The organism is Actinomadura geliboluensis (assembly GCF_043197915.1).
Classification (GTDB): Bacteria; Actinomycetota; Actinomycetes; order Streptosporangiales; family Streptosporangiaceae; genus Spirillospora; species Spirillospora geliboluensis.
Map to the genome: position 1 here is coordinate 962347 of NZ_JBICUA010000002.1, position 85721 is coordinate 1048067.

At 73.5% G+C, this 85721-nt stretch carries 79 protein-coding genes and 1 pseudogene (1 of these 80 running past the window's edge); 50 read left to right on the plus strand and 30 right to left on the minus strand.

Annotated features, from left to right (window positions below):
* From ACGFI1_RS10035 to ACGFI1_RS10045, 3 genes are all read left to right on the plus strand, one after another.
* Window positions 1-279 carry the 3' end of an ABC transporter substrate-binding protein gene (locus ACGFI1_RS10035; RefSeq protein ID WP_392784461.1) on the plus strand. 786 nt of this gene lie to the left of the window's left edge, so only the last 279 of its 1065 coding nucleotides appear in the window; the start codon falls outside the window, past its left edge; the stop codon is at window positions 277-279.
* 257 nt (window positions 280-536) lie between these two features.
* Window positions 537-1676 (plus strand): Gfo/Idh/MocA family protein, encoded by a 1140-nt coding sequence (locus ACGFI1_RS10040; RefSeq protein ID WP_392784463.1) that lies wholly within the window; start codon window positions 537-539, stop codon window positions 1674-1676.
* A 2-nt stretch (window positions 1677-1678) separates the two neighbouring features.
* Window positions 1679-2683, plus strand: a complete 1005-nt coding sequence (locus tag ACGFI1_RS10045; RefSeq protein WP_392784465.1) for a sugar phosphate isomerase/epimerase family protein — start codon at window positions 1679-1681, stop codon at window positions 2681-2683.
* Between the two features lie 8 nt (window positions 2684-2691).
* Here the strand turns inward: ACGFI1_RS10045 and ACGFI1_RS10050 are convergent, their stop codons facing one another.
* Together ACGFI1_RS10050 and ACGFI1_RS10055 are read right to left on the minus strand one after the other, a co-directional pair.
* The gene (locus ACGFI1_RS10050; protein WP_392784467.1) at window positions 2692-3387 is read right to left on the minus strand and encodes a cupin domain-containing protein; all 696 of its coding nucleotides are present in this window, start codon (window positions 3385-3387) and stop codon (window positions 2692-2694) included.
* A gap of 2 nt (window positions 3388-3389) precedes the next feature.
* Window positions 3390-3974, minus strand: coding sequence for a Uma2 family endonuclease (locus tag ACGFI1_RS10055; RefSeq protein WP_301177961.1), 585 nt, complete (start codon window positions 3972-3974; stop codon window positions 3390-3392).
* Window positions 3975-4177: 203 nt separating this feature from the next.
* Between ACGFI1_RS10055 and ACGFI1_RS10060 the strand changes: the two genes are divergently transcribed.
* The 4 genes from ACGFI1_RS10060 (at window position 4178) to ACGFI1_RS10075 (ending at window position 8194) form a co-directional block, all read left to right on the plus strand.
* Window positions 4178-4732: a DUF1707 SHOCT-like domain-containing protein gene (locus ACGFI1_RS10060; protein ID WP_392784470.1), complete on the plus strand. Its 555-nt coding sequence runs from the start codon at window positions 4178-4180 to the stop codon at window positions 4730-4732.
* Window positions 4733-4843: 111 nt separating this feature from the next.
* Window positions 4844-7327, plus strand: coding sequence for a hypothetical protein (locus ACGFI1_RS10065; protein ID WP_392784472.1), 2484 nt, complete (start codon window positions 4844-4846; stop codon window positions 7325-7327).
* Between the two features lie 100 nt (window positions 7328-7427).
* The gene (locus tag ACGFI1_RS10070) at window positions 7428-7655 is read left to right on the plus strand and encodes a helix-turn-helix domain-containing protein (RefSeq protein ID WP_089328125.1); all 228 of its coding nucleotides are present in this window, start codon (window positions 7428-7430) and stop codon (window positions 7653-7655) included.
* Entirely contained in the window at window positions 7652-8194 is a 543-nt protein-coding gene (locus ACGFI1_RS10075; RefSeq protein WP_392784473.1) for a Clp protease N-terminal domain-containing protein, read from the plus strand. Before ACGFI1_RS10070 ends, ACGFI1_RS10075 begins: the two co-directional genes overlap by 4 nt.
* 266 nt (window positions 8195-8460) lie before the next feature.
* On the opposite strand, the gene ACGFI1_RS10080 is transcribed toward ACGFI1_RS10075, so the two are convergent.
* The 4 genes from ACGFI1_RS10080 to ACGFI1_RS10095 form a co-directional block, all read right to left on the minus strand.
* The gene (locus ACGFI1_RS10080) at window positions 8461-8646 is read right to left on the minus strand and encodes a hypothetical protein (protein WP_138640502.1); all 186 of its coding nucleotides are present in this window, start codon (window positions 8644-8646) and stop codon (window positions 8461-8463) included.
* Between the two features lie 125 nt (window positions 8647-8771).
* Window positions 8772-10643 (minus strand): endonuclease/exonuclease/phosphatase, encoded by a 1872-nt coding sequence (locus ACGFI1_RS10085; protein WP_392784475.1) that lies wholly within the window; start codon window positions 10641-10643, stop codon window positions 8772-8774.
* A 65-nt stretch (window positions 10644-10708) separates the two neighbouring features.
* The gene (locus ACGFI1_RS10090; RefSeq protein WP_392784477.1) at window positions 10709-11797 is read right to left on the minus strand and encodes an alcohol dehydrogenase catalytic domain-containing protein; all 1089 of its coding nucleotides are present in this window, start codon (window positions 11795-11797) and stop codon (window positions 10709-10711) included.
* Between the two features lie 63 nt (window positions 11798-11860).
* Window positions 11861-12052 (minus strand): ferredoxin, encoded by a 192-nt coding sequence (locus ACGFI1_RS10095; RefSeq protein WP_149264150.1) that lies wholly within the window; start codon window positions 12050-12052, stop codon window positions 11861-11863.
* Between the two features lie 161 nt (window positions 12053-12213).
* Between ACGFI1_RS10095 and ACGFI1_RS10100 the strand changes: the two genes are divergently transcribed.
* The gene (locus tag ACGFI1_RS10100; protein ID WP_392784479.1) at window positions 12214-12927 is read left to right on the plus strand and encodes a class I SAM-dependent methyltransferase; all 714 of its coding nucleotides are present in this window, start codon (window positions 12214-12216) and stop codon (window positions 12925-12927) included.
* A gap of 24 nt (window positions 12928-12951) precedes the next feature.
* Here the strand turns inward: ACGFI1_RS10100 and ACGFI1_RS10105 are convergent, their stop codons facing one another.
* Genes ACGFI1_RS10105 through ACGFI1_RS10125 form a run of 5 tightly spaced genes read right to left on the minus strand, consistent with a single transcriptional unit; the run spans window position 12952 to window position 18733 of the window.
* Window positions 12952-14067, minus strand: coding sequence for a prenyltransferase (locus ACGFI1_RS10105; RefSeq protein WP_386867634.1), 1116 nt, complete (start codon window positions 14065-14067; stop codon window positions 12952-12954).
* On the minus strand, window positions 14057-14818 hold the full coding sequence (locus tag ACGFI1_RS10110) for a class I SAM-dependent methyltransferase (RefSeq protein ID WP_171069270.1): 762 nt from the start codon (window positions 14816-14818) through the stop codon (window positions 14057-14059). Before ACGFI1_RS10110 ends, ACGFI1_RS10105 begins: the two co-directional genes overlap by 11 nt.
* A gap of 41 nt (window positions 14819-14859) precedes the next feature.
* Window positions 14860-16155 (minus strand): glycosyltransferase family 4 protein, encoded by a 1296-nt coding sequence (locus ACGFI1_RS10115; protein ID WP_138639483.1) that lies wholly within the window; start codon window positions 16153-16155, stop codon window positions 14860-14862.
* A gap of 28 nt (window positions 16156-16183) precedes the next feature.
* Complete coding sequence (locus ACGFI1_RS10120; protein ID WP_364552856.1) at window positions 16184-17431, minus strand: cytochrome P450; 1248 nt, start codon at window positions 17429-17431, stop codon at window positions 16184-16186.
* A 30-nt stretch (window positions 17432-17461) separates the two neighbouring features.
* Window positions 17462-18733 carry a cytochrome P450 gene (locus tag ACGFI1_RS10125; RefSeq protein WP_392784482.1) on the minus strand — a complete coding sequence of 424 codons (1272 nt, stop codon included), beginning with the start codon at window positions 18731-18733 and terminating at the stop codon, window positions 17462-17464.
* A 348-nt stretch (window positions 18734-19081) separates the two neighbouring features.
* Between ACGFI1_RS10125 and ACGFI1_RS10130 the strand changes: the two genes are divergently transcribed.
* Together ACGFI1_RS10130 and ACGFI1_RS10135 are read left to right on the plus strand one after the other, a co-directional pair.
* Complete coding sequence (locus ACGFI1_RS10130) at window positions 19082-20728, plus strand: ABC-F family ATP-binding cassette domain-containing protein (protein WP_392784484.1); 1647 nt, start codon at window positions 19082-19084, stop codon at window positions 20726-20728.
* A 73-nt stretch (window positions 20729-20801) separates the two neighbouring features.
* Window positions 20802-21959: an erythromycin esterase family protein gene (locus ACGFI1_RS10135; RefSeq protein WP_392784486.1), complete on the plus strand. Its 1158-nt coding sequence runs from the start codon at window positions 20802-20804 to the stop codon at window positions 21957-21959.
* A gap of 20 nt (window positions 21960-21979) precedes the next feature.
* Here the strand turns inward: ACGFI1_RS10135 and ACGFI1_RS10140 are convergent, their stop codons facing one another.
* From ACGFI1_RS10140 to ACGFI1_RS10150, 3 genes are all read right to left on the minus strand, one after another.
* Window positions 21980-22999 carry an MBL fold metallo-hydrolase gene (locus ACGFI1_RS10140; RefSeq protein WP_387071745.1) on the minus strand — a complete coding sequence of 340 codons (1020 nt, stop codon included), beginning with the start codon at window positions 22997-22999 and terminating at the stop codon, window positions 21980-21982.
* A 40-nt stretch (window positions 23000-23039) separates the two neighbouring features.
* On the minus strand, window positions 23040-24197 hold the full coding sequence (locus tag ACGFI1_RS10145; RefSeq protein WP_301175294.1) for a steroid 3-ketoacyl-CoA thiolase: 1158 nt from the start codon (window positions 24195-24197) through the stop codon (window positions 23040-23042).
* Window positions 24198-24330: 133 nt separating this feature from the next.
* Window positions 24331-25575, minus strand: coding sequence for a cytochrome P450 (locus ACGFI1_RS10150; RefSeq protein WP_386867623.1), 1245 nt, complete (start codon window positions 25573-25575; stop codon window positions 24331-24333).
* Window positions 25576-25906: 331 nt separating this feature from the next.
* Between ACGFI1_RS10150 and ACGFI1_RS10155 the strand changes: the two genes are divergently transcribed.
* Window positions 25907-26287: an SCO2583/SCO2584 N-terminal domain-containing protein gene (locus ACGFI1_RS10155; RefSeq protein WP_386867621.1), complete on the plus strand. Its 381-nt coding sequence runs from the start codon at window positions 25907-25909 to the stop codon at window positions 26285-26287.
* Between the two features lie 20 nt (window positions 26288-26307).
* On the opposite strand, the gene ACGFI1_RS10160 is transcribed toward ACGFI1_RS10155, so the two are convergent.
* On the minus strand, window positions 26308-27504 hold the full coding sequence (locus ACGFI1_RS10160) for a cytochrome P450 (RefSeq protein ID WP_386867619.1): 1197 nt from the start codon (window positions 27502-27504) through the stop codon (window positions 26308-26310).
* A gap of 189 nt (window positions 27505-27693) precedes the next feature.
* On the opposite strand from ACGFI1_RS10160, the gene ACGFI1_RS10165 reads away from it, so the two are divergent.
* From ACGFI1_RS10165 to ACGFI1_RS10195, 7 genes are read left to right on the plus strand one after another with little or no spacing between them, the layout of a single operon-like run.
* On the plus strand, window positions 27694-28695 hold the full coding sequence (locus tag ACGFI1_RS10165) for a 3-oxoacyl-ACP synthase III family protein (protein ID WP_392784488.1): 1002 nt from the start codon (window positions 27694-27696) through the stop codon (window positions 28693-28695).
* A gap of 2 nt (window positions 28696-28697) precedes the next feature.
* Window positions 28698-29450, plus strand: a complete 753-nt coding sequence (locus ACGFI1_RS10170) for a glycosyltransferase family 2 protein (RefSeq protein WP_386867616.1) — start codon at window positions 28698-28700, stop codon at window positions 29448-29450.
* 14 nt (window positions 29451-29464) lie between these two features.
* Entirely contained in the window at window positions 29465-30619 is a 1155-nt protein-coding gene (locus tag ACGFI1_RS10175) for a cytochrome P450 (RefSeq protein ID WP_301175299.1), read from the plus strand.
* The gene (locus ACGFI1_RS10180; protein ID WP_392784490.1) at window positions 30616-32157 is read left to right on the plus strand and encodes a class I adenylate-forming enzyme family protein; all 1542 of its coding nucleotides are present in this window, start codon (window positions 30616-30618) and stop codon (window positions 32155-32157) included. Before ACGFI1_RS10175 ends, ACGFI1_RS10180 begins: the two co-directional genes overlap by 4 nt.
* Window positions 32154-33080, plus strand: a complete 927-nt coding sequence (locus ACGFI1_RS10185) for an NAD-dependent epimerase/dehydratase family protein (protein ID WP_392784491.1) — start codon at window positions 32154-32156, stop codon at window positions 33078-33080. The genes ACGFI1_RS10180 and ACGFI1_RS10185 overlap by 4 nt, the downstream gene beginning before the upstream one ends.
* Before the next feature lie 50 nt (window positions 33081-33130).
* The gene (locus tag ACGFI1_RS10190) at window positions 33131-33859 is read left to right on the plus strand and encodes a Clp protease N-terminal domain-containing protein (RefSeq protein WP_392784492.1); all 729 of its coding nucleotides are present in this window, start codon (window positions 33131-33133) and stop codon (window positions 33857-33859) included.
* A gap of 58 nt (window positions 33860-33917) precedes the next feature.
* Window positions 33918-34778 carry an alpha/beta fold hydrolase gene (locus ACGFI1_RS10195; RefSeq protein ID WP_392784494.1) on the plus strand — a complete coding sequence of 287 codons (861 nt, stop codon included), beginning with the start codon at window positions 33918-33920 and terminating at the stop codon, window positions 34776-34778.
* 29 nt (window positions 34779-34807) lie between these two features.
* On the opposite strand, the gene ACGFI1_RS10200 is transcribed toward ACGFI1_RS10195, so the two are convergent.
* Window positions 34808-36238, minus strand: a complete 1431-nt coding sequence (locus ACGFI1_RS10200; RefSeq protein WP_301175304.1) for a PucR family transcriptional regulator — start codon at window positions 36236-36238, stop codon at window positions 34808-34810.
* Window positions 36239-36334: 96 nt separating this feature from the next.
* Between ACGFI1_RS10200 and uraD the strand changes: the two genes are divergently transcribed.
* The 12 genes from uraD to ACGFI1_RS10260 all read left to right on the plus strand — a co-directional run bounded on the left by uraD (window position 36335) and on the right by ACGFI1_RS10260 (window position 47566).
* Complete coding sequence (uraD, locus tag ACGFI1_RS10205) at window positions 36335-36799, plus strand: 2-oxo-4-hydroxy-4-carboxy-5-ureidoimidazoline decarboxylase (protein ID WP_392784496.1); 465 nt, start codon at window positions 36335-36337, stop codon at window positions 36797-36799.
* Window positions 36796-37107 (plus strand): hydroxyisourate hydrolase, encoded by a 312-nt coding sequence (gene uraH, locus ACGFI1_RS10210; RefSeq protein WP_301175307.1) that lies wholly within the window; start codon window positions 36796-36798, stop codon window positions 37105-37107. The genes uraD and uraH overlap by 4 nt, the downstream gene beginning before the upstream one ends.
* Window positions 37108-37971: a factor-independent urate hydroxylase gene (gene pucL / locus ACGFI1_RS10215; RefSeq protein ID WP_392784498.1), complete on the plus strand. Its 864-nt coding sequence runs from the start codon at window positions 37108-37110 to the stop codon at window positions 37969-37971.
* A gap of 14 nt (window positions 37972-37985) precedes the next feature.
* Window positions 37986-38864 (plus strand): FAD binding domain-containing protein, encoded by an 879-nt coding sequence (locus ACGFI1_RS10220; protein ID WP_392784500.1) that lies wholly within the window; start codon window positions 37986-37988, stop codon window positions 38862-38864.
* Window positions 38864-39346 (plus strand): (2Fe-2S)-binding protein, encoded by a 483-nt coding sequence (locus tag ACGFI1_RS10225; RefSeq protein WP_392784502.1) that lies wholly within the window; start codon window positions 38864-38866, stop codon window positions 39344-39346. The genes ACGFI1_RS10220 and ACGFI1_RS10225 overlap by 1 nt, the downstream gene beginning before the upstream one ends.
* Window positions 39343-40686 carry an 8-oxoguanine deaminase gene (locus ACGFI1_RS10230; RefSeq protein ID WP_392784504.1) on the plus strand — a complete coding sequence of 448 codons (1344 nt, stop codon included), beginning with the start codon at window positions 39343-39345 and terminating at the stop codon, window positions 40684-40686. The genes ACGFI1_RS10225 and ACGFI1_RS10230 overlap by 4 nt, the downstream gene beginning before the upstream one ends.
* Window positions 40687-43107 carry a xanthine dehydrogenase subunit D gene (pucD, locus tag ACGFI1_RS10235; RefSeq protein WP_392784505.1) on the plus strand — a complete coding sequence of 807 codons (2421 nt, stop codon included), beginning with the start codon at window positions 40687-40689 and terminating at the stop codon, window positions 43105-43107.
* Window positions 43104-43907, plus strand: a complete 804-nt coding sequence (locus ACGFI1_RS10240) for a hydroxypyruvate isomerase family protein (RefSeq protein WP_392740369.1) — start codon at window positions 43104-43106, stop codon at window positions 43905-43907. Before pucD ends, ACGFI1_RS10240 begins: the two co-directional genes overlap by 4 nt.
* Window positions 43892-45184, plus strand: coding sequence for an allantoinase AllB (gene allB, locus ACGFI1_RS10245; RefSeq protein WP_392784507.1), 1293 nt, complete (start codon window positions 43892-43894; stop codon window positions 45182-45184). The genes ACGFI1_RS10240 and allB overlap by 16 nt, the downstream gene beginning before the upstream one ends.
* The gene (alc, locus tag ACGFI1_RS10250; RefSeq protein ID WP_392784509.1) at window positions 45181-46170 is read left to right on the plus strand and encodes an allantoicase; all 990 of its coding nucleotides are present in this window, start codon (window positions 45181-45183) and stop codon (window positions 46168-46170) included. Before allB ends, alc begins: the two co-directional genes overlap by 4 nt.
* A gap of 146 nt (window positions 46171-46316) precedes the next feature.
* Window positions 46317-46610: a hypothetical protein gene (locus ACGFI1_RS10255; protein WP_392784511.1), complete on the plus strand. Its 294-nt coding sequence runs from the start codon at window positions 46317-46319 to the stop codon at window positions 46608-46610.
* 80 nt (window positions 46611-46690) lie between these two features.
* Window positions 46691-47566, plus strand: coding sequence for a hypothetical protein (locus tag ACGFI1_RS10260; protein WP_392784513.1), 876 nt, complete (start codon window positions 46691-46693; stop codon window positions 47564-47566).
* 61 nt (window positions 47567-47627) lie between these two features.
* Here the strand turns inward: ACGFI1_RS10260 and ACGFI1_RS10265 are convergent, their stop codons facing one another.
* Both ACGFI1_RS10265 and ACGFI1_RS10270 read right to left on the minus strand, forming a co-directional pair.
* Window positions 47628-47864, minus strand: coding sequence for a DUF397 domain-containing protein (locus tag ACGFI1_RS10265; protein ID WP_171069316.1), 237 nt, complete (start codon window positions 47862-47864; stop codon window positions 47628-47630).
* A gap of 104 nt (window positions 47865-47968) precedes the next feature.
* The gene (locus ACGFI1_RS10270; RefSeq protein WP_138640505.1) at window positions 47969-48595 is read right to left on the minus strand and encodes a TetR family transcriptional regulator; all 627 of its coding nucleotides are present in this window, start codon (window positions 48593-48595) and stop codon (window positions 47969-47971) included.
* Window positions 48596-48831: 236 nt separating this feature from the next.
* On the opposite strand from ACGFI1_RS10270, the gene ACGFI1_RS10275 reads away from it, so the two are divergent.
* From ACGFI1_RS10275 to ACGFI1_RS10285, 3 genes are read left to right on the plus strand one after another with little or no spacing between them, the layout of a single operon-like run.
* Complete coding sequence (locus tag ACGFI1_RS10275; protein ID WP_392784514.1) at window positions 48832-50457, plus strand: AMP-binding protein; 1626 nt, start codon at window positions 48832-48834, stop codon at window positions 50455-50457.
* A complete protein-coding gene (locus ACGFI1_RS10280; protein ID WP_364552703.1) occupies window positions 50458-51564 on the plus strand; it encodes an acyl-CoA dehydrogenase family protein in 1107 nt (368 codons plus the stop codon).
* Entirely contained in the window at window positions 51565-52737 is a 1173-nt protein-coding gene (locus ACGFI1_RS10285; RefSeq protein ID WP_138640508.1) for an acyl-CoA dehydrogenase family protein, read from the plus strand.
* Between the two features lie 15 nt (window positions 52738-52752).
* Here ACGFI1_RS10285 and ACGFI1_RS10290 read toward each other — a convergent pair whose 3' ends face one another.
* Together ACGFI1_RS10290 and ACGFI1_RS10295 are read right to left on the minus strand one after the other, a co-directional pair.
* A complete protein-coding gene (locus ACGFI1_RS10290; RefSeq protein WP_387071795.1) occupies window positions 52753-54198 on the minus strand; it encodes a glutamate decarboxylase in 1446 nt (481 codons plus the stop codon).
* A 125-nt stretch (window positions 54199-54323) separates the two neighbouring features.
* Window positions 54324-55010 (minus strand): TetR family transcriptional regulator, encoded by a 687-nt coding sequence (locus tag ACGFI1_RS10295; protein WP_386867578.1) that lies wholly within the window; start codon window positions 55008-55010, stop codon window positions 54324-54326.
* 153 nt (window positions 55011-55163) lie between these two features.
* Between ACGFI1_RS10295 and ACGFI1_RS10300 the strand changes: the two genes are divergently transcribed.
* Together ACGFI1_RS10300 and ACGFI1_RS10305 are read left to right on the plus strand one after the other, a co-directional pair.
* Window positions 55164-56783 carry an MFS transporter gene (locus tag ACGFI1_RS10300; RefSeq protein ID WP_364552707.1) on the plus strand — a complete coding sequence of 540 codons (1620 nt, stop codon included), beginning with the start codon at window positions 55164-55166 and terminating at the stop codon, window positions 56781-56783.
* 25 nt (window positions 56784-56808) lie between these two features.
* Window positions 56809-57468, plus strand: a complete 660-nt coding sequence (locus ACGFI1_RS10305; protein WP_387071837.1) for a rhomboid-like protein — start codon at window positions 56809-56811, stop codon at window positions 57466-57468.
* 24 nt (window positions 57469-57492) lie between these two features.
* Here ACGFI1_RS10305 and ACGFI1_RS10310 read toward each other — a convergent pair whose 3' ends face one another.
* Entirely contained in the window at window positions 57493-58743 is a 1251-nt protein-coding gene (locus tag ACGFI1_RS10310; RefSeq protein ID WP_392784517.1) for an RNA polymerase sigma factor, read from the minus strand.
* A 264-nt stretch (window positions 58744-59007) separates the two neighbouring features.
* Here ACGFI1_RS10310 and egtA point away from each other — a divergent pair, with 264 nt between their 5' ends.
* Genes egtA through egtD form a run of 4 tightly spaced genes read left to right on the plus strand, consistent with a single transcriptional unit; the run spans window position 59008 to window position 63367 of the window.
* The gene (egtA, locus tag ACGFI1_RS10315) at window positions 59008-60258 is read left to right on the plus strand and encodes an ergothioneine biosynthesis glutamate--cysteine ligase EgtA (protein WP_392784519.1); all 1251 of its coding nucleotides are present in this window, start codon (window positions 59008-59010) and stop codon (window positions 60256-60258) included.
* Entirely contained in the window at window positions 60255-61625 is a 1371-nt protein-coding gene (gene egtB / locus ACGFI1_RS10320) for an ergothioneine biosynthesis protein EgtB (protein ID WP_392784572.1), read from the plus strand. Before egtA ends, egtB begins: the two co-directional genes overlap by 4 nt.
* Window positions 61626-62372, plus strand: coding sequence for an ergothioneine biosynthesis protein EgtC (egtC, locus tag ACGFI1_RS10325; protein WP_387071804.1), 747 nt, complete (start codon window positions 61626-61628; stop codon window positions 62370-62372). It abuts the gene before it with no gap.
* 41 nt (window positions 62373-62413) lie between these two features.
* Window positions 62414-63367, plus strand: coding sequence for an L-histidine N(alpha)-methyltransferase (egtD, locus tag ACGFI1_RS10330; RefSeq protein WP_138641791.1), 954 nt, complete (start codon window positions 62414-62416; stop codon window positions 63365-63367).
* A gap of 32 nt (window positions 63368-63399) precedes the next feature.
* Here egtD and ACGFI1_RS10335 read toward each other — a convergent pair whose 3' ends face one another.
* The gene (locus ACGFI1_RS10335) at window positions 63400-64179 is read right to left on the minus strand and encodes an SGNH/GDSL hydrolase family protein (protein ID WP_386867568.1); all 780 of its coding nucleotides are present in this window, start codon (window positions 64177-64179) and stop codon (window positions 63400-63402) included.
* Between the two features lie 165 nt (window positions 64180-64344).
* On the opposite strand from ACGFI1_RS10335, the gene ACGFI1_RS10340 reads away from it, so the two are divergent.
* Window positions 64345-65523 (plus strand): acyltransferase family protein, encoded by a 1179-nt coding sequence (locus ACGFI1_RS10340; RefSeq protein WP_392784521.1) that lies wholly within the window; start codon window positions 64345-64347, stop codon window positions 65521-65523.
* 43 nt (window positions 65524-65566) lie between these two features.
* Complete coding sequence (locus ACGFI1_RS10345; protein WP_392784523.1) at window positions 65567-66613, plus strand: hypothetical protein; 1047 nt, start codon at window positions 65567-65569, stop codon at window positions 66611-66613.
* 149 nt (window positions 66614-66762) lie between these two features.
* Here ACGFI1_RS10345 and ACGFI1_RS10350 read toward each other — a convergent pair whose 3' ends face one another.
* Window positions 66763-67299 carry a cysteine dioxygenase gene (locus tag ACGFI1_RS10350; RefSeq protein ID WP_138641203.1) on the minus strand — a complete coding sequence of 179 codons (537 nt, stop codon included), beginning with the start codon at window positions 67297-67299 and terminating at the stop codon, window positions 66763-66765.
* A gap of 155 nt (window positions 67300-67454) precedes the next feature.
* On the opposite strand from ACGFI1_RS10350, the gene ACGFI1_RS10355 reads away from it, so the two are divergent.
* Window positions 67455-68462, plus strand: a complete 1008-nt coding sequence (locus tag ACGFI1_RS10355) for a LacI family DNA-binding transcriptional regulator (RefSeq protein WP_364552721.1) — start codon at window positions 67455-67457, stop codon at window positions 68460-68462.
* 7 nt (window positions 68463-68469) lie between these two features.
* Here ACGFI1_RS10355 and ACGFI1_RS10360 read toward each other — a convergent pair whose 3' ends face one another.
* Window positions 68470-69951, minus strand: coding sequence for an aromatic amino acid ammonia-lyase (locus ACGFI1_RS10360; protein ID WP_364552723.1), 1482 nt, complete (start codon window positions 69949-69951; stop codon window positions 68470-68472).
* 159 nt (window positions 69952-70110) lie between these two features.
* On the opposite strand from ACGFI1_RS10360, the gene ACGFI1_RS10365 reads away from it, so the two are divergent.
* Genes ACGFI1_RS10365 through ACGFI1_RS10380 form a run of 4 tightly spaced genes read left to right on the plus strand, consistent with a single transcriptional unit; the run spans window position 70111 to window position 73557 of the window.
* Window positions 70111-71277, plus strand: a complete 1167-nt coding sequence (locus tag ACGFI1_RS10365; protein ID WP_392784525.1) for an ABC transporter ATP-binding protein — start codon at window positions 70111-70113, stop codon at window positions 71275-71277.
* Window positions 71277-71927 carry an ABC transporter permease gene (locus ACGFI1_RS10370; RefSeq protein ID WP_138641199.1) on the plus strand — a complete coding sequence of 217 codons (651 nt, stop codon included), beginning with the start codon at window positions 71277-71279 and terminating at the stop codon, window positions 71925-71927. Before ACGFI1_RS10365 ends, ACGFI1_RS10370 begins: the two co-directional genes overlap by 1 nt.
* Window positions 71924-72610 (plus strand): ABC transporter permease, encoded by a 687-nt coding sequence (locus tag ACGFI1_RS10375; RefSeq protein ID WP_301178192.1) that lies wholly within the window; start codon window positions 71924-71926, stop codon window positions 72608-72610. The genes ACGFI1_RS10370 and ACGFI1_RS10375 overlap by 4 nt, the downstream gene beginning before the upstream one ends.
* Window positions 72611-72630: 20 nt before the next feature.
* Window positions 72631-73557, plus strand: coding sequence for an ABC transporter substrate-binding protein (locus ACGFI1_RS10380; RefSeq protein WP_138641197.1), 927 nt, complete (start codon window positions 72631-72633; stop codon window positions 73555-73557).
* A gap of 62 nt (window positions 73558-73619) precedes the next feature.
* Here ACGFI1_RS10380 and ACGFI1_RS10385 read toward each other — a convergent pair whose 3' ends face one another.
* Window positions 73620-74603 carry an AsnC family transcriptional regulator gene (locus ACGFI1_RS10385; RefSeq protein WP_392784528.1) on the minus strand — a complete coding sequence of 328 codons (984 nt, stop codon included), beginning with the start codon at window positions 74601-74603 and terminating at the stop codon, window positions 73620-73622.
* A gap of 85 nt (window positions 74604-74688) precedes the next feature.
* On the opposite strand from ACGFI1_RS10385, the gene ACGFI1_RS10390 reads away from it, so the two are divergent.
* Entirely contained in the window at window positions 74689-75573 is an 885-nt protein-coding gene (locus tag ACGFI1_RS10390) for a VOC family protein (RefSeq protein ID WP_392784529.1), read from the plus strand.
* Window positions 75570-76913, plus strand: a complete 1344-nt coding sequence (locus ACGFI1_RS10395) for a carboxylesterase family protein (RefSeq protein WP_392784531.1) — start codon at window positions 75570-75572, stop codon at window positions 76911-76913. Before ACGFI1_RS10390 ends, ACGFI1_RS10395 begins: the two co-directional genes overlap by 4 nt.
* A 15-nt stretch (window positions 76914-76928) precedes the next feature.
* Here the strand turns inward: ACGFI1_RS10395 and ACGFI1_RS10400 are convergent, their stop codons facing one another.
* A complete protein-coding gene (locus tag ACGFI1_RS10400) occupies window positions 76929-77813 on the minus strand; it encodes an endonuclease/exonuclease/phosphatase family protein (protein WP_392784533.1) in 885 nt (294 codons plus the stop codon).
* 108 nt (window positions 77814-77921) lie between these two features.
* Entirely contained in the window at window positions 77922-78356 is a 435-nt protein-coding gene (locus ACGFI1_RS10405; protein ID WP_392784535.1) for a hypothetical protein, read from the minus strand.
* 738 nt (window positions 78357-79094) lie between these two features.
* Here ACGFI1_RS10405 and ACGFI1_RS10410 point away from each other — a divergent pair.
* Window positions 79095-81293 (plus strand): MMPL family transporter, encoded by a 2199-nt coding sequence (locus tag ACGFI1_RS10410; protein WP_392784537.1) that lies wholly within the window; start codon window positions 79095-79097, stop codon window positions 81291-81293.
* Window positions 81294-81380: 87 nt separating this feature from the next.
* Here the strand turns inward: ACGFI1_RS10410 and ACGFI1_RS10415 are convergent, their stop codons facing one another.
* Together ACGFI1_RS10415 and ACGFI1_RS10420 are read right to left on the minus strand one after the other, a co-directional pair.
* Window positions 81381-81881, minus strand: a complete 501-nt coding sequence (locus ACGFI1_RS10415) for a DUF4189 domain-containing protein (RefSeq protein WP_138640348.1) — start codon at window positions 81879-81881, stop codon at window positions 81381-81383.
* 787 nt (window positions 81882-82668) lie between these two features.
* Entirely contained in the window at window positions 82669-83178 is a 510-nt protein-coding gene (locus ACGFI1_RS10420) for a DUF4189 domain-containing protein (RefSeq protein ID WP_392784539.1), read from the minus strand.
* Between the two features lie 326 nt (window positions 83179-83504).
* Here ACGFI1_RS10420 and ACGFI1_RS10425 point away from each other — a divergent pair, with 326 nt between their 5' ends.
* Window positions 83505-84995, plus strand: a complete 1491-nt coding sequence (locus ACGFI1_RS10425) for an HNH endonuclease signature motif containing protein (RefSeq protein WP_392784541.1) — start codon at window positions 83505-83507, stop codon at window positions 84993-84995.
* A 69-nt stretch (window positions 84996-85064) separates the two neighbouring features.
* On the opposite strand, the pseudogene ACGFI1_RS10430 reads toward ACGFI1_RS10425, so the two are convergent.
* A pseudogene (locus ACGFI1_RS10430) lies at window positions 85065-85646 on the minus strand (HARBI1 family protein); the annotation flags it as partial.
* Between the last annotated feature and the right edge of the window lie 75 nt (window positions 85647-85721).

Here is an 85721-nt window from a genome sequence, read left to right on the forward strand (position 1 = left end):
ATCAAGCAGTCCGGCCGCAAGGAGTTCTTCATGGTCGGCGGCGCCGGGTCCGCCAACGCGATGCGGGAGATCAAGGCCGGCACCGGCGTGCTGGAGGCGACCGTCACCTACCCGCCGACGATGGCCGCGTCCGCGATCAAGCTGGGCCGGCTCATCGCGCAGGGCAAGGGCATGACCGACCTGCTGGAGCTGCAGGTGCCGCAGTCGATCACGCTGGCGTCCGAGACCGTCACCAAGGGCAACGTCGACACGTACATGCCGCTCGGCTTCGAGTCCTGAGCGACGGGGGCGCCGGGGGGCCCCCCCCCCCCCCCCGGGGGGGGGGGCCGGCCCCCGGGGGGGGGGGGGCGCCCCCCCCCCCCCCCCCCGGGGGGGGGGGGAAAAGGACGCCCGCGGGGGGGGGGGCGGGCCCCGCCCCGCCCCCCCCCGCCCCCCCCGCCCGCCCCCCCCCCCCCCCCCCCCCCCCCCCCCCCCCCCCCCCCGCCCCGGGGGGCCGGGGGCCGCCCCGGAAGACGACACAGAGAGGTGAGCTGAACATGACGACCGTCGGAGTCGGGATGGTCGGGCACGCGTTCATGGGACGCGCCCACTCCCAGGCGTGGCGCAGCGTCGGGCCGTTCTTCGGGCCGCCGCTGACGCCCGTCATGACCGCCCTGGCCGGACGCTCCGCCGACCGCGCCCGCGCCGCCGCCGCCGCGCTCGGCTGGGCGTCGATCGAGACCGACTGGAAGGAGTTGCTCCGCCGCGACGACGTCCAGCTCGTCGACATCTGCACGCCGGGCGACAGCCACGCCGAGATCGCGGTGGCCGCGCTGGACGCGGGCAAGCACGTGCTGTGCGAGAAGCCGCTCGCCAACTCCGTCGCGGAGGCCGAGGCGATGGCCGCCGCCGCGGACCGGGCGCGCGAGCGCGGCATCCGCTCGATGGTCGGGTTCAACTACCGGCGCGTCCCGGCGGTCACCCTCGCCCGGCGGCTGGTGGACGAGGGGCGCGTCGGCACCGTCCGGCACGTCCGCGCGCAGTACCTCCAGGACTGGCTCGCCGACCCGGCGGCGCCGTTCACCTGGCGGATGGACCGCGACAAGGCCGGGTCCGGGTCGCTCGGCGACATCGGCGCGCACATCATCGACACCGCGCAGTTCATCACCGGGCAGTCGCTCGTCGGCGTGTCGGCGCTGATGGACACCTTCGTCCCGGAGCGCCCCGTGCCCGGCGGCGGCACCGCGCGGGTCACCGTGGACGACGCCGCGCTGTTCATCGGGCGCACCGACGGCGGCGCGCTCGCCTCGTTCGAGGCGACCCGGTTCGCCACCGGCCGCAAGAACTCGCTGCGCATCGAGGTCAGCGGCTCGTCCGGCGCGCTGTCGTTCGACCTGGAGTCGCTCAACGAACTGTGGTTCTACGACCGGACGGAGGACGACGCGACCGCCGGGTTCCGCCGGATCGTCGTCACCGAGCCCGTCCACCCGTACGCCGGGCACTGGTGGCCGCCCGGCCACATGCTCGGCTACGAGCACACCTTCACCCACCAGATGGCCGACCTGCTCACCGCCATCGCGGACGGCACCGACCCGCGGCCGTCGTTCGCGGACGGGCTGCAGGTGCAGCGCGTCCTCGCCGCGGTCGCCGACAGCGCGGCGTCCCGCTGCTGGGTCGACGTCGAAGGGAGCGCATGACCATGGCACGACCGATCACCCTGTTCACCGGCCAGTGGGCGGACCTGCCGTTCGAGGAGGTCTGCCGGCTCGCGTCCGGCTGGGGCTACGAGGGCCTGGAGATCGCCTGCTGGGGCGACCACTTCGAGGTCGACAAGGCCCTCGCCGACGACTCCTACATCCCGCGCAAGCTGGAGACGCTCGCCAAGCACGACCTGAAGGTATGGGCGATCTCCAACCACCTCGCGGGGCAGGCCGTCTGCGACAACCCCGACGAGCGGCACAAGGCGATCCTGCCCGAGCGGATCTGGGGCGACGGCGAGGCCGAGGGCGTCCGGCGGCGCGCCGCCGAGGAGATCAAGGACACCGCGCGGGCCGCCGCCAAGCTCGGCGTGGACACCGTCGTCGGCTTCACCGGCTCGTCGATCTGGCACACGGTGGCGATGTTCCCGCCCACCCCCGACGCCATGGTGGAGCGCGGCTACGCCGACTTCGCCGAGCGCTGGAACCCGATCCTGGACGTGTTCGACGAGGCCGGCGTCCGGTTCGCGCACGAGGTCCACCCGAGCGAGATCGCCTACGACTACTGGACGACCGTCCGGACGCTGGAGGCGATCGGGCACCGCCCCGCGTTCGGGCTGAACTTCGACCCGTCCCACTTCGTGTGGCAGGAGCTCGACCCGGTCGGGTTCCTGTTCGACTTCCGCGACCGGATCTACCACGTCGACTGCAAGGACACCAAGGTCCGCACGGGCGACGGGCGGCGCGGGCGGCTGTCGTCGCACCTGCCGTGGGCGGACATGCGGCGCGGCTGGGACTTCATCTCCACCGGCCGCGGCGACGTGCCGTGGGAGGACGTGTTCCGCGCCCTCAACGCGATCGGCTACGACGGCCCGATCTCGGTCGAGTGGGAGGACGCCGGCATGGACCGCCTCCAGGGCGCGCCCGAGGCGCTGGAGTTCGTCCGCGCGCTGAACGCCATGACGCCGCCGGAGGGCGCGTTCGACGCCGCGTTCTCCTCGGACTGAGCGGGGGGTTACGGCAGGGCGCGGAAGTCGGCGAAGTCGAAGCCGGGGGAGACCACGCAGCTGACGAGGACCTCCTCGTCCCCGGCGGGGCGCGCGGCCTGCCACACGCCGGGCGGCACGACGGCCTGGGGGACCTGCCCGTCCGCCAGGCCGTCGCCGAGCACGACGGTCTCCGGGGCGCCGGACGGCTGCTCGCCGTCGCCGCCGAGCAGCAGCGCCAGCGGCCCGCCCCGGTGCCACAGCCACACCTCGGCGGACCGCACGGCGTGCCACATCGACTCCTCGCCGGGCGGCAGCAGAAAGTAGATGCCGGTCGCGCTCGCGCGCTCGCCCGGGTAGCCGTCCGGGACGAGGGAGACGCCCGACCGCCACGTCTCCCGATACCAGCCGCCCTCGGGATGCGGCAGCAGGTCGAGCGCGGCGGCGGTGGCGGGCCGGTCGAGCAGCGCGACGTGCCGCCCGTCCGGGCCGCGCCGCAGGTAGCGGACGCGTGCCGCGGTCGTCTTGTCGACCGTCCCGCGGCCGGGCACCGCGCCGGGCGCGGGGTCGAGTTCCACGGCGACGACCTGCCCGCCGCCGGGGAACGCGTCGTCGGCGACGGCGAGCGCGGCCTCCTTCGGCGCCCACACCGCCCCCGCGTCGGAGAGGACGAAGCGCGGCCCCGCCGCGGCCCGCCAGGCGTCCAGCGTCGTGATCAGCAGCACGGTCAGTCCATTTCGGAGAGGCGGGCCGGGTCGAAGGCGATGGGGTAGGGGCGGTCGACGGCGAGCACCTCGCCCGAGCGCGCCCGGCCCGCCACCTCGTACTGGTCGTCCCTGAGTTCGAGCAGCGTGATGGTCGGGCGCGGCTCCAGGTCGACCAGCCAGTAGTGCGGGATGCCCGTCGCGGCGTACTCTTCGACCTTGCGGACGCGGTCGATCTGCTCGTTGACCGTCCGCGGCGTGACGACCTCGGCGACCAGGATGAGGTCGGGGCCGTAGTAGGTGCGGGTCTGGCGCTCCAGGGCGCTGCGGGCCACGTCGCGGGTCACGGCGAAGACGTCGGGCTTGCGGATGCCGGACGGCGTCGTCACGTCCTGCGGGGCGCCGGCGATGTGGACGTCGGCGTCGGCCTGGCGCGCCGCGTCCTTGAGCACGGTCTTCAGCTGCTCGGCGGCGTGGTCGTGCCACAGGTCGCCGGGCAGCTCGTGCAGCCAGCCGTCGGCGAGCTCGTAGCGGCGGCCCTCCTCGGGAAGGGCGTCGAGATCGTACAGCGTGTACGGGCCGTGTGCGCGGCCGAGCGTCCCGCCCATGGATCGTCCCCCCTCTCCTCGATCTACGGGCGGTTCCGAATTTAGCGGACGGACGTCCGAAGCGGCCGCAAGCATGATCGCGCGTCGGGATGCGGCCGAATGTCTCGAACGCCGCGCGGCGGCGAGTTACGATGTATCGCGTTTGACCCTCCACGGGCTGGAGGGTGCAGGCTGCGGAGCGCCGGCCTCGAAGGAGAGATGCGATGAGCGTCGAACAGCATCCCGCACTGCGCGCCTCGGACCGCGACCGCGACGACATGCTCGTCCGGCTGCACACCGCCTTCGCCGAGGGGCGCCTCGACGAGCCCGAACTGGACGAGCGCATCGACCGCGTGCTCGCCGCGCGCACCCACGCGGACCTCGGGGCCGTGGCCGCCGACCTGCCGTCCGCCCGCGACGCCGCGCCCTGCCCCGGGACCGCGCCCGCGGGGCGGTTCCAGATCGCCTACAAGACCTCGGTCACCCGCGCCGGGCGGTGGCGGCTGCCCGAACGGTTCACGACCGTCGTCTACAAGGGGACGGGGACGCTCGACCTCCAGGCCGCCGAGCTGGACGGCCCGGTCACGACGCTGCGGGTGCTCGCCTGCAAGTCCACGGTGGAGATCATCGCGCCGCCCGGTGTCCGCGTGGAGGCGGACGGTGCGGGGGTCTCCACCGAGGTGCACGGCGATCCGCCGGCCGGCGCACCGGTCGTCCATGTCCGGGGTTATGCGTACAAGGGGGCTATCCGGGTGAAAGGTCTGATACGTCGGCTCTGAAGTGATAGAACGCTCCAGCGGCCCCATTGGCCGCCGTTCACGCGGATGTCGGTACACGGCGTCCCGTGGCGCGATTTGATGGTGGTCCGACAGGACCGTGAAGGAGCGCGTGTGACGGCGAGGACCCCGGAGCAGGACGAGGCCCCGCGGACGGCCGAGGAGGAGCCGGCGGGCTCCCGCCAGGTCCGCCGCCGGCTGACGTTCGGCGTCGCCGGCGACATCGCCGACCTCCCGGCCGCCCTGTCGCCCTGGCAGCGCGCCTACGAGGCATGGCGGGCCGCCGGGCTGACCTGGGGGCACGGCGCCCCGCCCCGCGAGCGCGCGAAGCCGGCCGCGGCCCCCGAGCCCGCCGCGCCGAAGCCCGCGGCCAAGGCGCCGAAGGCGGCCAAGCCGCCCAAGCCGAAGCCCGCGAAGCCTGCGAAATCCGCGAAGTCCGCGAAGCCCGACCCCGGGGACGTGCTGGTCGCCGGCCCTCCGAAGCCGCTCCCGCCCACGCCGCAGAAGCCGGTGCTGTGGCGCCGCCTGCGGGTGCGCGCGGCCGTCGGGGTGGCGCTCGTGGTGGTCGCCGCGGGGACGATCGTCGTGGTGGCGCAGCGCGAGGACGCGCCCGCCGAGCCGGGCATCCCCGGCCCCGTCGCGGCGGACGGGATGTTCGCCCTCGACCCGGCCGCCGCGTCCGACGGCCTCGTCCAGGACCTCACCGCGGTCGCCTCCGCCGGAGCGACGATCGTCGCCGCCGGCACCGAGGGCGCCGGCGCGCCCGCCGCCGCTCGGGCGCGCTTCCTGACCTCCACCGACGCGGGCCGCGCCTGGACGCTCGCCGAGATCCGCACGCCGGACGGCGCCGCGCCCGCGCCCGGCGAGGCGCCGCGCCTCGTCGCGGGCGCGGCCGGGCACTGGGCGGCGCTCGGCCGGACGCCCGCCGGCGCCGCGATCGCGTGGACGAGCAAGGACGCCAAGACCTGGAGCCGCCACCCGGCGGGCGCCGCGTTCACGCCGGCCGACCAGGTGACCGGCCTGGCCCGCACCGCCCAGGGCTTCCTGGCCGTCGGCGCGGCGAAGGGCCGCGCCGTCACCTGGGCCTCCGCCGACGGGCGGACCTGGCAGCGCGCCACCGCCCCGGCGGCCACCCGCCTCGACGGCGTGGCGGCGTCCGGCGGCGTCGTCGTGGCGCACGGCACGACCGCGAAGAAGGTCGTCAAGAAGCGGGGCCGGAAGAAGGTCACCCGGACGGTGGTCGGCGAAGGGCTCTGGCGTTCGGCGGACGGCGGCCGGACGTGGGCCGCCGCGACCGTCCCGCAGGCGCAGGGCTCCTACGGGCCCGCGAAGGGGCTGACGGCGGGTCCCGGCGGGTTCGCGGCCGTCCGCGAGGGCAGGCAGGCGACCGGGAGCAAGAAGCGCCGGAAGACCACCCGGTTCGGGGTCGTGTTCACCTCGCCGGACGGCCTCAAGTGGCAGGCGGTGAGCCGCTTCCCCGGCGGCGGCATCGAGCGGTTCGGCGGCACGCCGGACGGTCTCGCCGCCATCGTGCGCGGCGCGAAGGGCGCCCACACGATCCTGCGCAGCACGGACGGCCGCACCTGGCGGCCGGGTGGCAGCATCCCGGCGCCGGTGCGCGGCAGCGGGCTGACGGTCGCCGCCGGCGGCGCGCTCGCGGTCTCCGGCCGGCAGGGCGACGACGCCTACCTGCACGGCGTCGACCTCGACGCCGTGCCGGGCGCCGTCAATCCGGAGCGCTCGGTCAGGGCGATCGCCGCAAGCCCGGCGATGGCGGTAGCGGTGGGCAGCACCAACGGCGCGGCCGCCATCTGGACCGCCCCTGACGGCCTGCGCTGGGCGCGGGCCCAGGTTCCCCCCGGCCGGTGGCTGACGGACGTCGTGCACGGGAGCCGTGGCTGGGCGGCGGTAGGCCGTACCGCCGGCACCGCGGCCGCACCTCTGGTGCTGACCTCGCAGGACGGCCAGGCGTGGCAGAAGGTCGCGTTCCCCGCCGGTCCGGTGCCGGTCGCCGCCGCCGCGGGCCCGTCCGGTTACGTCGCGGTGGGCCCCCGCACGGCTTGGCGCTCCGCCGACCTCCGCACCTGGAGCCGCGCGGTCCTCGACGGCGTTCCCGCCGACGTCGCGGCGGCGGACGGGGCGTACGTGGCGGTCGGCGCCCGCGGCAAGGCGCCCGCCATCTGGACGTCCCTGGACGGCGTGAAGTGGACGGCCGCCAAGCCGCCACCCGCCTTCACCGCGCCCCTCACCGGGGTGGCCGCGCACGGCCGCACCCTCGTGGCGCTCTCCGCGTCCGCGACCGCGCTGGTCTCCACCGACGCCGGAGCGACCTGGACGCAGCGCAACCTCGGCCCCGGCCTGACCGCCGCCGCCGTCACCGCCACCCCCCAGGGCTTCGTCGTGACCGCGGACACCGGCGGCGACGCCGCCGTCCTCACCTCCCCGGACGGGACGACCTGGCGCCGCCTCGGCGTCGCCGGGCTGGGCGGGCACGGCGAGCAGCGGCTCACCGCGCTGACCACGCTCGGAGCGAACCTCCTCGCCACGGGCACCGACGAAGGCACCCCCACCCTCTGGCGCACCCCCGTCCCGAAGTAGCGGCTCCGTCCCGAAGTAGCGGCCCCCGAAGTGGCGGCGCCGCCCGGACGATCTGTCAGCCTGGGCTGACAAATCTCGGATGTCAGCCTAGGCTGACGGCATGACGTCCGTGAGGGAGCTGGCGGAGGCCGCCGACAGCGCCGATCCGGCGGTGGGGCTCGCCGCCGTGGCGGCGCTGCGCAGGCTCACCGACGAGCTGGAGGCGCTGCACGTCCGCAACGCGCGTGCGCAGGGGTGGTCGTGGCAGGCCGTCGCCGCCGCGCTCGGCGTGCGGCGCCAGTCCGTCCACAAGAAGCACGCGGCACGGCTGAGCGGGGAGAGGCGATGACCATGCTCGACAGGTTCGCACCGGACGCGCGGCGCACGGTCGTGCGCGCCGGCCGGCTGGCGGTGGAGGCGGAGCGCGCGTACCTGAGCGACGCGTTCCTGCTCGCCGCGCTCGTCGACTCCCGTCCGGTCGGAGCCGCGCCCGACGACGTCAGGGCGGCCGTCGGCGCGCGTCCCGGCCGGGACCGCGCACTGCTCGCGACCCTCGGCATCGACCTCGACGAGGTGCGCCGCCGGGTCAGCGAGGCAACGGCGGTGCGGCCGGACGACCCGGCGCTGTGGACGCTGCGGCGCGCGCCGCTGCGTCCGCTGCGGGTCGCGCTGGCAGGGCCGGGCACCGCGATCGTGCTGGACGAGAGCGCCCGCAAGGCCGTCGAGGTGGCGTTCTGGGCCGCGCGCCGCGCGCGCCGGGCACACGCCGGCCTGGACGACCTGCTGTGGGGTCTGCTGGCCGACGGCGCCGGCGGGGCGGTGGGCGTCCTCCGGGACCTCGGCGTCGACCGGGGAGCGCTGTGGGCGGATCTCCGCCGGGCGGCCTAGCCGCGCCTAGTGGCGCCCAGGCGCGGCTGCGCGTGCGGCTGTGCGTGCGGCTGCCGGGGCTAGCCGTTGCAGCCGCAGGAGCAGCCCTTCGCGCACGAGCATCCGCCGCCGTGTCCGCAACTGCAGTCTTTTTTCGTCATGGGCGGAAAGTAACCTCCTGGGCACTGCGCGGTCTATGACCCGGGCGCGATGTGCTCCTGTCTCCATGGACACGGGCCGTCCCGGTTGGCGGGGGACATGGGACGGCCCGTGCCCGGCCGGAGGGCTCAGAAGTCGATGTGGAAGTCGACGCCGAGCAGCACGAGGACCCACAGGAAGACGGCCAGCAGCGCGCTGACGACGCGCTGGACGAGGCTCTCGTCGATGTAGCCGCGGTCCCAGGCGATGAACACGCCGATGATGATGTAGATGAGGCCGAGCAGGCTGATGTGCGGCCTGTAACGGGTCGCCATGGAGGGTGTCTCCTCCCGGTGGGGGGTGTGACGAACCCTCGGTGCCCGGCCCGGTCGCGGAATAACACCGGCGGTATTCAGGGACATGCCGCGACGATCGTTTCGGCATCTCCCAAATTGGGGTGCTACTTCCCGGACATGTCGATGCGGACCACCGTCGGGTCGCGCTCGCCCGCCCGGTCCGCGAACTCCGCGTTGCGGTGCACGATGTCGAACTCGTGCTTGCGCCTGCGCAGCGACGCGCTGAGCAGGATGTGGTCGAGGTCCTCGGAGTTGCCCGCGGTCACCGCGGTGTAGCGGTCGCCCGCCGGCAGCTCGGCGGGCAGGTCGGCGAGCCCGGCGCCGGGGGTGCGCCAGGCGCCCGTGGTGAGGGTGCGCAGCGGCGTGGACGTCCCGCGGTCGTTGAGGTCGCCCGCGACGATCACGCGCGCGTTCGCGTCCACCCTGCGGACCGAGTTCACGAAGCCCGTCACCGTGCGGGCCTGCGCGAAGCGGCGCCACTCGGTGGGCCGGGACGGCGGCTGCCGGCGGCCGAACAGCGGCTGGTCGTCGGCGGTGCTCGGGTACCACCGGTTCGCGATCACGATGAACCGGTGGCCGCGCCAGGTCAGCTCCCCGGCGAGCGGCTTCTGCGTGCCCGCCCAGGCGGCGTCGCGGGGCGCGATCCGGCCGGGGCTCAGCGTCAGCCCGGCGGTGCCGCCGCGCGGGACGGCCCGGACCGCGGTGACGGCCGGGTCGGGCCGGTCGGACGGCGCGTCCGGGATCGGATCGCCGGACGCGGGGCGGTCGACGAACGCCAGCCCCCGGTCGGTGCGGAACAGGAACCCGGACCGCTCGTTGTCGCCGTCCTCGCCGCCGTCGGCGTTGTCGCGGGGGTCCACCGAGCGCCAGTCGTAGGCGGGGCCGCCCGCCGCGCTGACCGCGGTGACGAGCTGCGCGACGGTCTGGTCGGTGGCGGTGGTGCCGTCGTCCTCGGGGCCGCTGTTGTCGCCGACCCCGCTGACCGCGATGAGGTCGGGGGAGCGCAGCCCGTGCACGATGTCGTCGGCGAGCGCGGCGAACCGGGCGGGCGGCGCGTCGGGGTGCAGCCCGTCGAGCGCGGCGGTCGCGACGGCCATCTCGCCGGGCCGCTGCGGGCGCGTCGTCTCCCGGGCCAGCGTGCCGGCGGCGCGCTCGGGGGTCGCGGTGAGCAGCAGCTTGTAGTCGCCGTAGGAGTAGTCGAGGACGCCGACGTTGACGCCGGGCAGCCGGTCGCCGACGTTCATGCCGGGCAGCGGCGCGAGCGCGTCGTCGAGGATGATCCGCTCGGGGTTGGCGTCGCGGTCGCGGAGCAGGATGCCGCCGCGCGCGGTCCGCGCGCCGGCGCCGGCGCCGTTCGCGGGCAGCACGGGCAGCTCGCCGTAGCGGGACGGGCCGACCGCGACGGCGTCGCCGATCGCGATCCGCATGCCTTCGAGCGCCTCGTAGAAGTCGAGGCCCTCGCGGCGCGGGTCGAACCCGCCGCCCCGCTCGACGTCGCCGTGCCCCCGGTCGATCACGGCGCCGGGCGCGCGGCGGCCGTGCGGGCCGCCGATGACGACCGGCGGCGGCAGCGGCGCCCCGTGCGCGGTGACGGCGACCGCGGTGGCGTCGATCTCGGTGCGGGTGAGGCCGCCGGAGGACGCGCCGTCCGGGCGGAACTCGCTGACCCTGCCGTCGACCCGGACCGCGTCGCCGACGGCGGCGCCCGGCCGGGTGCGGGTGAAGACGTAGACGCCCTCGGACGTCGCCGCGCTCCGGTCGGGATGCGGGTCCTGCATCCAGAACCCGTTCGTCGTCACCGCGGTCACGACGCCGGGGACGCGGGCGACCCTGGCACCGTTCAGGGGCGAGACGTGCGCGGCGCCCTGGACGTCGTGGATGCGGACGGGGCGGGGGGCGGCGGAAGCGGGGGACGCGAGGGCGACGGGCGCGGCGAGCGCCGCCGCGGCCAGGACCGTCCCCAAACCGTGGATCACCCGAAGGATGATACGGGCGGGACGGCCCCGGCCGCGCCTCGTCGCGGTCTCCGCGGGCGCCGTTCTCAGTCGAACAGGACGACCTGGCGGATCACTTCGCCGTCGGCGAGCGCCCGGACGGCGTCGTTGAGGTCGCCGAAGCCGATCCGGCGGGTGATGAGGCCGTCGATGTCGAGCTTCCCGGCCCGCCACAGGTCGACGAACATCGGGATGTCGCGCTTCAGGTCGCAGCCGCCGTACAGGGACGCCTTGAGGCTCTTGCCGTCGAACAGCAGCGCGAACGCGGTCTGGCTCCAGCTGTCGTCGGCGGCGCCGGCGCCGACCACGATGACGTCGCCGCCGCGCCGGGTGGCGTTCCACGCCGTGGTGATCGCCGCGGACTTGCCGACGACCTCGAAGACGTAGTCGAAGCCCGCGCCGCCGGTGAGCAGCCCCTTGGCCTCGTCCAGGCCGTCCAGCGTCGCGGTGTGCGTGGCGCCGAACCGCTCGGCGACCGGGTGCTTGGCCTCGTTCGGGTCGATCGCCAGGATCGCGGACGCGCCGGCGATCTTGGCGCCCTGGATCACCGAGAGCCCGACGCCGCCCGCGCCGACGACCGCGACCGTGCTGCCCGGCGCGACCTTCGCCGTGTTGAACACGGCGCCGACCCCGGTCGGGATGCCGCAGCCGAGCAGGGCCGCGTACTCGAACGGGATGTCCTCGGCCACCTTGATGACGCCGCGCCGGGGGAGCACGATCTCCTCGGCCCAGGTGCCGGTGCCCGCCATGCCGAACGCCGGGCTGCCGTCGCCGAGCCGGAAGGCCGGCTCGCTGAACGACTGCGCGAGGTAGGTCATGCACAGGTACGGCTCGCCGCGCAGGCACTCGGCGCACTCGCCGCAGTCCGGCGTCCAGTTGACGACGACGTGGTCGCCGGGCCGGACGCCGGTCACCCGGTCGCCGACCTCCGCCACGATGCCGGCGCCCTCGTGCCCGATGACGGTCGGCAGCGCCGACGGCAGCACGCCGCTCATGGTGGACAGGTCCGAATGGCAGACCCCCGTCGCCTTGATCTTGACCTTGACCTGGTCGGGACCCGGATCGATCGTCGAGACGTCGTCGCGCAGGTCGAGTTCCTTGTCGCCGACCGCATGCAGGACCGCGGCACGTGCCATGGCTGCCTCCACATTGAGGAGAGGAAAGGGGGAGAGGGGACGGGGGACGGGGGCGGGGGGCGGCTACTCCTCCAGCGTCAGCGCGGCCTTGGGGCACGACCGCACGGCGTGCCGGACGCGGTCCTGCTCCTCGGCCGGGACGTCCGGCTGGAGGATCTGGAGCTCGTCGTCGTCGTTCAGGTCGAAGACCTCCGGTGCGAGCCCGACGCACACGGCGTTCGCCTCGCACACCAGCGGGTCGACTCGTACTCTCATCGTTTCTCCGTTCCGGGGTTCGCCGTGACCGCCAACCTACCGAACCAGGTTCGGAAAAGGGCGGCCACCCCGAAAGTAGAACACGTTCCAGTCTGGCTGGGCAAGACTGGCGTCTCGCGGCCCGGAGCACGGATAGTAGGGTGCCCCGACGGAGGAGATCGATGACCCACAGCAAGGCGTCCACCGACCCGGGGACGACCCCCCACGCCGCCCGCGAGATGCCCTCGGACCTGCTGCGCGCCGCGCGCACGGCCAAGGGCTTCATGCCGGACGACGAGGGCCGCGCGCTCTACGAGACGGCCCTCGCCTACGGGGCCCGCCTCGCGGCGACCGGCCCCCTGCTCGAAGTCGGCACCTACTGCGGCAAGTCCGCCGTCTACCTGGGCGCCGCCGCCCGGGCGGCGGGGACGGTCCTGGTCACCGTCGACCACCACCACGGCTCGGAGGAGAACCAGGCGGGCTGGGAGCACCACGACCCGTCCCTGGTCGACCCGAGCACCGGCCGCATGGACACGCTGCCCACCTTCCGCAAGACGATCGGCGCCGCCGGCCTGGAGGACGAGGTCGTCGCCATCGTCGGGCAGTCGCGCACCGTGTCGGCCTTCTGGCGGACGCCCCTGGCGCTGCTGTTCATCGACGGCGGGCACGCCGAGGAGCACGCGCGGGGCGACTACGAGGGCTGGGCCCCGCACGTCGCCGTCGGCGGAGCCCTCGTCATCCACGACGTCTTCCCCGACCCGAAGGACGGCGGGCAGGCGCCCTACCACCTGTACCTGCGGGCGCTGGAGAGCGGCGCCTTCGAGGAGCGCCGGGAGGCGGGGTCGCTGCGCGTCCTGGAACGCGTCGGCGACGCCGACCCCCTCGGCGCCCCCTAGCCCGTCAAGCCGCGGTCGGCCGCCTCAGCCGCGGCCGGCCGCGGGAACGAGCGCGCACCCGCACGCCAGCGGATCGGACGCCTCCGAGGGCCCGAGGGGCCGTCCCGCGACCTCCTTGAAGATCCGGGAGCCGGGGGAGGCGTCCGCCAGCGCGTCGGCCGCGAGGATCACCGCCGCCGCCGTGTAGGTGGACCGGTCCCCCGGGAAGTGCCGCTCGTTCTCGAACTGCCAGCCCGTCCAGTACGAGCCGTCCTCGTGCCGCAGGTGCTGGATCGTCGTGAACAGCTCCAGCGCCCGGTCGCGGTCGCCGGCCGCGTCCAGCGCCAGCACCAGCTCGCAGCTCTCCGCCGCCGTCACCCACGGCTGGTCCGACACGCACCGGCAGCCGAGGCCCGGCACCACGAAGGTGTCCCAGCCCTCGGCGAACCGCCGCGCCGCGTCCGCGCCGCGGACCGGGCCGCCGAGCACCGGGTAGTACCAGTCCATCGACCAGCGGCTCTTGTCGGCGAACGCCTCCGGGTGCGCGGCCACCACGTGGCCGAGCTGGTCGGCGGCGAGCTCCCACTCCGGCTGCGGCTCGCCGAGGTGCTCGGCCAGCGCGACCGCGCAGCGCAGCGACTGGTAGATCGACGAGCAGCCGGTCAGCAGCGCGTGGTCGGACGGCTCGCCGGTCTCGTGCCGGATCCAGATGATCTCCCCGCGCCGGGTGCGCAGCCCCAGCGTGAAGTCGATCGCCCGCCGGACCGCCGGCCACATGTGCCGCACGAAGCCCTCGTCGCCGGTGGACAGCAGCTCGTGCCAGACGCCCACCGCGAGGTAGGCGGCGTGGTTGGACTCCCCGCCCGGCTCGGTGACCTCGCCCAGCACCCACTTGGCGGGCCAGGACCCGTCCGGCCGCTGGACGCTCCGCAGCCACTCGTAGGCGCGCCGCGCCTCCGCGCCGAACCCGGCGACGGTCAGCGCCATCGCCGCCTCGACGTGGTTCCAGGCGTCCACGTGGCCGGGCACGCCGCCGGTCGGCGAGAACCACGGGATGGCGCCGGACGCCTCCTGCTGCGCCGCGATGCTGCGCGCCGTGGCGACGATGTCGTCGGAGGTGAGGACGCCGGGGACCGAGGGCGGGACGGTCTCAGACCGCATCCGCCGTCTCCTTGGCCGGGGCCGCGGGCGTGCCCGGCGTCGCGGGCTTGGCGAAGTACACGACGACGCTCTTGCCGATCAGCGGGTTCATCACCCGCTCGGCGAGCCGCGTCGCCAGCGGGCGCTTCATGATGTCCCACACCAGGATCTGGTGGTAGGCCTTGGCGAGCGGGTTGCCGTCGTTGTCCACGCCGACCGCGCACTTGATCCACCAGTACGGGGCGTGCAGGCCGTGCGCGTGGTGGTGGCCGCCGACCCGGAAGCCGACCGACTTCAGCTTGGCCTCGAGCTCGGCGCGGGTGTAGATCCGCACGTGCCCGCCGGGCGCGGTGTGGTAGTCCTCCGAGAGCGCCCAGCACACCCGCTCGGGCAGCCAGCTCGGCACCGTCACCGCGAGCTTCCCGCCCGGCTTCAGGACGCGCAGCAGCTCCCGCATCGCCCGCATGTCGTCGGGGATGTGCTCCAGCACCTCGGACGCGATGATCGCGTCGAAGTGGTCGTCGGGGAACGGCAGGTCGAGCGCGTCACCCTGCACGGTCTCGGCGGTCGCGTCGGCGGGCACCTCGTCGGCGAGGCGCATGGCCCCGAACATCGTCTCGACGCCCGCCAGCTCGTCGGCGTCCATGTCGAAGGCCACGACGTGCGCACCCCGGCGGTACAGCTCGAAGGCGTGCCGTCCGGCACCGCATCCCATGTCGAGGACGCGGTCTCCGGGGGTGACGCGGAACCGCTGGAAATCCACGGTCAGCAGGGTCGTGCTCCTTCCGTACAGGGGCGCCCGGCGGGCGTCCCCTACTTGCCCTTCGCGGCCAGCCGCAGGTAGTTCTGCTGGGCGATGGCCGCCCGGTAGTGCTCGACGGTGGCCTGTGCCACGGCCGGCCAGGCGAAACGCCGCTGGACGCGGGCGAGCCCCGCCGCACCGGCCTTCGCCCGCTCCTCGGCGGAGTCGTGCAGGCGGTGCAGGGTCGCGGCGAGTTCCTCGACGTCCCCGGGCGCGACCAGCACGCCCGCGTCGCCGACGACCTCGGGCAGCGCGCCGGCGCGGCTCGCGACCAGCGGCGTCCCGGACGCCATGTGCTCCACGGCGGGCAGCGAGAACCCCTCGTACCGGGAGGGGACGACGGCGATCTCCGCCGACGCGAGCAGCGCGCCGAGCTCGTCGTCGCTGATGCCGCTGACGAACTTCACGCGGTCGCCGAGGGCGAGGTCGCGCACGAGCTTCTCGGTCGGGCCGTCCTTCTGCGGCTTGCTGACGACCACGACGTGGACGTCCCGCTCGGTGGCGACCTTCGCGACCGCGCGCAGCAGCACGTCCACGCCCTTGATCGGCGCGTCGGCGCTGGCCATCGCCACGATCCGGCCCGGGACGCGCTCGCCGCGCGGGTGGAAGATGCGGGTGTCGACGCCGAGCGGCAGGATCTCGATGTCGCGCGGGTCGACCTTGAAGTCCTTGACGATGTCGACCTTGGACGACTCCGACACCGTCAGCACCGGGCCGATCCGCCGCGACACCTGGGCCTGCATCCCGACGAACCCGTACCAGCGGCGCTTGCCGAGCTTCTGCTTGATGCCGCGCGCGGCCTCCAGCTCGATCCGCCGGTCGACGCTGATCGGGTGGTGGATGCTCGTCACCAGCGGCAGCCCGAGCCCGCCGATGCCGAGGTTGCCGAGCCCGAGGACCTGGTTGTCGTGCACCACGTCGAAGTCGCGCCGGCGCCGCTTCAGCAGCCGCAGCGCGCGCAGCGAGAACGTCAGCGGCTCGGGGAAGCCGCCCGTCTTCATGTGCGCGAACTCCAGGACGTCGACCCAGTCGCGGAACTCGCGGAGGGCCGGGGTGCGGAAGGGGTCCTCGTCCCGGTACAGGTCCAGGCTCGGGAGCTTGGTGAGGACGATCTCCTCACGGTCCAGCTCGGGATACGGCTGGCCGGAGACCACCTCGACCGAGTGCCCGAGATCGACCAGCTCCCGGCTCAGATGCCGGAGGTAGACCCCCTGGCCGCCGCAGTGCGGCTTGCTCCGGTACGAGAGCAGGGCGACCCGGAGCGGTCCGTCCTGCGCTTGACCGCCCGCCTCGCCTGCCTCACCCACGCCAGCCCCTGCCCACGCACCACTCCCGTCAGTCGAGGGACGCCGGACGCACACGCACCGGCATCTCCTTTATGCCGTTGATGAAACTAGACCTTAGCCTGCGAACGTTACCGCTGAGTTCAATATTGGGCACGGCGTCCAAAAGTGTTTCGAAGAGCACACTCAGCTCGAGTCGGGCGAGGTGGGACCCCAGGCAGAAGTGGGGCCCGCCGCCGCCGAACCCGATGTGGGGGTTCGGGTCCCGGCCGACGTCGAAGGCCCAGGGGTCGGCGAACACGGCCTCGTCGCGGTTCGCCGAGGAGTAGAAGACGACGACCTTGTCGCCCTCCTTGATCTTCTTGCCGCGCAGCTCGGTGTCCCGGACGGCGGTCCGCCGGAACAGGTTGACCGGCGTGACCCAGCGGACGATCTCGTCCGCCGCCGTCCGCACCAGCGACCGGTCGGCCTTCAGCCGCTCCCACTGCTCGGGGTGCTCCAGCAGCGCGAGCATGCCGCCGGTCGCCGCGTTCCGGGTCGTCTCGTTCCCGGCGACCGACAGCAGCATCACGAACAGCTCGAACTCGTCGCCGGTGAGGACCTCGCCGCCGGCGTCCGGCTGGAGCAGCTTGGTGACGATGTCGTCGCGCGGGTTCTCCCGCCGGTCGGCGGCCAGCACGTTGGCGTAGGCGTACAGCTCCGTCGCCGCCGCCTGGCCCTCCTCCGGCGTCCGCTGGAACTCCGGGTCGTCCCCGCCGATCAGGGTGTTGGACCAGGTGAAGATCTTCTCCCGGTCCTCCGGCGGGGCGCCCAGCAGCTCGCAGATCACGTACAGCGGCAGCGGCGCCGCCAGGTCCCGGACGAAGTCGGCCCGCTCCCCGCGCTCGAGGGTCTCCCGGACGAGCCGCCGGCAGATGTCCCGGATGTGCTCCTCCAGCGCGCCGATCGCGCGCGGCGTGAACCCGCGGTTGACGATGCTCCGCTTGCGCGAGTGCTCCGGCGGGTCCTGGTTGAGCATCATCATCCGCTGGAGGACGAGGTGCTCCTCCGCCGGCTCGTCGAACAGCGCGAGCCGGCGCCAGGACGAGAACACCTCCGGGTGCCGGGACACGTGCACGACGTCCTCGTGCCGGGTGACGGCCCAGAACGGGGGGTAGTCCCGCTCCGGGTCGCCGTGGTGCCAGTGGACGGGGTCGTGCTCGCGCAGCCAGGTCAGCTGCTCGTGCGGGATGCCGCCGCGCTCGTACGCGCCGGGGTCGACCAGTTCGATGTCGGGGGTGGTCTCGGGGGTGGTGGTCATCGCCTCGAACCTCCTCGTCCGGAGACGCCGTCAGCCCCCGAGCGGGGCGGACGGTGTGAAGCTCACCGGGATCTCCTTGTAGCCGTTGACGAAGTTGGAGCGGAGCCGGCGGGGCTCGCCGGCGAGCCGGATGTCGGGCATCCGCTCCAGGATCGTCTCAAAGATGATGCGCAGGTTCAGCCTCGCGAGGTGGGTGCCCAGGCAGTAGTGCGGGCCGCCGCCGCCGAAGCCGATGTGCGGGTTCGGGTCGCGGCCCACGTCGAAGCTGAACGGGTCGTCGAAGACCCGCTCGTCCCGGTTGGCCGACCCGTAGAACAGCACGACCTTGTCGCCGGACTTGATCTCCTTGCCGCCGAGCTCGGTGTCGACGAGGGCGGTGCGGCGGAACTGGTTGATCGGGCTCACCCAGCGGACGATCTCCTCGACCGCCGTCGGCAGCAGGCTCCGGTCGGCGCGCAGCCGCTCCCACTGGTCGGGGCGCTCGAAGAAGGCCAGCATGCCGCCCGCGGTCGCGGTCCGGGTGGTCTCGTTGCCGGCGATCGACAGCATGATCACGAACAGCTGGAACTCCTCCAGCGTGATCTTGCCGCCGTCCGCGTCGGGCGCGAGCAGCTTGGTCACGATGTCGTCGCGCGGCGTGGACTCCCGGGCCGCCGCGAGCTGCCCGCCCCACTCGGCGAACTCGGCCGCGCACAGCGTCGACTCCTCGCGACCCCCGATGAACTCGGGGTCGTTGAACGCGACCAGCTTGTTCGACCAGTGGAAGATCTTCTCCCGGTCCTCCAGCGGCGCGCCGAGCAGCTCGCAGATCGTGTAGAGGGGGAGGGGCGCGGCGAACCGCTCCACGAAGTCGCACTCGCCGAGCGGCGCGGCCTCGTCGATCAGCTCGTTGCAGATCCGCCGGATGTGGTCCTCCAGCCGGCCGATCATCCGCGGGGTGAAGCCCTTGTTCACCATGGACCGCAGCCGGGTGTGGTCCGGCGGGTCCTGGAACAGCATCATCTGCCCGTACATGGCGATGTCGTCGGAGGAGAACTCCTCGAACATCGCGGTGCGCTCGTGCGAGGAGTACGGGTCGGCGCGCCGCGACACCGACACCACGTCCTCGTGCCGTGTCACGGCCCAGAATCCGGGGACGCCCTCGTTGGGGTCCTGGTGCCAGTGCACCGGGTCGTTGTCGCGCAGCCACTGGAACTGCCGGTGCGGGATGCCCCCGCGCTCGTACACGCCCGGATCGATGACGTCGATCTCGGGGGCGCGGAACACCCGATCGTGCGGGGCGATGGACGTCGCGAGTGCCATGGAAGACCCTTCGTGCCGGGACGGTGCCGAGATCGCTCGACTGAGCGCTTGCTTGGCCGCAGACCTAGAACAGGTTCTAACATGAGACTGGAGTCTCATCAAGGGGCCGACGGGCAAAGGTGACCTGGCTCGCACCCGCTTCTTCCGCCGCGTTCCGGCTGCTAGCGTGGATCCGTGCTTCAGCAGCTCCTGTACCTCTGACAGGTCTCCGGACGGCCCGCCGCTCGCGTTGAACGAGCCGCGGGCGGTCTGACGTTCGTCATCGGGCCCCCCTCTGCGGGGCCGTCAGTTCGAAGGCACCCACTTCACCCCTTTCCGGGGACGGGCGTGCCTCCGTCCGGAGGAAGCATGAACACCACCATCACCCTGCCCGCGCGCGCCCGCGCCCAGCTCGCCGCCGAGGGAATCCGCGTCGTGCGCGGCGGGCGAACCGTCCTGCGGGACGTGCACATGTCGGTCTCGCCGGGGGCCCGCTGGGGCATCGTCGGCGAGAACGGGCGAGGCAAGACGACGCTCCTGCACGTGCTCAGCGGAGCGCTGGTCCCCGACGAGGGCACCGTCAAGCGCGTCGGCACGTTCGGGATCGCCGAGCAGGCCATGGCCGCCGCCGGTGACGCCACCGTCGGCGACGCCGTCGACCGGGAGCTCGCGGACGCCCGCGCCGCGCTGGCCGCGTTCGACGAGGCGACCCGCGCCATGGCCGAAGGGCGCCCCGGCGCCGACGACGCCTACGCGGCGGCGCTGGACGCCGCCGAAGCACTCGACGCCTGGGACGCCGACCGGCGCGTCGACCTCGCCCTGGAGGCCCTCGGCGCGGTCACCGACCGGGCGCGGCGGCTGTCCGAGCTGTCGGTCGGGCAGCGCTACCGGGTGCGGCTCGCCTGCCTGCTCGGCGCGGAGCACGACTTCCTGCTCCTGGACGAGCCGACGAACCACCTGGACGCGGCCGGCCTGGCCTTCCTCACCGCGCGGCTGCGCGCCCACCCCGGCGGGGTCGTGGTCGTCAGCCACGACCGCGCGCTGCTGTCCGACGCCGCGACGACGATCCTCGACCTCGACCCGAGCCGGGACGGCCGCCCGGCCGTGTACGGGGACGGGTTCGCCGGCTACCGGCAGGGCCGCGAGGCGGAGCTGCGCCGGTGGGAGGAGGAGTACGAGCAGCAGCGCGGGGAGCACGCGCGCCTCACCCGCGACCTCGCGGAGGCGCGCAACCGCCTGGTCACCGGGTGGCGGCCGGACAAGGGCACGGGCAAGCACCAGCGCGCCACCCGCGCGCCGGCGCTCGTCCGCGCCGTCCACCGCCGCCGCGACGACCTGGAGCGGCACGCCGTGACCGCGCCGGAGCCGCCGCAGCGGTTCCGCATGCCGGACCTGCCCGCGCGGCCGGGCACGACGCTGCTGAGCGCGGAGGGCGTGTGCGTGGCCTCCCGGCTGCCGCACGAGGTCACGCTCGCGCTGGAGTCGGGGGCGCGTGCGGTCGTCACCGGCCCCAACGGGGCCGGCAAGTCGACCCTCCTGGCCGTACTGGCGGGACGGCTTGCGCCGACCCGGGGAGCGGTCCGGCGCGCCCCGGACGCGCGCGTGCAACTGCTCGCCCAGGAGTCGCCGCACGCGGAGACCGGACGTGCCCACGAGGTGTTCGCCGCCCACGTCGGGCGCCTGATCACCACGGGGGTGCTCGCCGAGGGCGAGGCGGTCTCGCTGGCGTCCCTCGGCCTGCTGTCGTCCGCGGACGCGGGCAGGCCGGTGCGGGAGCTGTCCATGGGACGGCAGCGCCGGCTCGACCTGGCGATGGCCCTGGCGGCGCGCCCGCACGTCCTGCTGCTGGACGAGCCGACGAACCACCTGTCGATCGCCCTGGTGGACGAGCTGACCGAGGCCCTCCAGGCCACGGAGGCCGCGGTCGTGGTGGCGAGTCACGATCGCCAGTTGCTGCGGGACACCGCGGACTGGCCGAGCCTCCCCATCGGCGAAGGGGACGTCTCCCGCGTTTGAGGCTTTCGGGCGCTGTCACCCGGTGGCAGCGTCCGAAGCTTCACCCGTTCTTTCAAAGATACGATTCAGACACATGACTCAGAAGATCCGGGACTTCGTGCCCGCGTCATGTGAACTGCTGGCGCTCGGCGAACCGGCCCACCCGTCCCAGGAACCGGCGTTCGGGGACGTCCGGAACGACCTGTTCGCCGCACTCGCGGACCAGGGCTTCCGCTCCATAGCCCTGGAGACCGACCGCGTGGCTGCGATCGCGGTGGACGACTACGTCCAGCACGGAACGGGCAACCTCGACACGGCGATGGCCGGGGGCTTCTCGCACGGCTTCGGCGGCCTGGACGCCAACCGCCTGCTGGTCGCCTGGATGCGCGAGTACAACGAGGGCCGCCCCGCCGGAGAACGGCTGGCCTTCCACGGCTTCGACGTCCCGTCCGAGAACATGAGCGCCCCCAGCCCGCGACGCCATCTGGAGTACGCGCGCGACTACCTGGGGCTCGACCTCGATCTCGCGGCCCTCCTCGGCCCCGACGAGAGGTGGAGCCGCCAGGAGGCGATCCTGGACCCGGTGGAGTCGCTCGGCGACGGCCCCGAGGCCGCGCGGTCACGGGCGATCGCCGACGACATGCTCACCTCGCTCTACGCGCGCGCACCCGAACTGATTGCGGCGACCTCGCGCGCCGCCTGGTTCCGCGCCCGCACCCACCTCACCGCGGGCCTCGGCCTGCTCCGCTACCACACGCAGGCCGCCCGGCGGATCGAGGAGAGTGCGCGGATCTCGGGCCTGATGGCGACGCGGGACGCGCTCATGGCCCGGAACCTCCTGGATATCCGCACGATCGAGGCGAAACGCGGTCCGACCCTGGTCTTCGCGCACAACAGCCACCTGCAACGCAACCGGAGCAGCATGAGCATGACGGGAATGGAGATCGGCTGGTCCTCCGCCGGAGCCATCGCAGGCTCACTACTAGGCGGCCGGTACACCGTCATTATCGGCAGCATGGGACGCAGCGAAGCCCTCGGCCTGGGCGAACCCGAACCCGACACCTACGAGGGCTTCCTGCAGCGCAACACCACCACCTGGAGCCTGACAAGCGCCGCCGAAATCCCTCCCGCGCGCACACGCGCCGATATGACACCAGGCCGCCACTACGCCGCCCTAACGCAGACGACCGTCGCCGCGGCCGACGCGGTCCTGCACGTCGGCGTCGCCGGCGTGCAGGCCGCGGACGGCTAGCGGGACGCTCAGCGGGACGGCTAGCGGAGGACGTAGCGCAGGGGGTCGTCGGTGCCTTCGCGGCGGGCGACTCCCCGCGTTTCGAGGGTGCGGAGGTGGGCGGCGGCCTCGGCGGCGGCCATGCGGCGCGCCTGCTGGGACATGTCGGCCCACGCGTGCCGCCACTTGAGGCCCGCCGTCAGGTCCCACAGGGTGGTGGCGGACGGGGAGAGCAGGGCCGTCACCTCGGCCAGCCGCTCCTCGTGGTGCCCGATGATCTCGCGGGCGCGGTCGGAGAGGCCGGTGAAGCGGTACTGGTGGGCGGGGAGGACCTCCTGCACGCCCATGGCCGAGACCTTGTCGAGCGAGCCGAGGAAGTCGCTCAGCGGGTCCACGTCCGGGGTGTCGTACGGGTAGAGGCCGATGTGCGGGGTGATGCGGGGCAGGACGTGGTCGCCGGTGAAGATGCGGTCGCCGTCCTCCAGGTGGAGGCAGATGTGGCCGGGGGAGTGGCCCGGCGTCCAGATGGCGCGCAGCCGGCGGCCCGGGACGTCGGCGAGGTCGCCGTCCGACAGCTCCCGGTCGGGGATCGCCGGCGGCGCCACCGACACCTGCCCGCTCGGGCCGGTCAGCTCGGACTCGGCGGCGCCGGCGCGGCGCAGCGCGGTCAGCTCGAACCGGCGGCGGTCGCCCCGCCCGGCGGCGTGGAAGAGGCGGACGACGTCGGCGTCCGCGTGGTGCATGGCGATCCAGGCGCCGGACGTCTCGCGGACGCGTCCCGCGAGCCCCGAGTGGTCGGGGTGGAAGTGCGTGACGACCACGCCGTGGACGTCCGACATCTGGATCCCGAACGTGCCGAGGCCGTCGCGGAGGGCCGCCCAGGCGTCCTCGTGCTGCCAGCCCGCGTCGATCAGGACGGGCCCCTTCGGGCTCTCCACCGCGTACACGAGCGTGTACGCGAGCGGGTTGTCCGGAATGGGGACGGGAACGCTCCACAGCCCGCCGCCGAGGTCCTCAGGTTCCGGCTGCACCGAGACCGCCTTTCGCGCCTTTTCAAACATGGGTACGCCCCGGCCACGGTAGCCGGGGCGGACGAGTGGATCAGATCCGGTCGAGGATGGTGGCCGTGGACAGGGCGCCGCCCGCGCACATCGTGATGAGGGCGGTGCCGGCGTCGCGGCGCTCCAGCTCGTGGAGGGCGGTCGTGATGAGCCGCGCGCCGGTGGCGCCGACCGGGTGGCCGATGGCGATGGCGCCGCCGTTGACGTTGACCGTGTCCATGTCGGGCTCGTGGACCGACGCCCACGACAGCACGATCGACGCGAACGCCTCGTTGATCTCGGTGATGTCGATGTCGTTCATCGTCATCCCGGCCCGCTTGAGCACGCGCTCGGTCGCCTGCACCGGGCCGTCCAGGTGGTAGTACGGCTCGCCGCCGACGAGCGCCTGCGTCCGGATCTTCGCGCGGGGGCGCAGGCCGAGGGCGGCGGCCTTCTCCTCCGACATCAGCAGTACGGCGGCGGCGCCGTCGGAGATCTGGGACGAGGTGCCCGCCGTGTGCAGCGCGTCCGGCATGACCGGCCGCAGCTTGCCGAGGCCGTCGGCGGTCGTCTCGCGCAGGCCCTGGTCGCGGGTGACCTCGCGGGTCTCCCCGGTGGGGTCGCCCTCGGCGTCCAGGACGGGTGCCGTGACGGGCGCGACCTCGCGGTCGAAGCGGCCGTCCGCCCACGCCTTGGCGGCGAGCTGCTGCGAGCGGGCGCCGAACGCGTCCAGGTCGGCGCGGGTGATGCCGCGCCGGGCGGCGATCCGCTCGGCGGCCTCGAACTGGTTCGGCATGTCGAGCGACCAGTCGTCCGGGCGCGGGTTCGCGGGCATCACGTTGGTGCCGAGCGGGGCGCGGCTCATCACCTCGACGCCGCAGCCGATCGCCACGTCCACCACGCCCGCCGCGATCTGCGACGCGGCGAGGTGGACGCCCTGCTGGGAGGAGCCGCACTGCGCGTCGAGCGTGGTGACGCCGGTCTGCCACGGCAGCCCCGCGTACAGCCAGGAGTAGCGGCCGATGTGCCCGCCCTGCTCGCCCGCCTGCGTGACGCAGCCGGCGAAGACCTGCTCCACCTCGGCGGCGTCGATGCCGGACCGCTCGACCAGCGCGTTCAGCGCGTGCGCGAGGACGGCCATCGGCTTCATGCCCGCGAGCCATCCGTTGCGCTTTCCGAGCGGCGTGCGCACCGCCTCGACGATCACCGGGGTACCCATGCGGTCTCCTTCTAGAACACGATTCAGCTTTGAATGTAACGTGTTCTAACTTTCTCCGGCCAGGGCGGGTCCCGGTGAGAGGGACCGGCCCCCGATCGGCCCCCGGTCGTCCGCCGGCCGTCCGGCGGCGCGCTCAGTACCGGACGCGCAGCTCCTTGATGCCGTTCAGCCAGGCGGAGCGGAGCCGGCGCGGCTCGCCGACCCGCGCGATGTCCGGCATCTGGTCGGCGATCGCGTTGAACATGAGCCCGATCTCCAGGCGGGCCAGGTTCGCGCCGATGCAGTAGTGCGCGCCGGTGCCGCCGAATCCGAGGTGCGGGTTGGGGGAGCGGGTCACGTCGAACGCCATCGGGTCGGCGAAGACGTCCTCGTCGAAGTTGGCGGAGCTGTAGTACATCGCCACGCGGTCGCCGGCCTTGATCTCGACGCCGCCCAGCTCGGCGTCGCGGACGGCCGTCCGCTGGAACGCGGTGACGGGCGTCGACCACCGGACGACCTCGTCCGCCATGGTCTCGGGGCGCTCGGCCTTGAACAGCTCCCACTGCCCGGGGGCGTCCATGAACGCGATCATCCCGTGCGTGATGGCGTTGCGGGTCGTCTCGTTGCCCGCGACGGCGAGCAGGATCATGAAGTAGCCGAACTCGTCGTCGGACAGGCCGTGCCCGTCCACGTCGGCCTGGACGAGCTTGGTGACGATGTCGTGGGCGGGGCAGCCGCGGCGCTGCTCGGCGAGCCCCATCGAGTAGCCGATGATCTCGGCGGCGGCGCAGGCCGGGTCGTCGTTGTACTCGGGGTCGTCGTAGCCGAGCATCTTGTTGGACCAGTCGAACAGCCGGCGCCGGTCCTCCTGCGGGACGCCCATCAGCTCGGCGATCGCCTGCAGCGGCAGCTCGGCCGCGATCTCGGAGACGAAGTCGCCCTCGCCGCCGCGCCGGCGCGCCTCGGCCACGATCCGCTCGGCGCGGTCCTGGAGCGCGTCGTGCAGGCCGTTGATGACGCGCGGGGTGAAGCCGCGCGACACGATCTTGCGCAGCTTGGCGTGCTGCGGCGGGTCCATGTGCAGCAGCAGGTTCTCCCGCTGGACGTCCAGCTCCTCCGGGCTGAACCGCTCGTTGAACCGGATCACCGCGCCGTTGGCGTTGGACGACCACTGCTCGTGGTCGCGGGAGATCTCCTTGATGTGGGCGTGCCTGCTGATCACCCAGAAGCCGTCGTCGGCGAAGCCGGTGGCGCCGCGCGGCTGCGCGTTCCACCAGGGCGCGCCGGTCCGGCGCAGCAGCGCGAACTCGGCGAGGGGGATGCGCTCGGCCATCAGGTCCGGTGAGGCGAAGTCGAAGCCGGCGGGGACGGCGGCGGTCTCCGAGACGGTGGCGGTCATGCGGCGGTTCCTCCCGATAGGACGGCGCTTGCGCCCACCGTAGAACCCGTTTCAGGGCCGGTTCAAGAGCAAATGAGACTCAAGTCTGAACTTCTGTCTCCATCAAGTGCTTGATTGGTGACCAGGTAGTCATGATCAGCCCCAACTGGTCGGACGTGGGCCGCGCAGTCACATGCCACAACGGCGGATCCGCATCAAGGAGGCGGCCGGTGAGCTTGCTCACCCGAGCATCGAGGTTCAGGTAGAACGCGTTCTAGAAACGCGGCCGGAGGGACCGTCGGAGGGGTCGACTAACCTGGGCGTCCGACCTCCCCCGTGCCGGAGAGCCCCCATGGCCGCAGATTTCGACGAGCCCGTCTTCGACGAGGAATTCGTGCGGAGCGCCGCGTTCACCGAGCCGTCGGCGAGCGAGCGCGCCCGCCCGCCGAGCCGCCGGGAGCGGCGGCGCACCCGGCGCGCCGCCGGGGCCGGCCGGTTCCGGCGGCGGCGCCGCGGCGAGCCGAGCCACCGCCGGGCGGTGCTCCAGCTCATCGGCGGCGTGCTCGTGCTGTTCGCGATCTCGTTCGGGCTGTGGTGGTGGAACTCCGCGCCCCGCGACCCCGAGCCGGTGCGCCCGGTCAGCCCGACGATCACGCACTCCCCGGCGCCCGCCCCGACGCCGACCGCCCCCGCGACGACGGCGCCGCCGACGATGGAGATCCCCGAGGTCTAGCCGCCCCGCCCCGCCTCGCCCTAGCCGAGCCGCACCCGCAGCTCGGCGTACGCCGGGACGAGGACGCCGCGCGCCGCGCGCCGCGACACCACCCGGTAGGGCCCGCCGCCCGACAGCAGCGTGGCCAGCATCCGCGCCACCTGCGTGCGCGCGACGGCCGCGCCCAGGCACAGGTGGCGGCCCCCGCCGAACCACAGCTGCCGCGTCTCCGGGACGTACTCGCGGCGGACGTCGAACGGCCCCGCGCCGTTCGTCGCCCGGTACGTCAGCAGCAGGACCCGCTCGCCCGCGCGCAGCCGCCGCCCGCCGACCGCCGCGTCCCGGTTCACGTGCCGTCCGATGACGGGGGCCGGGGTCGCGACGCGCAGGCCCTCGCGCACCGCGTTGCCCAGCAGGGACGGGTCGTCCAGCAGCGCCCGCTGCTGCCCGGTGTCGTGCAGCAGCGCCACCGTGCGGACCGTCCCGGACGCGCCCGTCTCGGTCCCGGCGATCACCAGCAGCGTCGCCAGGCCGCGGGCGAGCGGCAGGCCGAGGTCCAGCTCGCGGCAGCGGCCGAGCAGGGTGTCCGGCCCGGCCGTCCGGTAGGCGTCGGGGACGCCGGCGGTGATCTCGGCCACGATCGTCCGGGCCCGCGCGAGGACCGCCGGGTCGAGTTCGGTGGACGCGGTGGTGCCGAGCGCCAGCCGGGCGAGCCGCTCCCCGGCGGCGAACAGGTCCCGGTACCCCTCGTCGTCCCGCCCGGCGGGCAGCCCGAGCAGGTCGGCGACCATCCGCCCGCCGAGCACGCGCGCGGCGTCCGCGACGTCCACGGTGCCGCCGCCGGCGAGCCGGCGGGCGAGCGCGGCGTGGGACGGGCCCTGCGACCGCTCCACCAGGTCGCGGGCGGCGTCCTCGGTGAACAGGTCCCGAGCGCGGGTGCGGATCTCCGCGTGCCGGGCGCCGCCGAAGAACTGCCCCATCTCGTCGCCGAACAGCTGCGTCCACAGGTGGCCGACGCCGCCCTCGCCGTTCATGCCGAAGGCGGCGTGGTCGTTGAGGACGTGCCGGGCGAGCACCGGGTCCGTCACGATCCACCCGAGCCGGGGGACGCGGGCGATCGGACCGGTGTGGCGGGCGGCCTCCAGGAGCGCGAAAAGGCCGGGATTTGCCGCCCACAGGAGCCGTGCCTCGTGCCGCGCGGCCGCGCGGCTCCGGTGGAGGGTCTTCGTGCTGGTCATCCGGCGATTGTGCCCGGTTGGGAAAGCGGCCGGGATGGCGGTACTACTCATTCCGGATAAGTGGCGGTACTCACGGCGAACCGGGTACAAGGCCCGGCCGCGGTTCCGTAGGGTCTCCCTCACCGGAGGCGCCCGGGGTCGGCCAGGCTTGCCGCGACCGAGCACGAGGAACCGGGGGAACCCCAGCCCATGAGAGCCCGCATCACCGCCGTCGCGGCGCACCTGCCCGAGCGGACCGTCACCAGCGCCGAGGTCGAGGCCCGCGTCGCGGCCGAGAGCGCGGGATACCGGCCGCATCCCACCATCGTCGAGCGGATGACCGGCATCCGCGCCCGGCACGTCATGGACGCCGGGGAGCAGGCGTCCGACCTGGCCGTCGCCGCCGCCCGCCGCGCCCTCGCCGAGCGCGGCGCCGACCCCGCCGGCCTGGACCTGCTGATCTTCGGGTCGGCGTCGCAGGACCTCGTCGAGCCCGCGACCGCGCACATCGTCGCCGCCAAGCTCGGCGCGACCTGCCCGGTGTTCGACGTGAAGAACGCCTGCAACAGCTTCCTCAACGGCCTGCAGATGGCGGACGCGCTGATCCGCACCGGCCAGCACGAGCGCGTCCTCGTGTGCACCGGGGAGAGCCCGTCGCGCGCGATCCGCTGGAACGTCCGCGACCGCGCCCAGTTCGTCGACGCGTTCGCCGGCTACACGCTGTCCGACGGCGGCGCCGCGATGCTCGTCGAGGCCGCCCCCGACGGCGGGATCTTCCACCGCGACTTCGCCGCCGTCTCCAGCGCCTGGCGGGTCGGGACGCTGCCCGGCGGCGGCTCGATGCACCCCCGCGACCCCGAGTACACCTACTTCAGCGGCGACGGGCGCCGGCTCAAGGACGCGTTCGTCGCCGGCGGCCCCGAGCTCTTCACGACGGCCCTGGAGAAGACCGGGCTGACCTGGGACGACTTCGCGGTGGTCGCCGTCCACCAGGTGACGCTGCCCTACCTGGAGGTGCTGCGCTCGATCCTCGGCGTCCCCGCGGACCGGCTCGTCGTCACGCTGCCCGAGCACGGCAACGTCGCGTCCGCGAGCCTGCCGCTGCAGATCGCCACCGCCCGCGCCGCCGGGCGCTGCGGCCCCGGCGACCGCGTCGCGCTGGTCGGCCTCGCCGGCGGCATCAGCCTCGGCGTCATGTTCGCGGAGCTGTGACCATGAGGCTCTGGGTCGTCGTCCCCGCCTACGACGAGGAGCGGTCGATCGGCGCGACGCTGCGCCGCCTCGCCGCGCAGACCGACACCGGCTTCGCGCTGGTCGTCGTCGACAACGGCAGCACCGACGGGACCGCGCGGGTCGTCAAGGAGTTCGCCGCCGCCCACCCGGACCTGGACGTCCGGATCGTGCACGAGCCCGAGAAGGGGACGGGCGCCGCCGCCGACACCGGCGTCCGGCACGCGATCGCCGCCGGCGCCACGCACATCGCCCGCACCGACGCCGACTGCCTCCCGGCCCGCGGCTGGATCGCGGCGGTGAAGCGCGCGTTCGGCGACGGGCTGGAGATGGTGTCCGGGCCGCTGCTGCCCCGCACCGACGAGTTCCCGCTGAAGTTCTGGGAGCGGCGGCTGCTGCCCGCCGTCATCGACGTCGCCGCGATGTTCGGGCGCTTCCGGCCCGGCAACCAGGACCCGCTGTACCTCGGCCCCTACGTGATGATGCCGGGCTGCAACGTCGCCATCACCGCGGACCTGTACGAGCGGTCGGGCGGCTTCCCCCGCACCCGCATCGAGGACGTCCACGAGGACCGCGCGCTCGTCAACCGCGTCCGCTACGTCACCGCCGCCTACGGGTTGCGCAAGGACGTGACCGTGTACGGGTCGGTGCGCAGGCTGCGCGCGTTCGGACTGGTCAGGACCCTCGGCTGGTACGCCGACCACCGCTACCGCCCGCCCGTCGTGGACATTCGATGAGGAGTGGACGCCCGATGAGCTGGGAGGAGCGGCTGTACCTGGCCGCGCATCCGGTCGCGTACCCGCTGCTGCGCGGGGTGGCCCGGCGCGGCGCGGTCGTCCGCGTGCCGGGCGTCGGCGTGGTCGTGAACGACGCGGCGGCGGCGCGCGAGGTCCTGATGGACGGCGAGACCTTCCGCAAGGACGGCCCCGGCTCGCCCGGCGACCTGTGGACGCCGGTGCTCGGCCCGTCCGTCCTGCTCAACATGGAGGGCGAGGCGCACCGGGCGCTCCGCCGCCGGCTCACCGAGCTGTTCGTGCCGTCCTATACCGAGGCGCTGTGCGCGCGGGTGCTGGACGAACCGCTGGAACGGCTCGCGGGTCGGCTCCGGCGCGGCGCGACCGTCGACCTGGTCGACACCGCCCGCGTGCTGGCCGGTACGGTGATCGGCGAGGTCATCGGGCTGGAGGGCGGGAGCGAGGCCGTCTACCGGGACCTGTTCGAGCAGGGCGAGCGGATCGTGTCCATGGTGTCGCTGCGCACGCGCCGGCTCTCCCCGGCCCAGGTGCGGCGCGCCCGCGGCGTCCTCGACCCGCTCGGCGACATCGCGGCCAAGGCGTACCAGGCCGGGGACGAGTCGACGGTCATGGGCCGGATGCGGGCACTCGGCCTGTCCGCCGAGGAGGCGCGCGGCGCGGCCGGGGCGTTCTTCCTGACCGGCACCGAGACCGTCGCGACGCTGCTGCCCCGGCTGATCGCCCTGCTCGCCGACCACGGGCAGCTGGGCCGCGTCGCCGCCGACCCCGCGCTCCTGGACCGGGCCGTCGAGGAGGCCATGCGGGTGACGACGCCGACCCCGGTGATGCTGCGCAGCGTGCACCGCCCGGCGGAGGTCGCGGGCGTCGCGATCCGGCCCGGCGACCGGGTGCTGATCGCCACGCACAACTGCTGCCGCGCCCTCGGCCCGTTCGACCTCGACCGGCCGCACCCGCCCGAGCTGCGCCGCCTGTGGTTCGGCGCCGGGCCGCACTTCTGCCTCGGCTACCCGCTCGCGATGGCGCAGATCCGCCGGGTGGCCCGGACGCTGCTGGCCGCCGCGCCGCTGAGGATCACCCGGCGGGCGGCGGCGCGCGGCGTCCTGATCCCGACCTACCGGTACCTGGCCGTCAGGTCGGAGGAGGCGGCATGACGCTCGTCAGGCGGTTGCTCGACCAGGCCGCGCGCACGCCCGGGGACGTCGCCCTCGTCGCGGGGGACGGCACCGAGCTGACGTACGGCGAGCTGCGGCGGCAGGTCCTCGCCGTCCGGCACGGGCTGCTGGCGGGCGGCCTCGCGGCGGGGGACGGGGTGCTGTTCTCCGTGCGGCCCTCGCCGGAGTCGCTCGTCCTCGCGCTCGGCGTTGTCGCGGCCGGGGGAGTGGTCGTGTTCGCCGACCCGGGGGCCGGCCCCGAGATGTTCACCGCGCGGCTCCGGCTCGCGCGCCCGCGCTGGTCCGCGGCCGAGTCGGTGCTGTACGCGGGCAGCCGGCTGCGGCCCGTGCGGGCCTACGCGCGGCGGCGCGGGCTGCTGCTGCCGAACCTCGCCGACCTCCAGGTCCCGGGCGAGCAGGTCCCGGGCGAGCAGGTCCCGGGCGAGGGCCCGATGCGGCACATCCACGTCGGCCGCCGCCTGCCGGGCGTGCCGCGCGGCGCGGTGCCGTTCGCGCGGCTGGTCCGCGGGGACGCCCCCGAGCCCGGCGCGGCCCCCGACCCGGACGCGCCCGCCGCCGTGATCTTCACCTCGGGGACGACCGCGCACCCGCGCGCGGTCGTGCACACGCAGGCGTCGCTCGCCGCGGCGCTCGACCTGTTCCGGGCCCGGCTGCCGCTCGGCCCCGGCGACGTCGTGCACACCGACCAGCTGATGCTCGGCCTGCCGACGCTGATCGCGGGCGCGCGCTGGTCGATGCCGCCGCTGTTCTGCGCGCCCGCCGACTTCGCCCGGCTGATGCGGGAACGGGGCGCCACGCACACGTTCTGCGTCCCCGTCCACCTCGCCGAGGTCCTGGACGCCTGCGGGGAGCTGCCGCCGGCCGTCCGGTACGTCCTGCTCGGCGCGGCGCCCGCGCCCGCGCCGATCCTGCGCAGGGCGGTGGCGGCGGCGCCGTCCGCCGAGGTGCTGTCGGTGTACGCGATGACGGAGATCCTGCCGGTGGCGATCGCGTCGGCGGAGGAGAAGCTCGCGCACACGGGGCCGGGCTCGGGCGACCTCTTGGGCGCGCCACTGCCCGGTGTAGGCGCGCGCCTGGCCGACGACGGCGAACTGGTCCTGTCAGGCCCCAATCTGTGCCGCGGCTACCTGGGCGCGGAACCCATCACCGAACTCCCGACCGGCGACCTGGCCCGCATCGACGATGGGCGTCTCGTCCTCACGGGGCGCAAGAAGGACATGCTGATCCGAGGCAAGTTCAACCTCTATCCCGGCCTGTACGAACCATCTATCGCGGCCCTGCCCGACGTGGCCGAAGCCGCGATCGTGGGCGTTCCCGACCCGCAGACTGGGGACGAGGAGGTCGTCCTGGCGGTGGTGGGGCCGCCCCACCTGCCCGCTCGGCTCCAGCGCACCCTCCCGGACGTCATCGACCATGACGCCCTCCCGGACCGGATCGTCGTCCTGGACGACCTTCCGCGCTCCGGCCGGACCCGCAAGCTCGACCGCGACCGGCTCCGCGAACTGGTGGCGCGATGAGGATCGCCGTAACCGGGGCCTCGGGTTTCGTCGGCGGTGCGGTGTGCCGGGCACTGGCGGCCCAGGACATCACGACGTTCGCGTTCGGCCGCCGCCCGACCGTCGACCCGGCCCACGTGGGCAGTGCCCCGTACCGGTCATGGGACCTCACCCGAGGCCCGCTGCAAGACGCACCACGTGTGGACGCCGTCGTCCACTGTGCGGGCAGCGTCACCGACTGGGGGCCTGCGCCGACCCTCTTCGCCGCCAACCTCACCGGCACCCGCGCCGCGCTGGAGTCCTTCCCGGACGCGCGGTTCGTCCATGTGAGCACGGCGAGCGTCTACGACCCGTTCCGGCCGAGCGTCATGGTGCGCGAGGACGAGGCCCCGGTGTCGCGCTACATGAACGCCTACGGCGCGTCCAAGGCCGCCGCCGAGCGCCTGGCGCGGGACCACGGCGCGGTCATCCTGCGTCCCCACGCGGTCTACGGCCCCGGTGACACGACGCTGCTGCCGCGCGTCCTGTCGGCGGTGCGCGGCCCGCTGCTGCCCGCGGTGGGCACCGGCCGCCAGCGCGTCAGCCTGACCTCGGTCGGCAACCTCGTCCAGGGCTGCGTGCTGGCCGCGACGGGCCCGGCGGCGTCCGGCGTCTTCAACATCGCCGACGCGGCGCCGGTCACGATCGACGACGCGTTCCGCGCGATCCTCCGCGAGCGCGGCGTCAGGGCGCGGCCGGTCTACCTCCCCGCCGGCGCGGCCCGCCCGCTGGCGGCGCTCGCCGAGGGCGCGTTCCTGCTGGCCCGCCGCCCGGAACCGCCGCGCATCACCCGCTACGCGATCAGCCACCTGGCCGTGGAGCGCACCTTGGACATCACCGCCGCCGAGAAGACCCTCGGCTACGACCCGCACCCGACGTCCTTCGCCGGCGCCGCCGGCTGGTGATCGTCAACCAGTGGTTGACGATCGGGCGATCGTCAACCTATGGTTGACGCATGACCGAACCCACGCAGACCCCTCTCCAGGTCCGGCTGGACGATCTGATCAACTCGATCAAGCAGGTCCACCCCGACGCGCTCGAACAGCTCACCAGCGCGGTCCTCGCCGCCGAGCACCTCGGCGAGGTCGCCGACCACCTCATCGGCCACTTCGTCGACCAGGCCCGGCGGTCCGGCGCGTCCTGGACCGACATCGGCAAGAGCATGGGCGTCAGCAAGCAGGCGGCGCAGAAGCGCTTCGTCCCCAAGGGCGCGGGCGAGATCGACCCGTCCGAGGCGTTCTCCCGCTACACCCCCCGCGCCCGCAACGTCGTCATCACGTCGCAGAACGAGGCCCGCGCCGCCGGCAGCCCGGAGATCACCCCGGTCCACCTCGTCCTCGGCCTGCTCGCCGAACCCGACGCGATCGCGGGCAAGGCCATCACGGCGCAGGGCGTGCTGCTGGACACCGTCCGCCAGGCCGCCGAGGCCGCGCTGCCGCCCGAGTCCGCCGACCTCCCGGCCCTCATCCCCTTCGACCAGGGGGCCAAGAAGGCCCTCGAACTGACCTTCCGCGAGGCCCTGCGCCTCGGCCACAACTACATCGGCACCGAGCACCTCCTGCTCGCGCTCCTGGAGTTCGAGAACGGGTCGGGCGTCCTCTCCGACCTCGGCATCGCCAAGCCCGCCGCAGAGGAGTACATCACCGAGGCGCTGAAGCCCCTGGCGCCGCCCAACGTCCCATAGATCCGGCCGAGCGGGGCCGCGGCGATGAGTTCCGGGCGCCGCGCGGGTCTGCACCGGCATGGAGAAGCTCATCAGCGTCAACGGCGCCGAACTCTGCACGGAGACCTTCGGCGGCGCGGACGACGTGCCGGTGCTCCTGATCGGGAACACGATGCTCACGTGGCCCGACGCGCTGTGCGAACGGCTGGCGGCCCTGCGCCGCCTTCTCGTCCGCTACGACCTGCGCGACACCGGGCGCTCGACCGCCGCCGACCCGGAGGCGCCCGCCTACACCCTCCGGGACCTGGTCGCGGACGCCGCGGGCCTGCTCGACGCGCTCGGCCTGGAGCGCGCGCACGTCGTCGGCGCCGGTCCCGGCGGGTGGATCGCCCAACTCCTCGCCCTCGACCACCCGGGCCGCGTCGCCACCCTCACCCTGATCGGCACCCGGCCCACGGCGCCCGGCCCCGCCGACCCCGACCTGCCCGAGCACGCGCCCGAGCTCATGCGGCACTTCATGAACCCGCCGCGCGTGGACTGGGCGGACCGGGCCTCCGTCGTCGCGTTCCTGCTGGAGAACGCCCGGCACATGGGCGGCCGCGACTTCGACGAGGGCGAGGCGCGCGAGAACATCGAACGCGTCCACGACAGGACCCGGACCGGGGACCCGAGCGGCAGGTTCCACCGCGCCGACCAGATGGGCACGGTCTTCGCCGCGCTCGACTGCGGCGCCCGCTGGCGCGAGCGCCTCCCGGAGATCACCGCGCCCACTCTGGTCGTCCACGGCGAGGACGACCCGTTCTTCCCCCTCGGCAACGCCGAGGCCCTCGCCGCCGAGATCCCGCGCGCGGAACTGCTCGTCCTGCCGCGCACGGGGACGGGCCTGCCCCGGCGGACCTGGGACACCGTCGTCCCCGCGCTCGTCCGCCACACCAGCTGAGTCCGGGGCGCCCGGGATCGGGCAGGAGGTCAGGTCAGGCGGAGGGCCAGGAAGAAGTCGACGCGGTCCTCCAGGCGGGACAGGTCGCGGCCGGTCAGCTCCTCCACGCGCTGGATGCGGTACCGGACGGAGTTGACGTGCAGGTGGAGCTGCTCGGCGCAGCGCGTCCACGAGCCGGAGTGCCGCAGGAACGTCTCCAGGGTGCGGACGAGGTCGGCGCCGTGGGCCCGGTCGTAGTCGAGCAGCGGGTCCAGGAGCCGCACCCGGAACATGCGGCGGACGTCGTCCGGGACGCTCGCCAGCAGCAGGACGTGGGTGGCGAGCTCGTCGTGCCGGACGACGCAGGCCGGGTCGGGGCGGGCGGCGGCGAGGCGGCGGGCGTGCCGGGCCTCCTCGACCGCGCCGCGCAGCTCGGCGGCCGCCGCCACGCCGCTGACGCCGACCGCGAGGCCGCCGCCGGCGAGGCCGGGGGCCAGCAGGGCGAGGGCGTCCTGGAGCGCGGCGGCGACGTCGCCCCCGGCGGCCGGCACGAGCCCGACCACCTCGTCGTCCAGCAGCGCGGCCACCCGGAACGGGAGGATCTCGGCGAGGACGGTGCGGACCTCGCCCGGCCGCAGGCCGCCCCGCCCGGAGGCGGCCACGGCGACGTGCGGCGCGTCCGCGGGCAGGCCGAGCCGGCCGGCGTCCCCGCCGGTCAGGAGGTCGCCGTCGACGGCGGCGGGCGCGTCGCGGCGGGCCCGCTCCAGCGCGACGATCGCGGCGAGCTCGGCGGTGAGGGCGCGGCGCTCGGCGGGCCAGTCGGCGAAGTCGCCGTCGAAGACGAGGAACCAGTCCGCGACGCGGGGCGTGCCGCCGCCCGCGACCGGGAACAGCGACGCGTCGAGCGCGGGCTCGTGGTGCGGCAGCCGGGGCGCCGCGAGGAACGCGCGGGCGAGGGCCTCGGGGCGGGCCGGAGCGGGGCCCGCGACGACGCGCCCGGTCGGGGCGAGGACGTGGCAGTGCCCGACCAGGTCGAGGACGGCGCCGAGGCCGGTGCCCTCGACGAGGCGGCGGTGCCGGTCGAGCACGGCGGCGAGGTCGGCGGCCCGGGCGGCCGACAGGTGCCGGACGACCTCCTCGGTGACGGTCGCGAACGCCACGTCCTCCGGCACCTTGAACAGCGGGAGCCGGTGCCGCCGGCAGGCGTCGACGAGGTCGTCCGGGATGGCGCCGAGCGCGAGGTCCCACGCGGCGAGGCCCGAGACGCCCGCCTCGGCGAGCGCCCGCACGAACGTCTCCGAGTCGGCGGGGCCGGTCCGCCAGACGAGCCCGGTCAGCACCAGTTCCCGCCCGCGCAGGTAGCGGCCCGGATCGAGCAGGTCGGTCGTGACCACCCAGCGGATCGCGCGGTCCAGCCCGTCCGCGCCGGTCACGACCTCCAGCCGCAGCTCCGGCATCGCGAGCAGCGAACGCAGCCTCATATGGAGGAACCTACAAAACGCCGCGGGCGGCCGGGTGCACAGTTCGGACGTCCTGTGCCTCGACCCGCCGCGGGAGGCGTGTGTGTACTGGCAGGCGTGGAGCTGAGCGAGGCGGAGCTGGCGGCGTGCTGCGCGTCCCGCCGGTGGATCGCGGCCGTCGCCGGGCACCGCGACCTGGCGGCGCTGCGCGCGGCCTCGCGGCGGGCGCTGGACGAGCTGGCGTGGGCCGACGTCGAGGAGGCGCTCGCGGCGCACCCGCGCATCGGGGAGCGGGCGGGCGGCGGCGGGCGGGAGGCCGGCTGGTCGCGGGGGGAGCAGTCCGGGATGGACGGCGCGGCGGCCGAGCTGCGGGAGGCGCTCGTCGAGGGCAACCGGGCCTACGAGGAGCGGTTCGGGCATGTGTTCCTGATCCGCGCGTCGGGAAGGTCGGCCCTGGAGATGCTCGCGGAACTCCGGGAGCGGCTCGGCAACGACGCCGGGACGGAGCGGGCCGTCGTGCGGAGGGAGCTGGCCGAGATCGTCGACCTCCGGCTGGTGAAGCTGGTGAAGGAGAGGACATGAGCCTGTCGACGCACGTGCTGGACGCGGCGAAGGGGGCGCCGGCGGCGGGCGTCGCCGTCCGCCTCGACCGGCGCGACGGGGACGGCTGGACGGTCCTGGCCGAGGCCCGCACCGACGCCGACGGCCGGATCAGGGAGTGGGGTGCGGAGCCGGGGAAGGGCGTGCACCGCCTCACGTTCGACACCGCCGATCTGTCGGAGTTCTACCCCGAGGTGACCGTGGCGTTCACCATCGACGATCCGGGGCGGCACTACCACGTCCCGCTGCTGATCAGCCCGTTCGCGTACTCGACCTACCGGGGGAGCTAGATGGCCGTCGTCCTCGGATCCAACCGCTACGGGAAGGCGGAGACCCGCGTCGTCCGCGTGACCCGGGACGGCGGTACCCACCGGCTCAAGGACGTCAGCGTCAGCGTCTCCCTCTCGGGTGCGATGGACGAGGTGCACCTGACCGGCGACAACGCGGCCGTCCTGCCGACCGACAGCCAGAAGAACACCGTGTTCGCGTTCGCCAGGCGGCACGGCATCGCCGCGATCGAGGACTTCGGCCTGCTGCTCGCCCGGCACTTCACCGCGTCGCAGCCGGCGGTCGCGCACGCGCGGGTCGAGATCAGCGAGTACGGCTGGCGCCGCATCACGGGCGGGCACTCGTTCGTCCGGGACGGCGGCGAGGTCAGGACGGCGCTGGTCCACCACGACGCCGACGGCACCGAGAGCGTGGTGTCCGGCCTCACCGACCTGGTCGTGCTGAACTCGACCGGGAGCGAGTTCCACGGGTTCGCGCGGGACGAGTACACGACCCTCGAACCGACCGACGACCGCGTCCTCGCGACCGCCGTCACCGCCCGATGGCGCCACATGACGACGGACGCGGCATGGGACGACTCGTACGCCGCCGCCCGCGACGCCCTGCTCACCGCCTTCGCCGAGACGCACAGCCTGTCGCTCCAGCAGACGCTCTTCCAGATGGGGCGGAGCGTCCTGGACGGCCAGGACGGCCTCTGCGAGGTCAGGCTGTCACTGCCCAACAAGCACCACTTCCTGGTCGATCTGGAGCCGTTCGGCCTGGACAACGACAACGAGGTCTACTTCGCGGCGGATCGCCCGTACGGGCTCATCGAGGGCACGGTGCTCACCGATGACGCGCGCGACGCCCCGTCCGCCTGGAACTGAGGAACTCTGGAGACATGGACTTCCTGCGACCGCTGACCTGGGAGGACGCGCTGGCCGCCAAGGCGGGGCGGCCGGGCGCGCGGCCCGTGCAGGGCGGCACCGACGTCATGGTCGAGATCAACTTCGATCAGGACCGGCCCGAGGCGCTGCTCGACCTGACCCGCGTCCGCGACCTCACCGAATGGGACAGGGTGGACGGCCGGCTCCGCGTCGGCGCGGGCGTCCCCTACGCGCGGCTGATCACCGAGCTGGGCGGGCCGCTGCCCGGCCTCGCGCAGGCGTCCCGGACGGTCGGGTCGCCGCAGATCCGCAACCGGGGCACCGCCGGCGGCAACCTCGGCGCGGCGTCGCCCGCCGGGGACGCCCATCCGCCGCTGCTCGCCGGGGACGCGGTGATCGAGGCCGAGTCGGCGGCGCGCGGCGTCCGGATGATCCCGGTCGGCCGGTTCTTCACCGGGGTGAAGCGCAACGCGCTGGAGCCGGACGAGCTGATCCGCGCTTTCTGGGCGGTGCCCGCGTCCGGCCCGCAGTACTTCGCCAAGATCGGCACCCGGAACGCGATGGTGATCGCCGTGTGCTCGTTCGCGCTGGCCCTGCACCCCGGCGAGCGGCGCGTCGGCACCGGCCTCGGCTCCGCCGCGCCGACCCCGCGCACCGCCCCCGAGGCCGAGGCGTTCATCTCCCACGAGCTGGACTGGGACGGCCGCCGCCCGCTTCCGGAGCCGGCGGTGCGGCGGTTCGGCGACCTGGTGCGGGACGCGGCGTCCCCGATCGACGACGTGCGCGGGACGGGCGGCTACCGCCGGCACGCGCTGTCGGTGCTGGCGCGCCGCACCCTGACCTGGGCCTGGGACGAGTACCGGGCGGGAGCGAACGGAAGGAGGGCGTCCTGATGCGCGTGAACGTCACCGTGAACGGGGCGGCGGAGGCCGTGGACGACGTGTGGGAGGGCGAGAGCCTGCTCTACATGCTGCGCGAGCGGATGGGCCTCCCCGGTTCGAAGAACGCCTGCGAGCAGGGCGAATGCGGCTCCTGCACCGTCTACCTGGACGGCGTGCCGGTGTGCGCCTGCCTGGTCGCGGCCGGGCAGGCCGAGGGCCGCGAGGTCGTCACCGTCGAGGGCCTCGCCGAGGGGCCGCCCGGCGGTGAGCGGCTCGACCCCGTCCAGGAGGCGTTCGTGGAGACGGGCGCGGTCCAGTGCGGGTTCTGCACGCCGGGCCTGATCGTCCAGTCGCACGACCTGCTCGCCCGGAACCCGGCGCCGAGCGACGCCGAGATTCGCGAGGCGCTCGCCGGGAACCTGTGCCGCTGCACCGGCTACGAGAAGATCCTGGACGCGGTGCGCCTCGCCGCGCGGCGGAGGGCCGGCGCATGATCATCGAGAACGCGCACGTCGTCACCGTCTCCGGGGAGGAGTACCCGGACGGCCACATCGTGATCGACGGCGACCGCATCACCGCAGTCGGCCCCGGAAGGGCCCCCGGCAGCGACCCGGAGCGGATCGACGCCCGCGGCTGCCTCGCCACCCCCGGCCTGGTCAACGCCCACCACCACCTCTACCAGTGGGCGAGCCAGGGCATGGTCACCGACGGCACCCTCTTCGAGTGGCTGTCCACCCTCTACAAGCCCTGGTCGGCGATGGACGCCGAGGTCGTCGCGGGCGCGGCGACCGCCGGGCTGGCGTGGCTCGCCAAGTCGGGCTGCACCACCTCCACCGACCACCACTACCTGTTCCCGAAGGGGCGCGGCGACCTGTTCGCGGCGGAGATCGAGGCGGCGCGGGAGGTCGGCGTCCGGTTCCACCCGTGCCGGGGCTCGATGGACCGGGGCGCGTCGCAGGGCGGCCTCCCGCCGGACGAGGTCGTCGAGGACCTCGACACGGTCCTCGCCGCGACCGCGGACGCGATCGACCGGTACCACGACCCGTCGCCCGGCTCGATGCTGCGCGTCGCCGTCGCGCCGTGCTCGCCGTTCTCCGTCACCCGCGACCTGCTGGTGGAGTCGGCGCGGCTGGCGCGCGACAAGGGCGTCCGGCTGCACACCCACCTCGCGGAGACGGTGGACGAGGAGGAGCACACCCGCGAGCAGTTCGGCATGACGCCGGCCGAGTACCTGGACTCGATCGGCTGGCTCGGCCCGGACGTGTGGCTCGCGCACTGCGTCCACCTGCACGACACCGACGTCAAGCGGCTCGCCGAGACCGGCACCGGCACCGCGCACTGCCCGAGTTCGAACGCGCGGCTCGGCGCCGGGATCGCCCGCGTGTCGCACCTGCTGGCGGAGGGCGCGGCGGTCGGGCTCGGCGTGGACGGCTCGGCGTCGGCGGAGCTCGTCCCGCTCGCCGGGGAGATCCGGCAGGCCCTCTACATGCAGCGCGCCCGCTACGGCCCGACCGCGCTGACCGCCCGGCAGGCCCTGGAGATGGCGACGCTCGGCGGCGCCCGCTGCCTCGGCCGGGACGACGAGATCGGCTCCCTCGAACCCGGCAAGCTCGCCGACATCGCGCTGTGGCGCGTGGACGGCTTCCAGGCGGCGATCGACGACCCGGTCGTCGCGTTCGCGTTCGGCCCCGTGCCGCCGCTGCACCGCCTCCTCGTCGGCGGGCGCACCGTCGTGGACGGCGACACCCTCGTGACCGTCCCGCAGGACGAGGCGGCACGGCGCGGCGCCGACGCCCACCGCCGCCTCATGCGGCTCGCGGAGGAGGTGCTCTAGATGGGGTCACCGTCCGGTAAGGCGTCCCCGGTGAAGAGCCCGGGACATGTCGCCGCGCCCGGCATCGGCGGGGTCGGGGAGAGCCCGCTGCGGCCGGACGGGACGCTCAAGGCCACGGGCGAGTTCGCGTACGCGTCCGACCTGTGGATGGAGGGCATGCTGTGGGGCGCGACGCTCCGCAGCCCGCACCCGCGCGCGCTGATTCGGTCGATCGGCATCGGGCCGGCGCTCGCGCTGCCCGGCGTCCGGGCCGTCCTCACCCACGCCGACGTGCCGGGCCGGAAGGTGTTCGGCATCGACCACACCGAGGACCAGCCCGTCCTCGCGATCGACCAGGTCCGGCACCAGGGCGAGCCGGTCGCGCTCGTCGCCGCCGACCACCCGGAGACGGCGCGGCGCGCGCTGGAGCTGATCGCCGTCGAGTACGACGTGCTGGAGCCGGTCACCGACCCGCGCGCCGTGATCGCCGACCCGGAGCGGCTGAAGGTCCAGGACCGGGGCGGCATCACCCGCCACCAGCCGGTCCGCGTCGGGGACGTGGACGCCGCGAAGGCCGAGGCCGACGTGGTCGTGTCCGGCGAGTACGAGGTCGGCATCCAGGACCAGGCGTTCCTCGGGCCCGAGTCGGGCCTGGCGATCCCGTCCGAGGACGGCGGCATCGACCTGTACGTCTCCACGCAGTGGATCCACAACGACCTCAAGCAGATCGCGCCCTGCCTCGGGCTTGCCGAAGACCAGGTGCAAATGACGCTCGCGGGCGTCGGCGGGGCGTTCGGCGGCCGCGAGGACCTGTCGATGCAGATCCACGCCGGGATGCTCGCGCTGCACACCGGCCGCCCGGTGAAGATGTCGTACGACCGGTACGAGTCGTTCTTCGGGCACGTCCACCGGCATCCCGCGCGGATGCGCTACGAGTACGGCGCCACCTCCGGCGGGAGGCTCCTCTACGCCGACGTCGAGATCATCCTGGACGGCGGCGCGTACACCTCGTCCACCATGAACGTCGTCGGCAACGCGGCGTCGCTCGGCGTCGGCCCGTACGAGATCCCCAACATCCGGATCGACGCGTACGGCGTCTACACCAACAACCCGCCGTGCGGCGCGATGCGCGGGTTCGGCGCCGTCCAGGCGTGCTTCGCCTACGAGTCGATGATGGACAGGCTCGGCGCGGCCTGCGGCCTCGGCCCGATCGAGATCCGCCGCCGCAACGCGGTCTCGCAGGGGTCGCGGCTCGCGACCGGGCAGGTCATCGAGTCGCCCGCGCCGCTCGCCGAGATGCTGACCCGGCTGGAGGCGATGCCGCCGCCCGCCGCCGCCGACCCGTCCGACCTGCGGAACCTGCCGGGCGGGGTCGCGCAGACGACGCACGGCGAGGGCGTCGTGCGGGGCGTCGGCTACGGCGTCGGGATCAAGAACATCTGCTTCTCCGAGGGCTTCGACGACAAGTCGACCGCCCGCGTCCGGCTGGAGGTCATCGGCGGCGAGGCGACCGCGCTCGTCCACACGGCGGCGGCCGAGGTCGGGCAGGGGCTCGTGACCGTCCAGGCGCAGGTGGCGCGGACGGAGCTGGGCGTCGAGCGGGTCACCATCGCCCCGGCGGACACCGGCGTCGGCGACGCGGGCTCCTCCAGCGCGTCCCGCCAGTCGTACATGACGGGCGGCGCGGTGAAGGCGGCCTGCGAGGCGGTGCGGGCGCGGCTGCTCGCGCTCGCCGCCGACCGCCTCGGCCGCACCGATCTGACGGTCGCCGGCGGAAAGATCGTCTCGCGGTCGGGCGGGGTGCTCGGCACGATCGAGGACGTCCTCGGCTCCGACGCCATCGAGGAGACCCGCGAGTACCACCACCGGCCCACCTCCCGGATGGACCCCCTCACCGGGCAGGGCCGCAGCCACACCCAGCTCGCGCTGTGCGTGCACCGGGCCGTCGTCGACGTGGACGTGGAGCTCGGCCTCGTCAAGGTCGTCGAGCTGGCCGCCGTCCAGGACGTCGGTAAGATCATCAACCGGCTGTCGCTGGAGGGCCAGATCCACGGCGGCTCCGCGCAGGGCCTCGGCCTCGCCGTGATGGAGGAGATCGTCGTGGCGGACGGGCTCGTCCGGAACCCGTCGTTCACCGACTACCTGATCCCCACCATCCTCGACATGCCGCCCATGCGGCTGGACATCCTGGAATATCCCGACCCCGAGGCGCCGTACGGGCTGCGCGGCGCGGGCGAGCCGCCGACGCTGTCGTCCACGCCCGCGATCGTCGCCGCGATCCGGGACGCGACCGGCCGCGCCCTCACCCGCGTCCCCGTCCGCCCCGAGCACATCGTCTCCGAGCACATCGTCTCCGAGCACACCGTCTCGGATCACACCGTCTCGGATCACACCGTCTCGGATCACACCGTCTCGGATCACATCGTCCGAGGAGGGCCATGACCCGGCGGTTCGCGGTCAACTGCTCGATCCTGTTCACCGAGTTCCCGCCGCTCGACCGCCCGGCGGCGGCGCGGGCGGCGGGCTTCGGCGAGGTCGAGTTCTGGTGGCCGTGGAACGGCGAGCCGGAGCCGTCCGCCGCCGACGCGGACGCGTTCTGCCGGGCGGTCGAGGACGCCGGCGTGCGGCTCATCGCGCTGAACCTCTACGCGGGCGACCTGGCGGCGGGGGAGCGGGGCGTGCTGTCCGACCCGTCCCGCGCCGAGGAGTTCCGCCGGAGCCTGGACGTGCTGCTGCGGATCGCCGAGCGCACGGGCGCCCGGTCGTTCAACGCGCTCTACGGGCAGCGGCTGGACGGCGCGGACCCCGCCGAGCAGGACGACGTCGCTACCGCGAACCTCGTCCACGCCGCAGGGCGGGTCGGCGAGATCGGCGGGACGCTGCTCATCGAGCCGCTGGCGCGCGGCCTCAACGGCGCCTACCCGCTGGAGACGGCCGCCGACGCCGCCGGGGTGGTGGCGCGCGTCCGCGCGGCGGGCGCGGAGAACATCCGGCTCCTGTTCGACACCTTCCACCTGGCGACGAACGGCGACGACCTGGAGAAGGCCGCGCGTGCGCACGCCGCCGACATCGGGCACGTCCAGATCGCGGACGCGCCCGGCCGGGGGCGCCCCGGCACCGGCCGGATCGACTTCGACCGCGTCTTCGCCGTCCTCGACGACATCGGGTACGGCGGCCGGGTCTCGCTCGAATACGTGCCGCAGGGGCCCTCGGCGGAGGAGTTCGCATGGACGACCTCCTGATCAGGTCGCGCCGCACCGTGCTGCCGGACGGCGAACGCCCCGCCGCCGTCTCCGTCCGCGACGGCCGGATCACCGCGATCTCCCCCTACCCGGCCGGCGGCCCCGCCGCCGACTCGGTCGACCTCGGCGACGTGGCGCTGCTGCCGGGCCTGGTCGACACCCACGTCCACGTCAACGAACCGGGCCGCACCGAATGGGAGGGCTTCGCCACCGCGACCCGGGCCGCCGCCGCGGGCGGCGTCACCGCGCTCATCGACATGCCGCTCAACGCGCTGCCGCCGACCGTCGACCCGCCCGCGCTCGCCGCCAAGCGCGCCGCCGCCGAGGGCGCGTGCGCCGTGGACGTGGGCTTCTGGGGCGGCGCCGTCCCCGGCAACCTCGCCGCGCTGCGCCCGCTGCACGACCTCGGCGTGTTCGGGTTCAAGTGCTTCACGTCCGACTCGGGCGTCCCGGAGTTCCCGCCGCTCTCCGCCGCGGAGCTGCGGGCCGCGTTCGAGGAGATCGCCGGGTTCGGCGGGCTGGTGGTCGTCCACGCCGAGGAGCCGGCGGAGCTCAGCCCGCCGGCGGGCGGCGGCTACGCGGAGTTCCTCGCGTCACGGCCGCCGTCCGCCGAACGCCTCGCCGTGGAGCGGGTCGTCCGGCTGGCCGAGGAGACCGGGGCGCGCGCCCACATCCTGCACCTGTCGGCCGCCGACTGCCTGGACGTCCTCGCCAAGGCCCGGTCGGACGGCCTCCCCGTCACCGCCGAGACCTGCCCCCACTACCTGGCGCTCTCCGCCGAAGAGGCCGCCGTCACCGCCTTCAAGTGCTGCCCGCCCATCCGCGGCACCGCCAACCGCGAACTGCTCTGGCAGGCGCTCGCGGACGGCGTCATCTCGTGCGTCGTCACCGACCACTCGCCCTGCACGCCCGAGCTGAAGCGAGGCGACTTCGCGACCGCGTGGGGCGGCATCTCGTCCCTGCAACTGGGCCTCCCCGTCGTCTGGACGGCGGCACGTGAACGTGGGCACGGCCTGCACGCGGTCGTGCGCTGGATGTCCGAGGCGCCCGCCGCCCTGGCCGCCGTCCCCGGCAAGGGCGCCATCGCCGTCGGCAATGACGCCGACCTCGTCGCCTTCGCGCCCGACGAGACGTTCACCGTGGACCCGGCGGCCCTCCACCACCGCCACCCCGTCACCCCCTACGCGGGCCGGACGCTCACCGGAGCCGTCCAGGCCACCTGGCTCCGGGGAGAGCCCGCCGGCCGCGGACGCCTCCTCCACCGGGAACCGCGATGACCGAGTTCACCACCCTCCCCGACCTGGCCGTCCGCACCCTCGGCGGCTCGGTGGCGGCGGCGAGCGACGAGTCCTTCGCCGAAAAGGAGAACCTGATCAACCCGTGGGCCCCGGCGTTCTCCCCGGAGACGTTCGGCCCGAAGGGACAGCTGTACGACGGCTGGGAGACCGCCCGCCGCCGCGGCGGCGGCCACGACTGGGCGCTGATCAGGCTCGGGCTGCCCGGCGTCGTCCGCGGCGTCGTGATCGACACCGCCTGGTTCAAGGGCAACTACCCGCCCCGCGCGTCCGTGGAGGCGTGCGCCGTGGACGGCTACCCATCCGACCTGTCCGGCGCGGGCTGGGTGGAGATCGTCCCGGAGAGCCCCCTGAAGGGCGACACCGCGCACGCCTTCCCGGTGGCGGTCGAGCGGCTGTTCACCCACGTCAGGCTGAACATGTTCCCGGACGGCGGCATCGCCCGGCTCCGCGTCCACGGCGAGGTGGTCCCCGACCCCCGCCTGCTCGCCGGGCTCACCGTCGACCTGGCCGCCCTGGAGAACGGCGCCCGCGTCACCGAGTGCTCGAACATGTTCTACTCCTCGCCCGACAACATGCTGTTCCCCGGCCTGGCCCGCAACCAGGCCGAGGGCTGGGAGACGGCCCGGCGCCGCGACGCCGGGCACGACTGGGCGGTGATCCGCCTCGCCGCTCCCGGCGTGGTCAGGCTCGCCGAGATCGACACCGCGAACCTGAAGTTCAACGCCCCCGGCTCGGCCGCCCTGCACGGCCGCGACGCCGCCGGCACCTGGCACCCCCTGCTGCCCCAGACCGCCCTGCTCCCCGACACCAGGCACCGCTTCCGCCTGACGGCGTCACCCGAGGTCACGCACGTCCGGCTCGACATCCACCCGGACGGCGGCATCGCCCGCCTCCGCCTCCTCGGCGACCTGACCCCGGACGGCGCCCGCGCCCTCGACGCCCGCTGGACCGCCCTGAAACATTAGGCAAACCATTGACGGCCGCTAAGAACCTGCCTAAATTCTGAGCACTCCATCGCCTCCGCACCCCTGTCACGGCCAAATACTCGACAAAATCCTGACGCCCGCTACGCCGACATCCATTTATTGAGTCCGGCCCAGGAGGAACCCCCATGAAACGACTCCAGGCAGGCGCGCTCGCCGCCGTCCTGGCGGCGCCGTTGGCCCTCACCCCGGCGGCCCACGCGGCGGCCGCCCCCGCGCACTACACCGGCACGCTCCCCGACGGCGCCACCTGGATCGCCGACGTCCCGGCCGACTGGAACGGCACGCTCGTCCTGTTCAGCCACGGCTTCGGGCCCCTCACCCCGGCCGACCGCCCGAGCGAGGCCGCCGGCAAGGCCCTCCTCGACCGCGGCTACGCCCTCGCCGGCTCGTCCTATGCCTCTCAATCCCGGCGCTCGTAGCGGATTGTGGCGTCGATCACATGATGGAGTCATTCAATAGTGAAGATATCCAATAGTGATCGCCAAGTAACGTTCCGTGCATGGTCACCGTCGAGCACGAGTCCCCGATAAAGATCATCCGCGACCATCCCGAGGTCGTCGTTCAGCTGCTGGAGGTCGCCTTCGGCATCGAAGTGTCCGCCGACGTCACGATCAGATCGGCCAGTGAGGCGTGCACCCAGCTGGCCCCGACCGCCTACACCGCCGACAACGTCGTGGAGATCTGCGAAGGGGCCTCCAACGAGCCGACGATCAGCGTTGTCGCCGAGACCCAGCGGGGAGTCGACCCCAGGAAGCACCGCAGCTGGCCGCTCTATGTCGCCACGCAGTTCGCCAGGACCATGCGCCCGTGCTACCTGGTGGTCATCTGCCCCAGGCGGTCAGTGGCCGACTGGGCGCGGCGGCCGATCAAGCTCGGCCACCCCGGGTTCGATCTCGCACCCCTCGTGGTGGGGCCGGGCACTGGCCCGCTCGTCACCAGTACCCGCCAGGCCGCGCAGATGCCGGAGATGACCGTGCTGAGCGCCCTGGCCAACGTCACGCCCCACACCAGAGAGTTCATGGAGATCACCCATGCCGCCCTGGCCACCATCGACAACCAAGATGAGAAGAGCGGCGAGCTATACACTGACATGGTGATGGCCGTGCTCTCGAACGCCGCCAAGCAGATCCTGGAGGAGTACGTGACCACCGGTACCGCGGACTACAAGTTCAAGAGCGAGCCCTTCCTGCGCCACCGAGCCGAAGGCAAGGCCGAAGGAGAGGCGGAGTCGCTGCTGCTGGTCCTCGACGGCCGTGGCGTGGACGTGTCCGGCGCCGCGCGGCAGCGCATCCTGGGCTGCCGCGATGAATCGGTTCTGCGGGAGTGGCTGCGGCGCGCCGGCACCGTGGAGTCGGTCGACGAGTTGTTCGACTGACGGCCGCGCGGTGCTCGAAGGGGCTGAGGCGGCGTCCCCGGTGGGCCGGGGACGCCGCGGATCAGTGGGTTTCGGTGGGGTCCTCTTCCAGGAGGTCGTCGAACTCGCCGTCCTTGACGCCCGCGATGAAGGCGTCCCACTCGGCCTCGGTGAAGTAGAGGATCGGGCCCGCGGGGTTCTTGGCGTCGCGCATCACGACGGCCCTCTCACCGAAGTCCTTGTGCTGGACGGGGACGTCCTTGCCATCGATGAACTCGATGATGACCCCGTCGCTGAGGATCGGTTCCTGCTCGGTCACTGGCACACCTTCTTCGTCCTGGCTCCCTGACGGGGCCAAGGCTAGTCGGGAAGGGGCCCGCGCCACACGGTAACCGGACGGGTGCTCAGGGGTCGATGCGAGGCTCAGGGGTCGATGAGGAGGCGGGCGGCGGTGATCTCCAGCCGGGACTGGATCTCCTCGGCGGTGGCGTTGCCGCGCAGCATCTCGATCATCTCCATCGTCCAGATGCCGGACAGCGCGCGGGCGGCGAGGCGGCGGGGGTCGTCGGCGGGGATGTCCTCCGGGGGGCCGGACGCGGCGCGCAGCAGCAGCTCGCTCATCCGCTCGCCGAAGTCGGTCTTGACGTCGGAGAGCAGCAGCGAGCGGATCAGCGCCTCGGCCAGTTCGGGCTCGCGCATCAGGCCGCGGGTGGCGCGCATCAGCACCTCCACCGCGCGCTCGGGCGCGGCGCCGCCGCGGGGCGGCCGGCGCTCGATGCTGCCCTCGAGGAGGTCGAGCTCCTCGCTGACGACGGCGACGACGAGGTCCATCTTGGACGGGAAGTAGCGGTACAGCGTGCCGAGCGCCACCCCGGCCCGCTCGGAGACGGTGCGCATCTGCATCGCCTCGATCCCGCCGCGCGACGCGAGTGCCGCGGCGGCCTGCACGATACGCTTGCGCCGCTGGTGCTGGCTGCGGGAGCGCACGCCCTGCCCGGCCGCCTGCCCCGCCGGCTGACCGTCCCCGGTCACTGTCGGCTCTGCGGTCACGGTCGCCTTCCCTTCTGTGCGGGCTCGGCCGCCCGACGTGTCCCCCCGAGTCTACCGCTCTTGTGAGAACGTGTTATCTGATCGCGTGGCGGCGGGTGCGCTCGCGGGGTTTCCGGATCGCTCGTTTCCGCCGTACTGGGCAGGCTAACCGGCTCGGGAGCGGGAATGACCGGGCCTCTGGACACGGACTAGAATCTGTTCTACTTTTTCGCCGTGGGCTGGTCCGGGAGGTGGGCGTGGAGAGCATCGCGGCGCTGCTGGAGGCGCGGGCGGACGACGACCGCCCCGGGCTGCGCTCCGCCGACGACGGCCGGGCCTGGACCTGGCGGGAGACCGTCGCCGAGTGCGCGGTCCGCGCCGCCTGGATGGCGGGCCGCGGGGGCGCGGAGCGGCCGGTCCACGTGGGCGTGCTGCTCGACAACGTGCCCGAGCTGGTGTTCCTCCTCGGCGGTGCCGCGCTGTCGGGCGCGGTGGCGGTGGCGCTGAACCCGACCCGCAGCGCCGTGGAGCTGGCCGGCGACGCCGAGCGCGCCGACTGCGATCTCGTCGTCGCGCAGGACCGGTACGCCGAGAAGGCCGCCGCGCTGGGGATTCCGGTGCTGGACGCCGGTGCCCTCGAAGCCGAGCTCGCCCCCTTCGCGGGGGCTCCGCTCCCGGACGCCTCGGCGATCGGGCCGGCGACGCTGCTCATGCTGATCTTCACCTCGGGCACGTCCGGGCGGCCGCGCGCCGTGCGGATCACCCACCGCAAGATGGTCGTGCCGGGGGAGATGCTCGCCGAGCGCATGCTGACCCCGGAGTCGGTCGTCTACTGCCCGATGCCGCTGTTCCACTCGGGCGCGGTCATGGCGGCGTACGCGCCGGCGCTCGCGGCCGGTGCCGAGCTGGTGCTGCGCGCCCGGTTCTCGGCGTCCGGCGTCCTGCCCGACGTGCGCGCGCACGGCTGCACCTACCTGCACTACGTGGGCAAGGCGCTGTCGTACGTGCTGGCCACGCCGCCGGGCGAGGACGACGCGGCCAACCCGCTGCGGTTCGCGTTCGGGAACGAGGCCGCGCCGCTGGAGCAGAAGGCGTTCGGCGAGCGGTTCGGCTGCTTCGTCATCGACGGCTACGGCTCGACCGAGACCGCGATCTCGCTGTCGCCCGACCCGTTCGGGCCGTCCGGGGCGCTCGGCAAGCTGCCGGCGGACGTCGCCGTCCTCGACCCGGCGACCGGCGAGCCGTGCCCGCCCGCCGTGTTCGACGCCGCCGGACGGGTCGTGAACGGCGACGAGGCCATCGGCGAGCTGGTCAAGACCGGCGACATGGGCCTGTTCGACGGCTACTACAAAGAGGACGCCCCCGACCGGATCCGCGACGGCGGGTTCTGGAGCGGCGACCTCGCCTACGCCGACGCGGACGGCTACGTCTACTTCGCGGGCCGCGGCGCCGACCGGCTCCGCGTGGACGGCGAGAACTTCGGCGCCGTCCAGGTCGAGCGGGTCCTGGCGGAGCTGCCCGGCGTCCGGCAGCTCGCCGTGTACGGGGTGCCGGACGCGGCGTCCGGCGACCAGGTGATGCTGGCCCTCGCCGCCGACGGCTTCGACCCCGACGCGTTCGCCGGCTACCTGCGCGGGCGCGCCGACCTGGGCCCGAAATGGGTGCCCCGGTACGTCCGGGTGGCGCGGGAGCTGCCCGCGACCGCCTCCAACAAGATCCTCAAGCGCCGGCTGGCCGCGGACGGCTGGCGCACCGACGACCCGGTGTGGTGGCGGCCCGGCCGCGACCTCGCCTACCGGCCGATGACCGCGCGGGACGCGGCCGAACTGCGGGCCGAGTTCGCGCGGCGCGGCCGGCTGCACCTCCTGGAAGGGAGCGGATGAGTGGACTTCAACCTCGACGAGACCCAGCAAGAGATCAAGGGCCTCGCCGCCGAGGTGCTCGGGCGTGAGTGCACGCGCGAGCGCCTGGAGGAGTTCGAGAAGAGCGGCGCCCCCTTCGACGACGTGGCGTGGAAGGCGCTCGCGCAGGCGGGGCTGCTCGGGATCGTGCTCCCCGAGGACGCCGGCGGCGCGGGGCTCGGCCCGGTCGAGCTGGCGGTGATCCTGCGGGAGGTCGGCGCGCACGCCGCGCCCGTCCCGGTGTACGCCTCGCTCGCGCTGGCGGCCGTGCCGGTCGCGCGGCACGGGACGGCGGAGCAGCGCGCCCTGCTGGCCCCGCTGACCGAGGGCGCGGCGGTCCTGACCGGCGCGTACCGCGAGGTCGGCAGCGCCGGGGAGGTCGCCGCGACCGCCCGCGAGGACGGCGGCGGCTACGTCCTCGACGGCGTGAAGGCGTTCGTCCCGTACGCGCGGGAGGCGGCGCGGATCCTCGTGCCCGCCCGCGTCGAGGGCGCGGGCATCGGGGTGTTCCTCGTCGAGCCCGCCGCCGTGACGCTGACCGAGCAGCCGTCGGCGACGAGCGAGCCGCTGTACCGCGTGGTGCTGGACGGCACGAGGGTCGGCGCGGACGCCCTGCTCGGCGGGACGGCCGACGGCGCCGCCTGGGACACCCTGCGCCGCTCCGCCGTGGCCGGCGCGGTCGCCGTCTCGTCCGGCGTCATCGAGGGCGCGCTGGAGCTGACCAAGGAGTACACCAAGACCCGCGAGCAGTTCGACCGGGCGCTCGCGCAGTTCCAGGCCGTCACGATGCAGATCAGCGACGTCTACATCGCCAAGCGGGCGCTGGACGTGGCGGTCTGGGCGGGCGTCTGGCGGCTCGCCGAGGGCGCCGCCGACGCCGAGGAGCTGCTGACGATCGCCGCCTACAACGCGGGCGACCCCGTCATCAAGGCGCTCTACACCTGCCAGCACCTGCACGGCGGCATCGGCCTCGACATCACCTACCCCCTGCACCGCTACTTCGCGTGGGGCAAGCACTGCGCGCACCTGCTCGGCGGCGGGGACGACCGGCTCGACGCGCTCGGCGCTCTGATCGCTCAGGAGGCCTGAATGTTCATCGACCTGACCGACGAGCAGAAGAAGCTCCGCGCCGAGCTGCGCGAGTACTTCGAGAACTGCCTGACCGCCGAGCAGCGCGCCGCGATCGCGGCGGACCCGTTCGGCGACGCCTACCTGGAGCACTGCCGGCGGCTCGGCCGCGACGGCATGCTCGGCGTCGCGCTGCCGAAGGAGTACGGCGGCCGCGGCTACGGCCCCGTCGAGCAGACGATCTTCGCGAACGAGATCGCACGCGCCGAGGTCACCTACCCGCTGATCACGCTGAACTCGGTGGCGCCGACGATCCTGCAGTACGGGTCGGACGCGCACAAGGAGTTCTTCATCCCGCGCATCCTCGCGGGGGAGTGCCACTTCGCGATCGGCTACAGCGAGCCGGGCGCCGGCACCGACCTCGCGGCCCTGCGCACCACGGCGGTGCGGGACGGCGACCACTACGTGGTGAACGGGCAGAAGATCTTCACGTCCGGCGCGCACCACGCCGACTACGTGTGGCTCGCCGCCCGGACCGACCCGTCCGCGAAGAAGCACAAGGGCATCTCGATGTTCATCGTGGACTGCGCGGACCCGGGCTTCTCCTGGACGCCGATCATCACGATGGACGGCGCGCACCACACCAACTCCACGTACTTCCAGGACGTCCGCGTCCCGGCGGACATGCTGATCGGCGAGGAGAACAAGGGCTGGGACCTCATCGTCAACCAGCTCAACCACGAGCGGGTCACGCTCGGCCCCGCCGGGAACATCGGGCACACCTACATCCGCTTCGAGCGCTGGGCCCGCGCCACCGCCGGACGGGACGGCCGGCCGCTCATCGAGGAGCCGTCCGTCCGCCGCGCGCTCGCCCAGGTGTACGCCTACCTGCGCGTCAACGAGATCCTGAACTGGCAGGTCGCCGCGAACCAGGACCTCGGCTGGCTCGGCGCCGCCGACGCGTCCGCCACGAAGATCTACTCCTCGGAGCGGATGCAGGACGTCGGCCGGATCGTCGGCGACGTCCTCGCCCGGCACGGCGACCCCGGCGACCCGGAGACGGCGTCCTTCATGGCGGCGGTCGACCGGCTCGCCAAGGGCGCGCTGGTGCTGACGTTCGGCGGCGGCGTCAACGAGATCCAGCGCGAGCTGATCGCGATGATCGGCCTCGGCCTGCCCCGCGCCCCGCGGTGACCGGCCGGCCGGGAGTCAGCTGGGTGCGCGGTGCGCGGGCTTCGGCTCGGCGCCGTGCGCGAACCCGGCCGCCTCGGCCGCGCTGCGCTGCGGCCCCGGCTGGGACTCCAGCCGGGGCAGGACGCGGCGCAGGTCGTCCATGAACAGGTCGGCGAGGTCGTGCCCGAACCCGTGCCGCACCACCACCCGCAGGACGGCGAGGTCGGTGCGGTTCTCGGGGAAGGTGTAGGCGGGCACGAGCCAGCCCGACTCGCGCAGCGCGGCCGACACGTCGTACACCGTGAAGGTGCCGACGTCCTCCCGCACCCGGAACGCGAACACCGGGATGTCGCCGCCGTCGGTGAGCGTCTCGAACGGGCCGAGCCGGCCGATCCCGGCCGCCAGCCGCGTCGCGACGTCCCGGCACGTCTGCTGGACGCGCCGGTACCCCTCGATGCCGAGCCGCAGGAAGTTGTAGTACTGGGCGACGACCTGCGCGCCGGGGCGGGAGAAGTTCAGCGCGAACGTCGGCATGTCGCCGCCGAGGTAGTTGACGTGGAAGACCAGGTCGTCGGGGAGCGCGTCCTCGTCCCGCCACAGCGCCCAGCCGACACCGGGCATGACCAGGCCGTACTTGTGGCCCGAGGTGTTGATGGACGCGACGCGGTCCAGCCGGAAGTCCCATTCCAGGCCGGCGTCGAGGAACGGCGCCACCATCGCGCCGGACGCGCCGTCCACATGGATCGGGACGTGCAGGCCGGTGCGCCGCTCCAGGTCGTCGAGCGCGGCGGCGATCTCCGCGACGGGCTCGTAGCTCCCGTCGAAGGTGGACCCGAGGACGGCGACGACACCGATGGTGTTCTCGTCGCACAGCTCCACCGCCTCCCGGGCGCCGAGGTGGTAGCGGTCGCCCTCCATCGGCACGTACCGGGGCTCGACCTCGAAGTAGTTCGCGAACTTCTCCCAGCAGATCTGCACGTTGACGCCCATGACGAGGTTGGGCCGGTCGGCCGGCCGCCCGGCGGCGCGCCGCCGCTCCCGCCAGCGGCGCTTGAGCGCGAGCCCGCCGAGCATGGCCGCCTCGCTGGACCCGGTGGTCGAGCAGCCCACCGCGCGGCGCGGGTCGGGGGCGTGCCACAGCCGGGCGAGCATGTGCACGCAGCGCATCTCCAGCTCGGCGGTGCGCGGGTACTCGTCCTTGTCGATCATGTTCTTCTCGGCGCACTCGGACATCAGCCGCAGCGCCTCCGGCTCCGCCCACGTCGACACGAACGTCGCGAGGTTCAGCCGCGCGTTGCCGTCCAGCATCAGCTCGTCGTGGACGATCTGGTACGCGGTGCCGGGGTCCAGCTCGCCGGCGGGCAGCGCGTAGCGGGGGATCGTCAGCGGCTCGCGGCTGAAGACGGGGTTGACCCGCAGGTCGCGGTCGCCGCTCGCGGAGGTGTGGGGATGCTTCCGGGCCATGCCGTGCTTCCGGGCCATGTCGCCGTCCTTCCGCGCGCGCGGGGGCATGGCGTCCCCCGACTTCCGCATGCGGTACCCGCGGCGGCCCGTCCCACACCGGGCCCCCGGCCGGAGGGCTTGCTCGTGCGGCCTGCTCGGCCGGGCTACTCGGCCGGGCGCGCCGGTTCGTTGAGGCCGTTCTCCAGGATGGCGAACGCCTGGTCGACCGCCTCCGACAGCGAGGTGAACGCGCCGTCCATGCGGCGGGCGGCGTCGGCGGCGGCCTGGAACGCGCTGTGCGTCGCGGCGGCGACGATGTGCGGGCGCATGTCGGCGGCGGGGTCGAGGCCCATCCGCTGCGCGACGATCTCGGTGATCAGCGCCTGCTTGCGCTGCGCGTGCTCCAGGCTGCCCGCGAGCAGGGTGGGGCTGTCGTTGACCATCGTCAGCATGCACTCGAAGCGGTCGGGGTCGAAGCCGAGCTCGCCGGCCTCGCAGGCGCGGGCGATCTCCACCACGGTGCGGCGCAGCGCCGTCATGATCGGCTCGTCGGCGGGACGCGCGGCCAGCGCGGCCGTGACGGCCTGGACCTGCTCCTCCTGGAAGGTGAGCGCCACGTCCTCCTTCGAGGCGAAGTAGCGGAAGAACGTCCGGGCGGAGACGTCCACCGCGTCGGCGATCTCCTCGACGGTGGTGGCGTCGAAGCCCTTCTCGGCGAAGAGGGTGAACGCGGCGTCGATGAGCGCCTCGCGGGTGCGCTGCTTCTTGCGTTCGCGGCGGCCCGGGGGCTGGGGGCCGGGACCGGTCGCGGCGGTCGCGGCGGCGCCGGTCTCGGGGGCGGTCGCGGTCATGGGCGAAGTGTAACCAGCGGGTGAACCCGCGCCAAGCGGCAGCCGAAGAATATTGTCCCGAAGTGACTCATGTCGCATACAGGCGATCGGCAGTTGACGACAACTGTCATGCCATGACAGTTTGAGGGCCTACCCAAGCCGGAGGTCGATGCAATGACCCATTCCCAGAGCGCCGGGACACTCGAACCCGGCGCCGTCAACGTCCCGCCGCGCGACCAGCCGCGCGCACGCTCCGCGAGAGCGGGGCACGGGCATCCCTGGCTCACGCTCCTCGCCGTCGCGCTCGGCGTGATGATGGTCGGGCTGGACGCGACCGTCGTGTCCATCGCCAACCCCGCGATCGCCAAGGACCTCGGCGCGAGCCTGTCCGGGCTGCAGTGGGTGACGAACGCCTACCTGCTCGCGCTCGCCGTCACGCTGATCCCGGCCGGGAAGATCGCCGACCGGTTCGGGCGCAAGCGGACCTTCCTGGCCGGAGTGGTCGGGTTCGCGGTGTCCTCGGTGCTGATCGGGCTGTCCGGCGGGCTCGGCATGGTGATCTTCTGGCGCGTCGTGCAGGGCCTGGCCGGCGCGCTGCTGCAGCCCGCCAGCCTCGCCATCCTGCGCAACACCTTCCCCGCCGAGCGGCTCAACACCGCGATCGGCATCTGGGGCGGCACGCTCGGCGTCTCCATCGCGGGCGGCCCGATCGTCGCCGGGCTGCTGGTCGAGAACGTCAACTGGGAGTCGGTGTTCTTCCTCAACGCCCCGCTCGGGCTGGTCGCGCTGCTGGTCGGCTTCTGGGTGATCCGCGAGTCGCGGGACGAGGAGGCCGCCGGCTCGTTCGACCTGCCCGGCGTCGCGCTGCTCACCGGCGCGCTGTTCGCGCTGGTGTGGGGCCTCATCAAGGCCGGCGAGCACGGGTTCGGGGACGCCGTCCCGCTGGTGTCGTTCGCCGTGTCCGCCGTGCTGTTCGCCGTGTTCGCCTGGAACGAGCTGCGGGCGGAGAACCCGCTGCTGCCGCTCGGCCTGTTCCGCTCGGTGTCGCTGTCGGCGGCGACCGGGCTCATCGTCCTCGGCTTCTTCGCGATGTTCGGGACGATCTTCTTCCTCACCCTCTACCTGCAGCAGGTGCACGGGATGAGCCCGGTGGACGCCGGTGTCCGGCTGCTGCCGATGACCGCCGTGTTCATCGTCGCCTCCCCGATCGCGGGCGCGCTGACCAGCAGGTTCGGGCCGCGGCTGCCGCTCGTCCTCGGGATGGTGTTCACCGCGGCCGCGATGTTCGGGCTGTCCCGCGTCGGGGTGGACGCCGCCTACGTGCAGCTCTGGCCGTGGTTCATCCTCATCGGGCTGGCGTTCGGGATGGTCCTCGTCGCCGGGACCGAGGCCATCGTCGGCAACGCCCCCGCCCACCTCGCGGGCGTCGCGGGCGGGCTCCAGCAGACCGCCTCGCAGGTCGGCGGCGTCCTCGGCACGTCGGTCCTGGGCGTGCTGCTGTCCACCAAGGTCGGGGACGTGCTGTTCGGCCGGCTCACCGACGCCGGGGTCCCCGCGCCGGCCGCTCACCAGCTCGAAGGTGCCGGCGGGCTCGTGTCGCAGGGCGTGGCGCCCGTCCCGCCCGGCACGCCGGAGGGGGCCGCCGAGGCCATCACCACCGGAAGCCACCTGGCGTTCATGGACGGCTTCCAGACGTCGCTGAGCGTCGCCGCCGTGGTGGCGCTCGCCGCCGCCCTCGCCGCGCTGCTCGTGCGGCGCGGCAGCACCGCCGTCGACGGTGCCGTGGCGGTCTGAGCGGCCGGGTTAGGCTGCCGGTGTGATGGGCGCGTTCGCGCGGCGGTACGCGATGCCGCTGACGTTCCTCGGGCTGTTCGCGGCGGTGTGGACGGTGCAGGCCCTCGTCCTGCCGCCGGACGCCCGGCACGCGATGATCGCCTGGGCCAGCACCAACCTGGCGAACCTCGCGGTCAACCCGGTGGGGACGATGGTCGCGTCGGCGTTCGTCGCCGAGGGGGCGCAGGGCGTGCTGATGGTCGCGGCCGCGATCGGGCTGTTCCCCCTCACCCGGCGGTTCGGGAACCTGCGGGCCGTGGTGCTCGTCGCCGCCTCGCACGTCCTCGGCACGCTCGTCAGCCAGGGCATCGCGCTGGTGCGGCTGGAGGCGGGCCTGCTGTCGGACTCGATCCGCACGATCCCCGATGTGGGCCCGTCCTACGTGCTGTGCGCGGCGCTCGTCGCGGCGTTCCTGTACGGGCGCGGGCGGGTGCGGCGGCTGCTGGCGCTCGCCGGCTGGGCCGCGCTCACGCCCGCGCTGCTGGACGGCCTGCTCGGGCTGGAGGTCGCCGCCGTCGGGCACGTGGTGGCGATGCTGGCGGGCGCGCTGATCGGCGGGCTGCTCCTGCTGCTGGAACGCCGCCGTGCCGGAGTGCCCGCGCCCGCGGACCCGGTGCCGAGGCCCGGCCCGGTGGCCGAGGTCTGACCGGTGGCCGAGGTCTGACCGCCGTCAGCCCTGACCCGGCTCCGGGGCGGGGTTCGCGGTGGGGCTCGGGCCGGGGCTCCCGGAACCGTCCGAGGGCGGTGTCGACGGGGTGTCCGTCGGCGGCGTGGTGGGCGGCGTCGAGCCGTCGTCCGGCGGGGTCTCCGGGTCGGACGGCGTGGCCGGCGGCGTCGACGGGGGAGTGGCCGGCTGCTCCGGCGTCGTGGACGGCTGCTCCGGCCGCGACGGCGTGTCCGTCGTCGGCTTCTTCTCCGGGGCCGGCCTCCCGGCCGGGGAGGTGGGCGCGGGCGCCGCGCCGCCGGGCGTGCCGCCCGCCTGCCGGGGCCCGCCGTCGTAGGCGCTGGTGACCGGGTTCTCGGACGCGGACGGCGAGCCGCCCTTCGCCCGCTCCGAACCGGTGAGGCCGGGCGGCGGCTGCCGCGGGACACCGCTCGTCGTGGCGGACGCGGGGTTCGTCTGCCCGTTGCTCGCCGTCGGGATGAGGGAGGTGGCGCCCCCGCCGCCCTTGGCCGCCGGCCAGGAGACCAGCAGGCCGATGACGGCGGCGGCCGACGCGGCGACGCCGGCGGCGGCGCCGAAGCCCTTCGAGATGCCGCCCGAGATGCCGCGCTTCGGGCGCTCCTTGCGCTCCGCGCCGATCACCACGAGCGGGCTCGGCGCGGCGACGCTCGGCAGCGGCCGGGTCGCCTCCTCCTCGCACGCGGCGAGCACCCGGTCGCGCAGCCAGCCGGGCGCCGTCGCGGGCGCGCGGCGGGCGAGCAGCTGCGGCAGCCTGCCCTTCTCGAACGCGGAGATGAGGTCGAGCCGCGGCTCGGTGGCGCCGCGCATCAGGAGGTCGAGGACGGCCCGCTCCAGCCGGGTGCGCGCGGCGCCGAGCAGCTGCACGACGGTGTCGGGCGCGATGCCGAGGACGCGGGCGATGTCGTGCGGTTCGAGCCATTCGCCCGCCCACAGCAGCAGGACCTCGCGGTGGTCGGGGCGCAGCCCGGCGGCGGCGCGCAGCAGCGGGTCGGAGTCGGCGAACAGCATCCCGCCCTGCGCGGCGATCTCGCCGGTGAAGGCGCCGCGGTCGGCGCAGGCAGTCCGGGAGAGCGCGTACAGCCAGAGCACGCTGTCGCCGCGCGGCGGCTGGTGCACCGCGGCGCTGAACGTGTCGCCGACGGCCGCCGCCGCGAGCTGGTCGCCCACCAGCGACCAGCAGTACGCGTACAGGCGGTCGGCGTGCGCGTCGTAGAGCGAGCCCAGGTCCCCGCGCATGTGCCCTCCCGTTCCCGTCCGCCTGGTCCATTGGACCGACAAATAGTGCATATACCGCAGATCACCGGGACTCTAGCGCCTCCCGTCCACCGCTGAGAAGTCCGCGATCGGACGGTGCGTCGAATAGCACTCAAGGTAGCCGTGGTGCCTGCGGACGGTGATGTTCACGGAGATTTAAGGAAGTTCCCGAACATCGGCGGATTCCTGATGCGGTTCAGCAGGGAAGGATTCGAACCCGTTATCGATTTACGTGAGGAGTCAACGGTGACCCGCCTGACAGTCGACGGCGTCTACCAGCACATTCGCGGTGTCTGCTTCAAGACCGGGCCGCCCGGGACGGTCGGCGCGGAGACGGAGTGGTTCGTCGTCGACACCGCCGACACCGCCGCCCACGTGCCCGCCGAGCGGGTGCGCGCGCTCGTCGCGGACGCCGGCCCGCCGGCCGCCGGCAGCAAGATCACCTACGAGCCGGGCGGGCAGCTCGAACTCAGCTCCGCGCCCTTCCGCGGCCTCGGCCCCCTGCACACCGCGCTCGGCCGCGACATCGCGCAGATCCGCGACGCGCTCGCCGCGGACGGGCTGGCGCTCGCCGGGCACGGCGTCGACCCCGTCCGGCGGCCCCGCTTCCAGGCCGACCACCCGCGCTACGCGTGCATGCGGGACTACTTCCGCGCGGGCGGCTTCCCGGACGTGGGCCTCGCGATGATGTGCTCCACCGCGTCCGTCCAGGTGAACCTCGACATCGGCGCCGACGACCCGGACGCGGCCCGCCGCTGGCGGCTCGCGCACGCGCTCGGGCCGGTGCTGGTCGCCGCGTTCGCCAACTCGCCGCTGCGGGCCGGCCGCCGCACCGGGATGCGCTCGTCCCGGCAGGGCATCTGGACCGAGCTCGACCCCTGCCGCACCCTGCCCGTCCTGCGGGACGGGGCCGACGGCGACCCCGCCGAGGCGTGGACGCGGTACGCGCTCGACGCCCGGGTCATGCTCGTCCACACCGCCGAGGGCAAGTGGGTCTCCGACCCCGGCATGTCGTTCCTGGAATGGCTCGACAAGGGCGAGCCGGGCGAGGACGACCTGGCCTACCACCTGTCCACCCTGTTCCCGCCGGTCCGGCCGCGCGGCTGGCTGGAACTGCGCATGATCGACGCGCCGCCCGGCCGCTACTGGCCCGTCCCGGTCGCCGTCGCGACCGCGCTCCTGGACGACCCGGCCGCGTCCCTGGCCGCCGAGGCGGCGACCGAGCCCGTCGCGGGCCGGTGGGCGGCGGCGGCCCGGTGCGGGCTGGCGGACGCGCCGCTCGCCGCCGCCGCCCGCTCCTGCTTCGCGGCGGCGCTCGACGCGCTGCCCCGGCTCGGCGCGGCCGGGCTCGTCCCGCTCGTCGAGGAGTACGCCCGCCGGTACGTCGAGTGCGGCCGCAGCCCCGCCGACGACGCCCCGGCCTCGTCCTCGTTCTCGCCCGAGATCCCGTCCCCGCCCCCGCTTCCGTCCGAGGAGGACCCCACATGGCCCCGATGAGCTCCCCGGGCCCGCTCGACACCCGCGACGACGCCCGCGACGACGCCCGCGACGACGACGCGCTGAAGGAACTGATCGCCGGTGAGCTCGGCGCGGTGCGCGACCGCAGCTTCGGCCTCACCACCGACGTCCTCGCCGAGGACGACCTCACCGCGCAGGTGTCGCCCCTGATGTCGCCGCTGGTGTGGGACCTCGCGCACGTCGGCAACTACGAGGAACTGTGGCTGCTGCGCGCCGCAGCGGGCCAGGAGGCGATGCGGCCGGAGATCGACGACCTGTACGACGCGTTCGAGCATCCCCGCAGCGAACGGCCGACGCTGCCGCTCCTGCGCCCGGACGAGGCCCGCGCCTACATCGGCACGGTCCGGTCCAGGGTGCTCGACTCGCTGTCGTCCGTGCGGTTCGACACGGCGAATCCGCTGACGTCGGGCGGGTTCGTGTACGGGATGGTGGTGCAGCACGAGCACATGCACGACGAGACCATGCTCGCCACCCATCAGCTCAGGAAGGGCGCCCCGGCACTGCTCGACCCCTTGGCCGAGCCACTGCGGAAGCCCGCCGAGGGTACCCGCGCCGAGGAAGTGCTCATCGAGGCGGGCCCGTTCCAGATGGGCACCTCGGACGACCCATGGGCGTACGACAACGAGCGCCCCGTGCACCTCGTCGACCTGCCCGCGTACTACATCGACGTGGAGCCGGTGACCAACGCCGCCTACCTCGCCTTCATGGAAGCGGGCGGATACGACGACCCGCGCTGGTGGGACCCGGCCGGATGGGAGTGGCGCAACCGCAGCGGCAAACGCGCCCCCGCCTTCTGGACCCGGGAAGCCGGACAGTGGGTCCGGCGCCGATTCGGACGGATGGAACCCGTCCCGTCCGGCGAACCCGTCCAGCACGTGTGCTGGTACGAGGCCGACGCCTACGCGCGGTGGGCCGGCAAGAGGCTCCCGACCGAGGCCGAATGGGAGAAGGCCGCCCGCTGGGACCCGGCCACGGAGCGCTCAAGGCGCTACCCCTGGGGCGACGTGTACGAGGAGGGCCGCGCCAACCTCGGGCAGCGCGCGCTACGCCCGTCCGAGACCGGCACCTACGCGTCGGGTGCGTCGGCCTACGGAGTCAGACGCCTCCTAGGGGACGTGTGGGAGTGGACGTCGTCCGACTTCCACGGCTACCCGGGCTTCCGCTCATTCCCCTACAAGGAGTACTCGGAAGTCTTCTTCGGCCCCGACTACAAGGTGCTGAGGGGCGGATCCTGGGCCACGCACCCGCTCGCCATACGCGGCTCGTTCCGCAACTGGGACTACCCCATCCGCAGGCAGATCTTCTCCGGCTTCCGCTGCGCCCGCACGCCCGGGGAGGACCGCTGAATGTGCCGCCATCTCGGCTACCTGGGGCCTGAGCAGACCCTGCACTCGCTCGTCTACGACGGCGAGCACTCCCTGGAGACCCAGGCGTACGCGCCGCGCATGACGCAGGGGAACCTGCTGAACGCCGACGGGTTCGGCGTCGGCTGGTACCAGGACGGCGCCGGATCCCGGGTGCCGGTCCGGTTCCGCCGCGCCCAGCCCCTCTGGACCGACCAGTCGTTCCGCGAGGTCGCCGGCGCCGTCCGGACGTCGTGCGCGGTCGCGGCGATCCGGTCGGCGACCGTCGGGTTCCCCGTGGACGAGTCGTGCGCCCAGCCGTTCCGCGCCGGGACGTGGCTGTTCAGCCACAACGGCAAGGTCGAGGGCTACGGCGGCGTCGAGGGCAAGCTCCGCGAACTGGCCGGCGACGTCGCCGAGGTCCCCGACGCCCGCGCGCCGGTCGACTCCGCGCCGCTGTTCGCGCTCGCCGTCCGGTACTGGCGGGACGGCGCGCCGCTCGGCGACGGCCTCGCCGCCGCCCTCGCCGCCGTCACCGCCCTCGCCCCCGGCCGCTACAACCTGCTCGCCTCCGACGGCGCCGCGCTGGCCGCCACCACCTGGGGCGACTCGCTGTTCGTCCGGGAGGACGCGGACGCCGTCCGGATCGCGTCCGAGCCGCTCGACGACGATCCCGCCTGGCGGCCCGTCCCCGACCGCTCCCTCGTCACCGCCGCGCCAGGCTCCGGCGTGCGCGTCCGACCGCTCTGACTCCGATTCCCGCGAAGGAGAACCACCCTGTGAACGACCGCATGGACCGGTTCCTGACCGCCGACGACCTCGCCAAGACGCTCCGCCGGGACGTCCGGGAGGGGCTCACCGGCACGCCCAAGACCCTGCCGCCCAAGTGGTTCTACGACGAGCGCGGCAGCGCGCTCTTCGAGGAGATCACCGCGCTGGAGGAGTACTACCCGACCCGGCGCGAGCGGGAGATCCTCACCGCGCGGGCGCCCGAGATCGCCGCCGCCACCGGCGCCCGGACGCTGCTGGAACTCGGCGCCGGGTCGGGGGAGAAGACCCGGCTGCTCCTGGACGCCCTGTCCGGCACGCTGCGCTCCTACGTGCCGGTCGACGTCAGCGGCGACTTCCTGGAGGAGGCCGCCGCCGGGATCGCCGCCGACCATCCGGGCCTCGCCGTCCGGGCCGTCGTCGCCGACTACGAGCAGCACCTGCCGCTGCTGCCCGGCGGCGAGCGGCGGCTCGTCGCCTTCCTCGGCGGGACGATCGGCAACATGCCGCCCGCCGAGCGGATCGGGTTCCTCGGCGGCGTCCGCGCCACCATGGGCGACGGCGACTTCCTGCTGCTCGGCGCCGACCTCGTCAAGGACCCCGGGCGGCTCGTCCGCGCCTACGACGACGCGGCCGGGGTGACCGCCGAGTTCAACCGCAACGTCCTGTACGTCATCAACCGGGAGCTGGACGCCGACTTCGACCCGGAGGCGTTCGAGCACGTCGCCCTCTGGAACGAGGCGGAGGAGTGGATCGAGATGCGGCTGCGGTCCGTCCGCGACCAGCGCGTCCGCGTCGGCGGCCTCGACCTGGAGGTGTCGTTCGCGGCGGGGGAGGAGACCCGCACCGAGATCTCCGCCAAGTTCCGCCGCGAGCGCCTCGACGCCGAGCTCGGCGCGGCCGGGATGGCGGTCGCCGCGTTCTGGACCGACCCGGGCGGCGACTTCTCCCTCACCCTCGCCCGTCCCGCCGACTGAGGCCGGCTGACGCCGCGCCCGCCCGGTGAGGCTCAGCGCTTGCGCGCCGGGTGGGCGAGGCCGAGCCGGTCGAGGTCCGCGACCAGGCGGGTCGCCACGTAGCGGTGGCCCGTCTGGTTCGGGTGGGTGCGGTCCCGCTTGATGTAGCGCGGCGCGTTGCCCTGGCCGGTCACCCAGTCACCGGTGATCCACTTCTCGGCGATCGGGTCGATGAACGGGACGTCCAGCTGCCCGGCGAGGCCCTTCAGCGCGTCCCGGACGGCGAGCGCCCCCGGGGTCGGCGCGCCCGTCCCCCACAGCGGGCCCACCAGCACGACGCGGGTGCCGGGCCAGCGCTGCCGGGCCCGCTGGAGCAGCAGGTGCGCCGCCGCGGCCACCTTCGGCGCCGGGAGCCGCCAGTCGTTGTGGCCGCCGGACACGATGAGCAGGTCGGGCGCGGGCCGCCAGCCGAGCTGGCTCTCGAACAGGCCGAGGAACGCCTGCGTCCCGCGCCCCTTGGCGAGGAAGCCGGTGCCCGCGCGCCCGCCGATGACGACCTGCCAGCCGAGCAGCCGCGCCGCGGCCGCCGCGTACGTCGTCTCCGGCTCCGCGCCGCGGTCGCCCACCGTGTAGCTGTCGCCGAGGAACATCACCACGGGCGCGGCCTTCCGGGACCCGCCGTCCTTGGCCGGGGCCTTCGGCGGACCGTCGGCGGCGGCCGGCGTGTGGACCGAGCCCGTGAGGACGGAGCAGCCGGTGGCCGACAGGGCCGCCACCAGGCTCAGGCACAGCATCAACGTCGCCGCGCCGCGTCGGGCGCGGCGATATGTCATGGAAGACCACCCAAAAGTTCCAAGGGATGCATGCGGCATCTTACTGATCCGCCGCCGCCGCGGGGGCCTCTCGCGGCAGCGCGGCGCCGCCGTCGACACCGTCCGTTCACTCCGGGCTCACCCCGGGGCCGGGACCGGGTCACCGGAGGGCGGGAGGGTTCCGCGGTGACTGGACGGGAACGGCTCAGGGAACTCGACCTGCTGCGCTTCGCGGCGGCGCTGGCGGTGGTGCTGTACCACTTCACGGGCTTCGGAGGGGCCGGGCCATGGCCGGAGCCGTCGGCCGAGGTCTTCCCCGCGCTCGGGGACGTGACGCGGTTCGGCTACCTCGGCGTCGACCTCTTCTTCGTGATCAGCGGGTTCGTGATCCTGATGAGCGCGTGGGGGCGCGGGCCGGGCGAGTTCGGCGTGTCCCGGCTGGTCAGGCTGATGCCGGCGTACTGGGTGAGCGTGCTGCTGGGCGCGGTGGTGTACGCGGTGTTCCGGCAGGGCCACGGCGTCCCCGGACTGGTGCTGCCGAACCTCACCATGCTGCAGGGCGGCCTCGGCCTGCGGAACGTGGACGCCGTCTACTGGACGCTCTGGGTCGAACTCCACTTCTACGTGCTCATCGCCGTCCTCGCGAGCATCGGCATCACCTACCGCTCCTGCCTGGTGTTCATGGCGGCCTGGCTGTTCGCGGGCGTCTACGCCGACGAGGCCGGCAACGACCTGCTCCAGGTGATGCTGATCCCGACCTGGAGCTGCTACTTCATCGCCGGCATGGCGCTCTACATGATCCACCGGTTCGGGCCGACGCTGCTGCTCTGGGGCTACGTGGCCGTGACCTACCTGATCGCGCTGCACTGGGGCGCCTGGCGCGCCGAGCACGTCTTCCGCGGCGCGAACGAGATCGTGGTCAGCGCGATCATCACCGGAATCTTCGCCGTGATGATCCTCGTCGCGACACGCCGGCTCCGGTGGCTGCGATGGTCGCGGCTGACCGTCCTCGGTGCGCTCACGTACCCGCTGTACCTCGTCCACTCGCAACTCGCACTGCCCCTACTGGACGCCCTGTACCCGGACCTCGGGAAATGGCCGGCGCTGTGCGTCGTCGTGGCCGCGTCCCTGCTGAGCGCGTACGCCGTCCACCGCCTGGTCGAACGCCCGGGAGCGGCCTGGATGCGCGCACGCCTGTACGCGTCGCTGGAGCCCCTGCGCCGCGTGGCGGAAACGTCTAACTTTGTCGGTCATGGTGGACGGGGCGGCCCTACTGGCAACGGCACTGAGCCTCCTGACCGCACCCCGGCCCCTGCGGTGCCGCCCGCGCGACCGCCGGAACCAATGGACCTGGCCCGAAACTAAAACCCGCACAAGCCGCCCAGCCCGCCCAGAGGTGTTCCTGGCTTTGGTGGTCGCTCTCGTCTACCTGAACCAGGTGCTCTTCACCGTGTTCGTGCTGCGCGTCCACGGCGGGGACACGTCGTTCATCGCGCGATACCTGCCGGACGGCTGGTTCGCGCTGGCGGACGGCTCATCCATGCGCGCCTTGGCGGAGCACTTCCCGACGCCCGAACTGCTGGCACCGTCCGTCTTGCGGGTACAGGCGTTCCTTGAGCTTCCGCTCGTGCTGCTCGCCTATGTCACGGTGCTGAGGTGGTTGGATCGCGGCTTGTACCGGCGCCTGGCGGGCTCATGGCTGGTGTGGGCGGCGTCCTTCTTCTACACGTTCGTCTTCTGCGTGGTCGAGTGGGACCTGCACAACCCCTACACGGTGGACGACATCGTGATCCGTGCCTGCTCCGCCGTGGTGACCCCGTTGCTGCTCTGGTGGCTGGCAGACCGCGAGGACGACGTTCCCGAGCAGACAACGTTCGCGCAGATGCTTCTCTTCGCCGTCTCCGTGTGGGCTCTGGGGCATCTTGTGCTGACCGTGTACGACACCGCCCTCCTCTACAACCTGGGCCACTTGAGCGGACGCCTGCCGGGCGCGGCTTCCGCCCTGTGCGTTCTCGTAGCCGCGCGCTTGGCCTCGTCCAGGCTGGGCGACGGTGAGCCCGGCGTCGCGCTGTCGTTCGTGGCCAGTGGCCTGAGATGGGCGCTGGCCCTCTTCTTCGTCCCGGCTCTGGCCGTCCGCTACGGCGTGAATTTCGGCACACCGCTGGTCGCTGTGGCGGCGGCCTCGGCCATCTGCCTGGCCGCCGCCATACACGTGCGGCGAGAGACCCTGTCAGGCGTCGGCGCGACGCGCATCGCCCTCTGGGCGGCGCAAACAGCGGTCGCGCTGCTCGCCGGTGCCGCAGCCGGGTACGCGGCGCTCAGGCTGGTCACCGACACCTACTACGAGGCGGGCCTCCTGCGGGCGGCCGGCATCGCCTTCGCCGTGGTCGTCGTCGTGTGCGCCGCGACCGACCGGTGGCTCGCCCGCCGCACGGGAGCCGCCGCGGTCCCGTGAGCGGGGGTGTGACATATCTGGGGTGGTGGGCGCTGAAGGAGACGTGAGCGTCCGGCCGATGTGAGCGGGCTTCGGCCGGACGCCTTTCCCCCGGCGGGCCCGCTTCCCCCGGTCGGGCCCGCCGGGGGCTCCACGCTGGAACGGTCCCGTCAGGCGGGCGGAATTGGTGCGTCGTCCGGTGGGCGCAGTTCGTCGGTGTAGCTGACCGGCAGCCGGCGCATCACGCCCGACTCGTCGACGGAGTACTGGCCGAGCCGCCACAGCGGCGGCGAGTAGGCGTGGATGGAGACGCTGGCCTCCTCCACGCCGGTGAGCCGGTGGATGTGGTCGGGGCCGAAGGCGAACGACTCGCCCTCCCGGACCACGGTGCGCAGCGGGTCGCCCCCCATGCGCGGGTTGTTCTCCTCGATGGCCCCGGCGACGACGCGGACGGCGCCCGACGACACGTCGTGGTCGTGCCATCCGGTGTCGTTCTCCGGCGTCCAGCACAGCAGCCAGACGTCCACGTGCTCGTCCCGGTGGAGGGAGGCGTAGTGGCGCCGCCCCTCGGGGAACTCGACCTGGGGCCGCCACAGATCGGGCCGCTCCGCCAGGCCGTCGACCAGCTCCCGCAGCTCGCGCTTGTCGAGGGGGCGGCCGGGCAGGTTCTCCAGGCCGGTGGCGCGGGGCAGGACCTCCGAGGACACGGGTGCTCCTTTCCGAACTGACGCAGGGCGCGGCGAAGCCGCTGAACAGCGGTACTGAACCGCATCAGTTAACCGTTTCAGTGAACCGCTTCAGGAGTCATGCCGTCAAGGTCGCGCTCCTTGCCCTGTCGGTGGCGGCCTCTAGGGTTGGAGGGATGTCGGAGAAGCGCAAGCGCGCGACCATCCGGGAAGTGGCGCAGGCGACCGGTTTGTCGCCTGCGGCGGTGTCGTACGCGCTGCGCGGCATCCAGACCTCGGAGGAGACGCAGGAGCGGGTCCGCGCGGCGGCGGACGAGCTCGGCTACGAGGCCCACCCGATCGCCCGCGCCCTGGCCAGCGGCCGCACCGACCAGGTCGGGCTGCTGTGCGGCTCCCTGGAGGACTACTGGCAGCAGTCCCTCGCGGTCGGCATCGGCCGCGCCCTGCTCGCCCGCGACCGCTACGCCCTCATCGTGGACGCGGGCGGCGACCCCGAGCGGGAGCTGGCCCTCGCCCGCCGGCTGCGCGACCAGCGGGTGGACGGGCTGATCGTCCAGCCGCTCGACCCGTCCGCCGCGCTGTGGTCGGAGCTGGCCGGCACCGTCCCGGTCGTGTCGATCGGCGACGCGCTGCACGGCGGCCAGGCGCAGGGCGAGGTCGTGTTCGACAACCGGCGCGGCGTCACGCTCGCGCTGGAGCACCTGCACGGCCTCGGGCACCAGCGCGTCACCGTGTTCACCCCGACCCGCGCGAGCACCCCCGACCGTCCCGCCGACGTGCACGTCAACGCCGAGGCCGAGCGGCTCGGGCTGCGCGTGGACGTGGTGGTCGTGCCGCAGTCGCTCGCCGCGGCCACCGAGGTCGCTACGCGGGTGCTCGGCGGCCCCGACCGGCCGTCCGCGGTGTTCTGCTTCGCCGACTCGATCGCCTACGGCGTCTACGCCGCGACCCGCGCGCTCGGCCTCGCCGTCCCCGGCGACGTGGCGGTCTGCGGGTACGACAACCATCCGATGTCGGCGCTGCTCACGCCGCCGCTCACCACCGTCGACTGGGACATCGACGGCATCGTCCACTCCGCCGTCCGGCTCGTCGTCGACGTCATCGACGGCAAGCCGCGCAAGCGCCGCGTGGTGCGCGAGCCGGCGCTGCGCGTCCGCGCCTCGACCGGCGGCCGGGCGGAGTAGGGCCGGGTCAGGGATGCAGCCGGGCGAGCCGGGGCAGCAGGTCCGCCGCCGCCGCGATGTCGGCGTCGAGCGGCCGGTCCTCGACGCGCGGGTCGAGGACGGCGGCGGCCAGGTCGGTCGCCGCCCGCAGCGGCCCGCCGGAGGGCGCCCGCCCCTGCATCCGCAGCGCCCGCGCGGCGGCGACCAGCTCGCAGCCGAGCCCGAGCCGGTAGGCGGCGACGGCGTCGGTCGTCGCGCGCGCCGACTGGGTCGAGAAGCCCGCGTGCTCCTCCACGCCGCGCGACAGCACCGCGCTGCCGAGCGCCGCCGGCGTCGCCAGGCGCCGGACGTCGGCGAGGCACGAGTGCGCCACGTACTCCAGGATCATGATCCCGGACGACGCCTCCGTGGCGCCCTGGAACGGGTAGAGGCCGGTGAACGACGGCTCGGCGAGCGTCCCGAGCCGGGCGGCGGCGAGCGCCATCGTCTGGAACAGCGCGGCGCGCGCCGAGTCCAGCGCGAGGCCGACGTACGCGGTGTGGAAGTTGCCGTTGTGCCAGACCCGCCGCCCGGCGACGTCGACCAGCGGGTTCTCGGCGGCGGCGTTGATCTCCCGGGTGACGACCTCCTCGGCGTACCGCGCCGCCTCCAGCGCGGGCCCGTGCACCTGCGGGAACGCCCGGTACCCGTACGGGTCCTGGATGCGCATCGGCGCGGGCCGGTCGAAGGCGAGCAGCGCCCGCATCGCCGCCGCGGTGTCGCGCTGGCCGGGGTGCGGGCACGCGTCCTGCACCGCCTCGGCGTAGGGCTCCTCCGAGCCCCGCACGGCGAAGTGCGACAGCGCCGCGACGACCGTCGAGGCGCGCAGCAGTTCGCGCAGGTCGGCGACCGCGAGCGCCGCCTCCCCGAGCGTGGCGGCGTTGGAGCTGATGAACGCGAGCGCGTCGGCGGAGCCGAGCCGGTAGCCCGGTCCGCGCGGCGCCGCCCCGTCCGGGTCGGCGCTCCCGTCCGGGTCGGCCAGCCACGCCCGCTCGCCGAGCAGGCACAGCGCGGTCGACGCCAGCGCCGTCAGGTCGCCGGTGCCGATCGCCCCGTACACCGGCACCGGAGGAAGGAGGCCCAGATTGAGGACGTCCGCGAGGGCGCCCAGCACGCCCGGTTCCACCCCCGAGCCGCCCGCCGCGATCTGGTTCAGCCGGACGGTCAGCATCGCCCGGACGATCTCCGGGGCGACCAGCGGCCCGGCTCCGGCGGCGTGGCTGCGCAGCAGGCGCAGGCCGTGTGCGTCGGCGTCCTCCCACTCCACGTCCACCACGCGGTTCGCGCCGACGCCGGTCGTCCGCCCGTACACCGGCTGCGTCGCGGCGGCCTCGCGGGCGGTCCGCCAGGCGGCGCGGGCCCGCTCGACCCCCTCCGAGGCCATGACGATCGTCACATCCGAACGGGCCGCGGCTACCACCTGGCGGCAGGTGAGCGCGGTTCCGTCGATAACGATTCGGCTGTTCTCCACGCGGCTACGCTACTTTCCCCTGTTTACCGGTAGTTATGCTCGACAACCGACGTTCCGGACAAGCTGGGACACCGAGGTGACCGTACCCATTGGTTACGGTTGGCGGGTAGGCCGAAATCGATCATCGGCGTCGCGGGCGCCCAACGAGGACGTGAATCGTTGATCACCTTTGAGGGCGTCACCAAGCGCTACCCGGGCGGCACCGTCGCCCTGGACGATGTCAGCCTCGAATGCCCCACCGGGCGCATCACCGTGTTCGTCGGCACGTCCGGCGGCGGCAAGACCACCGCGCTGCGGACCATCAACCGGATGGTCGACCCGACCTCCGGCCGCGTCCTCATCGACGGGCAGGACGTGCGCGAGCGCAAGCCGGCCGAGCTGCGGCGCGGCATCGGCTACGTCATCCAGCACGCCGGGCTGTTCCCGCACCGCACCATCGTCGACAACATCGCCACCGTCCCCTACCTCGTCGGCTGGAACAAGAAGAAGGCGCGCGAGCGGGCGCTGGAGCTGATGGAGCGGGTCGGGCTCGACCCCGCGATGGGGAAGCGCTACCCGTTCCAGCTGTCCGGCGGGCAGCAGCAGCGCGTCGGCGTCGCGCGGGCGCTCGCCGCCGACCCGCCGATCATGCTGATGGACGAGCCGTTCAGCGCCGTCGACCCCGTCGTCCGCGGCGAGCTGCAGGACGAGTTCCTCCGCCTCCAGGACGAACTGCACAAGACGATCGTGTTCGTCACCCACGACATCGACGAGGCCATCAAGCTCGGCGACCGAATCGCGGTGTTCGAGACCGGCGGCCGGCTCGTCCAGGTCGACAGCCCCGAGGACCTCCTCGCCCGGCCCGCGAACGACTTCGTCGCCGGGTTCATCGGGCGCGACCGCGGCATCCGGCGGCTGTCGTTCGTCCCGTCCGCGTCCGTGCCGCTGAACGAGCGCGGCGTCCTGCCCGCCGACACCCCGGTGAGCGAGGCGCCCGCCGAGGGCTGGGTCCTGGTCGTGGACGGCGACCGGCGTCCCCTCGGCTGGGCCGCGGCCGACGTCCTGCCGTCCGCCGGCGTGCTCGGCGACGCGCGGCTCGCGCCGGTCGGGCACACCTTCGACACCGAGACCGACTCCGTCCGGGCCGCGCTGGACGCCGCGATCCTGTCGCCGTCCGGCCGCGCCGTGAGCGTCGACGCCGCCGGACGGCTCGTCGGCATCGCCGACCAGCAGGACCTGACCACCGCCATCGCCCGCTCCGGCACCGGCACCGAGCCCGACGCGGACGCCGAATCCGACGCGGATGCCGAGCCCGGCGCGCCGTCCCTCGCCAAGGAGGGCGGCTGATGGACATCGACTGGGGCTGGATCGGCGAGCACACCGACTCGCTGGGCGAGCACGCCGTCCTGCACCTGCGGCTCGCGCTGCTGCCGGTGCTGTTCGGGCTGCTCATCTCGCTGCCGCTCGGCGTGCTGTGCCGCCGCTGGGGCTGGCTCTACCCGCCCGCGCTGACGCTGTCGAACGTGCTGTACGCGATCCCGTCGCTCGCGCTGTTCATGCTGTTCATCGACTACACCGGGCTCAACCCGTCCACGGTGATGATCCCGCTGACCCTCTACAGCCTGTCGGTGCTCGTCCCGAACGTGGTGGACGGCCTGGCGTCGGTGTCCGAGCCGGTCCGGCAGGCCGCCACCGCGATGGGCTTCGGGCCGCTGCGCCGGCTGCTGCAGGTCGAGCTGCCGATCGCGGTCCCGATCGTCATCGCCGGGACGCGGGTCGCCGCCGTCTCCTCCATCAGCCTCGTCGCGGTCGGCCAGCTGATCGGGCAGGGCGGGCTCGGCGAGGACATCATCCGCGGCTACCAGCTGCAGTTCCAGACGCAGATCATCGCCGCGACCGTCCTGATCATCCTGCTGGCCCTGGTGACGGACGCGATCCTCGTCACCGTCCAGCGCCTGCTCACGCCGTGGGCCCGGGCGGCCCGGGGGGCCTCGTGAACGACGTGTGGAACCAGATCGACCTGTTCTGGACGTGGCTGACCGCCTCGTCCCAGTGGCACGGCGCCGACGGCATCCCGCACCGGCTGCTCCAGCACCTCTACTACAGCGGCGTGTCGCTCGCGGCCGCCGCGGTGATCGGGCTGGCGCTCGGCCTGCTCATCGGGCACACCGGACGCGGCGGCTTCCTCGCCATCACGGTCGCGAACTTCGCCCGCGCGATCCCCACCTTCGGGCTCATCCTGTTCATCGTCGTGATCGAGTACAGCATCACGCCGGTGCTGGTGGCGCTGGTGGCGCTCGCCGTCCCGCCGATCCTGGTGAACACCTTCGAGGGCGTGCGCGGCGTCGACGCCGACGCCAAGGACGCGGCGCGCGGCATGGGCATGACCGGCTGGGGCGTGCTGTGGCACGCGGAGCTGCCGATGGCGCTGCCGCTGATCCTGCTCGGGCTGCGCACGTCGGCGATTCAGGTCGTCGCGACCGCCACCATCGCCGCCTACCCCGGCTTCGGCGGCCTCGGCCGCTACATCATCGACGGGCTGGCCCGCAACGACTACCAGCTCGTCATCGGGGGGACCGTGCTCGTCGTCCTGCTCGCCCTGATCGTCCAGCTCGCCTTCGCGGCGCTGCGCCGCGTCGTGATCTCGCCGGGACTGCTCGGCTCCGCCCGTTCCTCCTGATCGACCGAAGGACAAGGACCATGAAGAAACTCATCCGTGGCGCGGCGATCGGCCTCGCGGCCGCCCTCACGCTGTCCGCCTGCGGCGGCGGGGACTCGTCCGGCGACGACAAGAACCCCCTCGCCGGCGGCGGCAAGAGCGGCACGATCACCGTCGGCGGTGCCAACTTCCCCGAGAGCAACCTGCTCGGCGAGGTCTACGCGCAGGCGCTGGAGGCCAAGGGCCTCAAGGTGACCCGCAAGTTCAACATCGGCGCCCGCGAGATCTACTACGACCAGGTCGTCAAGGGCGGCATCAGCGTGATGCCGGAGTACAACGGCGCCCTGCTCACCACCTCGGTCGACAAGAACAGCACCGCCGCGACCACCGAGGAGATCAACGCCGCCCTCAAGGCCAAGCTGCCGCCGTCGGTGGAGATCCTCGACTCGGCCCAGGCCGAGGACAAGGACTCCGTCACCGTCAACCCGCAGACGGCCGCCAAGTACAACCTGAAGTCCATCGCCGACCTCAAGCCGGTCGCCAAGGACCTCGTCATCGCCGGGCCGTCGGAGTTCAAGACCCGCCAGCAGGGCCTCGTCGGCCTCCAGAAGGTCTACGGCCTGGAGTTCAAGAAGTTCCAGCCGTTCGACGCGGGCGCCCAGGCCACCCTGGTGAAGCTGCTCACCGAGAACAAGATCCAGGCCGCCGACCTGTTCACCACCGACCCGACCATCCAGCAGAACAAGCTGGTCGTCCTGGAGGACCCGGAGAACGTCTTCAGCGCCCAGAACGTCACGCCGCTGATCAACAAGGAGGCGGTGAACGACGAGGCGAAGGCGGCGCTGAACGGCGTCTCCGCCAAGCTCACCACCCAGGACCTCCTGGACATGATGAAGCGCATCGCCATCGACAAGGACGACCAGGAGAAGGTCGCCGAGGAGTGGCTGAAGAAGTCCGGCCTGGCCTGACCCTCACTACGACAGGGCCCGTCGCGCACCGCGCGGCGGGCTCTGCCGTTCTCGGGGGCCGGTCAGGGCGCCGGGGCGACGCGTTTGCTGTAGGACGTGATCGGGGCGGTCTCGACGCGTTCGACGCCGTCCAGCGACCCGATCCGGTCGGCGAGGTAGGCGTAGAGGGCGTCCTCGTCGCGGCAGACGGCGATGGCCAGGAGGTTGTGCGGTCCGGTGGTCGCGCCGACGAAGGCCGCTTCGGCGTCGCCCGCCAGGGCCCGGGCGGTGGCGGCGAGCCGGGACGGGACGACGGTCAGCCAGAGCAGGCACTGGGCCGTGAAGCCGAGCAGCGCCGGGTCGACCTCGACGTCGAAGTGCAGCGTGCCGGACCGGCACAGGGCCTCCAGCCTGCGGCGGACCGCCGACTCCGACCAGCCGAGGCGGCGCGCCAGGCCCGGGTAGGCGGCGCGGCCGTCGGCCGCCAGGGCGGGCAGCAGCCGCCGGTCGAGGTCGCCGAGGACGACCGGGGCGGCGCCGACCGGGGCCGCGCCGGCCGGGTCGGCGCCGGCGGGGGCGGGCGGCGGCCGGAGCGCGGAGACCTGCTCGGCGGTGAGCGCCGACGTCCGGCCGAACCAGCGGCGGTCCATCAGGTGGCGCAGCAGCCGCTCCGCCCGCACGTCGAGGATCCGCGGGTCGCGGGCCAGCTCCGCGAGCGGGGCGGGCCGTCCGGCGGGCGCGCGCAGGACGCAGACGATCCCGGTGCCGCTCGACAGCACGGTCACCCACGCGGTGTCGGGCCGCCGCGCCAGCGACCGGGCCAGCGCGCCGGCGGCGGCGGGCGGTACGCGCAGGCGCACCAGCCATTCGGCGTGGCCGAGGCCGCGCGTGTCGACGACGGCGGTGACGCGGGCGGCGCCCGCGGCGCGCAGCCGGGCGAAGCGGCGGGCCACCGTCCGGTCGGACACGTCGAGCACGCCGGCGATCCTGCTGAAGGGGGCGCGCCCGTCGAGATGGAGCGCGTGCAGCAGCCGCAGGTCGACCGGGTCGAGGGTGACCGAATCCACCCGATGATGGTAGTTCGATGTCGGATCGCGGCGTCTGCCCCGCCCGTGGGGGACGGGACGGCGGTCGCCGTTGCAGCATCCCCGTATGGCAGACGACACGCACGACATCCGCGGCTTCCACCACGCCGGCATCGTGACCCGCGATCTGGACGCGCTGGAGCGCACCTACCTCTCGTTCGGGTTCACGCTGAGCCCCCGTTCCCGGCACCTGCTGAACGAGCGTCCCGGCGAGCCGCCGGTGCCGGGATGCACGGCCAACCGGTGCGCCCTCTTCGGCGGCGCCTACATCGAACTCCTGGGCATCGTGGACGAGTCGGCGCCCGACCCCTGGCGCACCAAGGCGATGGTCGCCGACTACGAGGGGTTCCGGCTGCTGAACTTCGACACCGGCGACGCCGAGGCCACCGACCGGCGGCTGACCGCCGGGGGGCTGCGCACCTCCGGCGTCCTCGACCTCGAACGCGACGTCGACACCGAGGAAGGGACGCGCACCATGCGGGCCCGCGCCCTGCACCTCGACCCGCGCACGACCCCGGAGGCGTACGTGGGGATCGCGCAGCACCTCACCCGCGAGTACGTCCACCAGCCGCGCCACCTGCGGCATCCCAACGGCGCGCGGGCCCTGGAGGCGGTGCTGATCGTGGTGGACGACGGCGAGGCCGACGCGGTCACCGCCCGGTACGCCCGCATCCTGCGGACCGAGCCCCGGACGCGGGGGCCGCGCACGGTGCTGGACCTGGCGGCCGGACGGCTGGAACTCGTCCGGGCCTCGCGCGCGGAGGAGGTGCTGCCCGGCGAGCCCGCCCCGGCCAAGTCGTATCTGGCCGCGATGACCGTCGCGGTGGACGACGTCGCCGCCGCGCGCGCGATCGTCGAGGCCGGCGGCACCGCGACCCGCGCCGCCGACGGCGGTTTCACCGTGTCCGCCCGCGACGCCCACGGCGCCGCCCTGTTCTTCACCGCCCGATGATCGCCGAGACGGCCGCGGGCCGCGTCCGCGGCGTCGCCGCCGGCCCGGTCACCGCCTTCCGCGGCATCCCCTACGCGCTCGCCGACCGGTTCGCCGCGCCCCGGCCGGTGCCGCCGCGGCCCGGCGTCCGGGACGCCGCCGGGCCGGGCCCGGCCGCACCGCAGCCCCCGTCCCGCCTGGAAGGAGTGATGGGCGCCTTCCAGACGCCGCAGGCCGAGCAGTGCCTGTACCTGAACGTGTGGGCGCCGCCGGGGGACGGCCGCCCGGTCCTGGTCTTCCTGCACGGCGGCGGGTACACCAGCGGCTCGGGAGGGGTCGGCTGGTACGACGGCGCCGAACTCGCCGCCGAGGGCGACATCGTCGTGGTGACCCTCAACTACCGCCTCGGCGCGCTCGGCTTCCTCCGCCTGCCCGGGGTGAGCGAGGGGAACCTCGGGCTGCTCGACCAGCTCGCGGCCCTGCACTGGGTCCGCGACAACATCGCCGCGTTCGGCGGCGACCCGGGCGATATCACGGTGTCCGGCCAGTCCGCCGGTGCCCAGTCCACCCTGGCGCTGCTCTCCGGCGGGCGGGCCCGCGGGCTGTTCCGGCGCGCGATCCTGCAGAGCACCCCGGCGGGCATGCTTCCCGACCAGGCGGACGATGCCGAGCGCACCGGCCGCCTGCTCCTGGACGAACTGGGCATCGACCCCGGCCGGGCCGACCACCTCGCCCGCGTCCCGGTCACCGCGCTGCTGGCCGCCCAGGGCGCGGTCGCCCGCCGCACCGCCGTCCCGCTCAGCGCCGTCCCGCCGTTCCAGCTGGTCGCCGACGGCGACCTGGTCGCGGCCGACCCGGTGGGCGAGGTCGGCGCGCGCGCCGCCGACGGCGTCGAGCTGCTGATGGGCACCACCCGCGACGAGGCGGCGGCGTTCTTCGCCCTCGACGACCGAGTGGCGGCGCTCGGCCCGGACGACCTGGCGCGCGTCGCCGCCGACTGGTTCGGCGACCCCGGCCGCGCCGCACCGGACGGCCGGACGGCCACGCGGATCGCCATCGACCTGGCCACCGAGCAGCTGTTCGACGAACCGACGCGGCGGCTGGCGCGGGCGCTCACCGAGCACGGGGCGGTGCCATGGCTCTACCGCTTCGACTGGCATCCGCCGCAGAGCCCCTACGGCGCCTGCCACTGCATCGAGCTGCCATTCACGCTGGGCAACGCGGCGGCCTGGCGCGACGCGCCGATGCTCGCCGGCGAACGGCCCGCCGGCCTGGTCGAGCGGGTGCGCCGCGCCTGGACCGGATTCGTCCGCGAAGGCGACCCCGGTCTGCCCGCCGGCACCGTCCACCACTTCACCTGACCGCGCGCGGGGGCGTCAGCCGACCTTCAGGTGGGCGATCACCGGATCGTGGTCGGACGGGTAGGTAGCGCCGTCCCGGTAGGGGTCGATCTCCGTCCAGACCGTGCGGACGGCACCGCGCGCCAGGATCCAGTCGATGCGCCGGCCGTCCTTCTCCGGCGGGAGCCAGTGGTTCTCGGTGCGGTACTGCGGTCCGTGCCGGCCGGCGGTCGTCCACGTGTCGCGGAAGGCGTCGGCGCCGGTGAGGATCGAGTACACCGGCGACGCGCCGGCCGCGGCGTTGAAGTCGCCGGTGAGCACCACGGGCACGCCCGCATCGAACGCGCGGACGCGGTCGAGGATCAGCCGGGCGCTCCTCACCCGCGAGTCCGCGGACATGTTGTCCAGGTGCGTGTTGGCCTGGTACAGCACCGCTCCGGTGCGGCGGTCGCGGAGCTTGGCCCAGGTCACCATCCGGACGTAGCGGTTGCCCCAGGTGGCCGAGCCGATGACGGACGGGGTGTCGGACAGCCAGAAGTGGTCGAAGTCGAGCATCTCGAACCGGTCCCGGCGGTAGAAGACCGCCAGGAACTGGTCGCGGGTGCCGCCCTGGCTGCCGAGGCCGACCCAGCCGTAGTCCTTCAGCACCCGAGTCAGATCCTTCACCTGGTACCAGCGGGCCTCCTGCACGCCCAGCAGGTCGGGGCGGTGGCGGCGCAGGACGCGCTCGACGAGCGGCAGCCGGGTCTTCCAGTCCCTGGGCGGCGGATCGTTCACGCCGCGCAGGTTGTAGGTCATCACGCGGACCGTGCCGTCGTCGTCCGCCCTCGGCGCGCCCAACACGAAACCGGACACGAGCACCGCCGCCGCGGCGGCGACCAGCGGCCAGAACCAGCGCCGGCGCCGGACACGTCCGAGCATCGCTCCCCTCCCGCCGCTTCGAGGATAGTCTCGGCGCCTTGGGCGGGCCGGTCTGGTTTTCGGTACCGCCCTTCATCTCCGAGGGCCGCCACGACATGGCGGCGCGCCTCAGTGAACGAACGGCAGCAACTCGTGCCTAGCGCCCGGCGTCGGCTGCCCGGTGATGCGAACACCGTCCTCCTGGTGCCAGCGAAAACTCAAGAAAACGGCGGCGGCCAAGCCGAGCACCCATGCGACCGGGGTCACGATGAACAGGAACTCCGGATCTCCATAATGGCCGGACTCGAAACGGAATATCTCGAACGACCCCGCCGCGACGACCACCAGTGCCAGTGCGACCAGGCCCAGCCAGCGGCGCCGTGCCCTCCTGGTGCGCTGGACGGAGTGGACTCGCAGCCGAACCACACCGTCACAGGCGCCGCACCGCACCTCCATGACGCTGCTTCCCTGGTCGGGGCGCAGGACTTCTATCGGAGACACCCTGTAGCGGTTCACGATCGTGTCGCCGACCTGGCGTGTGCTCACCATATGGTGCAGCTGCACGGAGTGGCGCCTGCCTATCGCGCGCAATTCTCACTCTCCCAACGTGCGCCGTGGTCCGTATCAAGACTGGCAGCGTCACGCCCCATTGATCCATGGTCTCGGACAAAAAGCCGGTCGGTAGACAGCCGATTCGGAGGCCGCCTGCGATCTTGGATCTCCGTGCAATACCGGGCGCGTGGCCGACCAAGAAGGGGAAACAGCACGGCGGCGGAAGGCGCAGTGGATGGCGGGCGGCTCCTCCCAACCCCCTCGCGAACGGGGGATCTCCGGCGGGTGATGCGCGACCCCCGGTCGCCGAGGCGGCTGCCGTGCTGGTCCTGCGGGTGGGCACCGCGCGCGTTTGGCTGCACCGCGCCCACCTCGCGGTACGTCTGTCTCCGACGTCCCGCATGGCCTCTACGGCGCGTCCGCCAACATTCCCGGCGAAGACCTCCGGCTCGGGCTGCAGATGCGCATCAACACCGGCCTGTTCAAGCCCGGCCAGACTTTCGTGTGGACGATGTCGACGTCCCTGACGGAGGCGGTTCCACCAGCACTGTCCTGGTGCGGGGCCTGGTCGCCTCGTGCACCCCCGTCCTTGTAGGCCGCGCCCGGGACTGGTGCTGTGTCTGCACGGCCGCGGATTGCGCATTCTTCGTCCCCTGAGGATTTCCGCAGGAGGTGGGGTGCGGTGACGCGGCGGGATCCGATGGTTTGCCCCATGGGGCCGGGACAGGCCCGGAAAATAGCGTCGTCCGCGTGGAGATCAAGAAATCGGTGACGGTGCGGGTGGCGCGGTGGAGTGCGCGGCGGCCCTGGACGGCGATCGGGCTGTGGACGCTGTTCGTCGTGCTGTGCCTGGCGCTCGGCGGCGCCGCCGGCACCAACAAGATCAGTGACGCGGAGTCCGGGGTCGGGGAGTCGGGCCGGGCCGGGCGCATCGCGGAGTCCGGGCACTTCCCGGAGAAGCCCGAGGAGAGCGTCCTCATCACGCGCACCGAGGGCGGGAAACTCGACGCCCGGACGGCCAAGGCCGCCGCCGCGGACGTCGTCCGGCGGATGAAGGCGCTCCCTGAGGTCGAGTCGGTCGGACGCCCCGTCCGGTCGCCCGACGGTACCGCCGTGCTCGTGCCGGTGACCATGAAGGGCGACACCGAGACCGCCGACCGCCGCGTGGACCCGCTGCTCGCGCAGAGCGCGGAGGTGCAGCGGGCCAACCCCGGCCTGCGCGTGGAGCAGGTCGGGACGGGCTCGACGGCCAAAGGGCTCGGCGAGACGCTCGGCGAGGACTTCAAGCGGGCCGAGTTCATCAGCCTGCCGCTCACCCTGCTGATCATGCTGGTGGTGTTCGGCGCCGTCATCGCCGCGGGCGTGCCGGTGGCGCTGGCGCTGTCGTCGGTCGCCGCCGCGATGGGGCTGTCCGCGCTGGTCTCGCACGTGCTGCCCGCGACGAGCGCGATCAGCAACGTGATCCTGCTGATGGGGATGGCGGTCGGCGTCGACTACTCGCTGTTCTACCTCAAGCGGGAGCGGGAGGAGCGGCGCCGGGGCCGGCCGGACGCGATCGAGATCGCGGCGGAGACGTCCGGGCACACGGTCGTCGTGTCCGGCATGACGGTGATCGTCGCGATGGCCGGGCTCTACCTGGCCGGCGAGGCGACGTTCTCGTCCCTCGCCACCGGCTCGATCATCGTCGTCGCGGTCGCCGTGCTCGCGTCCCTCACCGTGCTGCCCGCGCTGCTGGCCAAGCTCGGACGCTGGACGGACCGCCCGAGGATCCCCGTCCTGTGGCGCCTCACCCTCCGCCAAGGCGAGTCGCGGCTGTGGCCCGCGCTGCTGCGCCCCGCGCTGAACCACCCGGCAGTCACCCTGGCGGTCTCCACCGGGCTGCTCCTCCTGCTGGCCGCCCCCGCGCTGGACATGCGGCTCAAGCAGCCGGGCTCGGACGACCTGTCCCGCGACATCGCCGTCGTCCGGTCGATGGACCGGCTGACCCACGCGTTCCCCAGCGAGGGGACCGTCCACGAGGTCGCGGTGCGCGCCCCGGCCGACCGGTCGGACGAGGTCGAGGCGGCCCTCGCCGCCCTGGCCCGCCGCACGGCCGCCGACCCGCTCTTCGCGCACGACCGGCGTCCCGCCGTCAAGGCGTCGGCCGACCGCCGGGTGCACCTGATCGGCATCGCCACCCCGCACACGCCCAACAGCGACGGCGCCCGCCGCTCGCTGGAGACGCTCCGTGCCTGGGTGCCGCAGTCGGTCGGCGCCGTCCCCGGAGCCGAGTACGCCGTCACCGGCAAGGTCGCCGAGGGCGTCGACTTCACCGACCACCTGGAGAAACGACTGCCGCTGGTGGTCGGCTTCGTCCTGCTCCTGACCCTCGTGACGATGGGCCTCATCTTCCGCTCGCCCGCGATCGCGCTGTCGACCACCCTGCTCAACCTGCTGTCGGCGGGCGCGGCGTTCGGCGTCCTCGTGGCGGTCTTCCAGCACACCTGGGCGGAGAACCTGCTGGACTTCACGTCCTCCGGCGCGGTCGTCTCCTGGCTGCCGCTGTTCCTCTTCGTGATGCTGTTCGGGCTGTCGATGGACTACCACGTGTTCGTCGTGAGCCGGATCCGCGAGGCCGCCCGGCACGGCCTGCCCACCCGGGACGCCGTCCGCGAGGGCATCACCCGCTCGGCCGGCGTCGTCACCAGCGCCGCGATCGTCATGGTCGCCGTCTTCTCGATCTTCGGGACGCTCAGCATGGTCGAGTTCAAGCAGCTCGGCGTCGGCCTGGCGGCCGCCATCCTGATCGACGCGGTCGTCATCCGCATCTTCGTCCTGCCGGCTCTGATGGCGCTGCTGGGCTCCTGGAACTGGTGGCCGAACCGTCCGTCCCCGCGACACCATCACTTTCCCCAGGCGCCGGCCCATCCCCATTCTCCGCACCCTCCGCATCTGCTGCGCAGGCCGTGAGTCGGACGGCCTCCAAGTGCAACGTGCCTGACCCCACTGGCTCGGGTCAGGCACGTTGCGACACAAGGGCGGATGGGGGCGCCTCGCCTACCGGGTCGTGCAGACCCAGGTGATCCAGCGGCCGCCGCCTGCGTTGTTGATGGCGTTGCGTTGGGCTGCGGCCTTGGTGGAGCCGTGGCCGCCCCAGTACTTGTTCGTTCTGGAGTTGAAAGCGACGGCGCCGCAGCCGTTGACGAAGGTGGTGAGGACCTTGCAGCCGGAGGTGGGGCACTCGTTGAGTGCCCGTCTCCTGGCGGCTGCCGCGCTGTCGTAGTCCCACGCCTTGCCGATCGCGCCGTTCCGTCCCACGGCGATGGCGCCATAGTTCTGCGGAGGCGGTGAGTAGGTCGGCGCCGAGGTGGTCGGCTCGGAAGTGGGGAAGGACGGCGGGCTGTAGGTGGGCGGCGTCGGGAGACCCGAGTACGTGGGCCTCGAAGCCACCGATGTCGTGCTCGGGCGATCATCATCGTCGTCGGACCAGAACAGCACGGCCGCGCCGCCGCCGACCAGCAGCAGGAAGCCCGTGACGGCCACGATGACGACGATCATCCCGTTGCCGCCCTTCGGCGGCCGAGGGCCGGACGGGCCCCAACCGGGAGGACCGCCGGGCGGCGGCCCCCAACCGGGAGGGCCGGGAGGACCGGCCGGAGGCCGATGGGGCGGCGGGCCGCCGTGGGGCGGCGGTGGAGGATGCACGGTGAAAGCCCCCGGAGTGCGTTGTTATACGGAAGATCGTGGTGAATCCTCCATCGGACGGAGAGGCGGTCTGCGCGGTTCCCCGTTCGCCCGCATCGGCCGGTGTGCGGAGTGCGACGTCTTTCGAATCCGCTACTTGTTCGAATGAAGCCGGTAGGCGGGATGCGTCAGAAACCCCCGTAGGGGCGCGGCAGCGGGCCGTCGTCGAGATATGGATCATGGTCGGTGCGCCGAGGGGCGGGGGCGACCGATGCGTCCGAGTCATGAATGGACTGGACGAAGGGATTTTTCGCCGTCGTTGTCCTCACGGTCAGAGAGTCACGGCAGGGCGGACCGTCCGGGCAATTGGATACTCAAGGCAAGGCAGGGGCTGCGGGGCCTCTCCGAGATCTGTCGGACGCCGCCGTCCTACAGATGTACGTGGGTGCGTGGCCGGGGTCGCCGCGCTCCTCCAGGTGGGCGCGTGGCCGGGCCTTCTATCGGAGCAAGGACCGCTGATGCAGGTGGACGGCTGGGCCGGCCACTGGCGGGTGGGTGCTCACGTCCCGGTTGTTGTGGGTTGCTGTCACGTTGGTTGCGGTCGCCGGTTCCAGGTGGGTGAGCATGGTTGCGGTAGGTGCGGGGTGCGGCCCGCACCTACCTACCGGGTGGTGCAGACCCAGGTGATCCAGCGGCCGCCGCCTGCGTTGTTGATGGCGTTGCGTTGGGCTGCGGCCTTGGTGGAGCCGTGGCCGCCCCAGTACTTGTTGGTTCTGGAGTTGTAGGCGACGGCTCCGCACCCGTTGACGAAGGTCGTGAGGACCTTGCAGCCCGAGGTGGGGCACTCGTTCAGCGCGCGCCTCCTGGCGGCTGCCGCGCTGTCGTAGTCCCACGCCTTGCCGATCGCGCCGTTTCGTCCCACGGCGATGGCGCCATAGTTCTGCGGAGGCGGTGAGTACGTCGGCTCGGGGGTCGGATCCGAGGTGGGGAAGGACGGAGGGCTGTACGTGGGCGGGCTGTAGGTGGGCGGCGTGGGAAGACCCGAGTACGAGGGCCTCGAAGCCACCGATGTCGTGCTCGGAGAGTCATCGTCGTCCGACCAGAACAGCACGGCCGCGCCGCCGCCGACCAGCAACAGGAAGCCCGTGACGGCCACGATGACGACGACCATCCCGTTACCGCCCTTCGGCGGCCGAGGGCCGGACGGGCCCCAACCGGGAGGACCACCGGGCGGCGGGCCCCATCCAGGGGGACCGGGAGGACCGGGAGGACCGGGAGGACCGGGAGGGCCGGCCGGAGGCCGGTGAGGCGGCTGGCCGCTATAGGGCGGTTGCGGTGGTTGCACGGTGAAAGCCCCCGGAGTGCGTCGACATCCGGAAGATCATAGCGATTCCTCCATTCGTCGGCCATGGGCGGCGACAGAATTCAGTCCTCTAGGGAATGTTCGCTACTTTGTTCGAATGGATCGGATATCATGGGGGGAGTGAGGGGGGAGTGATGATGTCGGTTCAGCCGTTGTTCCGTGTCGCTGATTGCGAACCCTCACCGCCCGTTCCGCAGCCCGTCCCGGACCTGACCGGCGACCTGGGAAGCCTGTCCGACGCCGAACTGCTGGACGTCGCGGCCGCCGCGCGCCGTCGGACCTCCTGGGCGCAGGCCCGTGAACTGGCCGCGATCGCCGAACTCACCCGCCGCCGCACCGCCGACGAGGAGAAGGAAGAGCCCGACGTCCGGGTCCTGTCGGCGCACGAATCGGTGATCGAAGAGGTCGGGGCCGCGCTGACGGTCACCGGGAACGCCGCAGCGACCCTGGTCGATCTGGCCGAACGCCTCCACACCGTCCTCCCCGGCACGCGGCGGGCCCTTGAGGCCGGACGCATCGACCTCGCGCGGGCCCGCGTCATCGCCGACGCCTGCCAATCCCTGCCCGGGCACCTCGCCGCACGCATCGAGGCCGCGATTCTGGACGAGGCCCCGATTCGCACGACCGGCCAACTGCGCCGCAGACTCAAGGCCCTCACCAGGCGTCTCGCTCCTGAGGAGTCCGACGAACGCGCCCGCGCGACCGTCAAGAACCGCCGCCTCGAACTGTGGGAGACACCCGCCGGCACCGCCGCCCTCGCGCTCACCGACATTGCCCCCGAAGACGCGCACGCCGCGCACAACAAGATCAGTGCGGCGGCCCACGGCATCAAGGCGAGCGGCGACCCCCGCACCCTCCATCAACTCCGCGCCGACCTGGCCACCCGCCTCCTCCAGGGCGCCACCCTCCCGGACGCCGTCCGCGCCACCTTCGACGCCGCCCCGTCCACCGAGCCGCCCACACCGATTTTGCCCGCTGGTCTGGAAGCGCCATCGGCGGAAGAACGGCCCGCACCGCACACAGCCCAACCTGTGATGCCGCGAGTCCTTGCCACCGCATCTCTTGATGGCGCAGTGGGTGCCGAACAACCCCAGGACATGGACGGCCGTCGGCACCTGAGCACCGTTCCGCCTCCTAACGATGCCGCCCCGCACGAGGCTCTACGACAGCAAGTTGCCGAGGCGGTTCAACGCTGCCTCACCCACGTTCACCGCCAGGCCCGCGCCACCGGCACCCTGGACCGGCTCCCCGCCGCGATCGGCGAAACCGTCCAGCGCTTGCACCACGAATTCGCCGAGCCCCGAGCCACGGCCTGCCGCGACGGCCTCGACCAGCACGGACAGCCCGGATACCGGCCCTCCACCGCGCTCCGCCGCGAGATCGCCGAACGCCACCCCACCTGCGTGTTCCCCACCTGCAACCAGCCCGCCCACCGCTGCGACGTCGACCACACCGTCCCCTGGCCGACCGGCGCCACCTGCCGCTGCAACCTCGCACCACTCTGCCGCCGACATCATCGGACGAAGCAGTCACGCGGCTGGAGGCTCGCCCAGGTCTGGCCGGGCTTGCTCGTCTGGATCACTCCGTCCGGCACCTGGCATATCACCCGCCCCAGCCGGGAGTGACTCGCACGGCCTTGGAGTCACTCGCGCCATTCTGTCGCCGGCATCATCGGACGAAACAGTGACCCTTTTTCATCCTCGGGTGGCTTCGTAGTTCTGTAGGACGGCGATGGCCTTGACGAAGTGGCCGGCCTTGCTGGGGCTGCAGCGGAGCTTGCGGAGGATTCGCCAGCTCTTGAGCTGGGCGTTTGCGCGTTCGCCGGGTCCGCGGAGCTTGGCGTGCGCGCGGTTGGCCTGCTTCTGGGACTCGGGCTTGTCGCGCCCCTTGTACGGGGTGATGACGACGCAGGCCTCGGCTCCTTGATAGCCCTTGTCGGCGAGCGTGATGATCCCGGCGGTGTCCAGCTTGCGCAGGATTCCCCACACGCGGGCGGCGGTCAGGTCGTGCGTGCGGCCGGGCATCGCCCCCGATGTCCACAGGATCGTTCCGTCCGGACCGGCGATGACCTGTACGTTCATTCCGTGGCAGCGGTGTTTGGCCGAGTAGTACGGCCGGTCGGCCCGCACCCGGTCGCAGGCGATGAGCGTGCCGTCCAGCACCAGTAGAGGCAGCCCGTCCTGCTTGGCTTTGCGTAGCGCAGCCGTCAGCTTGGGTGACCGGGCCGACAGCAGCGCCACCGTCTCCTGGACGTATCGCCCTACCGTTGTGAATGAGCCCGATGGGTTCCTTTGGGGCTGGATGATCGGGTGGTGCGGGTGGGGCAGGGATGGCTTACGTATCGCTGTCTT

What these genes read in the sequence shown, in the direction of transcription:
- ACGFI1_RS10040 (WP_392784463.1), top strand. Translation starts at nt 537, where the DNA reads ATGACGACCGTCGGAGTCGGGATGGTCGGGCACGCGTTCATGGGACGC.
- ACGFI1_RS10045 (WP_392784465.1), top strand. Translation starts at nt 1,679, where the DNA reads ATGGCACGACCGATCACCCTGTTCACCGGCCAGTGGGCGGACCTGCCG.
- ACGFI1_RS10055 (WP_301177961.1), bottom strand. Translation starts at nt 3,974, where the DNA reads ATGGGCGGGACGCTCGGCCGCGCACACGGCCCGTACACGCTGTACGAT.
- ACGFI1_RS10060 (WP_392784470.1), top strand. Translation starts at nt 4,178, where the DNA reads ATGAGCGTCGAACAGCATCCCGCACTGCGCGCCTCGGACCGCGACCGC.
- ACGFI1_RS10070 (WP_089328125.1), top strand. Translation starts at nt 7,428, where the DNA reads ATGACGTCCGTGAGGGAGCTGGCGGAGGCCGCCGACAGCGCCGATCCG.
- ACGFI1_RS10075 (WP_392784473.1), top strand. Translation starts at nt 7,652, where the DNA reads ATGACCATGCTCGACAGGTTCGCACCGGACGCGCGGCGCACGGTCGTG.
- ACGFI1_RS10080 (WP_138640502.1), bottom strand. Translation starts at nt 8,646, where the DNA reads ATGGCGACCCGTTACAGGCCGCACATCAGCCTGCTCGGCCTCATCTAC.
- ACGFI1_RS10090 (WP_392784477.1), bottom strand. Translation starts at nt 11,797, where the DNA reads ATGGCACGTGCCGCGGTCCTGCATGCGGTCGGCGACAAGGAACTCGAC.
- ACGFI1_RS10095 (WP_149264150.1), bottom strand. Translation starts at nt 12,052, where the DNA reads ATGAGAGTACGAGTCGACCCGCTGGTGTGCGAGGCGAACGCCGTGTGC.
- ACGFI1_RS10100 (WP_392784479.1), top strand. Translation starts at nt 12,214, where the DNA reads ATGACCCACAGCAAGGCGTCCACCGACCCGGGGACGACCCCCCACGCC.
- ACGFI1_RS10105 (WP_386867634.1), bottom strand. Translation starts at nt 14,067, where the DNA reads ATGCGGTCTGAGACCGTCCCGCCCTCGGTCCCCGGCGTCCTCACCTCC.
- ACGFI1_RS10120 (WP_364552856.1), bottom strand. Translation starts at nt 17,431, where the DNA reads ATGACCACCACCCCCGAGACCACCCCCGACATCGAACTGGTCGACCCC.
- ACGFI1_RS10125 (WP_392784482.1), bottom strand. Translation starts at nt 18,733, where the DNA reads ATGGCACTCGCGACGTCCATCGCCCCGCACGATCGGGTGTTCCGCGCC.
- ACGFI1_RS10130 (WP_392784484.1), top strand. Translation starts at nt 19,082, where the DNA reads ATGAACACCACCATCACCCTGCCCGCGCGCGCCCGCGCCCAGCTCGCC.
- ACGFI1_RS10135 (WP_392784486.1), top strand. Translation starts at nt 20,802, where the DNA reads ATGACTCAGAAGATCCGGGACTTCGTGCCCGCGTCATGTGAACTGCTG.
- ACGFI1_RS10140 (WP_387071745.1), bottom strand. Translation starts at nt 22,999, where the DNA reads ATGTTTGAAAAGGCGCGAAAGGCGGTCTCGGTGCAGCCGGAACCTGAG.
- ACGFI1_RS10145 (WP_301175294.1), bottom strand. Translation starts at nt 24,197, where the DNA reads ATGGGTACCCCGGTGATCGTCGAGGCGGTGCGCACGCCGCTCGGAAAG.
- ACGFI1_RS10150 (WP_386867623.1), bottom strand. Translation starts at nt 25,575, where the DNA reads ATGACCGCCACCGTCTCGGAGACCGCCGCCGTCCCCGCCGGCTTCGAC.
- ACGFI1_RS10155 (WP_386867621.1), top strand. Translation starts at nt 25,907, where the DNA reads ATGGCCGCAGATTTCGACGAGCCCGTCTTCGACGAGGAATTCGTGCGG.
- ACGFI1_RS10160 (WP_386867619.1), bottom strand. Translation starts at nt 27,504, where the DNA reads ATGACCAGCACGAAGACCCTCCACCGGAGCCGCGCGGCCGCGCGGCAC.
- ACGFI1_RS10165 (WP_392784488.1), top strand. Translation starts at nt 27,694, where the DNA reads ATGAGAGCCCGCATCACCGCCGTCGCGGCGCACCTGCCCGAGCGGACC.
- ACGFI1_RS10170 (WP_386867616.1), top strand. Translation starts at nt 28,698, where the DNA reads ATGAGGCTCTGGGTCGTCGTCCCCGCCTACGACGAGGAGCGGTCGATC.
- ACGFI1_RS10175 (WP_301175299.1), top strand. Translation starts at nt 29,465, where the DNA reads ATGAGCTGGGAGGAGCGGCTGTACCTGGCCGCGCATCCGGTCGCGTAC.
- ACGFI1_RS10180 (WP_392784490.1), top strand. Translation starts at nt 30,616, where the DNA reads ATGACGCTCGTCAGGCGGTTGCTCGACCAGGCCGCGCGCACGCCCGGG.
- ACGFI1_RS10185 (WP_392784491.1), top strand. Translation starts at nt 32,154, where the DNA reads ATGAGGATCGCCGTAACCGGGGCCTCGGGTTTCGTCGGCGGTGCGGTG.
- ACGFI1_RS10190 (WP_392784492.1), top strand. Translation starts at nt 33,131, where the DNA reads ATGACCGAACCCACGCAGACCCCTCTCCAGGTCCGGCTGGACGATCTG.
- ACGFI1_RS10195 (WP_392784494.1), top strand. Translation starts at nt 33,918, where the DNA reads ATGGAGAAGCTCATCAGCGTCAACGGCGCCGAACTCTGCACGGAGACC.
- ACGFI1_RS10200 (WP_301175304.1), bottom strand. Translation starts at nt 36,238, where the DNA reads ATGAGGCTGCGTTCGCTGCTCGCGATGCCGGAGCTGCGGCTGGAGGTC.
- uraH (WP_301175307.1), top strand. Translation starts at nt 36,796, where the DNA reads ATGAGCCTGTCGACGCACGTGCTGGACGCGGCGAAGGGGGCGCCGGCG.
- pucL (WP_392784498.1), top strand. Translation starts at nt 37,108, where the DNA reads ATGGCCGTCGTCCTCGGATCCAACCGCTACGGGAAGGCGGAGACCCGC.
- ACGFI1_RS10220 (WP_392784500.1), top strand. Translation starts at nt 37,986, where the DNA reads ATGGACTTCCTGCGACCGCTGACCTGGGAGGACGCGCTGGCCGCCAAG.
- ACGFI1_RS10225 (WP_392784502.1), top strand. Translation starts at nt 38,864, where the DNA reads ATGCGCGTGAACGTCACCGTGAACGGGGCGGCGGAGGCCGTGGACGAC.
- ACGFI1_RS10230 (WP_392784504.1), top strand. Translation starts at nt 39,343, where the DNA reads ATGATCATCGAGAACGCGCACGTCGTCACCGTCTCCGGGGAGGAGTAC.
- pucD (WP_392784505.1), top strand. Translation starts at nt 40,687, where the DNA reads ATGGGGTCACCGTCCGGTAAGGCGTCCCCGGTGAAGAGCCCGGGACAT.
- ACGFI1_RS10240 (WP_392740369.1), top strand. Translation starts at nt 43,104, where the DNA reads ATGACCCGGCGGTTCGCGGTCAACTGCTCGATCCTGTTCACCGAGTTC.
- allB (WP_392784507.1), top strand. Translation starts at nt 43,892, where the DNA reads ATGGACGACCTCCTGATCAGGTCGCGCCGCACCGTGCTGCCGGACGGC.
- alc (WP_392784509.1), top strand. Translation starts at nt 45,181, where the DNA reads ATGACCGAGTTCACCACCCTCCCCGACCTGGCCGTCCGCACCCTCGGC.
- ACGFI1_RS10255 (WP_392784511.1), top strand. Translation starts at nt 46,317, where the DNA reads ATGAAACGACTCCAGGCAGGCGCGCTCGCCGCCGTCCTGGCGGCGCCG.
- ACGFI1_RS10260 (WP_392784513.1), top strand. Translation starts at nt 46,691, where the DNA reads ATGGTCACCGTCGAGCACGAGTCCCCGATAAAGATCATCCGCGACCAT.
- ACGFI1_RS10285 (WP_138640508.1), top strand. Translation starts at nt 51,565, where the DNA reads ATGTTCATCGACCTGACCGACGAGCAGAAGAAGCTCCGCGCCGAGCTG.
- ACGFI1_RS10290 (WP_387071795.1), bottom strand. Translation starts at nt 54,198, where the DNA reads ATGGCCCGGAAGCACGGCATGGCCCGGAAGCATCCCCACACCTCCGCG.
- ACGFI1_RS10295 (WP_386867578.1), bottom strand. Translation starts at nt 55,010, where the DNA reads ATGACCGCGACCGCCCCCGAGACCGGCGCCGCCGCGACCGCCGCGACC.
- ACGFI1_RS10300 (WP_364552707.1), top strand. Translation starts at nt 55,164, where the DNA reads ATGACCCATTCCCAGAGCGCCGGGACACTCGAACCCGGCGCCGTCAAC.
- ACGFI1_RS10305 (WP_387071837.1), top strand. Translation starts at nt 56,809, where the DNA reads ATGGGCGCGTTCGCGCGGCGGTACGCGATGCCGCTGACGTTCCTCGGG.
- ACGFI1_RS10310 (WP_392784517.1), bottom strand. Translation starts at nt 58,743, where the DNA reads ATGCGCGGGGACCTGGGCTCGCTCTACGACGCGCACGCCGACCGCCTG.
- egtB (WP_392784572.1), top strand. Translation starts at nt 60,255, where the DNA reads ATGAGCTCCCCGGGCCCGCTCGACACCCGCGACGACGCCCGCGACGAC.
- egtC (WP_387071804.1), top strand. Translation starts at nt 61,626, where the DNA reads ATGTGCCGCCATCTCGGCTACCTGGGGCCTGAGCAGACCCTGCACTCG.
- egtD (WP_138641791.1), top strand. Translation starts at nt 62,414, where the DNA reads ATGGACCGGTTCCTGACCGCCGACGACCTCGCCAAGACGCTCCGCCGG.
- ACGFI1_RS10335 (WP_386867568.1), bottom strand. Translation starts at nt 64,179, where the DNA reads ATGACATATCGCCGCGCCCGACGCGGCGCGGCGACGTTGATGCTGTGC.
- ACGFI1_RS10355 (WP_364552721.1), top strand. Translation starts at nt 67,455, where the DNA reads ATGTCGGAGAAGCGCAAGCGCGCGACCATCCGGGAAGTGGCGCAGGCG.
- ACGFI1_RS10370 (WP_138641199.1), top strand. Translation starts at nt 71,277, where the DNA reads ATGGACATCGACTGGGGCTGGATCGGCGAGCACACCGACTCGCTGGGC.
- ACGFI1_RS10380 (WP_138641197.1), top strand. Translation starts at nt 72,631, where the DNA reads ATGAAGAAACTCATCCGTGGCGCGGCGATCGGCCTCGCGGCCGCCCTC.
- ACGFI1_RS10390 (WP_392784529.1), top strand. Translation starts at nt 74,689, where the DNA reads ATGGCAGACGACACGCACGACATCCGCGGCTTCCACCACGCCGGCATC.
- ACGFI1_RS10395 (WP_392784531.1), top strand. Translation starts at nt 75,570, where the DNA reads ATGATCGCCGAGACGGCCGCGGGCCGCGTCCGCGGCGTCGCCGCCGGC.
- ACGFI1_RS10400 (WP_392784533.1), bottom strand. Translation starts at nt 77,813, where the DNA reads ATGCTCGGACGTGTCCGGCGCCGGCGCTGGTTCTGGCCGCTGGTCGCC.
- ACGFI1_RS10415 (WP_138640348.1), bottom strand. Translation starts at nt 81,881, where the DNA reads ATGATCGTCGTCATCGTGGCCGTCACGGGCTTCCTGCTGCTGGTCGGC.
- ACGFI1_RS10420 (WP_392784539.1), bottom strand. Translation starts at nt 83,178, where the DNA reads ATGGTCGTCGTCATCGTGGCCGTCACGGGCTTCCTGTTGCTGGTCGGC.
- ACGFI1_RS10425 (WP_392784541.1), top strand. Translation starts at nt 83,505, where the DNA reads ATGATGTCGGTTCAGCCGTTGTTCCGTGTCGCTGATTGCGAACCCTCA.